Here is a 115,343-nt window from a genome sequence, read left to right as displayed (position 1 = left end):
TTGAATAGCGGAATTAATTTTCAGTATTTGCAAAGTCATAATTATGCAAAAATTGATGATCTTTTTGGTGCGAATCAATTTTTAGATATCGATTTTTTTGCTGAACCAACTAACGAATATTCATTAGAGCAAGTTGCTCAAAGCGATTTGCAACAGCCTAACCGTTTAGTTTCAGAAGGGGATAAGTATAAATATAATTACGAACTGACTTCAGGCAAGATCGAAGCTTTTTCTCAACTTCAGTTTAAGCATAAAAAGCTTGAAACTTACATTTCAGCAAAAATTAGTACAACAGATTATCAAAGAAAGGGAAATTATCAAAATGGACTATTCCCTGATAATTCACTGGGAAAAAGTGAACATTTAAATTTTATCGATTTTGGATTAAAATCTGGATTAACCTATCATTTTACGGGCAGGCATTCCGTATCTTCAAACTTGTTTCTGGCTAGTAATGCGCCTACACTTCAAAATAGTTTTGCTAATCCCCGCCAAAATAATAGCGTAGTTCAGGATTTGGATAGTGAGTATATTTATAGTTTTGATGCTACATATCGCTATCGTTCGCCAAATTTCAACTTAAAATTGAGTGGTTATTTTACCCAATTTCGAAATGTAACCGATGTTTCTTTTTATTATGTCGACGGACTTTCAGGATTGGGGAGAAACACGACCACCGCTTTTGTTCAGGAGATTTTATACGATGCCGAAAAGCAGCATTTGGGAATTGAGTTTGGTGCTGAAGCGCAAGTCACTTCAACTATAAAACTGAAATCTGCTTTGGCAATTGGCCAATTTATTTATTCCAATAATCCGAAATTGTATCTAACCAGCAACAGTTTTTCTGGAAGTGTAAATTACGGAGAAGCGCGGCTAAAAAATTATAGACTTGCTAACGGACCGCAGCATGCAGCGCAGTTGGGTTTTGAATATCGTGATCCCGATTACTGGTGGTTTGGCTTTACCGCAAATTATTTCTCAAATGCATTTATAAATGTGAGTCCGTTGCTTAGAACCTCCAATTTCGCAACTGATACTGATGGATTACCACTCGAAAATTATGATGCTGAATTAGCCAAAACCTATTTACAACAACAGAATTTGGGTGACTATTTTTTGCTGAATGCCATTGGCGGGAAATCGTGGAAGCTGGATAATTACTATGTTGGGGTTTTTGTAAGCCTGAATAATATTCTGGATAAGCTTTATAAAACCGGCGGTTACGAGCAGTCACGCAATGCTAATTTTACTAGTTTAAAAGAAGATCGTGATCGGGAAACTCCCGTTTTTGGCAATCGCTACTGGTACGGTTACGGTACTACTTATTTTGCTAATCTCTATGTAAGATTTTAGAATGAAAAAAAATCTATTCCTTCTAATGTTCATTTTAATCAGTTGTGTTGCAACCGACGATTACGAGGTGCCAGAAACGCATGAGCCAGAAAATATTGTAACTGAAGGGACGAAAATTAGCTTACGCGCGGTGAAGAATAATTATAATGAAGAGATAGGCGAAATTTTCACTTTTTCTGGAGATTTCTATTTCGAAGCTTATGTCATTTCCTCAGATCGCGGCGGTAATTTCTATAACGAATTGATGCTGCAGGATCGCCCGGAAAATCCGGAGGCCGGAATCCAGATACTCATTGATGAAAATGCGCTTTATCAACGCTATAACTTCGGGAGAAAAGTATTTGTAAAACTCAACGGACTCAGCATTTCAAAAAGTAATGGTCTACTTCAGCTTGGAAAACAAAATAGGGGAGATCTAGATCCTATAACGCTTTCAGAAATCGACGAATTTTTAGTTCGTTCAGAAATAATTGAAGAGATCATTCCGCAGCAAATTGATATTGGTGATTTTACGCCTGCTTTATTATGCACTTATGTGCAGCTAGATGATATTCAATTTAATCGAAATCTGTTTGGACAAACCACTACCAGTTTTGCAGCAGAAACTTTCGATCAATTTGACGGTTTTCGCCAAATCGAACAATGCGGAAGCGACGACACCGCTTTATTGAGTACCAGTACCTATTCCGATTTTAAATCTATTAATCTTCCTGCAAATTCAGGAACGATATTGGGCGTTTTAGCTCGTGATTATTACGATGACTTTTATGTAGTGCAGGTGAATTCTACTGAAGATTTAAAATTTGATGGAGCGCGTTGTGATCCTATATTTTTTAGCTGCGGAAATAATACTGCTGAAGGTGATACGATTCTTTTTGAAGAGAACTTTGCTGAAATTACCAACGAGAATAAGTTGGAGCCCTTAGGATGGACAAATATCAACGTAACCGGTGGTGAAGAACGTTTTGTTGATGCGACTTCCAACGGAAATAGAACGATTAGAATTTCAGGTTATAATTCAGGTGAAAATCCTCTCGAAGCCTGGCTAATTACTCCGGCAATCGATCTTTCAGAAACAGAAAATGAAGTCTTGTCTTTTAATATTAGAGCTTCTTACGACAATGGCACTATTTTGCAAGTTTATGTAAGTGATGAATTTAATGGCGATGTGAAAAATGCAAATTGGCACTTATTGGAAGCTAATATTCCGATGGGGCCTTCTAATCAAAATGCAACGGTTTTTCGGAATTCCAAAATAGATCTTTCCTGTTTTGAAACTGAAGTTTATATTGCTTTTCGATATCGCGGTAGAGATCCATCTAGAACGACAACTTATGATATCGATAACATAAAAATAAGTGCTGAATAATTACCTTAGTTTCTAGCTAAAACCATCAAAAAATGAAAGTCAATATTTGTCTAATATTAGTGTTTCTTGGTATTCATTTTATGAATGCTCAGGATATTGAAGGTGTATGGCAATGGAGTTCCCCAGATGGCACTCAGAATTTTGAAGTGGAATTAGAAAGAATAAACGATAAAGAATATCGCGGTAATCACTGCGCTATTTTTGATAATGGAGATCGTATCGACTGCAATAGCGAACAGGATACCTTTTCTATAGTAATGGTGAAAATTGCTGAAGATAATTATGCCGGCACGATAGAAAGTAGTTACGAACAGTCTCAAGGAAAAATAAGAATGCAATATTATGTAGAAGAAGATTTATTGCACTTCAATCTTACCGAAAACCCAGTTGGAATCTTTTATTTGCCCGAGGAAGCTATTCTAACTAGATGATTATTCTTTGGTAATTTCATCAACTTCATAAGGTGACCAGATTTCGTAAATAGGATCACCATTAGAACTTTTACCGCGATGATGCCATTGCTCATTCAGGATTTGGTAATCAAAATTTAAGCTGGCCCCCACACGAAAATCGTCTTTAGAGAAAAACTCTATATTTTCTATATACCTACCGTAGTTAGCAGAAAAAGTACCACCGCCAGTCGCAAAGAATTCTTTAGTAGCCGAGTTATAAGCGATCCACTGAAAACGACTTCCGCTTAAAATCTTTATTGTTTTGCGATCTCCAATTTCGCGTTCTTGCATTTCGCTATCTTTTTCTCGACCAGTAATAATCCAAACGCCAGTTAAGTCGGTTTTTTCGTCACCGATTTTGAGCCAGATTTGTGAAAAACGTTCTCCTTCAAATTTTAAAGTATCATTAGTAATTTCAAATACAAGATTCGTTAGGCTTCCAACCAGTTCTTTGCTTTGAGAGCTGAATTCAAATTGTTCAGTATAAGAAGAAGACTCAGTAGTATATTTACCGCCTTTTGCATCTATAAATTCGTAGTCGCCTTTTTTAGTTCCTTCAGCAAAAAATCCGTCTTGATAAATACGCACTGTAGTAAGTTCAGCAGGTTTTTTATTTTCTGAAATGAGTTCCCAGGAACCCTCTAAACTTTCTAACTTTTGTGCACTTACTAGTTGAAATATACTAAAGGCTATAACTGAAAAAAGTATCTTCATAACACAGATTTTTGAAATGAAGATACTGATATTTGATCGATAATCGACATTAAATGCTTCGACGTATGGCTCGAAATAAAAATTAAGTTGATTATCCGTAATTTGTAATATCTTTTTGTTTTTCGTCATTCCCGACTTGATCCGGAATCTCATACGGTATAGAAAAGCAATCTATTGTGATGAGGCCCTGAATCAAGTTCAGGGTGACGACAATTTATTATGCTTTATTACGGACATTCAAAAAAATGCATCTTTCAATAGCTATTTCATGGATTGCCCAAGTTAGTTTGATAATTGAGCTTTGTTTCTGAATTGAAAGTGATTGATTATTTTTCTTCTCCGTATTTATCGTATTCAGGATAAAGAAAGTTATTGTATGGAAATCTGGTAATATGAATTTGGCGAACTGCTTCGTAAACCTTTCTTCTGAAATGTTCCATATTTTCCTTTTCTAAGGCTGAAATAAATAACACATTATCTCCCAAACGATTCATCCAGGTTTGTTTCCATTCTGCCAAAGTATTATGGGCATTTGTTTTTTCAGTAATAAGATCGTCTTCTTCAATTTCTTCAGGAACGTATTGATCGATTTTGTTGAAAACCATAATTGAAGGTTTTTCAGAGCTTTTTATTTCATCCAAAATTGAATTTACAGAATCGATGTGATCTTCAAAATTAGCATGAGAAATATCTACAACATGTAAAAGTAAATCTGCCTCCCTTACTTCATCTAAAGTCGATTTAAAAGACTCTACAAGCTGTGTAGGTAATTTTCTAATAAATCCTACCGTATCTGTGAGAAGGAACGGTAAATTACGTATCACGACTTTTCTAACCGTAGTATCGAGTGTTGCGAATAGTTTATTTTCAGCAAATACTTCACTTTTGCTAATTGTATTCATTAAAGTAGATTTCCCAACATTGGTGTAACCTACCAAAGCAACTCGCACTAATTGTCCGCGGTTTCCTCGCTGAACTTCCATTTGTTTATCGATGATTTCTAACTTCTTTTTTAGCAAAGAAATTTTGTCTCTAACGATACGACGGTCAGTTTCAATCTCGGTTTCCCCGGGACCACGCATACCAATACCACCACGTTGGCGCTCTAAGTGAGTCCACATACCGGCAAGACGCGGTAATAAATATTCATATTGGGCTAGTTCTACCTGTGTTCTTGCATAGCTGGTTTGTGCTCGCTGTGCAAAAATGTCTAATATTAAATTGGTTCTATCGAGTACTTTACACTTTAGTATTTTTTCGATGTTCTTTTGCTGGGCAGGAGAAAGTTCGTCATCAAAAACGGCGGTTCCTATTTCGTTATCAGAAATAAACTGTCTTACTTCTTCCATTTTTCCCGTACCGATAAAGGTTTTGGGATTAGGAAATTCTAATTTTTGTGAAAAACGTTTTGCAACTTCTCCACCGGCAGTATAGGTAAGGAATTCTAGTTCATCCAGATATTCCTCTAATTTATCTTCGTTTTGTTCTTTGGTTATGATCCCAATAAGAACTGCTTTTTCGAAATTTAAGTCGGTCTTTTCAATCATAAATACAAAGGTACACAATAGATTAGTATTGTAATTTTCCAGTCGTTTTTTTCAAATAATTTTAACCAAAAAAGCCTGCAATTCTAATTACAGGCTTTTAAATTTTATGTTTTGCGGTTTAGAAGCTATAATTAAATCCTAAACCAAAAACTTCTCTTACCTGAAATGCCCCAACGGCATTATCATCATAGATCGTTTGGAAAATGAAATTAGTCGATAATAGTTCGTTAATCTTCATTTTTACATTAACCGTATAATCAATATCTACGTTTTGCGGATCTTCAAGGTAATTAGAATAGAGGTTTAGAATGTTTTCCACTTTCACATTCTTTATCAATTCAAATTTTGCATAAGCAGAGATCGCAGCACCAAGTTCGAATCGTGCAGATTTTCCCTGATCTACACCAAAATAGTCACCATCCTGATAACCATCTACACTTGTAAAATAAGAATCAACGATTATAAATCTCCCTGTTGCCGGTGCGATGTTTACATAGAAGTTTTCATTTTTCTTCCAAAGCATACCGGGACCAAATTGTAAATAGGCAGGAGATAAAAAGTTGGTACGCTCGGTACGAATAGTTTCTCCCGTATCGGCATCGGTACTATAATTATAACCTTTAGTAACCTGTGTTCTAAAGTTTGTAAAAAATGAATAGTACCAATTAGATTCTTCTACTTGCTTACCTGCTACCGAGTTGATCTCTAAACGGTCACTAGTTTTTCTTGGAAATTCGTCACCTTTTTGCTTCGTCATTCCGTAGTCTACTAAAACTTTAGAATCCCAGGTGAAATCGTCTTTTAGATAATTAAAATCGTAATTTAAGATTAAGTTTCCTGAAATGTTGGAAGTTCCCCCTCCAGTCCATTCTGCGTTAAATGCTGATTGGTTAAAAAGTAGTTGGACATTTCCTTCGGTTGTCCAGCCTTCTTTTTGTTCGTCAGACTCATCATCCTGAGCATGCATGCTTAACGTTCCACCTAAAATTAGCAGGCTTAGTAAAACTTTCTTCATATTTAATTTTTTGGTTTTTTGTATAATGGAACTGAAGAGCATGCTTCACCATACATTATACTTTTAGCAATTGGTTGTAGTTTATTAATTAATAGTATGTAAGCATTTTTAGGCACAGGTTTATTGGCGCAACCTTTAATGATAACTGGCTGATCTTTTAATGCTGAAAGTTCCATTTGTTGAATTACTTCAGTATAAAGTATCGTTTCTAGATCATCCAAAGTTCCGTTTACTGTTTTCTTAGCGTAAGGCTGAAGGTAGGTGGCAATAAGCATATAAGCCCAGGCCGGTATAATCGCATCGGTGCTGCATCCTAGTGCCACATAACTATCTTGATACTGGCTCCAGTCGTGATTTTTAGCTTCTTCCCTAAATGTGGTTTCACGAAGCACAAACCCTTCTAACAGCCAGGCTGAAATATCAAAAGTCACTCTTTGCCCTTTTGGATAATAATCCTCCAGGTTAAAAGTGACTAATTTGCTATTTGCTACGCGATTTACAATTTCTTCTGTAGCCATAGTTTTCTGTTTATAAAAGTCCTAATTCTAATTTTGCGCCTTCGCTCATCAAATCCTGACTCCAAGGTGGATCAAATGTAATCTCTACTTCAGCGTCTTTTACTTCGTTTAGCGATTTTACTTTTTCTTCAACCTCTTGCGGAAGCGATTCTGCTACCGGGCAGTTAGGTGTTGTAAGTGTCATTAAGATTTTTACATCATAATCTGTGCTTACCATCACATCGTAAATAAGCCCTAGTTCGTATATATCTACAGGGATTTCAGGATCGTAAATAGTTTTAAGCACTTTTACAATTTTTTCTCCCAATTCCTGAGTGTCGATTTCCTGTTCCATTATTATTTTAATTGGGTTTGGTATGCTATGGCATACATTTTTAGTTGTTTAATCATACTTACCAGTCCGTTCGCACGGGTAGGAGATAAGTGTTCTTTTAAGCCAATCTCATCGATAAACTGCGTATCAGCTTCTAAAATAGCTGAAGGATGATGGCCAGAAAATGTTCTTATTAAAATCGCTACGATTCCTTTGGTGATAATCGCATCACTATCTGCGGTGAACAATAACTTTTCACCGTCGAGATTTGCGTGTACCCAAACTTTACTTTGGCAGCCTTTGATCAGATTTTCTTCAATTTTATATTTCTCATCAATAAGTGGTAAAGATTTACCAAGCTCGATCATATACTCATAACGTTGCATCCAGTCGTCGAACATAGAAAATTCGTCTATGATTTCTTCCTGTATTTCCTGTATAGATTTACTCACTTTTTTCAGTTTTTATAAGGCTTATTAAAACCTCGTTATCATTTGATAATAACTCTAATTTTTTTTCAGAAAAATTAAATTTAGAGATTTCTGGAAGCACTTTTATAATCATCTTTTCGTTTTCCATTGCGCCTTCACAAAATTTTCTCGTGCTAGCCGCTTTAGAGAAAGATAGATTGTTATCATCAATTTCATAATAAGCGCTTATACCATTGCAATCTGTTGTGATTGCCAGTCTTCCGTTTTCAGAATTAAAGTCAAATATAAGATTCCCAAGATTTTCAGTGTTATGATTCAGTGTATTAACCGAATATTCACCTGAAATTTCAGAATTATTTAACGTTTCTTCGTTTTGCTGGGTAACCTCTTTGGTTTTTTCTGTTTGATTATTTTGTTTACAGCCCACTATAAAAAGTAAGCTGAAAATGGCTAAAATGGAGGTTTGCTTAAGAAAGCATGGTTTTAGCTTTGATAACGGCTTTAATAAATGCATCGATTTCTTCTTTAGTATTGTAAAATGAAAAAGAAGCACGAACCGTACCCGGAATTTTATAAAAATCCATAATAGGTTGTGCGCAATGGTGACCAGTTCTTACTGCTATCCCTAGTTTATCTAAAATAGTGCCGATATCGTAAGGGTGTAATCCTTTAATATTGAAAGAAATTACGGCTGTTTTTTCTTTAGAAACGCCATAGATTTCCATCCCATCAATTTCAAGAAGTTTCTCTGTGCCGTAGTGAAGTAATTCTTCCTCGTACGCAGCAATCTTATCAAAACCAAGATTATTCATGTAGTTGATGGCAGCCCCAAAAGCGATACCACCACAAATATTTGGCGTTCCTGCTTCAAATTTGTGAGGAAGCTCGGCGTAAGTTGTTTTCTCGAAAGTTACCGTAGCAATCATTTCGCCACCGCCCTGGTAAGGTGGTAATTTGTTAAGCCACTCTTCTTTTCCGTAGAGCATTCCAACTCCTGTTGGGCCGCACATTTTATGAGCAGATACTACATAAAAATCAACATCCAGCGCCTTAACATCTGCTTTAATATGTGGAGCAGCCTGTGCACCATCTACTAAAACAGCTGCGTTGTACTGATGCGCTTTGTCAATTATTTTTTTAATCGGGTTAACTGTTCCTAAAGCATTAGAAACATGGTTTACAAAGACAAGTTTCGTCTTTTCTGAAAGTAATTCTTCAAAAGCAGAATAGATGAGTTCACCTTCCTGATTCATCGGGATTACTTTTAAAACAGCACCGGTTTTTTCAGCTAAAATCTGCCACGGAACAATATTGGAGTGATGCTCTAAGGCAGAAACGATAATTTCGTCTCCATTTTCCAGTAGCGAAGCAAAACCGTTCGATACCAGATTTATCCCATGCGTTGTGCCCGAAGTGAAAATAACTTCGTGAGATTTTTCGATATTAAAGTGCTGCTGAATAATATGTCGCGCTTCCTCATATTTATCTGTAGCTTCTTGAGATAACGCATGTACTCCACGATGAATATTTGCATTATAATTAGCATAATAATCTGCAATAACATCGATTACCTGTTGTGGCGTTTGTGAAGTTGCAGCATTATCAAAATAAACGAGAGGATAACCGTTTACTTCTCGCTTAAGAATAGGGAAATCCTCTCTAATTTTTTCTATACTATATTGTAATGCTTTAGTAGCTGTACTCATATCATTAAATTTATTCTGAAAAAAATGCTACTACGAGCTTGATATTATAAGTTGAAACCTAATTCAACTCCCAATTTTTCAGCAATAATATTGTTGATTCTTTTCTTAATTTCTGGAATTTTAACGCTAGCAAGTACGTTGTTCGCAAAAGCATACATTAAAAGTCCGCGTGCTTCTTTTCTTGGTATTCCACGAGATTGTAGGTAAAATAAAGCATCCTCGTCTAACTGTCCAATGGTGCAACCATGGCTACAACGAACATCATCTGCAAAAATCTCTAATTGAGGTTTCGAGTTGATCGTAGCCTTATCATCTACAAGAATATTGTTGTTAGACTGGTAGGCATTTGTTTTCTGTGCTTCTTTTTCAACAACCACTTTCCCGTTAAAAACTCCGGTAGAACTATCTGAGAAAATTCCCTTATAATCCTGGTGGCTTTCACAATTTGGCGTGATGTGATGCACTAGCGTATTATGATCTACGTGTTGCTTCCCTTCGATAATTGTCACTCCCTTCATGGTAGAATCTATACGCTCTCCTCTTTGATAGAAGTTAAGATTGTTACGTGTAAGATTACCTCCTAAAGAGAAAGTGTGGACAGAACAGTGACTTTCATCTTTTTGCTCGATATACGTATTGTCGATTAAAGATGAAGTTGTTTTATCATTCTGAATTTTATAATAATCCACGATAGCTCTGCGATCTGCGAAAATTTCTGTAACCGAATTGGTTAGTACAGGATGATCGGTAAGACTTTGATGTCTTTCAATAATCTGAACATGAGAATTTTCGTCTACCACCACAAGATTCCTTGGCTGAAGCAATAAAGAAGATTCATTCCCTGTAGAGAAATTAATAATCTGAATTGGCTTATCTGCCATGGTATTTTTATGAATATGAATATATGCTCCTTCTTTAGTGAAGGCAGTATTAAGCGCATTTATTCCATTCTTAGGAGCCAATTTGTTGAAATAATTATCAATAACCGGCTTAAACTTGGTTTTATTTAATGCCGAAGACATTAAACAAACATCAATCTTATCGTGAGTAGTATTTGATAAATGAGAAGAATAAATCCCGTCGATAAATACTAGATCGTAAGTATCGATATCATGAATCAAATATTGTTTAATCTGGCTGTATTCTATAGCATCTTCCTTTTTAGGAAAAATACTATAATCGTGTTTAAGTGCAGATTTTAGAGAAGTATACTTCCAATCCTCTTCTTTTTTAGAAGGGAAACCAAGGTTTTCGAATTCCTTAATCGCCTGGTTTCTTATATGCTGCACATCATCATCAACCTGATATTGCTCGTCGAAAGCTAAAAATGATGATACTAATTTATCTTTTAATTCCATTTTCTTCAGTTTATCAGTTGTAATACAAATTCATTGTTTGGGAATTACCCAAGTGATTTTTTGAATTTTAGTACTAAACTGCGCTTTCCTGTTTAATCCAATCGTAACCTCTTTCTTCTAATTCGTGAGCTAGTTCTTTTCCTCCTGTTTTCACAATTTTACCATCAATCAAAACATGAACTACATCTGGTACTATATAATTTAATAATCTTTGGTAGTGCGTGATTACAAGAACCGCATTGTTTTCGTTTCTAAGTTTATTCACACCATTAGAAACAATTTTAAGCGCATCGATATCCAAACCAGAATCAGTTTCATCCAAAATCGATAATTTTGGCTCTAACATTGCCATTTGGAAAATCTCGTTACGTTTCTTTTCCCCACCAGAAAATCCTTCGTTCAAAGATCTAGATAAGAATTTACGATCGATTTCTAATAACTCAGATTTTTCTCTGATAAGCTTAAGCATTTCGTTAGCTGGCATGTCTTCTAAACCATTGGCTTTACGATGTGCATTAATTGCAGTTTTCATGAAGTTGGTTACAGAAACACCAGGAATTTCTACTGGGTATTGAAATGAAAGGAAAACACCTTTATGAGCTCTTTCTTCAGGATCTAATTCAGATAAATCACTTCCTTCAAAGATGATTTCACCCTCGGTCATTTCGTATTCTTCTTTACCTGCAATAACAGAGGATAAAGTACTTTTACCAGATCCGTTAGGTCCCATAATAGCATGTACTTCTCCCGGATTAATCTCAAGATTAATTCCTTTAAGAATCTCCTTTTCTTCTATACTTGCGTGTAAATTCTTTATCTTAAGCATAATTATTTGGTATGCATTTGAGCATGCGCTCAAATTATGTTTGTTATTCTTTGCTTTTATTTTTCGTGCTATCGGCTAAGACAGCGATAATTTCTCGTAATTCTAAATTCTCTCTAATTCCCGATTGACCAGGACTTTGTTTTATTTTTCCTCTTACTTTAACCGGAACCATTTCAAAATCGTCGGTTTTGTAAGCTTTTACTTGATTTGCTAATGAGCGGCTTAAGCTATCAATCTCAACATTATAGATGAAATCTTCTCCTCTAAAAAGTGCAGCTTCATCAGCGTAAACAAAATCTCCTATTAACGTAGGTACTGTATCTTGTTCAGTTTCTGTTGAAGTAGTTTCCTGAACTTTCTTTTCAGTTTTCTCTTCGCAACTTAGACAAACCAGTGTTAGGAAAAATACGCACAAAATCTTCTTCATGGGATTTTTAAATTATCCTACTGATCCTTCTAAAGAAATTTCAAGTAATTTTTGAGCTTCTACTGCAAACTCCATAGGAAGCTTGTTTAGAACTTCTTTACTAAAACCATTCACAATTAAGGCGATAGCTTTTTCAGTATCAATTCCTCTTTGGTTACAGTAGAAAATTTGATCTTCCCCAATTTTACTCGTGGTAGCTTCGTGTTCTACTTTAGCAGATTTATTTTTCGCTTCGATATATGGGAAAGTATGTGCACCACATTCGTTACCCATTAGTAGCGAATCACATTGTGAAAAGTTACGTGCATTTTCAGCTCTAGAATTAATCTGAACTAACCCACGATACGAGTTCTGTGATTTACCTGCAGAAATACCTTTCGAAATAATCGTACTCTTCGTATTCTTACCAAGATGAATCATTTTCGTACCAGTATCTGCCTGCTGGAAATTATTTGTTACTGCAATTGAATAAAATTCTCCAACCGAATTATCTCCTTTAAGAATACAAGAAGGATACTTCCAGGTTACTGCAGATCCTGTTTCTACCTGTGTCCAAGAAATCTTTGCGTTTTTCTCGCAAATTCCTCTTTTAGTCACAAAATTATATACACCACCTTTACCTTCTTTACTACCAGGGAACCAGTTTTGAACGGTACTATATTTGATCTCAGCATCATCTAAAGCTACCAGTTCTACTACAGCAGCATGCAGCTGATTTTCATCACGCGTTGGTGCAGTACAACCTTCTAAGTAACTTACGTAACTAGATTCGTCTGCAACCACAAGTGTTCTTTCAAACTGCCCCGTTCCTGCCTGATTAATTCTGAAATAAGTAGAAAGTTCCATTGGGCATCTTACGCCTTTTGGAATGTAACAGAAAGATCCATCACTAAAAACCGCAGAATTCAATGCAGCATAAAAGTTATCTTTCTTCGGTACAACACTTCCGATATATTTCTTAACCAATTCTGGATGTTCTTTTATTGCTTCAGAAATAGAACAGAAAATAATTCCTTTTTCAGCTAAGGTCTTTTTAAAAGTGGTAGTTACAGAAACTGAATCCATTACCACATCTACAGCAACACCTGCTAATTTTTTCTGTTCGTCCAGAGAGATTCCTAGTTTTTTGAAGGTATCTAGTAATTCCGGATCTACTTCATCTAAACTTTCGTATTTCGGTTTTTTGTTAGGAGCAGAATAATAAGAAATGTTCTGAAAATTAGGTTTTTCGTAATGAACGTTAGCCCATTCTGGTTCTGCCATTTTCTCCCATTCTCTATAAGCTTCGAGTCTCCATTCTGTCATCCATTCTGGTTCCTCTTTCTTCTTAGAAATTGCTCTAACAATATCTTCATTTAAACCAATAGGAAAAGTATCGGATTCTATATCGGTATAAAATCCATACTCATACTCTTTGGTTTCGAGTTCTTTTTTTAAGTCGTCTTCAGTATATGCCATCTCTGTATTTTATATTCAAGGCTCAAAATTTAAGGTTATTTAAATTTCGTTCCTTTAAAATCACTCTTTTGCAAATAATCTATAAAACCATTTATTTGCCTGCTCAATGAAATAACTTTGCTCTTAAAATCTTCAAAATCATCTTCATTTAAATATCCGCGATCAAAAGCTCTATATATCTGTGATCTTGCCTCTCCACATGATGCCTTTGCTATCGAAAGAAATTGAATAAATTCTCTATTTCCATTTCTTTCAAAACCTTCAGCTATATTATCCATTATAGAGCCTGAGGATCCATTTAACTGATTATATAATTTATAATCATTTTTAAGATTTGTATTCTGTTTCAAACTATAAACAATTTGACAAACTTCTCTTGACTTCTGCCAAATTTCTAAATCTTCAAATTGTTTAATCGTCGCCAACTTCGAATTTTAAACCTTTAATTTTAAACTTTCTTATAGCGAAAAACTTTCTCCACATCCGCAAGTTCTTTGGGCGTTAGGATTGTTGAAAACAAATCCTTTACCATTCAATCCACCAGAGTATTCTAATATAGTCCCTGCCAGATACAAAACACTGCGTTTATCTACTACGATCTTTACATCGTTATCTTCAAAAAGTTTATCGTCTTCGGCTTTTGCTTTGTCAAACTTCAATTCGTAAGACAAACCAGAACAGCCACCGCTTTTTACGCCAACGCGCACAAAATCCTGTATGCTATCGTAGCCTTCCTCGCTCATCAAAGCGGAAATCTTTTTTTTTGCGTCTTCGCTTACTTTAATCATAGCTAAAAAAGATTATTTTAAATCGGTTACAAATATACATTAAAACAAGCGTTTTACCATAGCGGCAATATTTGTTTTAGGAATGCATTAATAAATGTATTCGATTGAAATTTAATACTATTGCTAGACCGGAATTGGCAATAGCTGGTTTGTTTTCTTGCAAAACCTTCCGGTAGTCTGTTATTCCTAATGCTTTAGTAGGTTTTTATTGTAAACCTTTCATTAATACTCATAAAATCTGTTTAGAATATGCTGTTGAAATAATATTCGTTTATTTGCATAAAAATTTATTTGTGATGTTTGATAATAGTGGGCAAACCAGAACTAGTTTATCTGAGTTAGGAGAATTTGGACTTATAGATCATCTAACAAGGCATTTTTCGCCTAAACATACCTCTACTGTAAAAGCAATTGGTGATGATGCTGCGGTGCTTGATTTTAAAAATAAACAAACTTTGGTTAGTACAGATATGCTTGTAGAAGGGGTTCATTTTGACCTTGCTTACATGCCGCTAAAGCATTTAGGGTACAAATCTGTGATGGTTAATGCTTCAGATATTTACGCAATGAATGCAAAAGCTACGCATATTACAGTATCTGTCGCTGCATCAAATCGTTTCCCGGTAGAAGCTTTGGAAGAATTATATGCAGGAATAAAATTGGCCGCAGATCTATATAATATCGATGTTGTAGGCGGGGATACCACTTCTTCAACTTCAGGATTATTTATTAGCATCTCCGTTTTTGGTGAAGCAGAAAAAGAAGATATCGTCTACCGTAGTGGTGCAAAGCCAAATGATTTACTAGTGGTCACCGGAGATCTGGGAGCCGCTTATATGGGCTTGCAGGTTCTGGAACGAGAGAAACAAGTGTTTAAAGCAAATCCAAATGCACAACCCGATTTAGATGAGTATACGTATTTAATCGAACGCCAGCTAAAACCGGAAGCTCGTAAAGATATTCCGCCGCTTCTTAAAGAACTTGGAGTTAAGCCAACATCAATGATTGATATTAGTGATGGCTTATCTTCTGAAATAATTCATTTATGCAAAAACTCTAAAACCGGAGTTAGTCTTTATGAAGAGAAAATTCCTTTAGACCCTGCAATGATTTCGGTTTGTGAAGAATTTGAAATAGATAGTACCACCATCGCTTTAAGTGGTGGCGAAGATTATGAATTGTTATTCACAGTTTCGCAATCAGATTTTGATAAGATTAAGGGGAATCCTAATCTTACAGTAATTGGTCACATGAATGATGAAAATTCAGGAATGCACTTAATTACGCGTGCAAACCAAGCCATCCCTTTGGTGGCTAGAGGTTGGAATTCGATGGATAAAGATGATGAGGAGAATGCTTAAGAAGCTTTAGCATAATGTCGCAATCGACGATTTTTTCGTCTTCTGTGAATTTTTGCTATGTAATTGTTCGTCTCCTTGAATTTCTTAGTGAGGGGTGCTAGAAATCCATTCGCTGTATCTGTCATTTCTTGTCCACAATTTGCACATTGGTATTCATGTACATGGTCGGTAACGTTTTTCGTTACCTTTAGCTTATGACCAAAAATTTTACAATATACTTTAGCGAAAAATGTATTAGGGGTGTCCTCCATAAAAGCTTGATTTTTAAATTTTTGACACCCTAAAGTTAGCAAAATCTTACGAAATTCCCAAAAATTAGCCAATTTTTTGTTAAAGGCTAATTTTTAGCCTTTTGATTGCAAAAAATGTAATAATTGGTCTTTATTCTCAATAAATGATAAATGACCGTCTGGAAACTCGATTAGATTTGCATTCGTGCTTGTAGCAATTTCAATGGTTTTGTCAATATCTAGCACTGGATCTTGCATACCCAAAATGATAAATTTGTCTCCTTGAAATTGTTTAAAAGCTTTAATGCTATCTTGTCTTTCTTTCATGCCTATCGTGGCGGCAACGATATTCTCTGATGACATTTTCTGAGCTTCAGTTTTCAAAAGCTCTATTTCTGGCTTAAATTTCTTGTTATTATCAGAAGTTAAGAGATTAGAAATAGCCATACTCACAAAAGCTTCTTTATTTTTCTTTGCCAAATTAGCTACCCGGTCTCTATTTTCTTTTTTTTCAGGAGTATCTTCAGCAGGAGAAGAATTGATAAGACTAATATTCGTGATTTTTTCAGGATATTTTTTCAGGATTTCCATGATCACATATCCTCCCATAGAATGGCCTCCAAAGCTTGCTTTTTCAATTTCTAAATAATCGAGTACAGCAATGACGGCGTCGCACATTTCTTCCATGGAATGAACTTCGCCTATACTGCCAGACTCGCCATGTCCTAAAAGATCAATTGTAATGACCTGTCGACTTTTAGAAAGTATCTCCTGATAAATTCGCCAAATCTTATTATCCTCCAAAAATCCATGTAAAAGAACTAAGGGATTGCCTTTTCCCTTTGAATTAAACTTAATTTGTGTAATTTTATGCTGTATTTTCATAAGCATTACATTAAAAGGCCGCAAATATGATTCTTAGTCATTTTTTGTGGCCTTTTTAAATTTATTATTATGAATTCATAATTTCTTCAATCTCATCTGCTTCAATAGGAATATTGCGCATTAAATTAAATGGCTCTCCTTTTTCCTGAATTACAACATCGTCTTCCAATCGAATTCCGAAGCCTTCATCTGGTAGATAGATTCCGGGTTCAACTGTAAAAACCTGGTTCGCTTTCATTGGTTCGGTTAAAATTCCGTAGTCATGCGTATCTAAACCAATATTATGAGCGGTACCGTGCATAAAATATTTTTTATAAGATGGCCATTTTGGATCTTCATTTTGCACATCTGCTTTATCAAGTAAACCAAGGTCTAATAATTCTGAAGTCATTAATTTACCAACTTCTTTATGAAACTCGTCCCACATGGTACCAGGTACCAACCATTTGGTAGATTCAGTTTTTACTCTATTTACCGTGTTATAGATTTGCTTTTGGCGATCTGTGAATTTTCCTGAAACAGGAATCGACCTTGTCATATCACTAGAGTAATTTGCATATTCTGCGCCGGTGTCTAATAAAATTAAATCGCCTGCATTACATTGCTGATTATTTTCAGTGTAATGTAACACGTTTGCGTTATTTCCGCTGGCAATAATAGGCGTGTAGGCAAAACCTCGAGAGCGGTTTCTTATCATCTCATGATAGTACTCGGCTTCTATTTCGTATTCCCAAACGCCAGGTTTGGTAAATTTAAGCGCTCTTCTAAAAGCCTTTTCGGTAATATTGCAGGCTTTTTGCATTAAATCTAATTCGATAGGATCTTTAACAGATCGCAATCTTTGTAAAATAGGATTGCTTTTCGCAACTCTATGCGCCGGATAATTTTCCTTACACCATTTAATAAAACGATCATCACGAGTTTCGGTTTTTATAGATCCTTGTACGCGATAGTGCTCGTTTTTATTTAAGTAGATCGTTTCTGCCTGTGCCATGACTTCAAAAAATATCTTTTCGAAATCCTGAAGCCAGTATACCGTTTTGATCCCGCTTACTTCGTAAGCTTTTTCCTTAGTTAGTTTTTCACCTTCCCAAACTGCGATGTGCGGATTCGTTTCGGTTAAAAAAAGAATTTCACGGTGCTCTGGTTTTGGTGCTTCAGGAAACAACACAAGGATTGCTTCTTCCTGATCCACTCCGCTTAAATAAAAAAGATCTCTATTTTGCTGAAATGGCAATGTACTGTCTGCACCAATTGGAAAAACGTCATTGGCATTAAAAACAGCTAATCCTCCAGGAATCATTCTTTCCATGAAGTTTTTTCTGTTTTTGATAAAAAGTTTCCGGTCTATTTGATCGTATTTCATGATAATTTTTTCAATGTTGCCCCAAAATTAAAAAACATGAAGTACAATGCCTGTTAAGCGTAGACTAATATTTCTGATTTTTCGGGTACTTAGATAGTTTTCGTTGAGTTTTAAAATGAGATTCAATAAAAAAGGAATCCGATTATGGATTCCTTTTTTGTTAATATTAGTTCTGAAAACTTAGGCTTTCATTCCGCCATCAACTACAAATGTTTGTCCATTTGCATACGAGGCTTTATCAGAAAATAGAAAACAAACCATATGTGAGATGTCTTCTGGAGTAGCGTATCGTCCTAAAGGAATAGTAGATTCGTAGGCTTTTTTCACATCATCTCCGTGGCCTGGATTCACACCATCTTCCAAAGATCGCATCATTCTATTATCTACAGAACCTGGATTTACACAGTTTACATTAATATTTCTATCTCCTAGCTCGAGTGCCGCAGTACGCATAATTCCTATAACGGCATGTTTAGAAGTAATATAAGGCACCATTTTAGGAGAGCCTTGTAATCCTGCTACAGAGGAGGTGATTACTATGCTCCCGCCATCTTCAATCTTTGGGATTACATGTTTCATCCCTAGGTAAGTACCTTTTACGTTTACTTCCATTACCTTGTCGAAAATATCATCTGGATAATCTTGTAGCGGCGCTACCTTACCTTCAATACCAGCATTATCAAAGAAATAATCAATTTTTCCGTAGCGCTCAATACACGTATCCACATAGTTTTTTACATCTCGTGGCTTACTTACATCGGCAACTACGTAAGAAATATTCAAATTCTCTTTTTTTGCGGCTGATTCTTTTTCTTTTAAAGCTTCTTCGTCGATATCAACCAATAGTATATTCGCACCTGCTTCGGCGAGTTCTAGTGCGGTAGTGTATCCTATACTTCCAGATCCACCAGTTATAATTGCTGTTTTATTTTGAAAATCACTCATAATATTAAATTTTAACTCAATTTACGATTATTGCTTCATTTTGAGTCTTAAAGAAATATTATAAATATGTTATTAAAAGTTGTACTTTTAAGAATAAGCATAGAATAGATTAAATGAAGGATGTTACTCGATAATAGAGATGAAATACTTTGAGGCTCCATATCGAAATATGGAAGACTTTCAAACCAATACCTTTTGGGGTTGCCTTTCGTAGTTTACTGCTGAAAAAAAATCAATATAATTCAAAGCCTTATTTTTTCATTTTGAAGTTTATATTCAATTTTTGATTTTCATTTGTAACCTGTTTTCAATTTTATGCTTTTTTAATTGAATATTAATTCAATATTTGTTTCAACTTTAATACTTAAAACTTTAATACTGTGTGTGGAATTGTTTGTGCGTTCGATTTAAAAGAGAAGTCTGAAGATTTAAGACCTCAATTATTAGAAATGGCTAAATGTCTTAGACACCGTGGCCCAGACTGGAGTGGAATTTATAGTGACGATAAAGCTATTTTGGCGCATGAGCGCTTAGCTATTGTAGATCCAATCTCTGGTGGACAACCTTTATTATCTGAAGATAAGCAGCTAATACTTGCTGCAAATGGAGAAATATATAATCATAAGCAATTAAGAAGTCAGTTTCCTAATTATAAATTTCAAACTGAATCTGATTGTGAAGTAATTCTTGCACTTTACAAAGAAAAAGGAGATACCTTTTTGGATGAATTAAACGGAATTTTTGGCTTTGCTATTTATGACGCTGAAAACGACGAGTATTTTATTGCTCGTGACCACATGGGGGTGATACCTTTATATATAGGATGGGACCACAACGGGACTTTTTATGTTGCTTCTGAACTTAAAGCTTTAGAAGGAAAATGTACTAAAATTGAATTATTTCCTCCGGGTCACTATTTATCTAGCAAAAAAGAAGGATTCCAAAGATGGTACCAACGTGACTGGATGGAATATGATGCAGTAAAAGATAACGAAACAAGTATCGAGGATTTAAAAGAAGCATTAGAGCAAGCGGTACACCGTCAATTAATGAGTGATGTTCCTTATGGTGTTTTACTTTCAGGTGGTTTGGATTCTTCTATTACTTCAGCAGTAGCGAAAAAGTATTCAGAAAAAAGAATTGAGAGTGGAGATAAAGATGCGGCATGGTGGCCAAGATTGCACTCTTTTGCTATCGGATTAGAAGGTTCTCCAGATCTTGCGGCAGCGAAGAAAGTAGCCGATCATTTAGATACCGTGCATCATGAGATTAAATTTACGATTCAGGAAGGTTTAGATGCCATAAAAGATGTGATCTATCATATAGAAACTTACGATGTAACGACAATTAGAGCATCCACTCCTATGTATTTAATGGCGAGAACTATTAAATCTTTAGGAATTAAAATGGTGCTTTCTGGTGAAGGTTCAGATGAATTATTTGGTGGGTATTTATACTTTCATAAAGCGCCGAACGATAAAGAGTTTCACGAAGAAACCGTTCGTAAGCTGGATAAGCTTCATCAATATGACTGTTTAAGAGCTAATAAATCGCTTTGTGCATGGGGAATTGAAGGTCGAGTTCCATTCTTAGATAAGGAATTTATGGACGTTGCAATGCGATTAAACCCAAAAGATAAAATGATAACCGGGGAGCGTATCGAAAAATGGGTGTTAAGAAAAGCTTTTGAAGATTATCTTCCAGAAAGTGTAGCCTGGAGACAAAAAGAACAATTCTCTGATGGTGTGGGTTATAGTTGGATTGATACTCTAAAAGAATTAGTAGAATCTGAAGTTAGCGATGAGCAACTTAAAAATGCACATTTCAAATTTCCAATTCAGCCGCCAACAAGCAAGGAGGAATATTATTATAGATCTATTTTTACAGATCATTTCCCTAGTGATGCAGCAGCGTTGTCTGTGCCATCAGTTCCTTCTGTAGCTTGTAGTACACCAACTGCATTAGAATGGGATGAATCTTTTAAGAATATGAACGATCCTTCAGGAAGAGCAGTGGCAAATGTTCATTCCGATGCTTATAAAAAAGATTTGATAGAAGGATAATCTTAAAAAAATCAATATTAAAGATAAAGCTACCTGATAATTCGGGTAGCTTTTTTTGTTGAATGTCTTCGCCTTAAAAAAATTATAAATTGTATAATTTCAATCGATTGAAATTTCTAAGTTGATTTTCAAAATTCCTTCGAAATACACCGTAAAACAAGAGGTTTGGGATTTTTCAACTTTTTAGATTATAAAAAAAGCCTTCAACAAAAAAGAATCTTACTTATACTTGTTCTAAATAGTCCTACAAACAAGCTTGAAAGTTTGTCCATAAGTGTTTTGGAGTGTATTTTTGCCTTTAAAATTCTATAAATAATCGAAACCAATGGGTGGATTTTTAAAATCATCTATCGCAAAGAAAGTTGCGATGGCCTTGTCGGGACTGTTCTTGGTCTTATTCTTACTTCAACATTTTACTATAAACCTTACTTCGGTAATTAGTAAAGATCTGTTTAACGAGCTTTCCCATTTTATGGGAACCAATTTTGTAGTTCAGGCATTTTTACAGCCCGTTCTAATTTTTGGTGTAGTCTTCCATTTTGTAATGGGGATTGTTCTAGAACTTAGAAATCGCGGTGCAAGAGATGTAAAGTATGTAAAATATAAGGGTCAGGAAAATTCTAGCTGGATGTCTAGAAATATGATTTATACCGGGCTTGTAGTATTAGCATTTTTAGGACTTCACTTTTATGACTTCTGGGTACCAGAATTAGTGCATAAATATGTAGAATCTCATCCATCAGATGCTTCAAGATATTATGGTGAGTTAGTTGCTAAATTTCAGGATCCAATACGTGTAGGTTTTTATTGCCTGTCTTTTGTTTTCTTAAGTTTGCACCTTCTTCACGGTTTTTCTTCGTCTTTCCAATCTGTGGGATGGAGAAATAAATATGCTAAAGGGCTAAGAGGCGTTACAGTGGCCTATGCTATAATTATCCCATTAGGATTTATTTTTATAGCGCTGTTTCACTATATCAATAACCTTTAATTCGCACGAATCATGTCAATTTTAGAATCAAAGATACCTGAAGGGCCACTTAAAGATAAGTGGACTAAACATAAAAATGATATTAACCTGGTAAATCCAGCCAATAAGCGAAACATTGATGTTATTGTTGTTGGTACAGGACTTGCCGGCGGTGCTGCAGCAGCAACGCTTGCCGAGTTAGGTTATAACGTAAAGACATTTTGTTACCAGGATTCTCCCAGACGTGCGCACTCTATTGCGGCTCAGGGAGGTATAAACGCATCAAAAAATTATCAGGGAGATGGTGATTCTGATTACCGTCTTTTTTATGATACTGTAAAAGGAGGAGATTATCGTTCCAGAGAGGCAAACGTTTACCGTCTTGCTGAGGTTTCAGGAAATATAATCGACCAGTGTGTTGCACAAGGTGTTCCGTTTGCGAGAGAATACGGAGGATACTTAGATAACCGTTCTTTTGGAGGGGTTTTAGTTTCCAGAACATTCTACGCTAAAGGACAAACAGGGCAGCAGTTATTGTTAGGAGCTTATTCTGCAATGAACCGCCAGATTAACCGTGGGAAGATCACACCATTTAACCGTCACGAAATGATGGATTTGGTGCTTGTAGACGGTAAAGCTCGTGGGATTATTGCCAGAGATATGGTAACAGGAAAAATTGAAAGACATTCTGGTCATGCTGTTGTTTTAGCTTCAGGAGGATACGGTAATGTATTTTTCCTTTCTACCAATGCGATGGGAAGTAATGTGATGGCTGCATGGCGAGCGCACCGTAGAGGAGCTTATTTTGCTAATCCATGTTATACACAAATTCACCCAACTTGTATACCTGTAACCGGAGATCATCAGTCTAAATTAACGTTGATGTCGGAATCACTTCGTAATGATGGTCGTATTTGGGTGCCAAAGAAAAAAGAAGATGCTGATGCTATTCGAGATGGAAAGAAAAAGCCTACAGATTTAGCTGAAGAAGATAGAGATTACTATTTAGAAAGAAGATATCCTTCTTTCGGAAACTTAGTACCACGTGATGTTGCTTCTAGAGCTGCTAAAGAAAGATGTGATGCCGGTTTTGGAGTGAACAAAACAGGACAGGCAGTTTATCTGGATTTTGCTAGTGCAATTAAACGCTACGGAAAAGAAAAAGCATTTACATCTGGACATAAAAATCCATCTGATGAAGAAGTTATTCGCTTAGGTACTGAAGTGGTAGAATCTAAATACGGGAACCTTTTTGATATGTACGAAAAGATTACCGATCAAAATCCATATAAAACACCAATGATGATTTACCCTGCGGTACATTATACAATGGGTGGACTATGGGTAGATTACAATTTACAAACAACAATACCAGGTTGTTTTGCTGCAGGAGAAGCTAACTTCTCTGATCATGGTGCAAACAGACTTGGAGCTTCTGCTCTAATGCAAGGTTTAGCCGATGGTTATTTTGTGTTACCATATACTATCGGTCATTCACTTTCAGAAGATATTAGAACCGGAAAAATTCCAACAGATTCTCCAGAATTTGATGCTGCTGAAAAAGATGTAACAGATCGAATCAATAAATTGATGAATGCTGGCGGCAAACATTCTGTGGATTCTTACCATAAGAAACTTGGTAAGATTATGTGGGAGAAATGTGGTATGGCTCGTAATGCGAAAGGATTACAAGAAGCAATTGATGAGATTAAAGCCTTACGCGAAGATTTCTGGAAGAACGTAAAAGTTACCGGTCCTACCGAATCTAAAAATGCTGAGCTTGAGAAAGCAGGGCGTGTTGCAGATTTCTTAGAACTTGGTGAGCTTTTTGCTAAAGATGCACTGCATAGAGAAGAATCTTGTGGAGGTCACTTTAGAGAAGAATATCAAACAGAAGAAGGAGAAGCTTTAAGAGATGATGAAAACTTTAGGTATGTAGCCGCTTGGGAACATACCGGTTTACCTAGTGAAGCCGTTCTACATAAAGAACAGCTAATCTTTGATAATATTGAATTAAAAACCAGAAGTTATAAATAGATGCAAGTATTGAGATATGACGTGTTACCAATTAGCGACTCAAAACTCAATACTCAATACTAAAATCTAAAGCATATGAAACTTAATTTAAAAATATGGCGTCAGGAAAGCGCTAAGGCTAAAGGTGGAATGGTAGATTACCAGGTTGATGGGATAGACGGTGATATGTCTTTTCTAGAAATGCTGGATATACTTAACGAACAGCTGGTTGAAAAAGGAGAGGATACTGTACAATTTGATCACGATTGTCGTGAAGGAATTTGCGGATCTTGTTCTTTACAAATTGATGGCGAGCCACACGGCCCAGATAAACTTATCGCAACCTGCCAGTTGCACATGAGAAAGTTTAAAGATGGCGATACTATAGTTATCGAGCCATTTAGAGCAAAAGCTTTCCCGGTAGTAAAAGATTTAATCGTAGACCGTTCAGCTTTTGATAGAATTCAACAAGCTTGGGGTTACGTATCTGTAAATACATCAGGAAATACGATAGATGCAAACTCTATACCGGTAGAAAAGTCAAAAGCAGATGATTCTTTTAATGCAGCAACCTGTATTGGGTGTGGAGCTTGTGTAGCAGCATGTAAAAATGCGAGTGCTATGTTATTCACTTCTGCTAAAGTATCTCAGTACGCTTTACTACCACAAGGTAGAATAGAAGCAACAGAGCGTGTTATGGCGATGGTAAGACAAATGGACGAGGAAGGTTTTGGAGCATGTAGTAATACAGGAGCCTGTGAGATCGAATGTCCTAAAGGAATTTCTTTAGAGAATATCGCTCGTATGAACCGTGAATACTTATCTGCTAGTACAAAAGGATAAAAAATAATTTCTTCGGAATAAAACTGATCCCGATTTCTCTTTAGATTTCGGGATTTTTTATGGATCTTATTTAAAATTTAAATATGATTTTTCCTGAAATTAATTCAAAACTACCCAATACGCCTGAAAGCATTTTCTCTAAAATGAGCGGAATGGCTTCGCAATATCAGGCGATAAATATGTCGCAGGGGTTTCCGGGTTTTAAAAGTGATGATTATCTGAAAGAACTGGTTTTCAAAGCGATGAAAGATGGCTATAATCAATACGCACCACTAGCAGGGATTCCTGAATTAAGAGAAGAAATCATTAATAAAATTGAAAATCTGCATGGTAAAAAATATCATGTAGATTCTGAAATTACGGTCACTTCAGGAGCATCACAGGCTATTTATTGCGGGATTTCAGCGTTTGTGCATCCGGGAGACGAGGTGATTATTTTTAAACCCGCTTACGATATTTACGAGCCCATCGTAAAATCAAATGGCGGAATTCCGGTTCCTATTCAGCTTAAAGGAAAAGAATATCAAGTAGATTGGGAAGAAGTTGAAACTAAAATTAGCGATAAAACGCGAATGATCGTAATCAATTCGCCTCACAATCCCAGCGGTAGTATTTTGTCTAGAGAGGATATGCTGCGCTTAGAAAAGCTATTAAAAAACACCAATATCATTTTGCTTAGCGACGAAGTTTACGAGCATATTATATTTGATGATCGAAAACATCAAAGTGCTTCCGCTTTTAAAGATTTAGCAGAAAGAGCCATCGTTTGCGCGTCCTTTGGTAAGACTTTTCATAATACAGGTTGGAAAATGGGCTATTGCGTAGCTCCAGAAGTATTGATGAAAGAGATACGCAAAATCCATGAAATTACCGTTTTCTGTGTGAATCATCCCATGCAACGAGCCTTTGCTGAATATCTTAAAAACCCGGAGACCTATCTTAGTTTGCCTAATTTCTATCAGCAAAAAAGAGATTATTTTTTAGATTTAATTAAGGATACCAAGTTTAAGACAGTTCCTTCCGCAGGAACTTATTTTCAGTTAGTAGATTATTCAGAAATTACCAGCGAGTCAGATATTTTGTTTGCAGCAAAGATGGTCAAAGAATATCGTTTGGCTTCTATTCCGGTGTCTGTTTTCAACATCGATCAACAAGATCATAAGCAATTGAGATTTTGTTTTGCTAAGGAAAATGAAACACTGGAAAAAGCGGCTGAAATATTATCTAAAATTGGCTAAATTCGCAGCTCTTTTTAGGAGATGGAGATATGACATTAGCTATTCAAAATAATCATTTTCAACTTGCCTGTAATGGCGTTTCTTATTGGGAAGAGCAGCAAGCATTGCTGGTGGCTGATGTTCATTTGGGTAAAATATCGCACTTCAGAAAAAATGGGAGCGCGGTTCCACAAACTGCAATTCTAAAAAATTTTGATCGTTTAAATGAGTCGGTTGCGCAATTTCAGCCTAAGCAAATTATTTTTCTGGGGGATCTTTTTCACAGTGCTTTAAATTCTGAATGGAATTTATTCGAAAACTGGTTACAACAACAGCAAGCGGAAGTTATTTTAATCGCCGGAAACCACGATATTATATCTCCGCTACATTATGATGAGTTGGGTGTGAAAATTCATCAGGAATTAAACATCGATAACTTCAGATTAACTCATCATCCTGAGGAACAAGAAGACAGCTTCAATATTTGCGGGCATATTCATCCCGGTTATCGCTTAGTTGGATTAGGAAAACAACATTTAAAACTGAAATGTTTCTTCCGAAGTGAACGTCAATTAATTTTACCCGCTTTTGGCGAATTTACCGGTTGTTTTGTGATGAAACCTGAGCCAAAAGACCAGGTTTTTGTTTGTGCTGATGCTGAAGTAATTCAGGTGAATTAGAACAGAAATATCAAAAGAAACTTTAACCTAACACTAACGTTGGTTTATTCTGGTGTTTGGTAAATTCAAATTCCCAATCAAATCACGTCAAATTACGTCAAACTGAATTCGTTTCAGAATCTCATTAAACTGTAATTGGTCTGAGATTGCCAATCAGATTCTAAATGACAATGAATATCAATAAAAACTATGAAACCTAAATTACTTGCCGTACTCAATTTTATATCTGTTCTTATCGCACTTTTTGTTAGTTATTATACGCAAGCCGTAGAACTTAACGGGAATACGATGGGAAGCTTAAGTAAGGAGTATTTTAATCTTTTTACGCCGGCGCCTTATGCTTTTGCTATTTGGGGCATTATTTATTTGGGTTTGCTCTCCTTTTCGGGATATCAAATATATCAGGCTTTTGGATCTCAAAACGATCTTAAGTTTCTTCAGCAAACAAAATTATGGTTTGTTTTAGCGAATCTTAGTACTTCTGCCTGGGTAATTTTTTGGTTATATGAATATACGGGTTTATCGGTTTTCTTGATGTTTTTAATTCTGTTTTCGCTTATCAAAATTATCCTGAATACCAACATGGAACGCTGGGATGCACCTTTAAAAATTATTGCTTTTAGCTGGTGGCCTATTTGTTTTTATTCGGGTTGGATCGCGGTTGCTACCATAGCTAATATTTCGGCTTATTTGGCTAAGATTGGTTGGAATGGCGGCATCTTTTCTGAAGTGCAATGGGCAATTATAATGATTGTTGTTGCTGCCATTTTGAATATTGTAATGATTTATACTCGCAATTTGCGTGAATTCGCTGCGGTGGGTATCTGGGCGCTTTTTGCCATTTATATGCGACATTCTGAAGAGCAAACTTTAATCGCTTATGTCGCTTTAGGCGGAGCTATTCTAATCGGAATCAACTGTGCATACCACGGCTTCATTAACCGAAAAGAAAACCCGATGTATCGAATGTTTAATTAGATTGATGCGCTGTTAGAAATTAGAATCGAGACCGCTTTTCTTTTAGAAAATAGACGTTAAAATTACCACGTTATCCCGGACTTGATCCGGGATCTCATCACGGTAGTTATATTTAGTAACAAAAAATGCCTAATCTTTAATAACCAAAGTCTAGATTTTATTTTTTCAAATCTCAAATCTCAAATCTCAAATCTCAAATCTCAAATCTCATTACTCAATACTAAACACTAACATGACAAATATCATATTTTAACCAACTGTAGTTTTTCATCTTTGGGGATTAAATTGAAACAAAATGAAAAACTCATTATCCCCACACCAATTTCATATTCCGGTAATGGGCATCGCATATACCATAGATACGCCTTTAAAAGTGGCACATTACGGAATTAACTCCTCTATTTCTATTATCGAGGATCACCTGATTGAAAAATTACGTGCTTATTATTATAAACTGAATGATCAGGAATACGTGCCTATTTCTAAAAATGTAGTGAATTATCGTGCAAAACGAATTACTGATTATCTGAATTTGATCGGTGCTGAAGTAAAACGGAAAGTAGAAGAGGTTAAAACCGCAGCATTTTCCAGTACTTCAGAAATCACTAAATATTTTGAAATGCTTCCTGAAGTATTTGAATTAAAACAAAAATACCTTCAGTTTATTCATTTAGAAGATAGCTCAGAAAAAGAGAAACTTGAATCAGAACTTCGAAATCAGGTAAAAGCCGGTGCGATTGAAGTGAATATCATGACTAAAGTCGATCGCGAGCAGTTGGATGAAAATAAAGAGCCTATCGCCAATGGATCTGACGCTTTACAAGCATTAAAAGGCTATGCTGAAAGTGATTTAGAGAATTCTACTTTGGTTTTTTCTGCCGGAATGAATCCAAGATTATTCAATTATTTGTCTTCTTTTAAAACCTTTCAACCTGATAACGACGGAAACTTTAAAAAAGCTATTGCGATTAAAGTGAGCGATTACCGTTCAGCTTTGATTCAAGGAAAATACCTTGCGAAACGTGGAATCTGGGTAAGTGAATTCAGAATAGAATCTGGATTAAACTGTGGCGGTCATGCTTTTGCAACCGACGGATTCCTGTTAGGGCCAATCATGGAAGAATTCAAACAAAAGAAAAAGGAACTGGAAACTGAGTTAGCCTCTTTATATCGAAGTTCTTTTGCTGAAGAAACCGAAATCCCCGCATTACCCGAATTAAAAATCACAGTTCAGGGCGGAATCGGCACTTTAGAAGAAGATAATTTACTTAAGGATTATTATGAAGCAGATTCTACCGGCTGGGGCTCGCCATTTTTATTATGTCCTGAAGCTACCAATGTCGATAACGAAACTTTAGAAAAACTTCAGAAAGCAAAAGAGCAGGATATTGTGTTGAGCCACAGTTCACCGCTAGGCGTTCGCTTCAATTACCTAAAAGGCGCTAGTGGAGAAGACTTCCGAAGAAAAAATTTGCTTAGAAACAGGCCTGGAAGTTCTTGCCCAGAAAAACTTTTAGAATCGAATACCGAATTTACCAAAGAGCCTATTTGTACCGCTTCTCATAAATATCAGAAGCTAAAAATGAAGCAAATTCAGCATTCTGATCTGTCGGCAGATGCAAAAGCAAAAGCTGCCAATGAGCTTTTTCAAAAAGAATGTTTGTGCACTGGTTTATGTAATAGTGTCGCTAAAAATTACGATTTTCAGTTTGTGAAAAAAATGGATTTTGTAACCGTTTGTCCCGGTCCAAATTTGGCCTATTTCTCTGGTAAATATTCTTTAAAAGAATTGATAGATCATATTTATGGGCGTACAAATGTACTTAGCGGATACCGCCCTCATATGTTTATTAAAGAATTACAACTGTATATCGATCACTTAAAAGAGTTATTGGATAGTACCGATTTTTCAAATAAAAGAGAAGCTAAAAAATTTGATAAGTTTAGTCAGAATTTGGAAGAAGGAATCGAATATTATAAGCAAATATTCTTCAGTAATAAGATAACCGAACAGCAGTTTTTAACTGACTTACTGATCTGTGAAAGCCGAATTCAGGAAATTTGCAAGAAGGTTGAAGCAGCGTAGAAGGCTTAGACCGCTTCGCTGTTAAAGAATAGAATGAAGGTAAAAAATTAAATAATTAGCACTTAAAATGCCTGATTTTGAATGCTTTTGTTAAATATAATCGGTTGATTAATATCAATAGCAAAGTCTCCGAATAGACCTGCTGAGGATTTAGGAATTAATCGTCAATCTGAATCAAGCCCGACCTGGAGTCGGGCTTGATTCAGAATCTAATAAGAGTAATAGAATCCCGAATCAAGTTCGGCATGACGAATCTCACAAAGTCTAGCTATCTCATATCTAAAAATGAAGCGATCTAAAATCTAGAATCAAGTCATTCCCTTAATATCATTGCTCCATGTTGGATAGGCAAAAATCATAGCTTTTAAATCCTTGCAGGAAAGATCACCGCCCATGGCCATCACGAACATGTTGATCATTTCTCCGGCATCCGGTCCAACCAGATGAGCGCCAAGAACTTTCTCTGTCTTTTTATCTTTGATAACTTTAAATGCGTAATGCTGATTGGCAATTCGTTTAGAATTAAACCAGCTAGGGACAGATTTATGCTTAATCACATAATCGAGACCTTTCTCTTTTACCTGTTCTTCTGAAAGTCCTACGGAAGCCACATTAGGTAACGTAAAAACTACAGAAGGCTGGGGTGGATAATGTGCTTCGGTTTTGTTGTATTTACCAATAAGATTTGTAGAAACTACTCGTGATTCTTGAGAGGATAACGGTGTAAGTGGCAATCCTTCACTATCAGAAACATCTCCACAAGCATAAACGTCTTCGTTGGTGGTATTCTGTAAATGTCCGTTTACGGTAATTCCTTTATTTGTGTAAGCAACCTCTCCTTTCTCGAGATCTAATTCTTCTACAGAAGGCACGCGACCAGCGGTATTAAAAACAAGTTCAGCTTTTGCCGTAACCTCATCGCCATTTTTTAATTCCGCAGTAACCTGAGTATATTTTCTTAGTTTTTCAACTTTTGATGCTTTGGCGTTAAATATGAATTTAATGCCGATGTCTTCTGAGGCCTCTGTGAGGTGCGCTACCATATCTTCATCAAAGTTAGAAAGCGGTCGGGATTTAGCATCGATCATGGTAACATCAACTCCGAGACGCGCAGCAATATGTGCAAATTCCATCCCGATATAGCCAGCACCAATAAAGATCATTGATTTAGGCAATTTTTCCAGTTCCAGAAAATCATCACTATGCATTAATAATTCTTTTCCGGGGATATGTAGTGGCATTGGTTTATGCCCCGTTGCAATCACGATCTTTTTTGCTTTTACTGTTTTACCTTCAACTGAGAGTGTATTCTTGTCTAGAAATTTTGGCGATTGATGATACATTTTTATATCCAGAGCCGCTAAATCTTTCTCGGTAGCTGCGGGAATAGCATCGGTAAATTTGCTTTTAAAATTCTGCAAATCTTCCCAGCTTACTTCCGGCATTTTAGAAATTCCCAGACCCATCATATTCCGGGAACGTTCCAGAATTTCAGTAATTCCCACCAAAACTTTTTTAGGATCGCAGCCACGATTTGGGCATGTGCCTCCATACTCTCGATTATCGGCAATGGCTACTTTCCACCCGGCCTCGGCGCAATCTATAGCCACACCTTTTCCGGCAGTTCCGGTACCAATTACAAAAACATCAAATTCTTCTATAGCCATTTTTTTATTTTAATTTAGATCGCTTCGTTGTTAGTTGTTAGAAATTAGACAGCTTCGCTTTTAGAATTTAGAGCATTGGTAATATTGTTTTATTATTATTTTTTCTTTTTTCCATTGCCGAAAAAAGAAAGAAAAAAGTCTAGGCTTACGAACACTTATCTAAATTTATCATTCAATAGCTAAATTTTACGATAAGCTTTCGAAATGCCAAGATAATCATTGTCTTAATTTCTGATTCTTATTTTACAATATTCCCGAGTCTATATTCTATGCTCTATTTTCTAACATCTCACATCTCAATTCTAACTTCTCAAATCTCACTACTTACTATTAAATATATTTAACTACTCCACCTTCAACCTTTAGCTTTGCGCCATTAGTTGCAGAGGAAAGCGGACTTGCCACGTAAGCAATCATATTTGCTACCTCTTGTGGATCGGCAAAACGTTTTAAGATCGATGTTGGGCGATCGTTTTTGAAAAATTCTTTTTGAAAGTTTTCAAAATCCTGATCCTCAGGAACGTCTTTTTCTAATCCTTCAGTTCTTGTTGGTCCAGGTAAAACGCTGTTTACGGTAATTCCGGTTCCGGTAGTCATTTCAGCTAAACCACGAGAAATCGCGAGCATTGCAGTTTTAGTCATTCCGTAGTGAACCATTTCTACTGGGATATTTAAGGCACTTTCGCTAGAAATAAAGATAATTCTTCCCCATCCTTTTTCTTTCATTTTTGGCATTAAAGCACGTGAAAGACGAACGCCACTCATTACGTTAATATCATAGAATTGCTGCCAGTCTTCATCGGTAGTGTCGAAAAAATCTTTGTTAGCAAAAATGCCAACGTTATTAATTAAGACATCAACACTACCAAGTTGGGTAATTAGAGCATCAATTTCTTCAGTTTTGCTGAAATCACAGGCGATTCCGCTTATCTTTTTACTATCGGTATCTTTTCTAAGGTTTTCCAACGAAGTATTCACAGAGTCCTGTGAACTTCCGTTGATAATAACTTCAGCACCTTCCAAAGCAATCGTCTTTGCTGCTGCGTATCCAATACCTTTAGTTGATCCTGAAATGAAAACCTTTTTATCTTTTAATTGATAATCCATCTTTTTATCTTTTTTTAATTTGGTTCTTTTTGCTTTTAGAAAATAGACTAGTATAAATCTGTCTAATATCTATTTCTCACATCTCATTACTTTTCCTTACCGCCCAAACTTCATATTCCAGATTTTTCACAAGGAAAAATATATATAATGCATAAAGCATCTGTGTGCCAACAGCACCCCAGTCTTCTTTGAAAGCAGAACCGCTGATTAATAACATCATAAAAATAGCCGTGGCTGTAAGTGTTTTTTTACTCGCCAGGCCTAAGATAATGCACGTTCCAAGAGCAACTTCCAGAATAGGAATTGCGTAAGCGAAAATTTCAACTAAACCCAAAGGAAGCATCGTGCCTTCGAAGCCTTGTGTTACTCCGTTTGCAAAATCTCCTAATTTTGGAATCCGGACAAAACCATGCAGGAAAAAATTAATTCCAAGCGTGATTCTGGCTAGTAGAAAAGCAAGTTGATGATGAGACATCGCAATTTTTTTTGAAATTACATATTTTGAGATGCAATCCTTGTTAGGGAAATTGTAAAATTAAATTGCGTTGCTGGTTGATTCGAAAATTGCCATCGCTGCGCTTCTATATGTTATAGATCACACAACTTTGCTGTTGTATAAAAGCGAAAAGACAAGAAGGTAGGTCTATATTATTAAATTCAAAATTTAGCATTCAACATTCTTAATTCATTTTACATCTCTCTTCTCTCACATCTTTATTTAAACCAACGTTAAAAATGTCATAGCCAGTTGTGAAGCTTTATTTTAGCAATTATCTTTGTGGCAATGAGTACATCTACAATCTCCCAAAGTTTTGCACAATCCCCGCAGCAGCAGGAATTGCGAAACGCTATTGCCGTTTCTGAAAAAAATACAGATAAAATTCATCTAAAAGGTCTTGTTGGCTCTGCACTTTCATTTGTGGTTGCCGATGCTTTTAAAGAAGCTGATCGACCTTTTTTAATGATCCTGAATGATAAAGAGGAAGCTGCTTATTATTTAAATGATCTGGAACAATTAATCGGCGAAGAGGATGTGTTGTTTTATCCCGGAAGTTATCGTAGACCATATCAAATCGAAGAGACCGATAATGCCAATGTGCTTTTGCGAGCTGAGGTTTTAAACCGAATCAATTCACGGAAGAAACCGGCGGTAATTGTTACTTATCCAGATGCACTTTTTGAAAAAGTAGTCACGCGTAAAGAACTCGATAGAAGCACGCTGAAGATCAAAGTAAATGATGAACTTTCGATCGATTTTGTTAATGAAGTTTTATTTGAATACAAGTTCAAACGGGTAGATTTTGTAACCGAACCTGGAGAATTCTCAGTGCGTGGTGGGATAATCGATGTTTTTTCTTTTAGTAATGACGAGCCGTACCGAATCGAATTTTTTGGGGATGAAGTAGATAGTATTCGGAGTTTTGATGTAGAAACACAGCTCTCTACCGATAAGGTAAATAAGATCTCGATTATGCCGAATGTCGAGAATAAAAAACTCGATGAAATACGAGAGAGCTTTTTAAAATATATTGCTGAAAACACATTGATTTTCGTTAAAAATCTCGATCTTTTTTCAGCACAAATAGATAAACTTTTTGAGAAAGCGGAAGAAGCTTTTCAGAAGATTTCCGGAGAAATCAAGCAAAGTGAACCTAAGGAACTTTTTTGTACTTCAGCATTAATTAATAAAGAGCTGGTGAAGTTCCCGGTGGCCGAACTGAGCAATCAGGCGTTTTTAAAGCCTAAGAAAGAAATTGTATATTTTATTAGTCCGCAGCCTTCTTTCAATAAACAATTCGATTTACTGATTACTAATTTAATCGAAAATCAGGAGAGAGGTTATACGAATTATATTTTCTGCGGAAGCGAGCAACAGGCAAAGCGTTTCCACGATATTTTTAAAGACCAGGAGCGAGAAGTAAAATACAAAACGATAGTATTATCAATTTTTCAGGGATTTATTGATGAGCAGGCTAAAAATGTTTGTTATACCGATCATCAAATTTTTGAGCGTTTCCATAAATTCAGCTTGAAAAATGGCTATGCTAAAAAGCAGGCAATAACGCTTAAAGAACTGACTAATCTTACTGTTGGCGATTACGTAACGCATATCGATCACGGAATTGGAAAGTTTGGCGGACTACAGAAAATTGACGTAGAAGGCAAAAAACAGGAAGCCATTAAATTGATTTATGGTGAGCGTGATATTTTATATTTAAGTATTCACTCACTTCATAAGATTTCAAAATTCAATGGTAAAGACGGGAAAGAACCAAAAATCTTCAAATTAGGTAGTAATGCCTGGAAAAAACTGAAGAGTAAAACTAAAGCCCGAGTAAAACATGTCGCTTATAATTTAATTGAATTATACGCAAAACGACGTTTACAGAAAGGTTTTGCTTATGGTCCCGATTCCTACTTACAGCACGAACTGGAAGCTTCGTTTATATACGAAGATACGCCAGATCAAAGTACAGCGACAGAAGCGGTAAAGAAAGATATGGAAAACGAACGCCCAATGGATCGATTGGTTTGTGGGGATGTTGGTTTCGGGAAAACAGAAGTGGCGATTCGTGCTGCTTTTAAAGCGGTAGATAATGGGAAGCAGGTTGCAGTTTTAGTGCCTACGACAATTTTGGCATTTCAGCATCATCAAACTTTTTCAGAACGTTTAAAAGATTTACCGGTAACTGTCGATTATCTAAACAGGTTTAGAACCGCCAAAGAACGACGAGAAACCCTAGCCGATCTCGAAAAAGGAACGGTAGATATTATCATTGGGACGCACCAATTGGTTAATAAAGCGGTTAAATTTAAAGATCTTGGATTACTGATTGTCGATGAAGAACAAAAATTTGGGGTAGCGGTAAAAGATAAGCTGAAGACGATTAAAGAAAATGTAGATACCTTAACGCTTACAGCAACGCCAATTCCGCGTACGCTTCAGTTTAGTTTGATGGCCGCGAGAGATTTATCGACGATTACCACGCCGCCGCCAAACCGTTATCCCATCGAGTCGAATGTGATTCGTTTTTCCGAAGAAAGTATTCGGGATGCCGTTTTATATGAAATTCAGCGTGGCGGGCAGGTATTCTTTATTCATAATCGAATTGAAAATATTAAGGAAGTTGCTGGGATGATTCAGCGTTTGGTGCCCGATGCGAAAGTGGGAATTGGCCACGGACAAATGGAAGGGAAGAAGCTAGAGAAATTAATGTTGAGTTTTATAAATGGCGAATTTGATGTGTTGGTGTCGACCACAATTATCGAAAGTGGACTTGATGTAACAAACGCGAATACCATTTTTATTAATAATGCGAATAATTTCGGATTGTCCGATCTACACCAAATGCGTGGTCGGGTAGGGCGAAGCAATAAAAAAGCTTTCTGTTATTTTATCACTCCGCCATATTCTGCAATGACTGAAGAAGCGCGTAAACGAATGACAGCGCTCGAACAATTTTCAGATTTAGGAAGTGGTTTTAATATTGCGATGAAAGATTTAGAAATTCGTGGTGCCGGAGATTTATTGGGCGGAGAGCAAAGCGGATTTATTAATGAAATTGGTTTTGATACTTATCAGAAAATCCTAGCTGAAGCCATTGAAGAATTGAAAGAAAATGAATTTAAAGATCTTTACGAGGAAGAGGATATTGAAGACAAAGACTTTGTAAAAGAAACGCAGATCGATACCGATTTTGAAATTCTTTTCCCAGATGATTATATCAATAACATCGCAGAACGCCTGAATTTATATACGAAGCTAAACGAGCTGAAAACCGAAGAAGAATTAGAGAAATTTGAAGCCGAGCTAGTCGATCGTTTTGGAGAATTGCCAGTATCAGCGGTAGATCTACTTAACAGCGTTCGTATTAAATGGATTGCATCAAAAATTGGAATCGAGCGTATTATCATGAAACAAAACAAACTGATTGGATATTTTATTGCCGATCAGGAATCACGTTTCTATCAAACGGCTAATTTCACTAAAGTTTTACAATACGTGCAATCCCATCCTACAACCTGTAAGATGAAAGAAAAGAAAACCAGAAGCGGTTTGCGTTTGCTGTTAACTTTCGATAAGATTAATTCTATAGAGAAAGCTTTGAAAGCTTTGCAGCCTTTAGATTTAAGAAAAAAGGCAGAAGAAGTGGAAGCTTAAATAATTAGTTGATCGTCCGCTTTTTGTCAACTTAATATTTTCACTTCTAAAGTTTCTGTTGAACCTGCCCGTCATGCTGAACTTGATTCAGCATCTCATTCTGCTTAAGATGAGACCTTGAATCAAGTTCAGGGTGACGGAATTACAAGAATCACGATAAAGCGGATTTACGATGCAGTGTAAGTTGAATAGAATTTTTAAACCTCATAATCCAGATAAATATCTTGATGGGGAGGTTTTTTAGTTGAATGAGATTGAATTTGATAATAGATTTACAGTCTGAGCATTTTTCAGTAGTATTAAAAAAGAGCTTAGTTATAGATTATGAAAGAAAAACTAAGAAGACATATTGAAAAAAATGTTTCGCTTAGCGATGAAGAAACCAGGCTAATAATGTCGTATTTCGCATTTGAAGATTATAAAAAGAAAGATATTCTTATTCAGCAAGGATCGTATGTTAACGACTGCTATTATATCGCTTCGGGGCTTTTAAAATTAGTCTACAATAACGAAAATGGAAAAGAACAAATTGTCTCTTTTGCTATGGAAGATTGGTGGGAAAGTGATTTTTCAGCATATTTTAAAACTTCTCAAGCTAGGATGTCGTTGCAATGCATAGAAGACACTACTGTATTTGCACTCAGCTTAAAAAACTATCAGAAGCTAATCGTTAAATTCCCCAAAATGGCTTGTTTTTTCCTTGAAAAATCAAATTCGGGACATACTGCTGCACAAAATAGAATTATCTCACTTCTTACATTAGACGCTCAGCAAAAATATCAGCAATTATTGGAACAGAATCCATCCATATTTCAGCGTGTTCCTAAAACCCTTTTAGCTTCTTATTTAGGCGTTTCCAGAGAAACCTTAAGTAGACTTCAGCATTAAAATTTTCTTTTCGTTTTCTGTAATCGTGATCTATATCACACAAATATGAAAGTGTTCCTTAGATCTTTGCCGTTATAATAATAACGGCTGCGAATGCAGCGATAATTAGATTGAAAAATGGAAAAACGTATTATTAATCCTTGGAAATGGCAGGATGCCCGAAATTATGTACAGGCAACAGAAGTAAAGAATTTAGCGAGTACACTTTACGTTTCAGGACAAACTGCTATAGACGCCAATGGTGTTTCGAGTAAAGAAGATATGAGAAGTCAGATGAGTCAGGCTTTAGACAATTTGGAAAAAGTTATTCAGGAAGCTGACTATAAATGCGAAGACATCGTTCGATTAAATATTTACACGACTTCATCAGAAGAATTGTTCAATAATTTTGATGTTTTTCAGAATTGGATTATTAAACATGGTATCAAGCAAACATCAACGGTGCTTGAGGTGAAAGTGCTTTTTGAAACTTTAAAAGTTGAATTTGAAGCTACTGTAGTTAAATAATGGTAGTAAAATCAAACCTCACAGGTTTTGAAAACCTGTGAGGTTTTTTATAATTTCTCAATTCTCATATCTCACATTCAAATTCAAAACCAATTTTATCTAAGTTTACCGAAGAAATTATCTTTCCCTTAGAAACTTGATTTTGGTCGTATTCGGGAGCTTTTATATTTCTCGATTTTGCTTCTTTGGTGTAGTATTCCGCTTTTTTAGGATGTTCTGGGTAGGCGGCATTAAAGAGCATTCCAAATTCATCATTTTCGATGATTTTCGAAATCAAAGCAATACAATCTTCCCGCTGGATAAGATTTGCCGGTGCATCACCGTTTTTAATTCCGCTTCTTCCAGAAAGCATGGTGACCGGGTGGCGATCCTGACTTATTAATCCTCCAAACCGTATCACACTGGTTGAAAAATTAGGATTATTTTGTAAAGCATGTTCGCAGTCGATTAGTTGTTTCGCAGCTTTAGAAGTTCCATTAGTTTTAGATTCTTCAGTATATTCAGGGAAATCTTCCTGGTCTTCAAAAACACTCGTAGAACTTATAAAAATCACTTTTTTAACTCCAGAATATTCAATTTGGGAAATGATATTAGTGATTTTCGAAGTAAAATTAATTTCTGGATTTTTACGCAGTCCGGGTGGGATATCAATAAGTAGAATATCAGAACCTGATAAAAAAGATTGAATATCGCCCTGCACGCCACTTTCATAAAGTTCTAGATGATAAGGTGTAATCCCCGTATCTGCTAATTTTTTCATTTTCACCTGTGTAGTAGTTGATCCTTTTAAAGAATAGCCATCTTCTACCAGTTTTTTTGCTAGTGGAAGGCCTAACCAACCACATCCTAATATTGAAATTTGCATTTTTCTGTTTTTTATCTTTTTTCTTTTTCCATTGCTGAAAAAGAAACAAAAAAGCTAGGCTTACAAAAATTGAATGAAATTTATTGTTCGAATCCTAAATTTCAGAAACTCGACTACGTCTCAGACAGCCTGAAATTTCACGGATTTTTCACTTCAAATTTTTACATCAATTTTTGGTAGGCCATTTTCTTATAAAGAGCTTATCTATTCAATTTAAATTAAGAAGAGTTTGCCGAATTGCTTAAATCAGTCAATTTTAATTCAAAATTCTTATTTTATTTTAGTTGTCTCTTGTCTCAAGACTAACTACTCCACAATAATTCTCTTCTTATAAATTACTGCGTCGTTTAGTATAAAAGGTTTCGGGATCATAGCTTCAGAACGTTTTGGTACATTTAGCGCTTCATTTTCCAAAAGATCATAGCTAGATTCGTATAAAATGAATTCTGCAGATTTCGATTTATCTATACTAAAATTCATTCGTAGCGTATCTTTGCTGGAAATATAATAGCTTAGTAATCTGTTTTTCCATCTGCGAGTAAACATATTAAATTCTTCTTCGCCAAGTTTTACATTTTCAGGAGTTCGTCCGTTTACTTCAAATTCGTTAAAATCGGTGATATTTTCAGTATAAATCTCCATTCGTTTACTATCCCGATTGGGAGCAATTTTTAGCGAATATTGAAATTCGTTATCAGAGCTATCAATTTTCTGAAGCATAATTCCCGGCTCGTCTATTTGAATTTTTGGTGCTTTACTTCTCCAGGTAAAACCAGAGTTGTACTTACTGCTGAATCTCGTTTCTGCATTATTTAAAATCACCGGATCTTCCCCGAAATACTTTGCGGTCCATTCATCGGGCATTTCATCATAAGAATACCAATTTGCATTTTCTTCTTCAGCATCATATAAATAGACCAGGCTATTAGGTTTAGGTTTTTCCGCAGTAAACCCAGAAGTAAAATGCGCGTAAAACATGCATCCGTTAAATCCTAAAAAGAACAGAACAGCCAATAAATCTTTTTTGCTGAAATAACCAAAAACCGGTAAAAATAAGCTGAACAATAAGATGCTTAAAATTGCAGCTAAAGAGAGCATGTTCAATCCTAAAGCCACTGGAAACATTGAAATAAATGGAAATAGTATAAATAAAGCTGGTAAGCTTAGCACGGTATTTAAAATGAGATTTGGTTGTTTTTGATTGATCATTAAAAACAACTGCAGAATCCCAAAATAAGCCGGAATAATAAAATAAGCAGCGCCCTTTAAGCCGAAAGCCATTAGCGTACATATGATGATCCAGAAAAATAGCGGTGCTACAAATTGCGAAGCCGTGGTTTCTTCCCTATAAAATTTATGATAGACGAAAAACACAATAGTAAGGCTCAGCAATACTGCTGCGGTAATATAGCTATACCCATTGTAAGTAAAACCGTGAAGCATTTCTGAATATTCGGGATAAATATAAAGACAGAATTTCCATAACCCGAATACTAATAATCCGCCGATAATTAGACTCAAAAAATAAGGGGCAAAACCTTTGAATATGGCTTTTATACCTAATTTTTTTCTGAAGAGACCATAACCCACTACGGCAAAAAATAATACGAAAGCCAAAATTAGCATCGGGATAATCCAGCCAAATGGATAAGTTACAAATTGCCCAAAAGGTAAACTGAAATAAAGCAGATCATTATTTGAATTCAGCTGATTGAGATCTGCATCCTGAAAGTATCGAAGTAAAGGCATTAAATAATCGCCCTGATGCGCTAGTGTTTCGATGTCCAGATTTTCTGGGATATCATTAGCGGTATGGTAATCGTAGTGATCACCAATAAACGCAAAATTGAATCCGTTGAGGTTTCCAAATTCTCTAAGAACGGTAAGATCTGTATCGTTAGGTAAAAGTTTGTAAACGCTATAAGCAAGCGAATTTGTAGTAGGAAATGGCACTTTAGCATCCTTAAACGCATTGATAAGTTTTGCGTTACCGGCATTGGTTTCCAAAAGCATAAAAGAACTTCCGCCGCTGCCACGCGCTTCAAAATTAAGTGCAAGTTTTGCATCTTTCGCCCAAGGGTGTTCTTTGATAAACAGCTCGGCACCCATTAGTCCTATTTCTTCAGCATCAGTAAATAAGATAATGATGTTGTTCTTAGGCGTATTTCCTTCAGCAATAAAAGCACGTAAGCCTTCTAAAATTGTAGCTACTCCGCTACCTGCATCGCTGGCACCGTGAGAAGAATGTGGCTGGCTATCGTAATGCGTCATTAAAACCAGAGCATTACCGTCACCGCTACCTTCAATTCGGGTTAAAATATTTTGAGGTCGGCTAAGCACAGCGGCATCATTTAAAACAAAATCTTCCTGCGTTTGTACTTCTAAGCCTAAGTTTTGTAATTGATTTACAATATAATTTCTTACAGAACTGTGTGCAGCACTTCCCAAATAATGCGCAGATTCACCTATTTTTTCTACATGCTGAAAAGCTCGATTTACAGAAAATTCGTTTTCTGGTACATCCTCTGGAATGCTCGATGGTTTCAGGCTATGATAACTTAGCCAACAACAAAAACTTATAAGGAGTAAAGCAATTAAAGCTTGCAGATTTTTAGACATACGCGGGATTTACTTTCTAAAAAATAAAGATACTATACTTCTAAAAACTAACCTTAGATTCACGTAATTTTAAAAAGACCTCAAAATTCCCTATATTTAAGTAATTAGTAATCAAAAACTTACAATTATGGGTATTAAAAGTTTTCAGGGAAAACGTGCGGCTCCCGTTAAAATAGAAAGCGCACCAATTTTAGTAGAAGATTATATGACAAGTTCTTTAACCACTTTTAAGCAAGAGCAATCTGTAGCCGAGGTTATGGAAGCCTTACTTAGAAACAAAATTTCTGGCGCCCCAGTGATCAATGATCGTAATGAATTGGTCGGAATAATTTCTGATGCAGATTGTATGAAACAAATTTCAGAAAGCCGGTATTTTAATATGCCCATTGGCGATATGAAAATTGAAAATTACATGAGTACCGATGTTGCGGTAATCGATAAAAACATCAGCATTTTTGATTGTGCCCAAAGATTTTACAGCAATAGTTACCGGCGTTTTCCAGTAGTAGAACACGGTAAATTAATAGGGATGATTAGTAGAAAAGATATCCTTTGCGCTGCCTTAAAACTTAGAGCACAAAACTGGCATTGCTAATTACGTTTAACCAGTGCGTAAAACTCATCATTCTCTAAAGGTAAATACCCCTGATTGTAAATAAAATAATACGTTTTCCCCGCCTGAGTTGTATAAATACTGGTAAAATATTGAAAATTAAAACCTTCGACCAGCAACCTAGTTTTGCTGGTTTTTGTTTTTTCATCTGGATTAAGTTTCTCTAAAATTCTATAATTTTTGCGTAAAATATTGTTGATATTACGCATCAAATTTTTGCTGTCTTTATTCAGCTTATTGTGATAAGAATTTCTACAATAATCACTGCAGAATTTTTTATCTACTCTCCCTATAAGTTTTTCACCACATTCCAGACAATACTTATCCATGTTTTATATTGAACATATTATTAATATTAGCGACTCTAATGTTGTGGGGTGGTTTTATTCTGAAATTACTTTAAAATCTTCAACGTGCTGTATTTCTAAATAAGATGATCCCGGGGAAAGGATACTTTTAAAAATCTAAAGCAAACGTTACTATGTCTTGAATAACTTTTAAGGCTGCCAGCATAAATTCATCCTTTTAGCAAATTATTTAAGACTCCAAAATCACACTCTTAAAATGGTAAGCTTTTGGATTTGATTAAATTACGTAAAAAAAGTCATAAAAAAATACTCCCGGCAGGAGTATTTTATATTTAGTGCGATAAATAGCTAATTTTGGTTAGTTCAACTCGGCTTTTCTCATGGGCATAATGTCAATTTTTTCGAATATTTCTTCAGCCGGAGTAAACTCTTCTTTTCTCATTTTGGTTCCGCCATCCAGGCCAATTAAAATGATTTCAAAAGATTTCTCAGATTTCTTGAACTTTTCATAAAAATTGTCGCCTTCTTTCCAATCTGGGTTATCGCTAATTCCGGTAGCGTATTGTTTTGGAGTCACCTGATAGACAACAATCTTTCGATCTTCTAAATCTTTGTCCTTGTCTTTAAACTCACCTAATTGTTGCTTAAAATCATTATCTTCCTTAGAATCGGTTAGTATTAAAACTAATCTATTCTCCCATTGGTGCTCACTTTTATCCTGCGCATTCATATTTCCTAGTGCCATAAAGCTTAGTATTACGATTAAAACTTTTTTCATATTTCAATTTAGAATAGATATTTTAGAGTAACTTTTAATTACTTGTTAAAGAGTGCTTTATTTAACTATTTTTAGAATTATAGTTTCATGAATTTAATTTTATTTAACCCAATGAAACGCTGCTCTAAGAATTCTACGGAATTTAAAATGGTTTAAAATTTGTAGTATTTGATTTACTATTTAAAAAGTATGCCCTGAAACTTATAAGATGAAGAAACTAAAACTTTTATTACTGGCGATTCCCTTTACTATGATTTCCTGTTACCAGGACATGGACGACAATTTAGAAAGGCAGGAGGTTATTCCAGATCCTATAGATGATAATCAATTTATTACTGAAGATGGCGAAATTTTCTCCACTGGTTTGGAATGTACAGGAACCGGGAATTACAGTAGCGACGGCGATGTACTGAGTGTTTTAGTAATTCCTGAAAACTTACCAGAAGAATTCGATCTTTCAGAAATGCTTCCGCCGGTAGGCGATCAGGGGCAGTTAGGCTCGTGTTCTTCCTGGGCTGTAAGTTATTATTTGAAATCTTTTCAGGAATATTTAGAAAACGACTTGCCGTATAGTGCTGCAACGCTGCGCAGTCCCTCTTTTACCTATAATCAACTCACAATGGGAGAATGTGGCGGTACCAGTATTGCAGCAACTTTAGATCTTGTACAAGAGCAGGGAGTTTGTTCTTTGGCTTCATTTCCTTACGACGATAGTGATTGCGCAGAGCAGCCGAATGAAGCACAAATCGCCGACGCTTTAGAAGCTCAAATTTCAGAATTTAAAAGTTTAAGTGGTGAAAATATGACTGCTGAAATGAAGACTTTACTCACCCGGCAGCAGCCGATCTTAATTGGCGCGTACCTTTCTTCAGAATTTGGAAAAACAGATAATTTTGGTCTTGCCGCTTATCGAGAACATGTGGTAAACTACGGAAATGGCGATTGCCACGCGATGCTGGTAGTGGGGTATTCAGATGAATATAACGCATTTAAAGTGGTAAATTCTTGGGGAGAAAACTGGGGTTCAGATGGTTTTGTTTGGATCGATTATGCCGCTTTCGAAAATGCTAGTGATCCTTCTGCGAATTTTAGAGTGATTAACAATGCGTATGTTGCTTACAATGAAATTGCTGAAGAAGAACCCGAGGTTATATTTTAATTTTTGCTGAAATTTTAGTGTCTAATTTTGCCCAATATTGAATGATAAGTTTTGATATTATTGAATCGGAATCCATATTTCTTCTTCGGAAGTAGGATCGTTATTTTTATATTTTTCGCCCATAATCGCAAAATGAGGACGATCATCCAATTGAAATCCTGAAGCAGGCAACCAATGCTGAAATATCTGCTGATAGGACTGTGGCGCTTCGGTACTGCTGCCTTTATAAGTGAAAATAGCATACTTTCCTTCAGGAACTTCTAATGTTGTGAATTCTGAAGGTATTTTTTCAATGTCTTCCTTTCTAATTGCAGCCCATTTCATAAAAGTTTGTTTTGGATCGAAATTCGAAAAAAATGATAGATCTTTATAAACTTCAACGGAATATAAATCGACCTGTTTTTTACCGAAATTCGCCATTTTTAAAGGAATAAATTCTTGCCAAAGCTTAGCGGTTTTATTTTCAGCAAAAGACATTTCTGTAGCAATTCCTACTAAAGAAAAGCCTTGGGTTTTGGTGATTTTTGGATCTAATTTTTTCATTAGGAAACGGCTGCTATCGAGGCTCCTGCCGTAGCAGATTTTAAACGGTTATTAATTAGGTAAATGCTAATAGCGATAAGTAGATTTAGATCTGATTTTGGTGTTTTATCTTCTAAGATTAATTGAAAATCGTAATTCAACTTTTTCCAACTTGGCTTTGCATAAATCCTGAAGATTGGCTCTTTTTCTGACGTTACAATATATTTAGAATGCCATAAACTTTCCTGAGAAATTCGATAAGTTATTGGAATCCCATTTTGGGATGTTAAGGTAATTGCTGAATCTTGTTGCCAATTTATCTTAATCTTTCCGAATTCTATCTTGTCTTTTAGAATGATAAAGTGATTTTGCCAAAAGCCGTTAGCTTTAATTTCGAAGTTCTTTCCCTGATATTGAAATTCGGCATTATTAGACCACCATTTTCCATACTGCAATTCCAGAATTATCTTGTGATTTTCCAGAATCTGAAATTTTCGTTGATTGATGATTTTTATTTCCATGCTTAAAAAAGATAATTCGCTTGATGATGAATAGGAAAGTTACAGGAATTTGCGATAAAACAAAACTTATTTGCCTGGGCGTGCAAACTTTCTGCTTTTTTCAGCATGTTTTTATCGGCTAAGGTAATTTCAGGTTTTAGGGTTACTTCGGTAAACTTCCCACTACCATCTTTATTTTCGATCATTTTGCCTTCAGTAAAATCTTGATATTTGGTAACAATAATCTTATTGCTGGCGCAAAGATGTAAATACCAAAGCATGTGGCAGGATGCGATTGAAGCTAATAAAAGTTCTTCAGGATTATATAATTCGGAATTGCCTAAAAAAGCAGGATCGGCAGACCCCTTGATTAAAGCTTTTCCTTCAGATTTAACGGTATATTCTCTTTCGTAGTCTTTATAAGTTTTGGTGCCAACGCCTGTATTCCCAGTCCAGTTGAGGTTAATAGAGTAGTTATGAGTTTTCATTTTAGTTATTGATTGGATATTTCAATTTTTTTCTAAATTTAATTTCGGTCGTCTTCTGCTTTATAAACTAGATGAGATTCCGTGCCTAGCACGGAATGACAATACTATATTCCAAAATACAAAAAGCCGGTAAATAAAAAATCTACCGGCTTTTCAAATTTATATTCCAAGAAAAATTATCTTCTTTTAGGAACTTCAATTTTAAACTCTTTTGGATGTTCAGCGCCCATAAGGTTTTCAACAAAATAATCCCATCTTCTACGCGTCATATAATAACTATCCTTTCCGTAGCCATGGCGTGCATTTGGGAATATAATCAAGTCGAAATCTTTGTTTGCTTTTATCAAGGCATCGATTACTAAATACGAATTGTAAGGAGGTACATTATCATCCAGATTTCCATGAGCAATCAACAAATCTCCCTGAAGATTTTCAGCGTTATATTGATTGGCTTGCAATTCGTAATTTGTCTTTCCGTTCTCGGTGTCTTCAATTAGCCCAATGTAACGCTCACCCCAATCATCTTCGTAATTTCGGTTATCGTGGTTTCCAGATTCAGAAATTCCTACTTTATAAAATTCAGGATAAGAAAACATAGCATCTGCAGTGGCAAAACCACCACCAGAGTGTCCCCAAATTCCTACGCGGTCTAAATCCATATAAGGATGTTTTTCAGCTAATTGTTTTAATCCGCTTATTTGATCCTCTAATGTATTGTCTCCCATATCGCCATAACAAGCATCGTGGAACGATTTAGAGCGTCCCGGGTTACAAGTGCCATCAATCACCACCACAATAAAGCCAAGCTCGGCTAAAGCTTGATGATCCCTGCGGGCAGGAGAGAAATAACGACCGCCAACACCACCACCTTGTGGGCCGGGATAAATATAATTTACTATCGGATATTTTTTAGATTCATCCAAATTGGTAGGCGTGAACATGAGTCCGTATAAATCCCATTTTTTATTAGCAGATTTTACGGTAATTGGTTTAGGAGCTTGCCAACCGATTGCCTCTAATCTAGAAATATCGGCTTTTTCCAGATCCATTATCTTTCGGCCTTTGATATCTCTAAGAACCGCTACATTAGGAACATCTGGCTGCGAATAATTATCAACAAAGTATTTGTTTTCTGGTGAAAGAGAAACGTTGTGCGTTCCGTTTTCTGGCGTTAAAAGTTTAAGATTTCTACCGTTAAACTTTATGCTATAAAAATTACTGAAGTAAGGATCACGACCCTCTTCCTTTCCTTGCGCATAGAAGTAAAGCATTCTTTTGTCTTCATCTACTTCTATCAAACTGGTGACTACAAAATCACCTTTGGTAATCTGGTTTTTCAGTTTTCCACTTTCTAGATCGTACAGATATAAATGTCCCCAATCGTCACGTTCAGAATACCAGATGATTTCATCAGATTCGGGTAAATAATGCCAGTTTATAGAACCTTGGCCAGATTCGAATTGTGTGTCTACTTCTTCAGTAAAAATATCTTCTACTTCTCCTGTTTCAGTATTAGCAACTCGAAGAGTAACTTTTCGATGATCTCGAGAAACCGAAGCAAAAGCTAAAGTTTTAGAATCTGGTCCCCATTCGTTATCTCCAAAACTACCATCGCAGGCAATATCGTCGCAAAGTGTACCACGTCTTGGATCAGCAGGAATGTTTAGTTTAGTAAGCTCCTTATCTTCAGTATCGATAATTACACGCTCAATTTTTATAATGGCAGAATCTTGCGGAATAGGATATTTCCATTCCTGTAATTTTGGTTCGCCAACTTTGGTTTCTACCAAATACATATCGCTTACGTGGCGCTGATCTTGTTTAAATGTGGCTATTTTTTTAGAATCTGGGCTCCATAGCACAATAGGTTTGTCACTATGCTTCCAACCTGCATTATCGGTAGCGTAGCCATAATTTTTTTCTCCGTCCTCGGTAAGTTGCGTTTCCTCGCCACTTTCATTATCTCGCATCCAAAGATTCCAATCTTTAATGTAAACTGTTTTAGAGCCATCTGGTGAAGCTACTTCTGTCCAGGATCTTCTTTGTCCTTTTTCCGGTTTTTCGCCAAGTAATTCTTTCAGTGAATTAGAAGTTTTTTTCGATTTTTTCTTAGGATCTATAAGGACATACTGCCTTTCGCCATCAATAGTTATATCATACCAAAAACTGCCGTTATCTAACCAATTTGGGCGAACACTGCTTTTGTCGACTAGCGTGTAGGTGTTGAAGCCTAGAAATTTAGTCGCTTGTTCATAATCTTCAGTAGTTAATGTTTTTTGGGGTTGCTGTGCGAAACCCGAAAAGGAAAATACTGCGATACACAGTAGAGAGAACATTTTTTTCATCGTATGTTTTGCTTTTGTGCTCAATTTAGTAAGATTTTTTAATAGCTCGGCTATTTGGGAAATTGAGAAATGGTATAAAATAATTAAGAACCCTGGCTATTGTTAGGGGTAGATTCAAAAATTTTATCTTAGGACAAAAAAGTGAAATGCCAGGGTCATTAATCTTAAGTTGGACTCTAGAAATGCTAAAAGGTTTAATGCGGTTTATTTTTTAACATTTTCGCCTCGGCAATAACCTCTTCTGGGAAATTGTAGAGTTCTAAAATCTTAAGGGCATTTTTGGTTTTTAGCGGTCCCTTTTTCATTTGATGGTCAAAATTCAATTCCTGGTTTTCTATACGTTCACTAAAATGATAAAGTTCGTATTCGTTTTGGGTAAGTAATTCGGTAAGCTCAATGTCGTGAGTAGAAACTAAAACAATATTTTGCGGCGTATTTAGATAGGATAAAATAGATTTTCCGGCAGCAATACGCTCTTCGGTATTCGTGCCTTTAAAGATTTCATCTAAAATAAATAATTTAGGAGTAGCTTCCTTGGCATAATCTAAGAGTTTCTTTATTTGTAATACCTCTTCCAGGTAGTAGCTGGTTTTTTTACTAAGATTGTCGGTGATTCTGATAGAAGAATATAGTTTTAAAAACGGAGCCGAAAATTTTTCAGCAAAACAAAGATTTATGGTTTGCGCTAGCAAGGTGTTTATGGCTACGGTTCTAATAAAAGTACTTTTACCAGACATGTTGCTGCCAGTAAGAAGCATGCTTTTTTCTGAAAGTTCCAAATCATTGGTGACACAATCATTGATTAATGGATGCCGAATTTTACTGAATTTAATTTCTTTTTTATTGCTGAAAATAGGCTCGCAGATAATTGCTGAAAATTCCATTTTTACTGAAGCTACAGCGATAGCCGAATCTATTTCACCTAAAAATTGATAAAGTTGAGCTATTGATTTTCTTTTGCGCTGAATATCTTTTAGAAAGCTGAAAAATAGAATGATCTCGATATTAAAAGTGATCTTTAAAACTTCAGAAATAAACCATCCTAGGAAAGCAGCTTCGTTGTCGAGTTGTTTGTCAAAACCAATTAATGAGGTTTTAAATTGTATTTTTTGAACAGATTTTAGAAATACTCGCTCCTTAAAATACCTTGAGATAATACTGAAATTCGATATTTTCTTACCAGATTTAATGGCAATACTTAGCTGATGCACTGCATTGAGATAAAAATTGAGGTTGTTTTTATTACGATAATGGAGCACCATGTTCACCATAAAAACCGGAATAATAAGTAGGAATAATGGTAAGTAAAAGAATCCGCCAATTAAACTGAAAGACGATAAAAAACTAAGAATATAAACCCAAACAATCCATTTTGGAGTTTTAAGTGGTTTTTCGGTAAACAGCCGAACAAAATCATACGCATTGTAGTGGCTCATTTTAGATAATTCAGCCTGAATTTTTAATCGCTCAGCGGGATGATCTAAAAATGAATCTGAAAATTTCGAAAAGCCTTTTAGATATTTCCTTGAATTAATATTGCGTAAATGATTGTAGAAATATTGCTGTCCCGGTTTCGATACGGTACGATCCAGAAGCATAAAAAGGTCTTCAAAATCAAGATCTTTCGCAGTTTGATCATCAATTTGTTGAAAATCTCCCGTATGAGTGTTTGATCTAAAATAGAGTGTTATATTATCGAAATTGAATTTTTCATCTTTTGCTTTCCCCCAGTTTTCTTGTAATAGTTTTACCCTTCTTTTTTCCGCTTTTTTTCTGAAAAGACGGAAAATTAGAAAAAGAGAAATACCGATAATGGCTAGAATGTAGTAGAGCTGCACTAGAAATAATTAAAGGACAATTTAGCAAATAATTAATATTAAGTATAATTAAAGTAGTTTTTCAAAATATTTTAAATGATCCTTCTATTTCAATCTACATTTAAAGGCTTCTAGATTAGAAATTCCGGGAGCATTGGTCGAAAATATCAAACTTTCAAATTCAATTTTTTTCTCGGTTTTAAACTGAAGATGCGGGATCTTATGCTCATCCTTTAAATCTATATCCGATGTTTTTTTAACGTTTTGGCAAGCTATGTATAAGATAAAAAGGATAATGCCGACATAGTGATAAGGTTTAATGGACATTTTGAAATTTTAAAAACAGACTTTAAAATTGAGACATCTATAGAGATAGCTAAAATTTTAACCTTAACGGTGGTTTTTATAAGATTGAAAAGTTTTTAAATAATTACAATCATTTACAAACGAATACATACGAAAACAATTAGTTTACAGACGGATAAAGCTTTTTTGCTCATCTATGTTTGCTCTGTTGAAATGAACGAATGATTTTCAATATTGTCTAAATTTAATCGATATGAGTACTTTAAGAAATAGCGTAAAACTAATTGGTCACGTAGGAAATCAACCTGAAATAGTAAATTTAGAATCAGGTAAAAAATTGGCTAAATTCTCTGTAGCGACCAATGAATATTACAAGAATGCGAAAGGAGAAAAAGTTTCTGAAACCCAGTGGCATAATCTTGTAGCATGGGGAAAAACAGCAGACCTTGTAGAAAACTATGTGCCAAAAGGAAAAGAAATTGCTATCGATGGGAAATTAACTAACCGTAATTACGAAGATAAAGACGGCAATAAACGGTATTTTACCGAAGTTGTTTGTAATGAGATCGTTTTATTAGGAAAATGAAATAGAATCACGCAGTAAATAAAAAGTTTACTGCGTGATTTTTAATGCATTTGAGCTTCACCCGCACCGCTTGGAATTCTAATATTTTCTACAATCTCTTGAACACTTTCTGGAGGCGGAGGTGTTAATCTTGAAATTATGATAGCCAAAACAAAATTCACGAACATGGCAATAACCCCAAATCCTTCTGGGGAAGTACCAAATAGCCATTGGCTTTCTGGTAAAGGTTCCATAACGCCTATAAGTCCGGTTTTAAAAATGATCATATAAATTAGCATTAAGCTAGTTCCAACCACCATTCCTGTTACCGCTCCCTGTCTATTCATTCTTTTATCAAAAATTCCAAGTACGATAGCAGGAAAAAATGAGGCAGCAGCTAAGCCAAAAGCGAGTGCGACGACCGCCGCTACAAATCCCGGCGGATAAATACCAAAAAATCCTGCAATTATAATTGCTACTAAAATGCTGATTCTAGCTACGAGAAGCTCGCCTTTATCAGAAATATCTGGTTTTAATTGCTTTTTCACAAGATCATGAGAAACAGAGGTCGAAATTACCAATAACAATCCTGCAGCAGTCGATAGTGCTGCGGCAAGACCACCGGCAGCGACTAATCCTATAACCCAATTTGGTAGCTGGGCAATTTCAGGATTGGCTAAAACCATGATGTCTTTGTCAACATAAAGTTCATTTTCAGATGTGGTAGCATTACTAACAATGCGTTCACCGTAGGCACCTCTTTCTTCAGTAAAAACAGGTTTACCGGCTACAGCCTCTGCATTTCTATATTGTATTTTTCCATCATCATTTTTATCGGTCCATGAAATTAAACCTGTGTTCTCCCAATTTCTAAACCAAACTGGTAAATCGGAATAAGCAGTTTCATTAACCGTGGTAATTAAATTTGTTCTGGCAAATACCGAAACCGCAGGAGCTGTTGTGTATAAAATCGCAATAAGTAAAAGAGCATATCCAGCAGATTTGCGCGCATCTTTAACATTGGGAACAGTAAAGAAACGAACAATAACATGTGGTAATCCTGAAGTTCCTGCCATCAATGCAAAGGTAATGGCAAATACATCCCAGGTAGATTTGCTACCACTGGTATATTCTTTAAAACCAAGCTGGGTGTGTAAGAGGTCTAACTTATCTAATAAATAAGTGCCATCTTCAACTCTTCCGCCCATACCAATTTGTGGAAATGGATTCCCCGTCATCTGGATGGAAATAAAAATTGCCGGAACCATAAAAGCAAAAATCAAAACGCAATATTGGGCAACCTGAGTATAAGTTATTCCTTTCATTCCGCCTAGAAATGCAAAAACCAAAACTACGATCATTCCTATAAGAACTCCTTTGGTAATATCGACTTGAAGAAATTGAGAAAAAACGATCCCAACCCCGCGCATTTGCCCTGCTACGTACGTAAAAGAAACAATCAATGCACAAACAATAGCAATCGTTCTTGCGGAATTAGAGTAGTAACGGTCGCCAATAAAATCTGGAACCGTGAATTTTCCGAATTTTCGAAGGTAAGGCGCTAATAAGAGAGCCAACAAAACATAGCCGCCCGTCCATCCCATTAAATAAACAGAACCATCGTAACCGCTAAAGGAAATAAGCCCGGCCATAGATATAAATGAAGCTGCGCTCATCCAATCTGCGGCCGTGGCCATTCCGTTGGCTAATGGTGAGACACCGCCACCAGCGATGTAAAAATCTTTTGTAGATGAGGCTCTTGCCCAAATAGCTATACCAAAATACAGCGTAAAACTAATGCCGACTAAAATCCAGGTCCATAATTGAACATCCATATTTAAGATATAAAAGTTACTTGCATATTACATTTTGGTGTTACTCTGAATAGCCATATTTTTTATCCAGTTTATTCATTAGGCGGATGTAAACTAAAATAAGTATTACAAAAACATAAATCGATCCTTGTTGAGCAAACCAAAAACCGAGTTTAAAACCTCCAAGCTTAAATTGATCTAAAAAATCTTTAAATATGATTCCTGCTCCAAAAGAAACTACGAACCAAATGCTCAGTAAGATTACGAGATATTTGATGTTTTCTTTCCAATATTTCTTAGCGTTATCGTTTCTCAATTTTTTACCAGAATAAATTGTTTAATTTTGAATGAAATATGCTTTAGTTTGTTAAAAGTTTAATTTATTTAGAAATTAGGCATCCTGTGCTGTCCTGTTTTTAAAATGAATTTCAAATGATTTTTTTAGAACCAAGCAGTGTTTAGTTACTTTGTATAAAAAGTAATGGAGAAAAAGGCTAATATTTACAGACTACAGCTAGAAACAGTAGCTACGCTTAAGGAAGATGTTCCGCACCAGAATATCGAATTTGAATTTAGAAACCACGATGAGGTCTTCGGAATTATAGATGCTGTAAAATCGAAACAAATTTTTGAAACTGAAGCCGAGGCAACCGAATTTGCATTGGGGTTGAAACTCTTTAGTGAAGTAATGCTGAAGAATAAAAAGCTCCCTTTATTTGAAGAATTTAAACCAGAATTCGCGAAATTTATGAAGAAGCTGAAAGCCAGCTAAAAGTAAATGTTTTGAGCAAGGCGATAAGTATTAGCGTGAGCTTCTATGATTATTTTTATTTCAGGAGAATAACCACCGCCCATGCTACATTGTACCGGGATGTTAAGATCGTGGCAGGTTTGCAAAACAAATCGATCACGTTCTTTACAACCTTCTACCGAGCATGAAAGTCGGCCAAGCTTATCGGTTTCTAATATATCAACTCCGCACAGATAGAAAATAAAATCGGGTTGTACTTTTTCAATAAGATCTGGCAGCGTTTCTTTTAGCGTCTTTAAATAATATTCATCTTTAGAACCATCTGGGACTTCAATATCCAGATCTGAAACTTCTTTTCTGAAAGGATAATTTCCTTTTCCGTGCATCGAAAATGTAAAAATAGAATCATCATTCTGGAAAATTTCGGCTGTACCGTTTCCCTGATGAACATCAAGATCGATAATGAGTATTTTTTCAGCTAATTTTTTCTTCTGAAGATATCGCGATGCAGTTGCCTGATCGTGCAATAGGCAAAAAGCTTCACCGTGATCACTGTAGGCATGATGCGTGCCACCAGCGATATTCATTGCAATACCGTTTTCCAGCGCATATTGGCAACCTTCAATAGTGCCACCCGCAATAATAATTTCGCGATCTACAAGTTCCTGAGATAGCGGAAACCCCGTTTTTCTAATCGCTCTTTTATCTAACGTAAGATTGGTTAAATTCTCAACATATTCTTTGGTATGTACTGCTAGAATATCTTCAATACTCGCCGATTTTGGTTCAAAAAAATGTTGCTCTTCACAAGTACCTTCATGTAAAAGCTGTTTTGGTAACAACTCATATTTTTCCATGGGGAAACGATGTCTCTCTGGCAAGGAATGTTTATAAATGGGGTGAAAGGCAATTTTGAGCATAAAGAATCTAAAAATATAAACGGCTAAAGAAATTCTTTAGCCGTTATTTTTTAATTTATCGTAGCACCGTCGTTTACATTAGCTTCGTCTGGATTTACAAATACCAGTTTACCTTCGGCATTTTCGGTAAGCAAGATCATTCCTTCACTTTCTACACCACGTAGTTTTCTTGGAGCAAGATTCGCTAAAACGGTGACCTTTTTTCCTATTAGTTCTTCCGCTTTAAAATGTTCTGCAATTCCAGATACAATCGTTCTTTTATCTAAACCGGTTTCTACTTTTAAAACCATTAATTTCTTGGTTTTTGGCATTTTTTCGGCTTCCAAAATTGTTCCTACACGAAGATCCATTTTAGTGAAATCTTCAAAATTAGCTGTTTCTTTTTGTGGTTCTACACTTTCTTCAGCTTTAGCATTAGCCGCTTTAGAAGCTTCTAATTTTTGTAGCTGCCATTCTATTTGCTCGTCTTCAATTTTAGAGAAAAGCAATTCTGCTTTACCAATTACATGGCCAGCAGGTAAAAGAGCTTCACGAGTGGTAATTTTATCCCACTGGGAAAGTTCTCCGTCGTTAAGATTTCTTTCTTCAGCGCTAAACTTCAAAATCTCTTTCAATTTATTAGAAGTGAAAGGTAAGAATGGTTCACTAAGCGTAGCTAAGGCCGATGCAACTTGTAAAGCGACGTACATAATTGTCTTTGTACGTTCCTCATCAGTTTTTACCAATTTCCATGGCTCTTCATCAGCTAAATATTTATTTCCTAATCGAGCAAGATTGATTAATTCTCCCTGTGCTTCTCTAAATCTATACTTTTCAATCGAACTTGCTATTACAGCTGGATAAGCTTTTAGAGCAGCAATTACTTCGTCATCAAATTCAGAATATTTGCTCGGAGTAGGAACTTCACCGTCATAATATTTGTTAGTAAGCACTACAACACGGTTAATAAAATTCCCGAATATGGCTACTAACTCATTATTATTTCTTGCCTGGAAGTCTTTCCATGTAAAGTCGTTGTCTTTTGCTTCTGGAGCGTTCGCCGTTAATGCATAACGCAAAACGTCTTGCTGCCCCGGGAAATCCTCTAAATATTCATGTAGCCAAACTGCCCAGTTTTTAGAAGTCGATAATTTCTTACCTTCTAAATTTAAAAACTCGTTAGCCGGTACATTTTCTGGTAAAATATAATCTCCATGCGCTTTTAGCATTACCGGGAAAATGATACAATGAAAAACGATATTATCTTTCCCTATAAAATGAACTAGTTTGGTGTCTTTATCTTTCCAGTAAGGTTCCCAGTCTTTTCCCTCGCGTTCTGCCCATTCTTTAGTTGAAGAAATATATCCAATAGGAGCATCAAACCAAACGTACAGCACTTTTCCTTCGCCACCTTCAACCGGTACCGGGATTCCCCAATCTAGATCACGGGTTACCGCTCTGGCACGTAAACCATCGTCGATCCAAGATTTTACCTGTCCGTATACATTCGATTTCCAATCTGATTTATGACCTTCAAGAATCCATTCTTTTAACCAATCTTCGTATTGATCTAAAGGTAAAAACCAGTGTTTTGTTTCTTTTAAAGTTGGAGTCGCTCCTGTAATTGCCGATTTTGGATTAATTAGATCTGTCGCATTTAGCGAAGTTCCGCAGCTTTCACACTGGTCGCCATAAGCTTCTTCATTCCCACATTTTGGACAGGTTCCTGTCACAAAACGATCGGCTAAAAACTGTTTTGCTTCAGCATCATAAAGTTGCTCGGTAGTTTCTTCAATAAACTTTCCATTATCATATAGCTTTTTAAAGAATTCTGAAGCTGTGTTATGATGAATTGGAGCTGAAGTTCTTGAATAATTATCAAAAGAAATTCCGAAGTTATTAAAAGAATCTTTTATGATTCCGTCGTATTTATCTACAATATCCTGTGGAGTAACACCTTCTTTTTTCGCCTTAATGGTAATTGGCACACCATGCTCATCACTTCCGCAAACAAAAGCCACATCGTGCCCCTGCATTCTTAAAAATCGCGAATAGATATCTGCGGGAACGTAAACTCCCGATAGATGTCCAATATGGATGGGTCCATTAGTGTAAGGCAAAGCTGCCGTGATTGTATATCTTTTTGGCGTATTACTCATTATTTGTTTCAACTTTTACTCGGTATCCGAGATTTGATTAATCTTCCCCAAATTTATGGGGTATTTTTTTACTAAAACTCATCATAATTTTACCAGGATGAATTTAAGGGCGTAAAGGTAAGCAACTGCGAAATAATACGCGTTAAATTCTTGCAAAACACCATGTCGCCATTCAATTTGTTTCTAATTTAGTCTTGTGATTCATTAGGAAACCTCAACTCGTGGTAAAACCAGTGATAGCACTAAATTTTCAGAATATAAAAATGTCTTCTAAAGACAGCAAATTTCAGTAAAAACTAACCAAAATGAAAAAACTACTTTTAGCAATTATCAGTATAAGTTTTGTTGCCTGTGGCGGAAGTAAAAAAGCTGCTGAAAACGAGCGATATACCTTAGAATCGCTTCAGCATAAAACTTACGAGCAGGTTTTAAGCATGTATAGTGATGCAAATCCAGAAGAAGGAGTTGGTGGGATTGAAGAAGGAGAAGAGCGTCCTTATACTGTTTTGTATCCTGATACCGAAAACGAAATTTTGATTACCTGGAAAGACGAATCTAAAACGTCGATTTTTGAAATTAAATATGCTGAAGACGGAAAATGGAAGTCGGCTAACGGAATTAAAGTAGGAACCACTTATGACGAGCTGACTAAAATTAACGGCAAAGAAGTGAAATTCTACGGATTTGGATGGGATTATAGTGGCGCTGTAGATTGGAATGGCGGAAAGCTGGAAGATTCTAATATCCGCGTATTTTTAAATCCTGAAGGAGAAATTGCCGATAAATTTTATGGCGATCGGATGATTGATGCTAGTCCTGAAGAGATCGAAGCTTTAAATTTAAAAGTTTCTACGATCATGTATCGTGATTAAACCTTAATTAAAAGTTGAAAAATAATGGCTAGCCACAATGAACTTGGTAAAAAGGGAGAAAGACTGGCCATTGCTTTTCTTGAAGAAAATGGATATGAGGTTTTAGAGAAAAACTATCGATTTCAGAAAGCTGAAGTTGATATTATCGCTTTTAAGGAAGAAATTTTAGTAGGCGTTGAGGTGAAAACCAGAAGCACATCTATATTCGGAAATCCGCAGGATTTTGTAAAGAGCGGACAAATTCAGAGATTAGTTTTGGCGATGAATCATTATGCGGAAACTAAGAATCTTGATGTAGAGATACGATTTGACATTGTAGCGATCATCAAAAATGCTTCTGGAACCCGAATTGAGCATATTGAAGATGCTTTTTATTATTTCTGAATCTAATTTTTGATAACAATTAATGATGAATTTAATTACCAAACGTTTGTGCTTGAAGCCAATTTCAATTGCTGACGTCAGGAAAATTCATGAGTTACATGCGCTACCAGAAACAGATCAATACAATACCTTAGGAATACCAAAAGATCTTAAAGAGACTGAGGAGATCGTACAAAAATGGTTGGCTCAAGACGATTTGATATTTAAAATCGAGCTGAAGAAAGAAAAATCTTTTATCGGCCTTGTCGCATTAAAACCAGGTAGCTCTAAATATAAAAAAGCAGAAGTTTGGTATAAATTAGATTCAGAATTCTGGAATAATGGATACGCCACCGAAGCTTTAAAAAGAGTGTTGGACTTTGGTTTTAATGAATTGAAATTACATCGAATCGAAGCGGGCTGTGCAGTAGAAAATATTGGAAGTATTCGTGTTTTGGAAAAAGTGGGAATGATTCGAGAAGGGAGAAAGCGAAAAGTGTTACCACTTAAAAGTGGTTGGTCTGATAATTTTGAATATGCAGTCTTAGAAACCGATATTGAGTAATTTTACTCGATAATCTAGATTAAATGCTCTGAGGCTTGCCTCGAAATAAAGAAGGTTTGCGAATCAATGCCTCATGGTTTGCCTAAAGGTAGGTTATTTCTGAATTTTCACAAATTCAAAATTCACATCAAACTCTGAGGTCGAAACATTTGCTTTTAAAGAGTCATTTTCAATTTTATAAATTATCTTTTTAGGAAATTCGTTCGTATCATTTTCAGCTACAAAAAACTCGGGATTTAATTCTGTCAAGATAAATGGTGTCGGAGCTTCGTTTTGCCCTTTTACCTTCAGGATCCACCGTCCGTTATCTTCAAAAAGCTGTAACTCTTCTTTAAATATGGTATCTTCCTTCAGTAAAGTGTAACCAAGCCCAGAATAATACCGATCCTTTTTTTTCCAAGTTTCAAAAGTTTCAAAACCTTCTTCTCCATTAACTCTTTCCCAATCGCCAACTAGCCAATCAAAATTTTCGCTTTCGTTAGTGCATGAGAATAAGAAGAGGGAGCAGCAAAAACCCAGAAAGAAGCGTTTCATAGAAAAAGAATTATGCTGTGAAATTACAAATTTTAAATAAAAAAAGCCTGAAGATATCTTCAGGCTTTTTGGTATAAATTATACATCTTACCAGATTTTCACACGATTTTCTGGTTTCACATACATCGAGTCTCCTTCTGTAATATTGAAAGCTTCATAAAAAGCATCAATATTTTGTAGCGGAACATACGCTCTATACATTCCTGGAGAGTGAGGATCTGTTTTAATTCTATTCTTTAAAGCTTCATCACGCATCTTAGTACGCCATACAGTAGCCCAAGAAAGGAAGAAACGTTGCTCTGGAGTATAGCCATCTATTTTCCCTGGATCGCCATGCTCTTCTAAATGCATTTGTAAACCATCGTAAGCAGCATTTACGCCACCAAGATCACCAATATTTTCACCTAAAGTAAATTCACCATTAATAAAAGTGCTGTCTAAAACTTCAATAGCGCTATACTGATCTGCCAAGTCTTTTCCTAAACCTTCAAATTGCGTAAGATCTTCATCTGTCCACCAGTTGTTAAGGTTTCCTTCAGCATCAAAACGAGCACCACTATCATCAAAACCATGAGAGATTTCGTGTCCAATTACAGCTCCAATTCCACCGTAATTTACAGCAGCATCGGCTTTATAATCATAGAAAGGTGGCTGTAAAATAGCAGCTGGGAATACGATCTCGTTGTAGCTAGGATTGTAATAAGCGTTCACAGTTTGTGGCGCCATATACCATTCAGATTTATCAACCGGTTCATCTAATTTTTCAATATTTTCAGCAACACTCCATTTGCGAGCATTCATCACATTTTGAAAATACGAGCCATCTTCAGATCCTGTGATTTCTAGATCGCTATAATCTTTCCATTCATCTGGATAGCCTACTTTTATGGTAGTAGTTTCTAGCTTTTCGATCGCTTTCTTTTTAGTGTCTTCGCTCATCCAGCTAAGGTTATTGATTCGCTTTTCGTAAGCTTTAATCACGTTAGCGATCATTTCCTGCGCTTTTTCTTTAGCTTCAGGTGGGAAGTGTTTTTCAACATATAATTTACCAAGCGCTTCGCCAACCATACCGTTTACAGTTCCTAACGCTCTCTCGTTGCGAGGACGTTGTTCCTTTGCACCACGTAAAGTTTTCATGTAAAATTCCCAGTTTGCGGTTTCGATATCGGTAGTAAGCATTCCGGCAGCAGCATCAAAAGCAGTCCAAGTAAGATAATCTTTCCATGCTTCAACATCCTTTTTAGCTAAAAGGCTTTGCATAGTTTTCATGTATTTTGGCTGAGATACAATTATAGTATCTAATTTTCCTGCTCCAATTTCTTCAAAATAGGTGTTCCAATCGATTGCCGGAACCATTTTTTGAAGTTCAGAAACAGTCATCGGGTTATAAGTTTTACGTGCATCACGACGCTCTACTTTATCCAATCTTGGTTCTGCTAGTTTTGTTTCAAACTCTACAACAGATTTTGCAAGCTTTTTAGCGTCATCTTCAGAGTAATCTAAAAATTGCATCATGCGAGCAATATGCGCTTCGTATTTGGCTTTTTTCTCTTTAGAATCAGAATCATCTCCTACGTAATAATCACGATCTGGTAAACCAAGGCTCCCAGGATAAAGATAAGCTGCGTTTTCATTACTGTTTTTAGCATCTGCTCGTACACCGAATGAGAAAAAACCGCCACCGCCGTATTTAGACATTTCGGTTAAATACGCTTGTAAATCTTCTTTATTTTCAATTTTATCTACTTTTTCTAGATAAGGTAAAACTGGTTTTACGCCCTGCTCATTTCGAGCAACGGTATCCATAATTGTTTTATAAAGATTTACTGCTTTTGCCTGGTCGCTATTCGCTTTAAGATTTTCATCGTTAGAAGCTTCATCTAATAGCGCAAGAGCGTCGTTATCTGTAGTCTCCCTTAATTCCATAAAGCTACCCCAAGAAGTACGATCTCCTGGAATTTCGGTAGAATCTAACCATGTTCCATTTACGTATCTAAAGAAGTCTTTTTTAGGACTGGTTGTGGTATCCATATAGGATACATTAATCCCATGGATTTCTACTTTCTCAGTTTCGGTAGATTTATCTTCATTTTGGCAACCGATCATGGCAGCACCAAGTAAAGACAAACACACCGCATTTGTTATTTTTTTCATTTTAATATGGATTGTTTACAAAATTGTCGCTAATGTAATAAAACAGACGCGTTTTTATAATAATTGTTACAAACAGAGAGACATTTTTACTGTTCAGCTTTTATTGTTTCTATCATTTTTTCATCAAAATCCTTTTTGATATCCACGACTTCAGTAACGTTATCATTTGGGATTTCTATAGATAGTACATAGTGTGCGATTTTCCAATTTCCGTTTTCGAAACGCATTACTCCAGATCCGCGGCAAATGCCCATATGTGTATCTAGTAGCTCATCAAACCAGGCAATTCCTTTGTTATCTTCAAGATAAATATTTCGCTCTACTGAACTAAAGCTCCAGGCCTTCCCTTTATCAAAATGTGGTTTTGAGTATGCCTTAAACTCATCTTTATTCCAATTCTCAGTAGGATCTGTTCCTATAAAAATAGCATCCTTGGTGAGTAGGCTAAAGTATTGCTGAAAATTGGCTTCGGCAGCGGCTTCATGCCAGGAATCGATAACTTTATTAATTTCAGATGTAGCTTCTTTTTTGTTTGATTGGTAAGGCATTGTCTGCGACGACCCAATAATTGAAATAAAGCAAAAACTGATGAAAAGAATAGTTTGTTTCATGAGATTTATTTTTGCTGAAGATACAATAAATCCCAAAGTTTTAATTCTGAAGGGCCTTTAGGCTATCGCGCTTTTGTTCTTGTCTTTTTCGGTTTTCTTCTACCAATCGATCTAGTTCAGCTTCAAAATCTTCTATACTTTCAATAAACAATTCGTTTAGCTGAATATTCAGATTATAAAATTCCGTTGGAATTTCTAAACCAACTTCTTTAATCTCTTCTGGATGTAGTTTTTGTAAGTGCGATTTTTGAGCCAGTACATTAGCCTTTGTAGAAAGTACACGCAATCTCGCTAATACTGGTTTTGATTCTAAAGATTTGGGGATAGATAATTGAAGCTCTTCCATGAGCTGTGCTATAGCAGTCGACTTATCAATAAGTTTGTTTACTGAAGTATTTTGAAGATTTTCTATTTCATTTATAGTGGCAATATAGGCCACCCACTTTATAGTTTCTTCTTTCGCTTTAGCATCTAGCGTTACTTTTTGAAAAGGAATTGTAAACTCTTCTGTAAAAGCATCGCTTTCCCGAACATTTTCTTCGGGTTTTTGCTTTTCCGAATTTTGGTCGCAAGAGGCTAAAAAGATCAATACTATACCGAAAATCAGTCGCTTCATTATCAATTTTTAATAGTACAAATGTAAATGATTAAAATGCTATAGCCATAATTTTTCTATATTCTTAAAAAGAACATAATTTTTGAGTTTAGTAAAACGTTTTAGTAAATTGTATTCTCAATAAATAAGTATATTTGCAGAAAATTATTAAGTGTATGCCCACAAATATCTTAGTTATTGGAGCTAGCGGCCAGATAGGAACAGAGCTTACTTTAAAACTTCGTGAACTCCACGGAAATGCTGCAGTGATTGCCAGCGACATTCGTGAGGGAAGCGAGGAGCTTATGTCTAGCGGGCCTTTTGAAATTGCAAATGCAATGGATTTTGATGCAATTGAGAAATTAGTTGGTCATTATAACATTGAGGTCGTTTACCTTATGGCCGCGATGCTTAGTGCTACTGGTGAAAAAGTACCTATGAAAGCATGGGCATTAAATATGGATTCTTTATTTAATGTGTTGAATCTGGCAAAAGATAAGAAGATTAAAAAAGTATTTTGGCCTTCCAGTATTGCAGTATTTGGACCTTCTACACCTAAAGAACAAACACCACAAACGACCGTTATGGAACCTACTACCGTTTACGGCATTAGTAAACAAACAGGGGAGCGTTGGTGTAGTTATTATCATAAAAAATACGGTGTAGATGTGCGCAGTATTCGATATCCGGGAATTATTAGTTATAAAACATTGCCTGGTGGAGGAACAACAGATTACGCGGTAGAAATTTTTCACGAAGCGATGCAAAACGGAAAATATACCTCTTTCTTATCTGAGGAAACCGAATTGCCTATGATGTTTATGGACGATGCTATAAAGGCGACAATCGATATTATGGATGCACCTTCAGAAGCTATCAAAGTACGTTCTTCTTATAATTTATCTGCTATGAGTTTTACTCCGAAGATTTTAGCTGAAGAAGTTAAAAGACATCTCCCAGAATTTGAAATGAATTACGAACCTGATTTTAGACAGGATATTGCAGATACCTGGCCTTCGAGTATAGATGACGCTGAAGCTAGAGCGGATTGGAATTGGAGTCACAACTTTAATATTTCTGAATTAACAGATGCAATGTTTACCGGAATCAAATCGCAGTTAGTTAGTAAATAGTTCAGGAAAATATAAAAACAAAAAAGCCGCTTATTGAGCGGCTTTTTTTGATAAGTATTTGGTTTTAGAAAACTCCAATAAAATGACTTCCTTCAACATTCACTAGTTCAGCACCTTTAGTTACTTCTCCAGTTTCTGTCTCGATCACATAAATATTTCCATTTTTTCCAACCGGAGCTTCTGTTAGGTATATCTCTGTACCATCAACAACAAATCCTTGATATTGGAAAAGATAAAAATCGGTATCGTATGGAATTTCATTGATTTTTTCTGCTGTTCCAGTATTTAAATCTGCAAGGGCGAAAAATCCTTGTTGTCCAGCAACCCCTTCAGCAGAACCTGCATGACGGTATGCTATAATCGCTTTTCCATTAGCGGCTGGTCTCCATGCAAGAATGTACGCTTCATTTATCCCTAATGCTTCGTCTAAGTTGAATACATAAGAATCATCATATTCATTATCAGTACCAATTTTTAAAATATGAGAACCTTCTGGATCTCCCTGATTAGCTTGATATACACTTCCTTTGTATTCAAAAGCATTAATGCTACGGTATCCATTGGTACTTCCGTGCCCAACTTCAGATGTAATCATTCTTGGGTTTTCTAAAGAAGGATAATCTAAAACGATAGTTTTTGAACCTAAAGCTTCGAAATCACTTTCTCTTTCTAGGGTTTCAGGATTTAATTTTCTCATGTTAACACCAATATAAAGTTTGTTGCCGGCAGCATTTAAAACAGGCATATCAACTCTACCAATGTAATAACCCTGAGCTTCTAATTCTTCGCTTAGTGGTAAGTCATATTCTTTAAATGTTTTGATATCTGACTGTTCTAAGCCTATGGTTACAATAGAAAGCTTTGAATTGGTACGAACATAAACATCATCGGTTACATCATCTTCAGTATCATTATCATCCACAATATTTTCTGTAGCGATATATACTGCAGCTCCTGTTTTGTCATCAGATAATTTGGTCCATCTTGGAGCAGTGCCTACGTAAGATGATATATTTAATTGTGAACCTACTTCGATAAAATCTTGCCCACCATTTACATCATATTTCATAAAATTACCACCGGTGTCTCCCGCATAAGTGATATTATAAACCTGGTCTCCATCAGCAGAAGATTGTAATCTTGCAGTTCTATTAGAAGGAACAATAAATCCATTATCAAAAGGCTTAATCTTAGCGTTAGGATCCTTAGCCTTGTTGCTATTTATAGAGTAAATTGAAGTACCTCCATTACCATCTCCTGGATCACTTCCCATTTTTGCAGCTGCTACGGTAATCCATCTCGAGTTTTCGTCTGGAGGTGTTTCTCTTTCTATACTGTTAACATCATCATCGCTGCTGCAAGAGCTTATCATTCCTGCGCTCAATGCACAGATCAATAAGGTGCTTTTTTTTAAAAAATTAAATTTCATATTATATTATATTTAAGAGGTTAGAATTTATTAAATGAATAGTTCAGCTTTAGATAAAAAGCTCGTCCCGGTCTTTGTACTCTTAAATTATCGTACAGTGGTTCATCAAGAATATTTTTAGCATCCACACTTACAGCAACTTTATTATTAGGGAAGCTATAAGATATACCTAGATCCTGGCCAATTTGTTGAGGTACTAAAAATTCATCGAGACCTTTTACGTTAGATCCATAACCCTCGGTTTGGATGTAGTAAAACTCTCCGGTAAATTGTGCGTTATAGAAAAAGTTTAATACTGAATTTTTTTGAAAAATATCATGCATAGCATATTTTAAACTGGCATTCATCATAAAGAAAGGAGTGTTAGGGATTGCAATTCCTACCCCGTTATCCTGCTTAAGGTCTAAATGAGAAATATTGAATATAAAGCCTAAAGTTTTGTAAGAATAATTTAATTCGGCATCTATTCCGGTCGATGTAACTGAGCCTTGATTAACATAAGGAGTTACTTCTGAATTTGGATTCCTTTCTAGGGGCAAGCCAATCCTGTCTTGAATGTCTCTGGTAAAAACATTGGTAGATAGTTTTAACCGATGGTTATTGAAGTGGAACGAACCTAATGATAGCCCAAAATTATAATTATGAGCTATTTCTGGCATTATAGATGGATTTTCCATCGTGTTTTGAGCTGGGTTTCCAAAAACTTCTGTTTCGCTAGGTAGTCGAATCGCTTTTTCTGCAGAAGTAATTAGAGTTACATTAGGAAGAACTTCAAAAGAGGCAGCAGCACCATAGCCTGTATAACTTTTGTTGCTTTCGTAAATTTCGTTCACTACAGATTTCTCTCCATTCTCATTTTGCTCAAATATGGGCTTATTATTATAAACTTTTTGGCGATAATGTTTCCCAAAAAGATTGAGTTGTAACTTCTCTTGAAAAGCTTTTAACTCATAGCTTAAAGAGTAGATGCTTTTATGTAAATCTTTATGTTCTTTAAAAGTATTTTCTAATAACGATTTTATGTCGTCATGATCTTCTCTTATTAAACCAGTATAGACATGATTGATGAAAAATTTATGATGTTTATCGATGGCGTATGATATGCCTGATCTGATAGAGGAAACTTCCCTGTTATTATACTCCAAAGTGGGGCCTCCTCCCTGTTGGGATTCCGAAGTAAGCTTAAGATAATCACCATTAATATCCAGCATTCGTTCTCCGCTCCAGGTGTAAGCCCAAGGAACCGTATCATTAATGAATGTATTTCGCTCACCGTATGTTCCGTGGACATTAATATCTAAACCTTCTACGAATAGATCTTTTTTCTGGTAAGTAAGATTAGCCAATAGAGCATCAGATTCTGTATACCTACCATTATATGGATTGATGGTAGGAAAAACACCTTGTTGTACCTCGTTATAATCATCTGAAGCTGTAACACCTATAAAAAATTGATCTGCCCAACTTGTATTGGTAAAACCAGCCTGAAACATGCCTCCATTAGATCTGTAGGCATCATTAAATCGGCGGGCAGTTATTGGAGTTTGTCTTCCGTATTGATCAATATCTACAATAGATCGGCCACTAACTTCATAATCATTATCAGAATAATTATAAAAACCAGAAGCCTTAACGGTAAAACCGGATTTCTCGAATCTATATAAAGCATTGAGATTGGCCTGTGTAGTATTAAATGATCCATAGGAAATTGAGGCATTTAAATTATTTTTAGCCCCCTGATTCAATACGATATTTATTGCACCACCCAGTGCATCGTCGGCAAGGTGAGCCGGCACAACTCCTTTGTATACTTCGATTCTTTTAATCATCGCAGGGGGTATGCTATTTAAACTAAAAGAAGAGCCATATACCGAAATCGGTATGCCATCAATAAATATACTTACAGCGCTACCTGATAAGCCATTGAGGCTGTATTCAACGCGAGATCCTAAGCCTCCGTTTTGTCGAAGTTTTACACCTACGGTTTGATTTAATAGTTCGTTTGTCTGGACATTTCTAAGACTGGCCTCTTTAGTCTCTATAACACTTACGGCAAAGCCTTTTTTCTCCATTTTAGATTTAACAGTCTCCCCTGTAAGCGCTACCTCCCCCAATTCATAATCTTTTGAGTTTTTAAGCTTGATGTTATGTTTAAGACTGGAGCGTTGGATCATGATTTGATCAAAATCAATAAAATCTCCGTTAATAATTTCCAGTACATAAGTCCCGGTTTTAAGACCATCAATTTTGTAAAATCCAGAAGCATCAGATGTTGTTGATTTTGAAAAAGCTCCGCGACTAAGCAGAATTTTGGTATCAGGAAGTGTGTTCCCTTCTGAATCCTGAACAATACCACTTACGTGATACTGGGCAAGAGCAGTAATTGGTAAAAGAAGAATTAGAAGTAGTATTTTTAGTCTCATCAGTGAAAATAATTGCTGACAAATTTATACTTATTTAGATTAAGTACAAATAAAAATAAATTTTTTTCTGATTTTGTATTTTGTATGGATTTGATAGTGGTTTCGAACGATATTCAGGAAAAGAAAATGTGCTTTTTTAGTGATTATAAGGATTGAATAATGTTTGGTTTTATTATCCTTCAATTGATTCTGAGTTCAATTTAGAGCATAAAAAAGCCGCTCATCGAGCGGCTTTGCATTTGAATATTATATAAAATCTAATCTATATGCACTATCCAATAACACGAACTTCGTCTGCATTCAGACCTTTTCGTCCTTCTTTCTCAACGTACTCCACTTTATCTCCTTCATTTAGAGTTTCTCCATCGATCCCTGTTACGTGAACGAAGATGTCTCTTCCTGTGTCGTCGTTGGTAATGAATCCATAACCTTTGGACTCATTAAAAAATTTAACTGTACCTTCCATTGTAATAAAATAATAATTAGTAAAGTACAAACATAATACAATAAAATTGAGATTAGTTTAATAAAATGCAAAGATTCTCAAAAAAAATCACTAAGGCATGTTTTCTAATCTATACCTTTTTCTTGCATTTTTTTCATGTTTTTAGGGCTAAGCGTATAATCTTCTAACTTTTTTCCTCGCCACCTTACGACTAAAAATATGGGCATAAGTACGAAAGATGATGTTAAAACTGCAACTCCTATAATTCTATCGCCAGTTACAATATCATCCTCAGCTATTCGAAAATAGAAACCAACACCAATGGCAACTAAGATGGCTATACCTAATATTTTCATCACAATTTTCATGATTTGATTTCTTTTAATTAAACAGTTACTTCGATCAATTTTTGGCGGTATGCAGTAAGCATTTTAGATTTTGATATAAAACCAACATACTTATCTTCCTTAACTACCGGTAAATTCCATGCGGCACTATTCTGAAATTTTTTCATAATAGTCTTCATACTATCATTTTGTAAATCTATAGTATCTGGTGCTCTTTGCATAATATCATTTACCGTAATTTCATCATACAAATGCTGTTTAAACATAATAGGCCTTATATCATCCAAAAGTATAATTCCCATAAAATTCTCTTCCTGGTCTAATACAGGAAATATATTTCGGGGAGATTTAATTACACCTTCATGGATAACATCACCCAGCGTCATAGTCACATTTAACGGAACAAAATCTCTTTCGATAATCTGATTAATATCTAACAAAGTTAATACCGTTTGATCTTTATCGTGAGTTAAAAGTTCACCACGTTGTGCTAATTCCATAGTATAAACGGAATGAGGTTGAACGGTATTAGTAATCATATAAGAAATCAATGCGGTGATCATTAAAGGTACAAAAAGCTCATAACCGCCAGTTAATTCAGCAATAAGGAAAATAGCTGTTAACGGTGCGTGCAAAACTCCGGCCATTAGTCCTGCCATACCAACCATTGTGAAACTACTGGTAGAAATTGGCTTATCCACGATTCCAAGATGATTTACGACTAAAGCGAAACAGTGTCCCAACGCACTTCCCATAAAAAGTACAGGAGCAAAAATTCCTCCAACACCACCAGCGGCAAAGGTAAGTGAGGTTGCGAAAATTTTAAAAATTACCAATCCTGCCAGTAGTAAGATAACTACCCAGATATTGTCCAGAAAATCATTTAAAAAATTGGTTCCTAAGGCTTCAATATAATTTTCAGCTAATAGATTATTGATTACGCCGTAGCCCTCTCCGTAAAGAGGAGGGATAAAATAAATGATGATACCTAATCCAGTTCCTGCTAATAAAAGGCGCGTAAATTTGTTTTCAATTTTGCCAAAAAGAGAATGAATTCTGAAATAAATAATAGTAAAATACATCGAGCCTAACGCACAGATGCATCCCAAGATCATGTAAAAAGGAACTTCTGAAATATGGAAATTGTCATGAAGCTCAAACGGTAATATAGTGTCTGATCCAAAAAAGAAATAGGAGGTAAGGATTGCAGAAACGGAAGCTGTTAATAAAGGTAGCATGCTTACCAATGTCAAATCCAGGCTAAAAACTTCAATAGCAAAAATAATCGCAGCAATTGGCGCTTTAAATATGGACGACATCGCACCAGCAGCAGCACATCCCACTAATAATGTTCTTGCGCTTTGATTCATCCTGAATAAGCGAGAAATATTGGATCCAAGTGAGGCACCTGTAGCAACTGTAGGTCCCTCTAAACCTACAGACCCGCCAAAACCTACGGTAAGTGGAGCAGTAAGTATAGAACCGTACATTTGGAAAGAGCGCATTAAGCCTTTTCTTTTCGAAATAGCATAAAGTGTTGACGGTATACCGTGACCTACCGGCTTTCGAAGGATTTTTTTAATTATAAAGACCGTTAAAGCCAATCCTATAATCGGGAATATGAAATAGAAGGCATGGTGATAATTGGCAATAAAGTTTCCTTCCAGTAAATTCTGAATAAAATGGGTAAGGTTTTTAATAAGAACAGCACCCAAACCTGCTGCAAAACCAATTATAGCACTAAGGATTAAAATAAACTGCTGTTGGGAGAGATGCTTAGTCTTCCACAGCAAAAACTTTTGTAATCCAGGCACTGATTTTAAAAACATCGTGTAAACCTCAATTTTGGGTTATGACTAAAAAATCCTGCTTTAAAGCAGGATTTTTTTATTCAATATTCAGTTTTAAGCTTAATTCTTTTAATTGCTCTTCATCCAATTTGGATGGTGCATCGATCATTACATCGCGACCTGCGTTGTTTTTAGGGAATGCAATAAAGTCTCGAATAGTTTCCTGGCCGCCAAGTATAGCAGTAAGTCTATCAAAACCAAAAGCAATTCCGCCGTGTGGTGGCGCTCCGTATTCAAAAGCATTCATAAGGAAGCCAAATTGTTCTTTAGCTTCTTCCTTTGTAAATCCTAAATGCGTAAACATTTTAGATTGAGTTTCTTTATCATGGATTCTTATAGAACCACCGCCAATCTCATTACCATTTAATACTAAATCGTAAGCATTCGCTCTAACTTTTCCTGGATCACTTTCTAGTAAAGGAATGTCCTCAATTTTTGGCGATGTAAAAGGGTGGTGCATTGCGTGGTAACGCTCTGTTTCTTCGTCCCATTCTAATAATGGAAAATCTATAACCCAAAGTGGTGCGAAATCATCAGCTTTTCTTAAACCTAAACGCTCGGCCATTTCCATACGTAAAGTACTTAATTGTGCTCTTACCTTATTAGTATCTCCGGAAAGAACACAAATTAAATCACCTAGTTTTGCGTTGGTCTTTTCTGCCCATTGTGCTAAATCTTCTTCATCGTAAAATTTATCTACTGAAGATTTAAAGCTTCCGTCTTCATTATATTTTGCGTAAACCATTCCTAAAGCACCAACTTGAGGACGTTTTACCCAATCTACTAATTTATCGATTTCTTTACGGCTATAACTAGCGCCTCCCGGTACTGCAATACCAACAACTAATTCTGCCTCATTAAAGATTTTAAAATCTTTGTGTTTGGTCACCTCATTTAGTTCCCCAAATTCCATCCCGAAGCGAATGTCTGGCTTATCGTTACCATATTTTTTCATGGCATCTTCATAAGTCATTCGCGGGAATTTATCAACTTCTACTCCGTTTACCTCTTTTAATAAATGTTTGGTTAAACCTTCGAAAATCGATAAAATATCCTCTTGCTCTACAAAAGCCATTTCGCAGTCAATCTGAGTAAACTCTGGTTGTCTGTCGGCTCTTAAATCTTCATCTCTAAAACATTTTACAATTTGGAAGTATTTATCCATTCCACCAACCATAAGTAACTGCTTAAAAGTTTGTGGAGATTGTGGTAAGGCATAAAATTGGCCTTCGTTCATTCTACTAGGTACTACAAAATCCCTTGCACCTTCTGGAGTAGACTTAATAAGATAGGGAGTTTCTACTTCTATAAAGCCTTCGTTAGATAAATAATTTCTAACCTGCATTCCTACTTTATGACGAAATACTAATTTATCTTTTACTGGATTTCTACGAATGTCTAAATAGCGATATTTCATTCGTAAATCTTCACCGCCGTCTGTTTTATTCTCTATAGTGAAAGGAGGAGTTAACGAAGTATTCAAAATACTTAATTCGTTAACCAAAACTTCAATTTCCCCAGTAGGGATATTAGGGTTTTTAGACTCTCTTTCTATAACTTCACCTTTTACCTGAATTACAAACTCACGGCCCAAGGTTGCAGCTTTTTGCATTAATTCTTCAGAAGATCTCTCTTCATCAAAAATAAGCTGAGTAATCCCGTAGCGATCGCGTAGATCTACCCAGATCATAAAGCCTTTATTTCTTATTTTTTGCACCCATCCTGAAAGCGTGATCTGGTTCCCAATTGCAGAGGAATTAAGCTCACCGCAAGTATGACTTCTGTACATAGTTGATTTCATAAATTTTTAGTGGGGCAAAAGTAATAAGTAAAAGTGGTTTGAGTAAATAAACTATCTAAAATTAATCACGATGTTATGCTAATGTTACGTAATCCTTGTTTTTAAACGACTGTTTTATAGTTGTTTAAAAGTTTAATGTTAAGTTAATGTTACGTAATTATTGTTTTAATGTAAACTTTATGCTATATTTGTAAAGGTAAGATTAATACATATAGATATGAAGACGATAAAAAATACAATGATTGTTGCCCTGATGATGATTGGTGGAGCAGCGATTGCACAGAGCGGAATTAAAAAGCCTGTTTTTGAAAAACAGGGAGATTTAATTAAAGGAACTTATTATTATGAAGACGGAAATATTAGGCAGGAAGGTACGTACAAGAATGGAGAGCTCCACGGGAAATGGATTTCTTACGACGAGAACGGTGAAAAGACAGCCTCCGCAAAGTATAACAGCGGCGAAAAAGTTGGTACATGGCTTTTTTGGGAAGGTGATAAGATTAAGCAGGTAGAATATAGATCTAACCAAATAGTATCGGTTGATGATTTATCTTCTGAATCTAAATTAGCGATTAACGAAGATTAAATTTAATCTTTAAAAAATAAAAAAAAAGCCCCGATAAAATTGGGGCTTTTTTTGTTTAGCTATTTGCTAACTTTTGCCGTTTTCTGGCATTTCTTTTATTCCGTGTTTTAACTTTTGCACGATTAACCAGGTAAAACATTACCGGTACTACAATTAAGGTTAGGAAGGTTGCGAACACTAATCCAAAAATTACAGTCCACGCTAATGGACCCCAAAAGATCACGTTATCTCCACCAATGTAAATTCCCGGTGCATAGTCAATCATCAATCCAAAGAAGTCGATATTAAATCCTATGGCTAATGGAATTAAACCAAGTACTGTGGTTATCGCAGTTAATAATACAGGTCGTAATCTTGATCGACCACCTCTAACAATACATTCAAAATATTGCGCTTTAGTAAGTAGATCATTTTCTTCGATTCCTAATTCATTTTTCTTTCTGTCAATAAGAATCTGAGTGTAATCAATAAGTACAATTGCATTATTTACTACGATACCTGCAAGAGAAATAATTCCCATCATCGTCATAATGATCACAAAATCCATCTGGAAAATAATCAATCCAAAGAATACACCTACTAAACTTAAGACTACCGCACTAACTATAATTATCGGTTTAGATAATGAATTAAATTGAGCTACCAGAATCAATAATATCCCGCCAATAGCAATTAGAAGTGCTTTTAATAAGAAAGCCATGTTGTCTTCCTGTTCTTCCTGCTCACCAGTAAAAGCAAAATTCATTTCCTCTGGTAATTCATAATTCTGAAGTTCAGTTTTTAACTGGGCAACAATTTCGTTGGCATTGTAATCCCCAAGAACATTCGAATAAACGGTAATGACTCTTTTTAAATCCTTTCTTTTAATAGCGCTAAAAGAAGAAGTGGCATCAGTTTCAACTAAAGATGAAATTGGCACCTGCACGGTTTCCCCGTTGTTTTGATTTTTGAAGGTTATGGGTTGATTAAACAATGCATTTTCATCGTATCTAAATTCATCCCCAAAACGTACATTTACTTCATAATCATCATCACCATTTTTATAAGTCGAAATTTCTTCGCCATAAATTGCACGACGCAAGGTTTGTCCCACAGCTACAGTGGAAACTCCAAGTTGTCCTGCTTTTCTTCGATCGACCTTAACTTGTAATTCAGCTTTAGATTTATTTACATCAATTTTAAGTTCTTCGATTCCTTCGATGCTTAAATTCTGAATGTAAGAACGCATATTCTCGGCTTCAGCAAGCATTTCTTCATAGTTTTCGCCTCGAAGCTCGATATTAATTGGATAACCAGCCGGTGGGCCAGCGGCATCTTTTTCGACAATAATAGAAGCACCCGGAAAGCCTTGAACGGCCTGGCGAATTTCTTCCATCACTTCACTACTTTTTACTCCTCTACGCTCATTAAACTCACGCATCGATAAGGTTATTTTTCCCTTATGAGGCATTTCGTTTTGCTGGCCGCCATCTGTTTGAGGATTTCCTGCACCTTCACCAACTTGAGAAACGGCAGATTCTACCATATAATTATAACCATCATCATTATACTTTTCGATGGCATCATAGATCCTTTGTTCAACTTGTTTGGTTAGCTCATTCGTTTTTTGAATATCTGTACCTTCTGGATATTCGATATACGTGATAATTTGCTTAGGTTCATTTTCAGGGAAAAACAATACGTTTGGTTGTACAGCCCCAATTAAAATAAATGAAGCGATAAGCATAATCACTGTTCCGAAGAAAAACGCATAAGCTCTTTTTCCTTTCAAGGCGTATTTAAGCGTATCCTCATAAGAATTCTCTAACTTCTTTAAAGCGGTAAACTGGAAATAAGCAATAGCTCTAGTAAGCAGATATTTGTAAATCCATAAAAGGATCACCACTAAAATCAAGATATTTCCTATTCCTCTAAAGGCACCAATGTCTAATAGAAATCCACTCAATAAAAAGAGAATTCCTAAAGCACCAAAAATAATAGAGGATCTGATAAGTTTCTTTTTAGTCATTTCCTCTTCTTCAGTTTTCATAAACTGAGAAGTTAACATCGAGTTTATAATAAGAGCTACAAATAAAGAGGATCCTAATACTATAGATAATGTTATAGGAAAGATCATCATAAATTTACCAATAGTACCTGGCCATAAACCTAAAGGGAAGAAGGCTGCAAGTGTAGTTGCAGTAGAGGCAATAATAGGCCACGCAATTTCACCAAGTCCTTGTTTAGCTGCTTTGGTGCGCGACATACCTTCGTCCATTAAGGTATACACGTTTTCTACAACCACGATACCATTATCTACCAACATACCTAGTCCCATTACCAATGCAAAAAGAACCATGGTATTTAGTGTATATCCTAAACTAGATAATACGATGTAAGATAAGAACATAGAAAGTGGTATCGCTAAACCTACAAATAGTGCGTTTCTAAATCCTAAGAAAAACATGAGTACTAAAACCACCAATATTACCCCAAAGATGATATTGTTTACCAAATCGTCTACCTGAGTCTGTGTTTTTGTAGACTGGTCGTTAGAATATGAGATATTAAGATCTTCTGGTAAGTAATTCTCTTTCTCTGTGCTGATGATTTCTTTAATGCTCTCAACAGCCTCGATCATGTTTTTTCCGCCACGTTTTTTGATGTCTAACATCACAACGGGCGTACCTTTTTCTCTTGCAAAAGTGGTCGCATCTTTTTCCTTGAAATTGATATCTGCGATATCTTTCAGAAAGATATTTCCGCCTTCACGTTTTACGATTACATTTTCAAGTTCTGCTGGATCCTGAATTTCACCAACAACTCTAATGTTTTTCTGAATACCACTGGTAATCACATTTCCTGCAGAAATTGTTTTATTTTCGAGACTAACAGCATTGATGATATCATCAAAACTTACCTGCGAAGCCGACATTTTATAAATATCTACAGCAATTTCTACCTCCATTTCTTCAGCACCACGAATGCTTGCTTCTTTAATTTGAGGAAGCAATTCTATTTTATCCTGAAGGTATTCAGCGTAAGTTTTTAATTGCTGAACTGGATAATCTCCCGTAAGATTGATGTTTAATATCGGTTGCTCTTCAGAAAGGTTAAGATCAAAAACATTTGGTTCTACCTTGGCGCCGTTATCTAAGGTTGGCCAGGTAGTTTCAGCTTTCACTAAATCAACTTTATCTTTAACTTTAGTTTTCGCAACATCAACACTAATATCTTCTTCAAACTCAACAATTACAATCGAGTAATCCTGAAGGGTAGTAGAGGTGATTTCTTTAATGCCTGCAATATCATTAAACTCCTCTTCTAAAGGTTCGGTGATAAACTTTTCTACGTCCTCGGCAGAGTTTCCTGGGTTAACCGAGCTTACGTAAATCTTAGTCTCTATAATTTCGGGAAAAGCTTCACGAGGCATTCCGTAATAAGAAAGCAAACCACCAAGCATAATGATCGCAATAATAACGTAAACCGTCATTTTGTTGTCGATCGCCCAGGAGGAGAGCTTAAATTCTTTATCTATACTATTCATTTTTTAGTTTTTGCTAATTTTTACTTCCTGTCCGTCTCTTAAACTCTTGCTGCCTTCTACAATTAAAGTTGCACCAGCTTCTAAACCTTCTGTAACTTCAATCTTGTTGTTATAAACGTAACCAGTTTTGATAATGTTTTTCTTAGCGACACCTGTGCTGTCTGTTTTGCTTTCGAGAGTATACACGACACTTTCGCCTAAAGAATTTTTCTGAACAGTATTCTCTGGAATAGTAATGGCACCTTCAGCCGTATAGTCATTAAGTAAAATTGTAGCAATCTGATTCGGTTTTATTAATCGATCAGGATTAGGGATAGCAATTTTTACACGGAATGTCCTATTTGCAGGGTTGATATTGTTTCCAACTTCAGTTACTTTTCCTTCGTAATTTTGACCAACAGAACTAATCATTACTTTTACTGAAGTCCCCTTCTGAATTTTAGATAAGTAATTCTCTGGAACTGCTGCTTCAACATACATATTGCTGAGATTGATAATCCTTAAAAGCTGGCTTTGCCCAGGGCTTACAACTTCTCCCTGATTGCTAATGATCTCGTCTATCACACCACTAAATGGAGCCGTAACAGTAGTTTTTGCAAGCTGAGATTTTAGTTGCTCTGCTGCTTTTTGAGACGCTTCGTAGTTTGTTTTGGCTTCTAAATACTGAATTTCAGATCCGATATTTTGATCCCAAAGTCTCTTTTGACGTTCGTAGGTAGTTTTTGCAAGGGTAGCCTGTGCTTCAGATTGTGCGACCTGGCTGGATAATCCGCCATCATCGATTTTGGCTAAAACCTGTCCTTTATTTACTTTATCACCCTCCTGTACATAGATTCTATCTAAAATTCCGGAATATTCTGGGTAGACAATAATATTCTCGTCGGTAGCCACATCACCTTGTACTTCGGCATAATGCGCAAACGTGCTATCTGCTATTTTTTGCGTAGTTACCAGATTAAGGTTTTTGTTTTTATCGAGTTTGTTAATTTCTTCATCTAACCTATTAATATCTGAAGTAATTGAGCTTTGTTCTTTGCTAAGCTCAGATTTACGTGCTCTAATTTCAGAAAGATTTCCTTCTTCAATTAATTGATCCACCGATTTTTCGTTGTCGTTTCCACAAGCGGCGAGTAAAAGAGAAACACTAAAAATTGCTGCTAATTTTTTCATATGGCGGGGGTAATTATTCTTGATCTTCATATTTAGTTGTATCTAATAAATTTTCTAACTCAACCTTAGTTGTAATTACGTTAAGCATAGATTGTAAGTAATCCTGTTGTGCGGTGTAAAGCTGTCTTTGTGCTTCGTTTAACTCGAAACTACTGGCAACTCCTTCTTCAAATTTAATTTTGTTCTTATTTTCGATACGTTCAGATAAGGCAAGATTTTTCTTTTGCACCTGGTAATTATCTAAACTATACTCGTATTCTGTTTTAGCAGAATTGATTTGTTGCTTCACTTCGTTTTCGGTGTACTCTAAATCCATAAGAGCTTGCTCTAGCGCAATTTTTTGTTGTTGCGTTCTTGCTGATCGCATACCGCTGCTAAAAATGGGGATATTCAGACTTATTCCTAAAACAGACTGATCGAAATAATCCTGATTATCAGTTAAGAATGTGAATTTTTGACTAAACCCTTGATATCCATAGTTAACATAACCTGTTAGCGAAGGGAGCGCTTTTGCTTGCTCCAGCTTCACCTCAATTTCTGCAGATTCTGCGGTGTTTTTTGCAATCCTGTAATCAATATTATCTTCTACCGGGATTTCTTTTTCTAAAATGGCCAAGTCGAAATATTGCATGGCTAAGGCTTCTAGCTCTTCGGTAAGTGTGATATCAGCTTCAACTGGAAGTCCCAAGGTGATATTGAGCATTTCGTAAGCAATTTGTTTCATTCGCTTACTTCTATTCAGATTGTTTTTCAAAGTTAACAGCGTGATTTCAAGTTGCTCTACATCTTCCTCTTCTGCCAGTCCATTTTCAAAAGTTGCTTTGGTTTCGTCGTAGGTACTTTGTACGCTTTCTACATTCATTTTAAGAATGTCCACATTTTCTTCAGCTAAAAGAACGTTACCATAGGCATTTATAACACCTTTTTTTACTTCCTGATCGGTTTTTGTTTTTGCATTTTCGGTAATCTGAAGCAATGTTTTTGCAGATTGGATTCCTACGATGTACGAACCATCAAATATTATTTGATTCCAAGTTGCAGTAGCATTCATGCTCTGCTTGGTTCCAAAAACCACAGGTATAAAACCGCCAGGAGGGCTTACCGATACATTATTTCTATTTACGTTGTCAAAATACTTTTCTACAATATTTACTGTACTTTGGGTGTTATCAAAAGCTGCTGCAGGTAGTAAGGAAACAGGTTGTTTTAGATTATTTTGATAATCTGCAGCAGCACTTATCTGTGGTAAGCCCTGTGCGATAATTTCCCATTTTTGTTTTAGCGAAATCGCAATATCTTTTTGGGCATTAACAGCCTCTACATTGTGATCCAATCCATATCGAATGGCTTCTTCCAAAGAAAAAGAATAGGATTGGGGTGCATTATCAGTTTGGGCGTATAATCCCGTGCTGATAACTAAAAACATGGCAAATAAACTTTTAGTTAGTTTCTGTCTCATTATAATTTAATAGATCTTCTAAAATTTGTAATCCTTTTTTGGTGGCAATTCCTCTTATGTGATATTCTATGAAAAGCTGAAACAAATCGCTTTTGTTATACTGTTCTGGTGGGAAAATAGAAGTGTCTCTTACGTTTTGGAGTCCGTAGTGGTATATTTTGCATATAAAATTTGTATCCACGTCTTCTCTAAAAAGTCCTTCGTCTATTCCGCGGGTAACGTTTTCTGTAATACTACATTGTATCGTTTCACATTTGGTGCTTTCTACGTTTTCAAAAATTTCCGGATAATATTTTTGTAATTGAAACTGAGGTGATGATTTCTCATCTTTTAAAAAAATACTAACCTGTTTTTTCACTTCAAAGAGTTCTTCGATAGCGTTTATGTCTTTTTTCTTTATTTCAGCTATCCTATCCTGAATTTTGTATAAAATATTGAAGGCAACATCATGCACCAGTTTTGTCTTGGTGGTATAGTTGGCGTAAATGGTTTTTTTAGAAATGCCAAGTTTGGCGGCAATATCGTCCATAGTGACGCTTTTAAAGCCGTATTCCAAAAACATCTCTGTTGCCATATTTAAAATGTGGTCTTTCAATTTTTAAAAATTTGTGACAAATGTAGTCTACGGAAACTTTTAAAACAAATAAAGTTTCCAGAGTTTTTATAAATATTTAATCCTTGCTTTAAATTTGAAATTATTGCAATTATGGTATTTTAGCGCAAAATTTATTTTAATGCTGGCTATTACAGAGTATCGCGAGGTTTTTTTGGACTATTTAAATAATAAATTGAAAATTAAAGAACCCGCTAATCTTTATGAACCAATGGTTTATATTCTTGGTTTAGGCGGAAAAAGGTTGCGGCCAGTATTAGTATTAATGGCAACCGATATTTTTGAGAAAGAGCACAAAGAAGCGCTGGATGCTGCATTAGCGATCGAAATTTTCCATAATTTTTCTTTAGTGCATGATGATATTATGGACGATGCTCCTTTAAGAAGAGGAAAGCAAACTGTCCATGAAAAGTGGGATATAAATACCGGAATATTATCAGGTGATGCCATGCTGATAAACGCCTATCAACTTTTCGAAAATTATGAAGGCGATACTTTTAAAGAATTAGCGAAGCTTTTTACAAAAACTGCTATCGAAGTATGCGAAGGACAGCAATATGATATCGATTTTGAAACCAGGGAAGATGTAAGTATCGATGATTACCTAAAAATGATCGAATACAAGACAGCGGTATTGGTTGGTGCTTCCTTACAAATGGGCGCAATTGTAGCGCAGGTTGATGAGGATTGTAAAAAAGCCATTTATCAATTTGGTAGATTATTAGGAATCGCTTTTCAACTTCAGGACGATTATTTAGACGCATTTGGCGATCCAAAAACTTTTGGTAAGCAGGTGGGGGGCGATATTATAGAAAATAAGAAGACATTTTTATTTCTGAAGTCTTTAGAAGCATCCACTAAAGATGAAGCAAAACAACTAGAATACCTATATTCTATAAATCCGGAAGATAATTCTGGTAAGATTGAAACTGTTAAAGCTATATTTAAAAGTAGTGGAGCGGCGGCGTCTACCAAAAAAGAGATCGAAAAATACACCAATTTGGCTTTCGATGTTTTAGATGGTATTTCTATTCCTGAAGAAAAGAAAACACCTTTGCGTGATTTTGGAAAAATGCTAATGAGTAGAACGGTTTAATTGAACCAGTACTTTTCAGATTTATTTTTTTTCCGAATTAACCAGTTTCATCTTTTTAAGCTGAACGCGTATTTTTATAGCCGGTTTGGCATAAATTTCCTTAATTTTAATCCCTTTCTAATTTCTTTTACGTTTTAAATTATCATATTCGTAATAGATTTAGCGAATTACTGCTCAGGTTGATTAGTAGCATTGTTAAAATTCCTTTAATGAATAGAATAAAACTATTAAATGCTACAACCAGTTTTTTTTAAAAATTGTACTTTTGCTATGTTTTACACTTTATAGAAACATTAGTTTCCACTTATGGATAGATTTTCATTTCTTAATGCCGCACATACAGCATATTTTGCCGAATTATACGATCAATATTTACAATATCCCGATAGTGTAGAGCCCAGTTGGAGGGCTTTCTTTCAGGGTTTTGATTTTGGAATGGAGCAAAACGGTGTTTCGTCTGATGTTTTAGATGAAGCTCCGGTAACGTTTGAGGAAGGCGCAATGCCAGATCACGTTTTTAAAGAATTTCAAGTTATTCGCTTAATCGACGGATATCGTACACGCGGACATTTATTTACAAAAACTAATCCCGTTAGGGAAAGAAGAAAATACGAGCCTACATTAGATATCGAAACCTTTGGGTTAAGCAAGGACGATTTAGATACTACATTTAGTGCAGGTGATATTTTAGGTATTGGACCTAATAAGTTAAAAGATATAATCAAGCATCTCGAAAATATTTACTGCGACTCTATAGGAGTGGAGTATATGTTTATTAGAAAGCCTGAAGAAATCGATTGGATTCAGAAAAAACTGAATGTCAACGAAAACCATCCTGATTTCGAGACTGACAGGAAAAAGCAGATATTAAGAAAGCTGAATGAAGCTGTTGCTTTTGAAGGTTTTTTACATAGAAAATACGTTGGTCAAAAACGATTTTCACTTGAAGGTGGAGAAACTTTAATTCCTGCGCTAGACGCGTTAATTGAAGGAGCTGCTGAAAAAGGCGTTAAAGATTTTGTGATGGGTATGGCTCACCGAGGTCGATTAAATACCTTAACTAATATCTTCGGTAAATCAGCCAAGGATATTTTTAGCGAATTTGACGGTAAAGATTACGAGCAGGATATTTTCGACGGTGATGTGAAATATCATTTAGGTTGGACGTCCTGTCGTAGCACAAGTAGTGGTAAAGAAATTAATATAAATATTGCTCCAAATCCATCTCACTTAGAGACAGTGGGTCCTGTGGTAGAAGGAATTGCAAGAGCAAAAAGAGATCGTCGATATAGTGGTGATCCTTCTAAAGTATTGCCAATCGTTGTACACGGTGATGCAGCAGTTGCTGCCCAAGGTGTAGTTTACGAAGTAGTGCAAATGGCGAAGTTAGAAGGCTACGAAAATGCAGGTACTATTCATATCGTGGTGAATAACCAGATAGGTTTTACTACGAATTATTTAGATGCTAGATCTTCTACTTATTGTACAGATGTAGCTAAAGTTACCTTGTCTCCGGTACTTCACGTTAATGCAGATGATGCTGAAGCTGTAGTTCATGCAGTCTTGTTTGCATTAGATTTTAGAATGCAGTTTAAGCGTGATGTATTTATCGACTTATTAGGATATAGAAAATACGGACATAACGAAGGTGATGAGCCTAGATTTACTCAGCCAAAACTTTATAAAGCAATAGCGAAGCATAAAAATGCTAGAGATATTTATGCTGAAAAACTTATAAAGGATGGAATAATCGACGAATCTTACATCGAGAAGCTTGAGAATGATTACAAAACCAAGCTTGAAGAAGACTTAGAAGATTCTAGAAAAGAAGATACTACGAGAATCACTCCATTTATGGAAGATGAGTGGGATGGTTACGAAAATGTGCAGGAAGATCGAATGATCGAAGATATCGATACTACTGTAAAGATAGACGAGTTAGATAGAGTTGCGAAGGCTATATCTAAACTTCCTGAAGGCAAGAAATTCCTTAAAAAGGTTAATAAAATTATCAACCTAAGGGAAAAAATGTACTTTGAGGATAATAAGCTCGACTGGTCTATGGGAGAGCATCTGGCTTACGGTACATTAATGGCAGAAGGATTTAATATTCGCCTTACCGGCCAGGATAGTGAGCGAGGTACTTTTTCTCACCGTCATGCCGTTGTTAAAGTTGAAGACAGTGAAGAAGAAATTATTCTTCATAATAATATAGAAGGTAGAGAAGGAGACTTCTTTATATACAATTCTCCTTTATCTGAATATGGCGTTGTAGGATTTGATTATGGTTATGCCATGGCAAGTCCAAATACACTTACTATATGGGAGGCTCAGTTTGGAGATTTTGTAAACGGAGCTCAGATCATGATCGATCAGTATATTTCTGCTGCAGAAGACAAGTGGAAATTGCAAAATGGATTAGTGATGTTTCTTCCTCATGGATATGAAGGGCAGGGAGCAGAACACTCTTCAGCAAGAATGGAACGTTTTCTTCAGCTATGTGCTAAGGATAATATGTTTGTTGCCGATGTTACAACTCCGGCGAATATGTTCCATTTGCTAAGAAGACAGATGAAATTTGGTTTCAGAAAACCATTAATTATCTTCACTCCGAAGAGTTTATTAAGACATTCCAGAGTAAATTCAACTAAAGAAGAATTTGCTGAAGGATCTTTTAAAATGCTTATTGACGATCCAGAAGCTAAAGCAGACAAAGTGAAAACTTTAGTATTCTGTACCGGTAAGTTTTATTACGATCTTTTAGAGTATAAAGAAGAAAATGAGCGTGATGATGTTGCTTTAGTAAGAATAGAGCAATTATTCCCACTTCCTGTAGAGAAGATGAGAGAAGTCATGAACAAATATAAAAACGCAGATGATGTTGTTTGGGCACAAGAAGAACCTAAAAACATGGGAGCGTACGGTCATATGTTAATGCATATAGACGAAGCGAAAAAATTTAGATGTTGTAGTCGTAAATTCTACGGTTCTCCGGCAGCTGGTAGTGCAGTTCGCTTTAAGAAAAGACACCAACGCGTTATTGATTGTGTGTTTGATAAATCACTAAGTGAAGATTAATTAAATTAGAATAAATTTTCTGGCTTATCCAGAAAGCAAAATAAAAAAGAAGAACATGGCCTTAGAAATGAAAGTTCCATCCCCGGTGAATCTATAACCGAAGTAGAAATCGCAGAATGGTTGGTAGAAGATGGGGACTACGTTGAAAAAGATCAGGCAATAGCTGAAGTCGATAGTGATAAAGCTACCCTGGAATTACCTGCTGAAGCTAGCGGGATTATTACTCTAAAAGCAGAAGAAGGCGATACCGTTGGTGTTGGCGAAGTAGTTTGCTTAATCGATACTGAAGCTGATAAACCTGGTGGAGGAGATGATGACAGCAAGGATGAAAGTGCAGAAGAAGAGGTAAAAGAAGAGCAGGAAGAAAAAGAATCTAAGGAAGATAGCGATAAAGCTCCAGCGAAAACTGAAGAGCCATCTAAATCTTCAACGCCTTCTCAAAAACAAGATAGCCATGCTTCTGGTAGTCCATCACCCGCAGCTAAAAAGATCTTAGATGAAAAAGGAATCGATCCTAAATCTGTAGATGGTAGTGGTAGAGATGGTAGAATTACAAAAGACGATGCTGTACAGGCAAAAGCTTCTATGGGAACTCCGGGAACAGGAAAACGCGGAGAATCTCGTAAGAAAATGTCTATGCTTAGACGTAAGGTAGCAGAGCGTTTAGTAGCTGCTAAAAGTGAAACTGCAATGCTAACTACTTTTAACGAAGTAGACATGTCTTCTATTTACGTCCTAAGAAAAAAATACAAAGAAGAATTTAAAGATAAGCATGGTGTGAGTTTAGGATTTATGTCCTTTTTTACGCTTGCAGTTGTTCGTGCTTTGGATATGTATCCTGATGTTAACTCGATGATCGATGGAGATTTTCAGGTGAAATATGATTACAAAGATGTTAGTATTGCTGTGTCAGGACCAAAAGGTTTGATGGTGCCGGTAGTACGAAACGCAGAGAACTTAAGCTTTAGAGGAGTTGAAGAAGAAGTAAAAAGACTTGCGTTAAAAGCTCGTGATGGTAAAATTACTGTAGATGAAATGACAGGAGGAACTTTTACTATTACTAACGGAGGCGTTTTTGGATCTATGATGTCTACTCCTATAATTAATCCTCCACAGAGTGGTATCTTAGGAATGCATAATATTGTAGATCGTCCTGTAGCTATCGATGGTCACGTAGAAATTAGACCAATGATGTATGTGGCGCTATCTTACGATCACCGTATTGTAGATGGTAAAGAGTCTGTTGGTTTCTTGGTAGCAATAAAAGAAGCAATAGAAAATCCAGAAGAATTATTAATGGATAATGATGTAAAAAGAGCTTTAGAGCTTTAAGAATTACGATCCATGTTCAAATAAAAAAGGGAAGCGAAAGCTTCCCTTTTTAAGTTTTAGTTGGTTAGGTAAATCAGGTTAATGATAAACCAGGCTAAGAATATTCATAAATAAAATTCCTATAACTGCAAGTACAAGGATGTATGATGCTGGATGGGGTTTTAAATATTTTTTCTTAGCGTAAAACATAAATCTAACATTGGTTGTTCAAATTTATATTTAATTAGGGAGCTTCGAAAGGGGAGAAAACCCCTATTTTAAGAAAAGCGTTTTAGATTTGTAATCTATAATGGCCTTGCCTTTTTTAAGAATATCGGCACCAATGATACCATGTACTTTTTCAGCATCGTGCTGTAATAAAGCTTCGTTCACATGGCGAAGATCAAAAAGAACGAGATCTACTTTTTTCTTTTTCCAACCTTTTATTTCAATTTTGTTTTTTTGCGATATCTGGGTAAGCATATTAGAGGCTCCCGCTCCCGCTGCTTTAACATCACTATCTTCAGGTAAAAGGTCGAAGTGTTCTATGCTATCTATACCAACACATGTGCTCGATGCTCCTGTATCTACGATAAAGTTTCCTTCAATCTTATTAATTTTAGCTGTTATTTCTAGATGATTCGTTTTAGTGAACTTAAATTTTATGCTTTCATATCCTTTTTCTTTCAGGATTTTCTTAATACTCGCCATTCTTTTTAATTTTGAACAAAGATAGGTTTTCAAAATAAATTATTTTTGCAAACATGATTATAACAGATACACATACACATTTATATAGCGAGTCTTTTGATGAAGATCGTGATACCATGATACAGCGGGCAATAGATGCTAAAGTTGAGCGGTTTTTTATTCCGGCAATCGATTCTACTTACGCAGATAGAATGTACGATTTGGAAAAGTCTTTTCCCGATCATGTTCATTTAATGATGGGACTACATCCAACTCATGTTCAGGAAAATTTTAGAGAAGAGCTTCAATTTGTCGAAAATCAATTTCAGCAAAGAGATTTTATAGCAGTAGGTGAGATTGGTATCGATTTGTATTGGGATAAAAGCACGCTTGCCATTCAGCAGGAAGCTTTTAGATTTCAAATTAAGTTGGCGAAGAAGTACAAATTACCAATCGTTATTCATTGTAGAGAAGCTTTTGAGGAAGTTTTTGAAATTTTAGAAGAAGAAAAAGGAGAAGACCTTTTCGGCATTTTTCATTGTTTTACTGGAACAGAAGAACATGCGAAAAGGGCTATCTCTTACAATCTGAAGTTAGGAATTGGTGGTGTCGTAACTTTTAAGAATGGTAAGATCGATAAATTCCTAAACGCTATTCCTTTGAAGAATATTGTGTTAGAAACCGATGCGCCATATCTCGCTCCAACACCATATAGAGGTAAGCGAAACGAATCTTCCTATATTATTAATATTGCTGAAAAATTAGCTGAAATTTATGAGAAGCCTTTAGAAGAAATTGCTGAAATCACAACACAGAATTCGAAAGATATATTCGGTATTTAAACTGAAATTAGTTAATTTTTTGTTCATTTGCTTAATAAGCCAGACACGTGCGAGACTTTGAAGATATAAGATTTTACAACGATAAGGAGGTCCAGGAGGCCCTTCAGTATTACATTAAACATCCAATGATGAAGGCACTCCTTCATTTTACGTTTCCGGAGAAATCTTCCGAGGAAATTAAGAATATTGTGTTTAGCTGTAAAAGTATCCGGGATTTTCAAACTAAAATTATTTATCATTCCGTAGGGAAAATCATTGAAAAAAGTACCGACGGACTCACAGATAGCGGATTCGAAAAATTAAAACCTGGAGAATCCTACTTATTTCTTTCGACGCATCGTGATATTATTTTAGATACCTCCTTATTAAATTATACTCTTTATAATCACGATTTAGTAATGACGGCTTCTGCTATTGGAGATAATCTAGTGCAGAAAACCTTTTTGATGGCCCTTTCTAAACTTAATAGAAATTTTCTTGTTCGCAGAAAGTTGAGTCCGCGAGAAATGTTTAAAAGTTCTTTGGAACTTTCTACTTTTATACGCCAGATGCTGATGGAAGATAAACGATCGGTATGGATGGCGCAGCGTGAGGGTCGAACTAAAGATGGTAGCGATTACACGCAACAAGGGGTTTTAAAAATGCTTGGAATGGCTAAAGGCGATTTAAGTTTGCCTGAATATTTTGGAAAACTTAAAATTGTGCCGATTTCGATATCGTATGAGTTCGATCCTACCGATGTTTTAAAAATGCCTGAAATTCTTTCTAAAAGAATGAAAGAGAAATATGTAAAAGCACCAGATGAAGATTTTAAATCTATCATTCAGGGTATTTTAGGTATTAAGGGAAGAATTCATATTAATGCTGGGGATGTAATGGAGCCAACTATGTTTGGCAAAATCGAAAATGATTTTGGTTCTGTTAATGAACAATTGGGTGAAATAGCGAACAAAGTGGATAATGAAATCCATAAGAACTATGCGCTATGGCCTTCAAATTATATCGCTCATGATTTGTTGAATAATACAGATCTTTATACTTCAAAATATTCAGATAAAGATAAAAGGCGTTTTGAAAGACGTTTAAAGCGTAGAGTAGATTTTAAAAATTCACTCGAGCTTAATAGTTATCTTTTAATGTATGCTAATCCTGTAATTAACAAAGAAGCGGTGGATGGCAAACAAGGCTAGAATTCTCTTGTTATATACTGGTGGTACTATTGGTATGACCAAGGATTATAGTACTGGTGCTCTTAAGCCTTTCAATTTCAACGATCTTTTGCAGAATATTCCTGAATTGAATATTCTGGAAAATGAAATAGATACTTTAAGTTTTGAGCATCCTATAGATTCTTCAGATATGAATCCTGAAGAATGGAAGAAAATTGCAACGATTATTTATGAAAGTTATGAAGCCTACGATGGTTTTGTGATTTTGCATGGTAGCGATACAATGTCTTACACGGCTTCTGCGATAAGTTTTATGTTTGAAAATCTAAATAAGCCCGTAATATTTACGGGTTCTCAATTACCGATAGGTGATTTGAGGACAGACGCTAAGGAAAATTTGATTACGAGCATTCAGATCGCAGGTTTGCAGAAAAATGGATGTCCTGTAGTTACTGAAGTTGGTTTGTATTTTGAATATAAGTTATACAGGGCAAATAGAACAACTAAAATAAATGCGGAACATTTTCAGGCATTTGCCTCTTTGAATTATCCACCCTTGGCCGAATCTGGAGTACATTTGTCGGTAAACTCTAAAACGCTCTGGAAACAAAGTAGAAAGCAAGCCCTGAAGTTACATGTGAATTTCAATACCGATGTACTAGTTTTAAAAATGTTCCCCGGTATTACTAAAGACATGGTAAATCATATTTTTAGTTATCCTAACTTGAAGGGTGTTGTATTAGAAACTTATGGTAGTGGTAATGCGCCAACTCAACCATGGTTCTTAGATCTACTTGAAGAAAAAATCAATAATGGTCTTAAAATCGTTAATGTTACTCAATGTGCAGGTGGTAGTGTAGCTATGGGTAATTATGAGACCAGCGTTGCCATGAAGAAAATTGGTGTAGTTTCGGGAAAAGACATTACAACCGAGGCTGCAATTGCTAAATTAATGTATCTTTTGGATAAAAATTTAACACATAAAGTCTTTAAAACTATATATGAAACCTCGTTGAGAGGTGAAATGTCGTAAAATTAACGAATCATACTTGATGGTGAACAAATTTTTTTGTTATTTGGCGCACCGTTTAAAACATGAAAATAGAGAGGTGGCCGAGTGGTCGAAGGCGCACGCCTGGAAAGTGTGTATACGCCAAAAGCGTATCGAGGGTTCGAATCCCTTCCTCTCTGCTGGTGTTTTTATTGAAAAATTATTTTTATATCTTTAACCCTTTAACTAATTAAATTAAGACAAACAGTAATGAAAAGATTATTTTCTATTTTGGTAATCGCTGCGATTATGGTGTTAGGTGCCGGTAATCTGAAGGCAGCAAACATGGTAAACACATTGCCAGGTACGATAGCGACTTTCGTTCAACAGGACGATGAAGCTGCGGCAACTGCTGATGCAGACGAAGAAACTTTAGGTTTTCATCAGGAATTAAAAAAACGTTTTATTGAAGGTGGTGCTGGATTCATGGGTATCGTTCTTCTTTGTCTTATTCTTGGTTTGGCAATTGCCATTGAGAGAATTATCTTCCTTAATCTTGCGACTACTAATACTAAAAAATTAGCTCGTAACGTAGAAGAAGCATTGAATAGTGGTGGTATCGAAGCTGCTAAAGAAGTATGTAGAAATACAAGAGGACCTGTAGCTTCTATTTACTATCAAGGACTTGACCGTGCTAACGAAAACATCGAATCTGCAGAGAAAGCAGTAGTTGCTTACGGTGGTGTTCAAATGGGACAGTTAGAGAAAAACGTATCTTGGGTATCTTTATTTATCGCTCTTGCTCCTATGCTTGGGTTTATGGGTACGGTAATTGGTATGATCCAGGCATTTGATAGAATTGAGGCTGCTGGTGATATGCAACCATCTCTTGTTGCTGGAGGTATTAAAGTAGCACTTCTTACTACGGTATTTGGACTTATTGTTGCAATTATCCTTCAGATTTTCTATAACTATATCATCGCTAAGATTGATAGTATCGTAAACGATATGGAAGATGCTTCTATCTTGTTAATCGATATGCTTGTAGATTACAAAAACAAAAAGAGAGTTTAATTAGATCTGACTATAAAAGTTATGACATTACATAAAATTTTAAAATATGTTGCGTTAGTTATTGGCGTGCTTGGGCTTATCTTTTTAGGTAGGGTTATTGCAGCCGGTGACGAAGCAATAGAGGCATCAGTTGATGTTCAAAATAGCGTTCTAGAGCCGATGATGTGGATCTCATATCTTGTTTTAGGAGTTGTTATAGCATTAGTTGTGATATTTGTGATTGCCGGTTTATTTAGAGGCAATATTAAAAATACCATTATAGGAATTGTAGCATTTGCAGTAGTGATTTTAATTGCATACTTCTCTACTAGCGGTTACGAACATACTACAAGTACAGGTGAGTATGTAAGTGCGTCCACAGATCATTGGGCGGGAGCTGGTTTAGTAGCTTTTTACATTTTGGCTGCATTAGCAATTTTATCTATGGTATTTTCAGGAGTGAAAAAACTAATAAGTTAAGAACCTATGGCTAGAAGATCATCACCCGAAGTAAATGCGGGATCTATGGCAGATATTGCTTTCTTACTTCTTATCTTCTTCTTGGTAACTACAACCATCGAGACCGATAAGGGTATTAGTAGGAAGTTACCGCCATGGCAAGACGAAGATATTCCGGATCCACCAAAGATTAAACAAAGAAACATTTTTACTGTTGTATTAAACAGTAATAATGATTTGTTGGTGGAAGACGAAGAAATGGAATTGAAAGATCTGCGTCAAGCTGCTTTTAATTTCTTAGATAACGGAGGAGGATCAGGAAGTGAAGCCTGTAATTTTTGTCAGGGAGCAGGAAGCGCTGAATCTTCTGTAAACCCACAAAAAGCTATTATCTCTTTACAAAATAACAGAGGTACTGAGTATGGTACTTATATCGCCGTTCAGAATGAATTGGTGGCTGCTTATAATGAATTGAGAGATAGAGAGGCTCAACGTATGTACGGAACTTCATTTGTTAATTTGGAAGCAGAATATAATGATCCAAAAACAGGTGAAGGTAGAAAGGAATCTTTAAAAGAGAAAATCGAATCTATTAAGGATTTGATTCCTCAAAAGCTTTCTGAAGCAGAGCCTAAAGGTTAACAGCCTTTTTAACACTAAATTTAATTTGACCATTTATTATGTCTAAATTTAAAAAGAAAAAGTCTGGCGAATTACCTGCTATCAGTACGGCGTCGTTACCCGATATTGTATTTATGTTACTGTTTTTCTTTATGGTAGCGACAACGATGCGTGAGACCACGCTAATGGTTAAGAATTCATTACCTACTGCAGATCAAGTTGAAAAACTAGATAAAAAGGATTTGGTAATGTATATCTACGCCGGTAAGCCGAGCCAGAGATATCAGCAAAAATATGGTACAGAAGCTAGAATTCAGTTAAACGATAAGTTTGCAGATGTTAGCGAGGTACAATCTTTTATTTATTCTGAGAGAGATCAGAAAAGAGAAGAGTTAATACCATATTTAACTACAGCTTTAAAAGTCGATAAGGAAACTAATATGGGACTTGTGTCTGATATTAAACAAGAACTTAGAAAAGCTGAAGCGCTTAAGATTAACTATACTACCGTACAAGGAGATGCAACCCGAGTTCAGGATTGATCTAATTGTTTAGTTTTAAATAGTATTAAAAACATCCCATCCTTAATTCAGGATGGGATGTTTTTTTATATTTACTTTGGATTGCATGTACTAGAATTTCATGAAATATAAGTTTCTAATTTTACTATTTTTTGGTTTTGCTGCGAATGCGCAGCGAAGCAATCCTGCTTTTTCAGATAGTATTCCCACAGTTATCGATAGTAGCTACCGCGAAGATCAATTTTACTTTGGTTTAAGCTTTAATTTTATCACAGACCAGCCTGATTTTTTAGATCAAAACGGTTTTTCTGCAGGTTTAAGTGGTGGATTTATTCGTGATATTCCTTTAAATAAAGATCGAAATGTTGGAATAGGAATTGGTCTTGGTCTAGCTTTTGACAGTTTTGGTCAAAACTTGTTTATAGGTGAAGATCAGGATGGCAATAGTATCTTCCGTAATTTGAATCAGGATGATATCGATTATAATTCAAATCGTTTTAATACCTTCCTAATTGAAGCGCCAATTCAGTTTAGATGGAGAACATCAACTTTTACATCTTATAAATTTTGGCGTATTTATACCGGCCTCAAATTAGGATATATATACCATTTCAGATCTGCGTTCAAGCAGGAAGGAAATACTGTGAAACAAAGTGATGTAGCCGAGTTAGAAAGATTTCGTTTAGGTGCTAGCTTCACCTTTGGTTATAGTACTTTCAATTTTCAGATTTATTATGGTCTAAATCCATTTTTCAAAGGTGTTATGGTAGAAGGAGAAGATGTGAACATTTCTACTTTACGTGTAGGTTTGATGTTTTATATTCTATAGCCAATAATAGAAGAGTAACGCTTGCGGCAAAATACCCGCTAAACTTCCCAATATTAATTCTGTGTTAGTGTGAGCTTTTAAGTAAAGCCTGGAGCTTGCGGTTAATCCAAGCGCGATTAAAAGTCCAGATGTAGCTAAGATCATATTAATGTGGAAATAACGGCTAAAAGCGATTAAAAAAGCGGTAAAACCAGCCAATCCCATCATATGCAAACTGATTTTTAATTTGAAAAGTGTGCATACATAAGCGATTGCAGTAGCGCCTAAAATTCCTACAAAATAGAAGTAAACCTCTGGATAATTATAGCGATCTAGAATTTGATTTAACACCATCAAGCAAAGAATGCTAAAAAAAAACAAAGGCCATTTGCGCTCTTCAACTTCACTCAAAGCCATATTCGTGACTTTGCCGAGATTTTTCAGAAGAAAGAAAAACACTATCGGAATAAACACCGTAATGATCGCTATTGCTAATAATTTAGCTTTAATTACTTCTTCAGGAAAAAACCGTGGTGTTAATTGAAAATAAAGTAAACTGCCCGCAAAAGGCATCCAAATGGGATGAAACAGATACGAAGCAAGCTTTAAAAAGACCTTCATTAAATTTCTTTACGTAAACGTGCTACAGGAATGTCCAGTTGCTCTCTATATTTTGCTACCGTTCTTCTAGCTATCGGGTATCCTTTATCTTTTAGAACTTTAGCAAGTTTTTCGTCTGTAAGTGGTTTTTTCTTGTCTTCCTCTTCAATAGACATCTCCAGGATTTTCTTGATTTCTCTTGTAGAAACATCTTCACCCTGATCGTTTTTCATTGATTCAGAAAAGAATTCTTTAATCAATTTTGTTCCATATGGCGTATCAACATATTTACTATTGGCCACACGAGAAACGGTAGACACATCCATTTCAATCTCGTCTGCAATATCCTTTAAGATCATCGGTCTAAGATTACGCTCATCACCGGTAAGAAAATATTCCTTCTGATAATGCATAATAGAACTCATTGTCACCATCAAGGTTTGCTGGCGTTGTTTAATTGCTTCAATAAACCATTTTGCAGCGTCCAGCTTCTGTTTTATAAACATCACTGCATCTTTCTGCTCTTTCGTCTTTTTCTTGCTTTCTTTATAACCTTTCAGCATATCGCTATAATCACGAGAAACGTGCATTTCTGGAGCATTCCTTCCGTTAAGGCTTAGCTCTAATTCGCCATCTGCGATTTTAATGGTAAAATCTGGGATAACATGCTCTACCATTCTGGTATTACCAGAATAGGCTCCGCCAGGTTTAGGATTTAAATGACTTATCACATCAATGGCATCTCTTAAATCGTCTTCAGAAATATCATGTTTGGAAAGCAACTTTGTGTAATGTCTTTTGCTGAAATGATCGAAAGAGGAATCGATAATCTCTGTAGCCATAGTTACCGCTCGTGTAGCTTCTTTCCTTTTTAACTGAATAAGCAAACATTCCTGAAGCGAACGTGCACCAACTCCGGCAGGATCCAAATCCTGAACTTTTCTAAGCACTTTTTCAACCGTTTCTTCATCGGTGTAGACATTTTGAGTGAACGCGAGATCATCTACCGTGTCCTGAATGTTTCTTCTTATATATCCACTCTCATCAATACTCCCTACTAGAAATTCGGCAATTTCATATTCATTGTCATTAAACCTTAATGTGTTTAGCTGATTTTTTAAATGTTGCGTAAAAGAAATTCCCGCCGCATAAGGCACATGCTTGTCTTCATCGTCTGCGCTATAATTATTGGCTTGCAAGCGATAATTTGGAACTTCATCGTCACTTAAATACTCATCGACATTAATATCTTCAGTATTAATCTCATTCTTGTCATCAAACTCAGCTTCAGAATCTCGGTTATCATAATCATCTTCATAATCGTACTCGTCGCGTTGCTCGTCTTTCCCGGTTTCTAACGCAGGATTTTCTTCAATTTCCTGTTTCATGCGCTGCTCAAAAGCCTGTGTAGGCAACTGAATAAGCTTCATCAACTGGATTTGTTGCGGCGATAGCTTTTGTGATAACTTAAAATTTAATTGCTGTTTTAGCATATAAAGTGATTTACCTTACTCGATATTTGAGATTTATAGATTTGATTTTACTCGAGAGTAACTTCAAATCTATGTTTTTTTTAAATGGAATTTCTGAATATTTCCAGAATATCTTCTAAACAAAAATACGGAAATGTTCGCTGATTGTACTTTGGCACAGTAGATGATTGTGGTAAATTTTTGTTAAGGAAGCTAAATATTACTTAGAAATCGATCAAATTTCTTCGGAAGTTTAATCTCAAAATCCATATTATTAAGATAAATTGGATGTTTGAAAGCTACGGAAGTAGAAGCTAGAAACAGACCTTTTGAAGATATACTTTCAGGAGATCCATATTGTTTTTCGCCTAAAATTGGATAATCATTATGAGCAAGATGAATTCGAATTTGGTGCGTCCTACCCGTAATAGGTTTGGCTGCGACCAAACTAAGATTGGTGCTTTTATATTCGATTTTTTTTAAAAGCTTAATCGAAGTTTTCGCATGTTTTTCTTCAATTTCATTTTCAAATAGTTGTTCTTGTTCAGGAAAATCACCTTCGACAATTGCTGTGTAAGTTTTCTGAATTTCTTTTTCCTGAAATTGCCTGTTTAACTCGATGAGGGCCTTATTTGTTTTAGCGCAAAGCAGGATTCCGCTTGTAGGATTGTCCAAACGATGTGCCGGCTGCGGAGCATCTAAACAATCGATAGCTTCGGAAGGTTTTAAATTAAAAGCTAACGCATTTTGTATAGTTTTGAAGTAATTTCCACTGGTAGGATAACCTGCAGGTTTATTGATTACCGCGATATAATCGTCTTCAAAAATCACCTCTATTTTTAAATTGAATGATTTTTGTCGAATTTCAGGTTGAAGTAATTCAATTTTTTGTCCTTCTGAAATCCAATCTCCAGTTTGGGCAATTTTACCATCAATTAAAATTAGCTGTTTTTTAATGGCTTTTTTAATTGCGCTTCGCGTGGTTAAAGATTCAAAAATAGTAGCAGCATATTCTTGCAGTCTGATAGTTTCAGGAAGTTTAGGGACAATATGAGTTTCTTTAATTTTCAAAAAAAATAAATTACATAGGATTATTTAACCAGCAATTGCTGCACTAAAAGTGAAGATAAAAAACTTTACAATTACATAAAAAGAAACTAAAATTCCTACAATTTCGAGAATACTGAGGGCTTTAATTTTTTCAGTAATAGTTTCTGAAAAAGCTTCCTACTTAAGAAGGATTGAAATGCAATTTAAATAAAAAACCTCACAGTTGTATCATGCTGTGAGGTATGATTTTATAAGAATCTATAGTTTAAAATTCTGCACTTTGTGGTGTTCTTGGGAAAGGAATTACGTCTCTAATATTTCCCATTCCTGTTACAAATTGTACCAAACGCTCAAAACCAAGTCCGAAACCGCTATGTACACAAGTACCAAATCTACGAGTGTCTAAATACCACCAAAGTTCTTCTTCTTCGATTCCTAACTCTTCCATTTTCTCCTGAAGAACATCTAAGCGCTCTTCTCTTTGAGATCCACCTACAATTTCTCCGATACCTGGGAATAGAATATCCATTGCACGAACGGTTTTACCGTCTTCGTTTAAGCGCATGTAGAATGCCTTAATTTTAGCAGGATAATCGAATAAAATTACCGGACATTTGAAGTGTTTTTCCACAAGAAAACGTTCATGCTCACTTTGCAAATCTGCACCCCATTCTTCGATAATATATTTGAATTTCTTCTTTTTATTCGGTTTCGAATTTTTAAGAATTTCTATAGCTTCCGTATAGCTAACGCGCTTAAAGTTATTTTCTAAAACGAAATTCAGCTTTTCGATTAAGCCCATATCGCTACGTTCAGCAGCCGGTTTCGATTTATCTTCATTAGCTAAACGCTCTTCTAAAAATGCAAGATCATCTTTGCAATTTTCGAGTACATATTTTACTACGTATTTAATGAAATCTTCCGCTAAATCCATGTTTTGATCAAGATCACAGAAAGCAATTTCTGGCTCGATCATCCAAAACTCCGCTAAATGTCTAGAGGTATTCGAATTTTCAGCTCTAAATGTTGGTCCGAAAGTATAGATCTGGCCTAATCCAAGTGCGAAAGTTTCTCCTTCTAATTGTCCAGAAACCGTAAGATTGGTCTCTTTTCCGAAGAAATCTTTTTTATAATCGATGCTGCCATCTTCTTTTTTTGGAGGATTTTTAAGATCAAAATTAGTAACCTTAAACATTTCACCAGCTCCTTCTGCATCACTACCTGTAATAATTGGAGTGTTTACATAATAGAAATTGTTTTGCTGAAAATAACTGTGAACAGCAAACGATAACTTTGATCGAACACGCATAATTGCTCCAAATGTATTTGTGCGTACTCGTAAATGTGCCTGCTCACGTAGCTTTTCTAAACTATGGCGTTTAGGAGAAAGTATAGTAAGTTTTACCTCTTCTGGATTCGCATCGCCAAGAATTTTCACTTCTTTAGCTTCAACTTCAACGCGCTGTTGTTTCCCTTCACTCTCTTTTAAAATCCCTTTTACATTAATGGCGGCGCCAACGGTGATTCTCTTAAGAGTTTCAGGATCAAATTTTTCAAAATCTATAACACATTGTATATTATTAATGGTAGATCCGTCATTTAAAGCAACAAAACGATTACTTCTAAACGAACGCACCCATCCGTTAATTTCAAACTCCTGTAAAAACTGGTTACTTTCTAATATTTCAGCAACTTTAGCCTGTATCATTTATTTTAGATTTAGAAAAGAAGCAAAGATAAAAATTTCCCTTTAAGCCGCTAAGCTTTACTCGATAATCGAGATAAAATGCGGCTCGATTTGCTTCAAAATAGATGTGTTATTTCTTATAATCTCACTTGTACTAGACTTGAGATAATTTAGTCTTCTAATTTATGGTTTTTATGAGCCTCGTCATCTTTAGAGATTTCTTCTTCATCTTCCTCGGTCGCAATTATTCGCATTGCAGGCTCTTTAAGTGTTTCTTTGTTCGCAATACTTCGTTCTAAAGACAGTAATAGCGATGGGAGCAGTAAAAGATTAGATAGCATTGCGAATAATAGGGTAGCAGATACCAACCCTCCTAAAGCCACAGTTCCGCCAAAACTACTAATCATAAATACTGAGAATCCGAAGAATAAGACGATCGAAGTATAAAACATACTTACCCCTGTTTCTCTAAGAGCAGCATAAACAGAGCGTTTAATTTTCCAATTATTAGCTTTAAGTTCCTGCCGGTATTTCGCCAAAAAGTGAATCGTGTCATCTACAGAAATTCCAAAAGCAATGCTGAATACTAAAATGGTTGATGGCTTTATAGGAACACCTAAATATCCCATCATTCCTGCTGTTATTAAAAGCGGTAGTAAATTTGGAACTAAAGATATCAATATCATCCTAAAGCTTCTAAACATCCATGCCATTAGTAAAGCGATTAATACAATCGCCAGAGATAAAGAAACTACAAGGTTTTTAACCAAATATGTGGTTCCTTTTTGAAAAACTAATGCCTTCCCGGTCATAGTAACCTCGTAGCGTTCTTCAGGAAATATTTTATGAATTTTAGGCCAAAGACTGGTTTCGATTCTTTCCATCTCATCGGTGCCAATATCCTTCATAAAAGTGGTAATTCTTGCATATTGGCCGGTGCTATCTACGTAAGTATTTACCAGATTATCGTTACCTTCCATTCCTTTGGTGTAAGGAATGATGAAGTTTTGTTCTTGTGAGGTAGGAAGTTGGTAATATTTTGGATTTCCGTTATAATACGCCTGCTTGCTATATTTTACCAAACGCGTAATGGAAAGTGGCTTAGAAAGCTGTGGTTCTTCAACAATTAGATTTTCCAGTTCTTCGATCCTTTTTAAGCTGGAAGATTTTAAAACTCCTTTTGGTCGCTTGGTATCAATTAGAATTTCCAGAGGCATAATTCCGTCGAATTCCTGTTCAAAAAACTTCACATCTTTAAAGAAAGAAGCTTCCTGTGGCATATCTTCCAGTAAACTTCCGGAAATTTTGATATTGTAAATACCGATAATGCTGGTAGCCAATAGCGCTACAGAAGTAAAATAAACCGCAATTCTATGGTTTCTCACCATCTTTTCCATCCAGTTTACAAAACCACCAATCCATTGTCTGTTTAAATGTTTTAAATGTTTCGACTTCGGAATTTTCATATAACTGTAAACCACCGGAATGATAAGTAATGAAAGAATAAAAATGGCTATAATATTGATGGAGGCCACGATACCAAATTCTTTCAGTAATTTACTTTCGGTTAAAATAAACGTAGCAAATCCTGAAGCAGTAGTGATATTTGTCATTAAAGTAGCGTTACCTACTTTGGCAATCACACGTTGAAGCGATTTTGCCTGATTCCCGTGTTTTTGGATTTCTTGCTGATATTTATTGATTAAGAAAATACAATTGGGAATACCAATTACAATTATAAGCGGCGGAATAAGTGCGGTGAGTACCGTTATTTCGTAATGTAAAAATCCAATCGTACCAAAAGCCCACATCACACCAATACAAACGGTAAGCATCGATATTACCGTTGCTCTAATCGATCTAAAGAAAAAGAAGAAAATTAAGGAAGTAACTCCTAAAGCCGCAGCGATAAAAAGCCCAATTTCGTCTACAATATTCTGGGAATTGAGTGTTCTTATGTACGGCATTCCAGAAACATGAACATCCATACCAGTATCCTTTTTGAACTTTTCGATCATAGGAACCAGTTGGTCGACTACAAAATCTTTTCTAGCTTTAGAATTTACAATCTCTTTATTTAGATAAAGAGCACTTTGGATGGTGTTAGAATGGGAGCTGTAAACAAGATTTTCGTAAAACGGCATTTTAGAGAAAAGCTCGTTTTCGTAGCTTGCTAGTTCTAAGCTGTCTGGTGATTCCTCTTCAATAAAAGGAACCATTTCAAAACGCTTAGGATCTTCAAATTTCTTGAGTTTCTTAAGATTTCCGATAGAAATTGCATAATCTACTTCAGGAAATTTCTGAAGACTATCATTAAGATCTTTCCAGGCCTGAAAGTTTTCTTCCTGAAATAGGGTAGAATCCTTAATCCCCATGACTATTAGATTACCTTCTTCTCCAAATTTATCCAGAAAATCATTGTATTCCTGGTTAATTTCGTGGTCGTCGGGTAATAAGTTAGCCTCGGTAAACGAGAATTGCATATACTTCCATTGCGTAGCAAAAAATGCCGTTATTCCCACAATTAGAAGGATAATAATAATTCTGTTTCGTAAAATTAGACGGGCGATAGCGTTCCAAAAGCCAAAGGTGAAGATCTTAGACATGCGTAATTTTTAAGCGCGCGCAAAGTTAACAAAAGAGAACCTAATAATCAGTATTTTGAGAATTAAACTCAGCTAATTTAAAACTTGATGTTTAAAGTAAATTTAAAAGCAAAATTTCGATTAAATCCGGGGAGATTATAAGCGCCATAACGATACGCTGTAGATAGACCAAAACCTGAAATGATATTATTAATTTCTAATCCTGCTTCAGAGTATCCATGTTCCAAAGAATTGAAAGTGATATTTTGGTGGCGATCCATATTATCGATATCACCAATGGCATGCCGGCTAATCAAAACAATTTCAGGCTTAAAGAAATTGGAGAATTTAATAGGAGGTAAGGTATGTCTTAAATGAAGCATAGCTAAACGATCGCTATAAAATTCGTTATAATACATGGTTTCGAAGCTAGTTTTTCCTGCTATCGAAAATCTTTTTAAAATAGCTTCCTGTCTCGAAGAGTTTGGATAGGCGTGGAATGTATGCGTAAGTGGCAACGCACCAGTAGCGTAATTTCCTTCTACAATCACTTCAGTTTTCGAAAGATCTAAACGTTTTAATTCATATTCGAATTTCAAACCAGTTCTTATAAAATCAAAATCTCCATCTGCAACACCAGACAGTCCTTTGTCAAATTGAAATGTAAATCTAGGAGAGTGTCCGTCTATCAATATAGATTTTTCAGGCGTTTTTAAATATTCACTAAAAGGTTCCCAGGTAAATGAAACACCAACCGTGCTAATGGAATAATCTGGATAAATTTCACCTTCATATGCGAAAGCATAATCTTTTGCGCCTAAAACATCCGTTTTGCTAAAGCGAATTTCAGTAGATAACTGAGGGTTTATTCGGTGTTCTAATCCCGCATAATATTTGCGATAATAATAGAAGAAATTAATATTTACGAATCTTGGTTCTATCAAATAGAATTTAGGAGGTGCTTTTAAGTAATTGAAACTGGCGACCTCTTCCATGTCGTTGGTATAACCAAGTATCAAATTGGTTTCAGTAGGCCGGTTTAGATAAATATTTGCATTGATGTTGTATTTTGATTTTTTGTCTTTAAAGCCATAAACAAAATAGCCTCCTACATTAAATCGCTCAGAGAAAATATCATTGGTTTTTCCGCCAAAACCTAATCGAATGCCTTCGTAATTATTGTATTTAAAAAGCTTATTTAATCGAACATCCCAAAATTTTAATGGATAATAGCCATTAGCCATTGTCTTTTTTACTTCAATTTTGCGAGCAATGTGCTTTGTGCTGATAATACTATCTACATAACTTGCTGTAGCCTCGTCCTTACTCGTAAAAGGTTCTTTTCGATTGTCAATCCAAAAAGAATTCTCCCGATCGTTCGCCTTAGGATCGACTTTAATTTTTGCAGAAGTGTTCTTAATTTTAGGAATGCTGTCCAGGTTATAATCATAATTAACCGTTGTGGCATCTAAATAAAGATTTCTTTGTATGGTGTCTTTGCTGAAGATACTTGAAATCGAAAGCCTGCGTTGTATGGTTCCTAAAGAAATGCTTCCTCCAAATACTGAAATATCTTTTCCACCACTACCTGGTTTAATTTTAATATCTCGCTTCTTCAATAACCAGACCTCCTTTGAGGGTGCAAATTCGTAGTCTTCTTTAATTTCAAGGTCAATTTGGCCAATAAGACGAGCTTCCGTTTTTTGAATTCCGAAGTTTAAGGTGTCTAAATAGATCACACCTTCAAGGCTGGCAATACGTTTTTCCCTTTTCGGTTTAAAGTAGATTAAATAAGATGGGCGATCATTATTTATAGTATCTAAAATTCGATATTCGTAATTTTTGAATGCATTTTCTGCAAGCGGGCCGGCATATTCTGTTTGGAAAATGGAGTATTTATTTTCGTAAAATGAAGTCGGATAAATATCAAGGCTAATTACATCGTAGATGGGTTCTTCGAAGCCGGCAGTTTCCAGTCCTAGAACTTCCTCTTTTTCACCTTCTCTTTTGTTGTAAGAATATTTAGTTACTTTTTCTGAAAGGTATGCTCGCGCCACGTTTACTATTGTAGCAATTTCAGTATTTGTAGTATCTGTAGTTAGCTTAATGGGATTTTCGTTATTATCGATAATAAATTTAGAATATGAAGTATATTCAAAACCATCTAAAGCCTTCTGCGGATCGTTACTATTTCTATTAGCTATGGCTTTTTGAACAATCCCATTCGCAGGATTTTTTGAAGAAGAAAGATAAACTGTGCTTAGTTTCTCATAATCTGGATACAGCTGAAGAACTGTAAATCTTTTGTTAGGAGAAATTTCAAAATTCCGACTATAAAAACCAAGATAAGAAATGGTGATTTTTAGGTCATTTTTATTTTGAGCGTCTATTTTAAAGCTTCCGTCTAAATTAGAAAGCTTTTGGCTGCCATCTGGTAAAATGATCTTAGCATAAGCTAACGGCTCCCCGGTAATCGCATTGATTACTTTGCCGGGATTTGTTGTGCGCTAACAAAAATACCGGAAAAGACAAAAAGAATGGTATAAACTAATCGCATATAGTATCCCCGGATTATAAAATGACATCAAAAAAAAGTCAAATTAAGTTTCGCTACAAACAGTAAAAAGCAAACTTAATTTGACTGTAAATAAAGACATTAATTCCCGAATTATATGGTCATAATTTCTTTTTCTTTTGCCTCTAAGATTTCTTCAATCTTGGCAATATATTTATCTGTAAGTTCCTGAACTTCTGCTTCTGCATTTTTCTGTAAATCTTCAGAAACTTCAGCTTTTTTCAATTCGTTGTTAGCTGTTTTTCTATCGTTTCTAACGCCAATTTTAGCATCTTCAGCTTCACCTTTTGCCTGTTTTACCAGTTGTTTTCTTCTTTCCTCTGTAAGAGGCGGAACGCTTATAATTACGCTTTCCCCATTATTCATTGGATTAAAACCAAGATTTGCCAGTAGGATCCCTTTTTCGATATTAGGAATGGTTCCTTTTTCGAATGGTTGGATAGAAATTGTTCGGGCATCAGGAGCATTTACATTTGCAACCTGATTTAAAGGGGTTTGAGAACCGTAGTATTCTACCATAACACTTCCTAGCATACTTGGGCTGGCTTTACCGGCTCTAATGTTTAGTAGTTGTTTTCTAAGGTGGGCAATAGCGTTTTGCATGCCTTCTTCAGCAGAATCTATAATTAATTCAATTTCCTCTTCCATGATTTTATTATCTAATATATTTTAACTGTATGCTTTTATAAATTCACTTTTGTTCCCACATTCTCTCCGGTAACCACTTTTATTAAATTCCCCGGCGTATTCATATCGAAAACAATAATTGGTAATTCGTTTTCTTGGCTTAAAGTAAAGGCTGTGGTATCCATTACTTTTAGCCCTTTTTTAATAACATCGTCGAACGAAATAAAATCGAATTTCGTTGCTTCTTTATCTTTTTCTGGGTCGGCTGTGTAAATTCCATCTACACGAGTCCCCTTTAAAATTACATCTGCTTTAATTTCGATTGCTCTAAGAACTGCGGCAGAATCTGTTGTAAAATATGGATTTCCTGTTCCACCACCAAAAATTACTACACGACCTTTTTCAAGATGTCTAATTGCTTTTCTTCTAATAAAAGGCTCAGCAACTTCATTAATTTTAATGGCCGACTGCAATCTTGTTTCGATTCCAGAATCTTCAAGGGCACTTTGTAATGCTAAACCGTTTATTACCGTAGCAAGCATTCCCATGTGATCACCTTGTACACGATCCATACCACGGCTTGCACCTGCAACTCCTCTAAAAATGTTTCCGCCACCAATAACAATTGCTACTTCTATTCCTTGATCTATTACCGATTTAACTTCTTCAGCATACTCAGCTAATCGCTCTGGATCGATACCATATTGGCGATTTCCCATTAATGCTTCTCCCGATAATTTTAGTAGTACTCTTTTGTATTGCATGGCTTATTTTAAAGATGATTGATGCAAATATAGCTAATATCTTAATTTGAAAAATCTTATCAATTAAAAATCTAAACCTTAAGAATAATTTAGTATTTCTAAGCTTTGCCAAAGTGTCCTAGAAGCTAAAATGGCTGGATTTTTGTTATTAGTAATTTGAAGTTATTTGAAAAAGAATTTAAAATGATTGGATATTATTTAATAGCAGGAATCATGTTTATCGTGAGCCTGTACGTAAGTAATAAACTTAAAAGTAAGTTTAAGAAATATTCCAAAATGCAATTGCAAAATGGAATGAGTGGTAAAGAGATTGCTGAAAAAATGTTACGTGATAACGGGATTACTGATGTGAAAGTAGTCTCTACTCCGGGTATGTTATCAGACCATTACAATCCCAGCAAAAATACAGTTAATCTTAGCGAGGGCGTATATTCACAGCGAAATGCAGCAGCAGCTGCCGTAGCAGCACATGAATGTGGGCATGCAGTGCAGCATGCAAATGCGTATGGCTGGTTAAAAATGCGAAGTGCGCTGGTTCCGGTAGTTAGTGTGGCTTCTAATTTATCGCAATGGGTGATATTAGCAGGTTTGGTGTTGCTTTATACCAGCACCATGGGACCAACTATATTCTTTATTGGGATTGTACTTTTTGGACTAGGGACTTTGTTTAGTTTTATAACACTCCCAGTAGAGTATGATGCAAGTAACAGAGCTTTAGCCTGGTTGGAGACTGAAAATATGTTGACCAGTAATGAGCATGATGCAGCAAAGGATTCTCTAAAATGGGCGGCAAGAACGTATGTAGTTGCTGCGCTTGGATCTTTAGCGACTTTATTATATTTTATCGGGATTTTTATGGGTTCCAGAGATTAACTTTCAGGATACAATTTAGGCGAAAAGCAGGTGAAAAATTGCACCTGCTTTTTTCATTTTATAACGTATTTTCTGAATTGAATTAAATTATTAGCAATTTTAAGGCTTTAATTATTTAATTTTGAGACAGTCTGCGAAGATTTAAAATGCCCGAATGAACAAGAATTTCTATTTACTACTTCTATTTTGCTTCTATTTTCAAATCAATTCTTTTGCGCAAAAGGATATAGCAAAACCCGTTTTTCGGGATTCTGCACAAGCAATTTTTTCATCATCAATCTCAGAAAGTCGATTGGTGCCTCCAAAAGATGAGCACAAATTATATAATCCTAGAAATCGCGGGATTAATAAAGTAATTCCTGGTAAAGGATATCCAAAAGGAATTGATCCTGCTTTGCAAAGCAAAAAAGGAGCAGTGCCTTCTAGGTTACCATCTTTGTCTTTTGATGGTGTGACAACGCGTTCTACACCATCGGATCCTACCGGGGTAGCTGGTCTAAATCATTATTTAAATGCATGGAATTCTGCTTTTTCGATATACGATAAAGAAGGCAATATTCTTATGCAGCCGGCTTCTTTGGCTAGTATTGGAGGTGAATTTGAAGGTGAAACATTAGGAGATCCCATTGTTGTCTACGATCAATTTGCCGATCGATTTTTAATAAGTCAGTTTAGCGATACTCCCGATAGTTTTTTAATTGCTGTTTCCAAAGGTCCAGATCCAGTTAATGATGGCTGGTATACGTATCGATTTTCTACAAATGATGTGCTGCCCGATTATCCTAAAATTTCAGTCTGGAGTGATGGATATTATATAACCACTAACAAAAGTTCTAATACAGCAGACGAAAGTCAGGTAATCTATGTGATGGAACGCGATAAAATGCTTGTTGGCGAAACAGCGCAATTTGTGTCTTTTCCTTTACCTGGGATAGAAACAAACGGATTTTATAGTCCGGCAGGTTTTAATGCTATGGGCGATAACATGCCGCCTAGAGGGAATGCTCCAATAATTTATCTTCAGGATGATGCATGGGCGGGAGTGCCAGAGGATCATTTAAAAATCTGGTTGGTTAATGTAGATTGGGAAGATTTGTCTAATTCAACTATCGAAGAATCTCAGGAATTAGGTTCAGCCAGCGGTGTTTCACCATTTACAGCCACTTTCGATGGAGGTTCCTTTAGCAATCTGGCGCAGCCAGGTAACGGTCCTGATATTGATGCTTTGCAGGCAACAATGATGTACATGACGCAGTACCGAAGATTTGTCGATCATAATTCAGTAGTAATGAATTTCGTGGTAGATGTAGACCCTACCCAGGCAGAACACGCAGGGATAAGATGGTACGAATTGCGACAATATAATGACAGTGGTGAATGGAGCGTTTACCAGGAAGGCACTTATGCACCCGATAAAAGCGATCGTTTTAGCGGAAGTATCGGTATTGATGATCAGGGTAATATCGGTTTAGGTTTTACTATTTTAGATGATAGTCCAGCCACGCCTATCTTTCCTTCCATAAGATATACCGGAAGATATAGTGGTGACCAATTGGGGATAATGACGCTAGAGGAGCAAAGTATTGTAGAAGGTAATAGTCCTAATCCTAGTACAAGATATGGAGATTATGCGCATCTCACTGTAGATCCGCTTGATGGTTTAACATTTTGGCATAATGCTGAATACTTTGAAGGCAATAACCGAATTAATAGAATTGCTAAATTTAAGCTGGCGCCAGATGTAACTGCCGATGTTGGAATTACTGAAATTTCTGCACCAATCGATGCGAGCCTTGGGGAAAATGAAAGAATAACGGTGACCTTGAGGAATTTTGGAGCCAATTCACAATCTGATATTCCTGTTAGTTATACGCTTAACGGGCAAACCGTAACAGAAATTTTTAGCGATAGAATTGAAGGTTCTTCTTCAAAAGAATTTACGTTCTCAGAAACCGCAGATTTTTCTGAAACAGGTAGGCGTTACGAGGTTTTTGCAAGAACAAGTTTAGAAGGAGATCAAAATTCAGAAAATGATACTATCACAAGATTTATACGGAATTTGCCCCCAAAAGATGTTGGGGTTACCGATATCAATGCCCCTGTGACCCGAGAAAATCTAGGGAATAGCGAAAGAATTACGGTAACTATAGAGAATTTTGGGGGAGAAGAACAAAGCAATATCCCAATATGGTTTCAGAAAGGAAATAACAATCGCATAGAAGAAATTTATCCTGGAAGCATTCCTGTTGGCGAAAAAGCAGTTTTTAGCTTTCAACAAACTACTGATCTTTCTGGTAATGGGCGTTATCGTATTAGTTCGGGGACTGCATTAGAAGATGATTTCGATCCAACGAATGATACTGAGCAAATTTCTGTAGCAAGTTTAAACTGTATACCCGAAGGTTCAAATTGTTCTTTTGGCGACGGAATTTCCTACTTTCAGCTTGGTGATATTTTAAATGAAAGAATTCCTTGTAGCGATGGTTATAACGATTATATCGGTTTTTCAACAAATCTTGATCGTGCCCAAAATAATTACACGCTTACGGTTCAAACTTTTTTCGATGCAGATGAAGAGGAAGAAAAATTTTCTATGTGGATAGACTTAGATGATAACGGATCTTTCGAGTCAGATGAGCGCATTTTTACTGATATACCACTTTTAAATCCAAGTACTTCTTATTCTTATGATTTTAGTCTTCCTGAAGATGCACCTCTAGGGCAGCATTTGTTAAGAATACGAGCTGGGGATACCAGTTATGATGGAGATCTAAATAGTCCTTGCAGTGTAATGGAGTATGGTACAACACACGATTATTCAGTAAATATTATTGATTCTGATTTAGATATCGAGGATTTTATTCTGAATGAAGCCGAGTTGTTAGTGTTAGATGAAAATAATGATCAATATCGCGTCGTTTTAGAAACCAGTTATAACGAGCCACTGCGAATTACAGTACACAATGTGCTTGGCCAAAAAATGCTAGAAAATAAGGTTGAAAATAGCCAAGATGGATATGTCTATGACCTTGATATGTCTTATGCGGCACGTGGTGTTTATTTGGTGCGTATAGGTACAAGAAAAGTGGGAAAAGTGAAACGATTTATTGTGAAATAGAAGGGAATAATAGAGAGTTTATTGTAATAACTATTAAGAAGGTTATTTTTGCCCAAAATCGAACTTCATGAAAATTATTTCATATAACGTAAACGGAATTAGGGCAGCAGTTAGAAAAGGATTTCTGGATTGGATACAACAGGCAAATCCAGATGTGATATGCTTGCAGGAAATTAAAGCAAATCCCGATCAATTAAATTTAGAGGAATTTACAGAAGCTGGTTATCCTTACCAATATTGGTATCCGGCGCAGAAAAAAGGCTATAGCGGCGTTGCTATTTTAAGTAAAATCGAACCTAATCATATAGAATATGGGACCGGGATCGATTATATGGATTTTGAGGGCCGTAATATTCGAGCCGATTTTGATCATTGCTCGGTAATGAGCTTATACCTGCCATCAGGAACCAACATTAATAGACTAGAATTTAAGCTTCAGTTTATGGCCGATTTTCAGAATTATATTAACGATCTCAAACAAGTAGTTCCTAATCTAATTATTTGCGGAGATTATAATATCTGTCATGAAGCGATAGATATTCACGATCCGGTACGTTTAAAAAATACATCGGGATTTCTTCCGGTAGAACGAGAATGGATCGATAATTTTATGAAAAGCGGATTTATTGATAGTTTCCGACATTTTAATACCGAGCCAGATCAATATTCCTGGTGGAGTTATCGCGCCAATGCACGGGCAAATAATAAAGGATGGAGAATCGATTATAATTTAGTTGCAGAACCATTACAAGAAAAATTGAAACGTGCCGTTATATTACCAGAAGCTCATCATAGTGATCATTGTCCTATATTAGTAGAGCTTGAAAGATAAAAATCCAAAAAAAATGAAAAAAACCATATTAGCTATTGCAGGAAGCACTTTAATGCTAACCTCTTGTGTTTCCTCTAAAGTTTATAAAGATCTTGAAAGTCGCCATGCCGATCTTAAGCGAGAAAATCGCGAACTAAAAAGTGAAGTTGGTCGTCTTGAAGGGGTAGATGAAGAACTTGCCGAGTTAAAATCGGAGCATCAAACGCTAACTTCTGAACGTGATCAATTAAAAGATCAGTTGGCGAGTTTGCAAAGTAATTACGATAATCTAAAAAGCTCTTACGATGCTTTAGAGAAGAATTCCTCTCAGGCTATTGCTGAAAATTCTAGGCAAAACAGAGACTTATTATCGCAGTTAGAGGATAAAGAAAAAACCTTAGCAGCAGAACAGGCAAGACTAGAGAAATTACAAAAAGATTTGCAGGCACGTTCCCAAAGAATCAATGAACTGGAAGGGCTTATCGCTGCAAAAGATGCAAAAATGAACGCCCTTAAAGAAGCGGTGTCCAAAGCACTTACCGATTTTGAAGGTAAAGGGCTTACCGTAGAGCAAAGGGACGGTAAAGTTTATGTGTCTATGGAGAATAAATTACTATTTAGTTCTGGTAGTTGGGCGGTAAATACAGATGGTCGTAAAGCGGTTAACCAATTGGGGAATGTACTTGCTCAAAATCCAGATATTAGTGTGTTAATCGAAGGGCATACCGATAATGTGCCTTATGGAGGTAACGGAGCTTTAAAAGATAACTGGGACCTTTCTACTAAGAGGGCAACAGCAATTGTTCAGATTTTGAGAGAAAATAATTCAATAGATCCGCAAAATTTAACTGCAGCAGGTCGAGGTGAATATGCGCCAGTGGCATCGAATGATACTGCGGAAGGAAAAGCAAAGAATAGAAGAATAGAAGTAATATTAACGCCGAAGTTGGATGAGGTTACAAAACTTTTAAATGAAGTAGAGTAAATTCGGACTAAAGTTAATTAAATTGAAATGTCCTTTTGAAGTTTTCAGAAGGGCATTTCTTTTTTCACCTTTGTTTGAAGAAGTAAGAATTTTAAATTAAAAAGCTATGAAATATACCACACTACCCGGTACAGATATAAAAGTTAGTAAGATTTGTCTAGGCACAATGACCTGGGGAGAACAAAATACAGAAGCTGAAGGTCACGAGCAGATCGATTATGCGCTAGATCAAGGTGTGAACTTTATGGATACGGCCGAGATGTACTCGGTACCAGCAAAACCAGAAACTCAAGGAAGCACAGAGAAGATTATCGGTAGCTGGCTAAAAAAGACGGAAAGAAGAAAAGATATTGTTTTGACTTCTAAAATAGCAGGTCCGGCAGATATGGTATCTCACGTAAGAGAAAATATGGGATTTAACAAAGTAGCTGTTAATGATGCTATCGATAAGAGTTTGCAACGTTTAAATACCGATTATTTAGATCTTTATCAATTACATTGGCCAGAGCGAAATACTAATTTCTTCGGAAAGCTAGGCTATACGCACAAGGAAGATGAAGAATGGAATGATAATTTTAAAGAAGTACTGGAGAATCTTCAGGAGCAAGTGAAAGCGGGTAAAATTCGTCATGTTGGTTTATCGAATGAAACAGCTTACGGGTTAAGTCGGTTTCTAGAAGAAAGTCGACTTCATGATTTACCGAAAATGATCACCGTTCAAAATCCATATAGTTTATTGAATCGAAAAGACGAAGTAGGTCTTACTGAAGTATTGCATCGTGAAAATGTTGGTTTATTGCCTTATTCTCCATTAGGGATGGGAACGCTTTCTGGAAAACATATAAATGGTATTGCTGAAAATACAAGATTAAGTTTGTTTCCGCAGTACGGTAGATATTCCGGAGAAGTAGCAGTAAAAGCAACCAAAGCTTATAAAGAAGTTGCTGTGAAACACGAATTGTCTATGGCGCAAATGTCTTTAGCTTTTGTAAATCAGCAGCCTTTTGTGACTAGTAATATCATTGGCGCTACTAAAATGGAGCAGCTTAAAGAAAATATCGCAAGTATTAATTTGGAGCTTTCCAAGGAAGTTTTAGAAGATATCGAAAAAGTACACGAAAAATATCCAAATCCGGCACCGTAAGTTAGACATTAGATCGCTTCGCTTTTAGATATAAGAATCATTACGAAACATGAATTAAGATTCGATATTTCTAAGAAGTTTTTTAATAGCCGAGGGCTGATAGCTAACAGCTGTAGGCTGGAATTATAACGGAGCAACTAAACTTTGATGTATAAAAGATGCGCTTTTGTTTTTAGGTCGAACATGAAACCATTCTCCTGTTTTGCCTAAAAGCTGAAGCGTATCTTTGTTTTTTCCTTGTCCTAAGATTTGAGATTTCGAAGTAGTGGGCTTATCTCTAAGATTCGCAATACTACTATTAATAATCAGATTGGTTGATTTTTTACTGAATTCTTCGATTTTCGGTTTAAAAGATTCTGATTGTTGTACAAAATGAAGCGGATTTATTGCTCCGCGCTTATAGATTCCAAAATGTAAGTGTGGCGGCGTAGTTCTTGCATTTCCGGTATTTCCTACAAATCCAAGAGTATCACCTGCTTTTACGTTTCCAGAGGCAACTGAAATGCTATCCAAGTGCGCGTAATACAGCGATTGTCCTCTTTTAGTATCACGAAGCCAAACCTGTTTACCTCCTAAACCTTTTTCGCCGGTAAAACCAATTCTTCCATTTGTTGCGGCGATTGCAGGAGTACCGCGATCGGCAAAAATATCAATACCTTCATGACTTCTGGCACCTCCGTCGCGAGTAGCGCCCCAATAACTCTGGATATTCCTGTTTTTACCATCTGCTACCGGAAAAAAATAAGCAGGTTTTTTATTGAATTTGAATACGAAATCTGATTGATTTTCTATAGCGGGTTGAATCACTATTTTGTAACGTCCAGAGGATTTAATTTCATACTGAAATAATTTTTGATCAATTTCAGCACTCTCAATTTTTTTAAAATGCTGAATGCTGTCTTCTGAAATTTTATAGAAATCAATAAAAACCAGATCTTCTAAAGAGTCAGTGAAAATTTCAAAATCAAAAATTTCTCCAGTGTTTAAATCGAGCTCGTAGGCATAAACCGGAAAAGATTTAGGCATAAAATGACCATTTTCGCCATAAGGAAGTTCGATTTTTACGCTGTCTTTTAATCCTAACTCGTGTTGTTGTTCCCAGATTGCAAATAACTCATCTGAAATATTATAATCTCTTTTATAAATTTCCTTTGCGCTGGGATTGGTAATAAAGTCGGTTGCTTTATTTAATCGCGAGCACGAGGCAAAAACTGCAATTGTTAATAAATAATATAGAAAATGCTTCAACGTCTAATTTTTTCTTTTTCAGTTGAATAGGTGCAGTAACTGTGCCATATTTATTCAAATAAATGGCCTACTACATCTTCAATTTTTGAAACACGTATTACCTTAATCGCATAATCAGATTTAGGGAGTTTGCTTTGCGTGGAGATCATAATTTTGGCAAAACCTAGTTTTTCAGCTTCAAGAATTCTTTGGTCGGCACGAGTTACGGGGCGTATTTCTCCGGCTAAACCAACTTCAGCAGCAAAACAAATATCTTTTTCAATAGCAATATCTTCGTTAGACGAGAGAATAGCCGCGACAACAGCAAGATCAATTGCGGGATCATCTACGCTAATTCCGCCAGTAATATTCAGAAAAACATCTTTTGCGCCTAATCGAAAACCAGCACGTTTTTCTAAAACCGCTAATAACATATTTAAACGCTTAACATTATAACCGGTTGCAGAACGTTGCGGTGTCCCATAAACCGCGGAACTCACCAAAGCCTGTATCTCGATCATTAAAGGCCGCATCCCTTCTAAGGTGGAAGCTATTGCGGTACCACTTAAATCGTCTTGATGTTTACTAATTAAAATTTCTGAAGGGTTAGAAACTTCTCGAAGTCCGCTGCCTTGCATTTCGTAGATGCCTAGTTCGTGTGTGCTTCCGAAGCGGTTTTTATTAGCACGTAAAATTCGGTATACATGATTACGATCTCCTTCGAACTGAAGTACCGTATCTACCATGTGTTCTAATACTTTTGGGCCGGCAATGCTACCTTCTTTAGTGATATGCCCAATAAGAATTACGGGAACATTACTTTCTTTAGCGAATTTTATTAATTCTGCCGTACATTCTCGAATTTGAGAAATACTTCCGGGAGCGCTTTCGATGTAATCACTGTGTATAGTTTGGATGGAATCGATAATGACAACTTCTGGAGAGACTTCTTCAATTTGCCTAAATATACTTTGTGTTTTTGTTTCAGTAAGAATATAGCAATTTGTCGAATTTGGATCGATACGCTCTGCCCGCATTTTTATTTGCTGCTGACTTTCCTCTCCTGAAACGTATAGTACTTTGTAAGGGAAACTAAGCGAAATTTGTAATAATAGCGTACTTTTTCCTATTCCCGGTTCTCCGCCAAGAAGAGTTAGCGAGCCTGGAACCAAGCCGCCACCTAATACACGATCTAATTCTGTATTTCCGGTTTTCCAACGATATTCGGGAGCAGTTTCAATTTCGTTAAGACGTAGAGGTTTAGCCGCTCTTTTTTTCTCGGTCTTTGCTGAGGTTTTCCAGTCTTTTTTGTCTGGTTTTTCAATTACCTCTTCTACAATAGTATTCCAATCTCCGCAAGAATTACATCGTCCCTGCCATTTAGCGTATTGCGCGCCGCAGTTTTGACAATAATAAGCTGTTTTTACCTTCGCCATAGCTGCAAAGATAATTATTAACGATTGGCTTTTTTAATTTCATTGGCTCTTTCCAGCATAAAATCTGTCGTAAGAAATGAAATAGGCTTTTGGCTGTAGGCTTTTTGATAGGTCTTTATAGCGCGTTGCGGGTTACCAGTTTCTTCTTCCCACCTTGCTTCAAAATAAGTAGCTAGCATTGTGTTAGGATAATGATCGGCAGCCAATTTGCTTAAGCCTTTAAAATCGTCCCAACGTCTCGTTTTCTCTATAGCCTGATTTATAGCTAAAAAGTCATTAAGGCGAATTTGCTTTTCTAAACCAAAAAGCTCGTTTATAGTGCTGTATTTGTCTTCTAAATATTCTGATAGGCTAATACTGGTTTGAAGCAATTTAGTTTGATATTCTTTTTGAGAAATAGGGCGATAGATTTCGAATATATTATCTATAGCTGCAGGAATTGCTTTACCTACTAAAGAATAATGTGTTGAATTTTCGAAGTTATCAAAATCATATTCAATTTGCGTGTTATTGAGATCTTTCAGTAAACCATCAAATGTTATAATAGATTCCTGTAACTGCGGAATATCATCTGATCCCGTAGCGAGATAATACCAAATCCTTTTTTCAGTTTTTTGAAAAACTTCATTTAATCTTACTGTCATTTTAGGCGCATAATCTGGGCTTAGATTTATATAAGCATCAAATATTGGATTGTCTTTTAAAAGATAGTAATTCATGAAATTGGCAGTAAGATCGTGCCCAACAATCACATGAAAAGGCGCAACACGATAATTTTCAGCAATACTTTTCATGAGTTCCATACCTAAGAATTCAAAAAAAGCAGCTCCTTCTTCACTTGGCAAGTAACGCTCTTCATCATAATAAGAATCGGCTTCCCTGCTTTTATTTTGATTAACGCCAACTACGATCATTTCTGGAGCGTCTTCCCAGTAGGAATAGAAATCGATCATGCCTGCTACAGGCTCAAATAAATAATCACCATCCAGAACTAACATTACAGGGTATAATTTTTCCTTATTAGCTTCGTAGTTTCTGGGTAATTGGATTTTAATTTCCCGACTTGTGCCAAGCTTATCTGAAGATACTGTTTCGTAGGTAGTTTGAGCAGAAATCATCCATGGGAAGATAATGACTACTGCTAGAAGTAGATTTTTTATCATAGGTGTTTATTTAGCGGACTTCAATATATATAATTATTTCCTTCTGTTTAGGATCGGCAAGAAAATAAATGAAAGTCCACCAAGGACAAGGTTTAAAAGCGTTTGGGATGCCCAAACTACCCAGCCAAATGCTTCCCCGCCTTGCTTAGATATACTAAAAAGTGTTAAGACTCCGCCAATAGCAATAGGATATACTCCTATGCCGCCATTGGTTACTGAGATCGCAAAAGAGCCAACCACGAATGCGGCTAAAATTGCACTAAAGCCAACCTCGCTAGTTTCAGGGATTGCAAAAGTAGCAACGTAAAACATCATCACATACATTGTCCAGATAAACAACGTATGAAAAATAAATGCCCATTTTTGACGCATGTTAAGTATACTGCGCATACCCTCGAGAATGCCTTTGGCAAAGTTCTTTATCTTTCTAAGAATAGGAAGCTTAGATTTTTTAATTAGAATAAGAGTAATAGTTCCCAAAATCACAAGTACAACAAAGATGCCTATGGTAAATATGGGATTAATATCATTTTCTGAAAAGTAGCTGAGGACATGATCGGTTTGTAAAATAACCGCAAGAGAAATTATAGCCATTAGAATAACAAGATCTGCTAGACGCTCTGATATAATTGTTCCAAAGCCTTTTTCTACAGGGATCTCTTCGTACGTTTTTAGAGTCGCAGCTCTTAAAAATTCTCCTGATCTTGGAATGCCCAGATTAGCAAGATATCCCGCCATAACAGCCATAAAGCTATTTCTAAGTTTAGGCTTATATCCTAAAGGTTCGAGCATAAACTTCCATCGATAAGCCCTGGAAAGATGCGCTAAAGTTCCTAAAACTAAAGAGAGAATGACCCAAAATGGATCAGCTTTTTTGATATTGAGAATCAGCTCGGCGCGCTCTGCCGGTGTGGCGCTGTTATAGCTATACCAAATTAAAAAAATCCCCAGCAAAAGGGGGATTATTGTTTTTAGTATATTTTTAATCTTACTATTCAAAAAAGTTATTTTTAGTTAAGCAGATTATTTTCTTCGTTAGGGAAAACAATAGCCGGCTTAAAAGCTTTAGCTTCTTCGAAATCCATTAAGGCATAGCAGATTAAAATTAGCACATCTCCTTTAGCCACTTTTCTTGCTGCAGCACCATTTAAGGTGATTTCGCCAGAATTTCTTGGTCCCGGGATAGCATAAGTCTCTAAACGCTCGCCATTGTTATTATTTACAATTTGAACTTTTTCACCTTCAATAATATTTGCTGCATCCATTAGATCCTCATCTATGGTGATGCTGCCAATATAATTTAGATCGGCGCCGGTTACTTTTACACGATGAATTTTAGATTTTACTACGTGAACTTGCA

The 115,343-nt window shown here is 35.9% G+C and carries 101 protein-coding genes, 1 tRNA gene and 1 pseudogene (2 of these 103 cut by a window edge); 41 read left to right on the top strand and 62 right to left on the bottom strand.

Going from position 1 to position 115,343, the window contains the following annotated elements; all coding sequences use genetic code 11:
- The 3 genes in view from QWY91_RS12810 to QWY91_RS12800 are tightly spaced (at most 32 nt apart) and all read left to right on the top strand, a layout consistent with a single transcriptional unit that may run on beyond the window.
- Positions 1 to 1,353 carry the 3' end of a TonB-dependent receptor gene (locus tag QWY91_RS12810; protein ID WP_290235703.1) on the top strand. The gene continues 1,467 nt to the left of window position 1, outside the view, so 1,353 of the gene's 2,820 nt are visible here — the last part of the coding sequence; the start codon falls outside the window, past its left edge; the stop codon is at positions 1,351 to 1,353.
- 25 nt (positions 1,354 to 1,378) lie between these two features.
- Positions 1,379 to 2,722 (top strand): DUF5689 domain-containing protein, encoded by a 1,344-nt coding sequence (locus tag QWY91_RS12805; RefSeq protein WP_290235701.1) that lies wholly within the window; start codon positions 1,379 to 1,381, stop codon positions 2,720 to 2,722.
- A 32-nt stretch (positions 2,723 to 2,754) separates the two neighbouring features.
- On the top strand, positions 2,755 to 3,153 hold the full coding sequence (locus QWY91_RS12800; protein WP_290235699.1) for a hypothetical protein: 399 nt from the start codon (positions 2,755 to 2,757) through the stop codon (positions 3,151 to 3,153).
- Here QWY91_RS12800 and QWY91_RS12795 read toward each other — a convergent pair whose 3' ends face one another.
- The 14 genes from QWY91_RS12795 to QWY91_RS12730 form a co-directional block, all read right to left on the bottom strand.
- The gene (locus QWY91_RS12795; RefSeq protein WP_290235697.1) at positions 3,154 to 3,888 is read right to left on the bottom strand and encodes a hypothetical protein; all 735 of its coding nucleotides are present in this window, start codon (positions 3,886 to 3,888) and stop codon (positions 3,154 to 3,156) included. It abuts the gene before it with no gap.
- A gap of 326 nt (positions 3,889 to 4,214) precedes the next feature.
- Positions 4,215 to 5,435 (bottom strand): GTPase HflX, encoded by a 1,221-nt coding sequence (gene hflX, locus QWY91_RS12790; protein ID WP_290235696.1) that lies wholly within the window; start codon positions 5,433 to 5,435, stop codon positions 4,215 to 4,217.
- Positions 5,436 to 5,553: 118 nt separating this feature from the next.
- On the bottom strand, positions 5,554 to 6,450 hold the full coding sequence (locus QWY91_RS12785; protein ID WP_290235695.1) for a DUF3078 domain-containing protein: 897 nt from the start codon (positions 6,448 to 6,450) through the stop codon (positions 5,554 to 5,556).
- Between the two features lie 2 nt (positions 6,451 to 6,452).
- Positions 6,453 to 6,968, bottom strand: a complete 516-nt coding sequence (locus QWY91_RS12780; protein WP_290235693.1) for a DUF2480 family protein — start codon at positions 6,966 to 6,968, stop codon at positions 6,453 to 6,455.
- A 10-nt stretch (positions 6,969 to 6,978) separates the two neighbouring features.
- Positions 6,979 to 7,302 (bottom strand): iron-sulfur cluster assembly protein, encoded by a 324-nt coding sequence (locus QWY91_RS12775; RefSeq protein WP_092539958.1) that lies wholly within the window; start codon positions 7,300 to 7,302, stop codon positions 6,979 to 6,981.
- A gap of 2 nt (positions 7,303 to 7,304) precedes the next feature.
- Positions 7,305 to 7,733, bottom strand: coding sequence for a SufE family protein (locus QWY91_RS12770; RefSeq protein ID WP_494338488.1), 429 nt, complete (start codon positions 7,731 to 7,733; stop codon positions 7,305 to 7,307).
- Entirely contained in the window at positions 7,726 to 8,226 is a 501-nt protein-coding gene (locus QWY91_RS12765) for an META domain-containing protein (RefSeq protein WP_290235689.1), read from the bottom strand. The genes QWY91_RS12770 and QWY91_RS12765 overlap by 8 nt, the downstream gene beginning before the upstream one ends.
- Positions 8,180 to 9,418, bottom strand: a complete 1,239-nt coding sequence (locus QWY91_RS12760) for an aminotransferase class V-fold PLP-dependent enzyme (protein ID WP_290235687.1) — start codon at positions 9,416 to 9,418, stop codon at positions 8,180 to 8,182. The genes QWY91_RS12765 and QWY91_RS12760 overlap by 47 nt, the downstream gene beginning before the upstream one ends.
- A 44-nt stretch (positions 9,419 to 9,462) precedes the next feature.
- Positions 9,463 to 10,776: a Fe-S cluster assembly protein SufD gene (gene sufD / locus QWY91_RS12755; RefSeq protein ID WP_290235685.1), complete on the bottom strand. Its 1,314-nt coding sequence runs from the start codon at positions 10,774 to 10,776 to the stop codon at positions 9,463 to 9,465.
- Positions 10,777 to 10,849: 73 nt separating this feature from the next.
- Positions 10,850 to 11,602, bottom strand: coding sequence for a Fe-S cluster assembly ATPase SufC (gene sufC, locus QWY91_RS12750; protein ID WP_290235683.1), 753 nt, complete (start codon positions 11,600 to 11,602; stop codon positions 10,850 to 10,852).
- A gap of 43 nt (positions 11,603 to 11,645) precedes the next feature.
- Entirely contained in the window at positions 11,646 to 12,029 is a 384-nt protein-coding gene (locus QWY91_RS12745) for a hypothetical protein (RefSeq protein ID WP_290235681.1), read from the bottom strand.
- Between the two features lie 12 nt (positions 12,030 to 12,041).
- Positions 12,042 to 13,487, bottom strand: coding sequence for a Fe-S cluster assembly protein SufB (gene sufB / locus QWY91_RS12740; RefSeq protein ID WP_290235679.1), 1,446 nt, complete (start codon positions 13,485 to 13,487; stop codon positions 12,042 to 12,044).
- Positions 13,488 to 13,522: 35 nt separating this feature from the next.
- Positions 13,523 to 13,912 carry a four helix bundle protein gene (locus tag QWY91_RS12735; RefSeq protein WP_290235678.1) on the bottom strand — a complete coding sequence of 130 codons (390 nt, stop codon included), beginning with the start codon at positions 13,910 to 13,912 and terminating at the stop codon, positions 13,523 to 13,525.
- A gap of 33 nt (positions 13,913 to 13,945) precedes the next feature.
- Positions 13,946 to 14,275, bottom strand: a complete 330-nt coding sequence (locus QWY91_RS12730) for a HesB/IscA family protein (RefSeq protein WP_290235677.1) — start codon at positions 14,273 to 14,275, stop codon at positions 13,946 to 13,948.
- 296 nt (positions 14,276 to 14,571) lie between these two features.
- Here QWY91_RS12730 and thiL point away from each other — a divergent pair, with 296 nt between their 5' ends.
- Complete coding sequence (gene thiL / locus QWY91_RS12725; RefSeq protein WP_290235675.1) at positions 14,572 to 15,636, top strand: thiamine-phosphate kinase; 1,065 nt, start codon at positions 14,572 to 14,574, stop codon at positions 15,634 to 15,636.
- On the opposite strand, the gene QWY91_RS12720 is transcribed toward thiL, so the two are convergent.
- The 4 genes from QWY91_RS12720 to QWY91_RS12705 form a co-directional block, all read right to left on the bottom strand.
- Positions 15,633 to 15,887 (bottom strand): DUF1660 family phage protein, encoded by a 255-nt coding sequence (locus QWY91_RS12720; RefSeq protein ID WP_290235673.1) that lies wholly within the window; start codon positions 15,885 to 15,887, stop codon positions 15,633 to 15,635. The two genes, thiL and QWY91_RS12720, sit on opposite strands and share 4 nt — an antisense overlap.
- A gap of 93 nt (positions 15,888 to 15,980) precedes the next feature.
- Positions 15,981 to 16,751 carry an alpha/beta fold hydrolase gene (locus tag QWY91_RS12715; RefSeq protein WP_290235671.1) on the bottom strand — a complete coding sequence of 257 codons (771 nt, stop codon included), beginning with the start codon at positions 16,749 to 16,751 and terminating at the stop codon, positions 15,981 to 15,983.
- Positions 16,752 to 16,818: 67 nt separating this feature from the next.
- Positions 16,819 to 18,117 carry an aminopeptidase P family protein gene (locus tag QWY91_RS12710; protein ID WP_290235669.1) on the bottom strand — a complete coding sequence of 433 codons (1,299 nt, stop codon included), beginning with the start codon at positions 18,115 to 18,117 and terminating at the stop codon, positions 16,819 to 16,821.
- Between the two features lie 180 nt (positions 18,118 to 18,297).
- The gene (locus tag QWY91_RS12705) at positions 18,298 to 19,062 is read right to left on the bottom strand and encodes an SDR family NAD(P)-dependent oxidoreductase (protein ID WP_290235667.1); all 765 of its coding nucleotides are present in this window, start codon (positions 19,060 to 19,062) and stop codon (positions 18,298 to 18,300) included.
- A gap of 380 nt (positions 19,063 to 19,442) precedes the next feature.
- Between QWY91_RS12705 and asnB the strand changes: the two genes are divergently transcribed.
- From asnB to QWY91_RS12665, 8 genes are all read left to right on the top strand, one after another.
- On the top strand, positions 19,443 to 21,125 hold the full coding sequence (gene asnB, locus QWY91_RS12700) for an asparagine synthase B (RefSeq protein WP_290235665.1): 1,683 nt from the start codon (positions 19,443 to 19,445) through the stop codon (positions 21,123 to 21,125).
- Between the two features lie 325 nt (positions 21,126 to 21,450).
- Positions 21,451 to 22,113 carry a succinate dehydrogenase cytochrome b subunit gene (locus QWY91_RS12695; protein WP_290235664.1) on the top strand — a complete coding sequence of 221 codons (663 nt, stop codon included), beginning with the start codon at positions 21,451 to 21,453 and terminating at the stop codon, positions 22,111 to 22,113.
- A gap of 12 nt (positions 22,114 to 22,125) precedes the next feature.
- Positions 22,126 to 24,129, top strand: coding sequence for a fumarate reductase/succinate dehydrogenase flavoprotein subunit (locus tag QWY91_RS12690; RefSeq protein WP_290235661.1), 2,004 nt, complete (start codon positions 22,126 to 22,128; stop codon positions 24,127 to 24,129).
- A gap of 75 nt (positions 24,130 to 24,204) precedes the next feature.
- The gene (locus tag QWY91_RS12685; RefSeq protein WP_290235660.1) at positions 24,205 to 24,951 is read left to right on the top strand and encodes a succinate dehydrogenase/fumarate reductase iron-sulfur subunit; all 747 of its coding nucleotides are present in this window, start codon (positions 24,205 to 24,207) and stop codon (positions 24,949 to 24,951) included.
- 83 nt (positions 24,952 to 25,034) lie between these two features.
- Positions 25,035 to 26,189, top strand: a complete 1,155-nt coding sequence (locus QWY91_RS12680) for a methionine aminotransferase (RefSeq protein WP_290235658.1) — start codon at positions 25,035 to 25,037, stop codon at positions 26,187 to 26,189.
- Between the two features lie 29 nt (positions 26,190 to 26,218).
- Positions 26,219 to 26,848 carry a ligase-associated DNA damage response endonuclease PdeM gene (pdeM, locus tag QWY91_RS12675; RefSeq protein WP_290235656.1) on the top strand — a complete coding sequence of 210 codons (630 nt, stop codon included), beginning with the start codon at positions 26,219 to 26,221 and terminating at the stop codon, positions 26,846 to 26,848.
- A gap of 189 nt (positions 26,849 to 27,037) precedes the next feature.
- Positions 27,038 to 27,826, top strand: coding sequence for a TspO-related membrane protein (locus QWY91_RS12670; protein ID WP_290235654.1), 789 nt, complete (start codon positions 27,038 to 27,040; stop codon positions 27,824 to 27,826).
- Positions 27,827 to 28,121: 295 nt separating this feature from the next.
- The gene (locus QWY91_RS12665) at positions 28,122 to 29,912 is read left to right on the top strand and encodes a hypothetical protein (RefSeq protein WP_290235652.1); all 1,791 of its coding nucleotides are present in this window, start codon (positions 28,122 to 28,124) and stop codon (positions 29,910 to 29,912) included.
- A 308-nt stretch (positions 29,913 to 30,220) separates the two neighbouring features.
- Here the strand turns inward: QWY91_RS12665 and QWY91_RS12660 are convergent, their stop codons facing one another.
- From QWY91_RS12660 to QWY91_RS12650, 3 genes are all read right to left on the bottom strand, one after another.
- Positions 30,221 to 31,579 carry a dihydrolipoyl dehydrogenase family protein gene (locus QWY91_RS12660; protein ID WP_290235650.1) on the bottom strand — a complete coding sequence of 453 codons (1,359 nt, stop codon included), beginning with the start codon at positions 31,577 to 31,579 and terminating at the stop codon, positions 30,221 to 30,223.
- A 330-nt stretch (positions 31,580 to 31,909) separates the two neighbouring features.
- Complete coding sequence (locus tag QWY91_RS12655) at positions 31,910 to 32,686, bottom strand: SDR family NAD(P)-dependent oxidoreductase (RefSeq protein WP_290235648.1); 777 nt, start codon at positions 32,684 to 32,686, stop codon at positions 31,910 to 31,912.
- A gap of 76 nt (positions 32,687 to 32,762) precedes the next feature.
- Entirely contained in the window at positions 32,763 to 33,161 is a 399-nt protein-coding gene (locus tag QWY91_RS12650; RefSeq protein ID WP_290235646.1) for a DoxX family protein, read from the bottom strand.
- A 309-nt stretch (positions 33,162 to 33,470) separates the two neighbouring features.
- On the opposite strand from QWY91_RS12650, the gene mfd reads away from it, so the two are divergent.
- The 3 genes from mfd to QWY91_RS12635 all read left to right on the top strand — a co-directional run bounded on the left by mfd (position 33,471) and on the right by QWY91_RS12635 (position 38,243).
- Positions 33,471 to 36,848, top strand: a complete 3,378-nt coding sequence (gene mfd / locus QWY91_RS12645; protein WP_290235645.1) for a transcription-repair coupling factor — start codon at positions 33,471 to 33,473, stop codon at positions 36,846 to 36,848.
- A gap of 324 nt (positions 36,849 to 37,172) precedes the next feature.
- Positions 37,173 to 37,736, top strand: a complete 564-nt coding sequence (locus QWY91_RS12640; protein WP_290235644.1) for a Crp/Fnr family transcriptional regulator — start codon at positions 37,173 to 37,175, stop codon at positions 37,734 to 37,736.
- 117 nt (positions 37,737 to 37,853) lie between these two features.
- Positions 37,854 to 38,243 carry a RidA family protein gene (locus tag QWY91_RS12635; protein ID WP_290235643.1) on the top strand — a complete coding sequence of 130 codons (390 nt, stop codon included), beginning with the start codon at positions 37,854 to 37,856 and terminating at the stop codon, positions 38,241 to 38,243.
- A 64-nt stretch (positions 38,244 to 38,307) separates the two neighbouring features.
- Here the strand turns inward: QWY91_RS12635 and QWY91_RS12630 are convergent, their stop codons facing one another.
- A complete protein-coding gene (locus QWY91_RS12630) occupies positions 38,308 to 39,108 on the bottom strand; it encodes an NAD(P)H-binding protein (RefSeq protein ID WP_290235642.1) in 801 nt (266 codons plus the stop codon).
- Between the two features lie 306 nt (positions 39,109 to 39,414).
- Positions 39,415 to 41,727: a M20/M25/M40 family metallo-hydrolase gene (locus QWY91_RS12625; protein ID WP_290235641.1), complete on the bottom strand. Its 2,313-nt coding sequence runs from the start codon at positions 41,725 to 41,727 to the stop codon at positions 39,415 to 39,417.
- 127 nt (positions 41,728 to 41,854) lie between these two features.
- Here QWY91_RS12625 and QWY91_RS12620 point away from each other — a divergent pair, with 127 nt between their 5' ends.
- The gene (locus QWY91_RS12620; protein ID WP_290235640.1) at positions 41,855 to 42,322 is read left to right on the top strand and encodes a CBS domain-containing protein; all 468 of its coding nucleotides are present in this window, start codon (positions 41,855 to 41,857) and stop codon (positions 42,320 to 42,322) included.
- Here the strand turns inward: QWY91_RS12620 and QWY91_RS12615 are convergent.
- Both QWY91_RS12615 and QWY91_RS12610 read right to left on the bottom strand, forming a co-directional pair.
- Positions 42,319 to 42,669: a hypothetical protein gene (locus QWY91_RS12615; protein ID WP_290235639.1), complete on the bottom strand. Its 351-nt coding sequence runs from the start codon at positions 42,667 to 42,669 to the stop codon at positions 42,319 to 42,321. The genes QWY91_RS12620 and QWY91_RS12615 overlap by 4 nt on opposite strands.
- A gap of 337 nt (positions 42,670 to 43,006) precedes the next feature.
- On the bottom strand, positions 43,007 to 43,426 hold the full coding sequence (locus QWY91_RS12610) for a DUF4174 domain-containing protein (RefSeq protein WP_290235638.1): 420 nt from the start codon (positions 43,424 to 43,426) through the stop codon (positions 43,007 to 43,009).
- A gap of 208 nt (positions 43,427 to 43,634) precedes the next feature.
- Between QWY91_RS12610 and QWY91_RS12605 the strand changes: the two genes are divergently transcribed.
- Positions 43,635 to 44,585: a C1 family peptidase gene (locus QWY91_RS12605; protein WP_290235637.1), complete on the top strand. Its 951-nt coding sequence runs from the start codon at positions 43,635 to 43,637 to the stop codon at positions 44,583 to 44,585.
- Positions 44,586 to 44,642: 57 nt separating this feature from the next.
- Here the strand turns inward: QWY91_RS12605 and QWY91_RS12600 are convergent, their stop codons facing one another.
- From QWY91_RS12600 to QWY91_RS12580, 5 genes are all read right to left on the bottom strand, one after another.
- A complete protein-coding gene (locus tag QWY91_RS12600) occupies positions 44,643 to 45,128 on the bottom strand; it encodes a GyrI-like domain-containing protein (protein WP_290235636.1) in 486 nt (161 codons plus the stop codon).
- Entirely contained in the window at positions 45,128 to 45,628 is a 501-nt protein-coding gene (locus QWY91_RS12595; protein WP_290235635.1) for a hypothetical protein, read from the bottom strand. The genes QWY91_RS12600 and QWY91_RS12595 overlap by 1 nt, the downstream gene beginning before the upstream one ends.
- 2 nt (positions 45,629 to 45,630) lie before the next feature.
- The gene (locus QWY91_RS12590) at positions 45,631 to 46,095 is read right to left on the bottom strand and encodes an OsmC family protein (protein ID WP_290235634.1); all 465 of its coding nucleotides are present in this window, start codon (positions 46,093 to 46,095) and stop codon (positions 45,631 to 45,633) included.
- Positions 46,096 to 46,271: 176 nt separating this feature from the next.
- Entirely contained in the window at positions 46,272 to 48,464 is a 2,193-nt protein-coding gene (locus QWY91_RS12585; RefSeq protein WP_290235632.1) for a S9 family peptidase, read from the bottom strand.
- 170 nt (positions 48,465 to 48,634) lie between these two features.
- Positions 48,635 to 50,278 carry a MutS-related protein gene (locus QWY91_RS12580; protein ID WP_290235630.1) on the bottom strand — a complete coding sequence of 548 codons (1,644 nt, stop codon included), beginning with the start codon at positions 50,276 to 50,278 and terminating at the stop codon, positions 48,635 to 48,637.
- A gap of 538 nt (positions 50,279 to 50,816) precedes the next feature.
- Between QWY91_RS12580 and QWY91_RS12575 the strand changes: the two genes are divergently transcribed.
- Positions 50,817 to 51,149 carry a single-stranded DNA-binding protein gene (locus QWY91_RS12575; RefSeq protein ID WP_290235628.1) on the top strand — a complete coding sequence of 111 codons (333 nt, stop codon included), beginning with the start codon at positions 50,817 to 50,819 and terminating at the stop codon, positions 51,147 to 51,149.
- Between the two features lie 41 nt (positions 51,150 to 51,190).
- On the opposite strand, the gene QWY91_RS12570 is transcribed toward QWY91_RS12575, so the two are convergent.
- Together QWY91_RS12570 and QWY91_RS12565 are read right to left on the bottom strand one after the other, a co-directional pair.
- Positions 51,191 to 52,963, bottom strand: coding sequence for a sodium:solute symporter family protein (locus tag QWY91_RS12570; RefSeq protein WP_290235626.1), 1,773 nt, complete (start codon positions 52,961 to 52,963; stop codon positions 51,191 to 51,193).
- A gap of 40 nt (positions 52,964 to 53,003) precedes the next feature.
- The gene (locus QWY91_RS12565) at positions 53,004 to 53,258 is read right to left on the bottom strand and encodes a DUF4212 domain-containing protein (RefSeq protein WP_290235622.1); all 255 of its coding nucleotides are present in this window, start codon (positions 53,256 to 53,258) and stop codon (positions 53,004 to 53,006) included.
- A 165-nt stretch (positions 53,259 to 53,423) separates the two neighbouring features.
- Between QWY91_RS12565 and QWY91_RS12560 the strand changes: the two genes are divergently transcribed.
- Complete coding sequence (locus QWY91_RS12560; RefSeq protein WP_290235620.1) at positions 53,424 to 53,714, top strand: DUF3861 domain-containing protein; 291 nt, start codon at positions 53,424 to 53,426, stop codon at positions 53,712 to 53,714.
- On the opposite strand, the gene QWY91_RS12555 is transcribed toward QWY91_RS12560, so the two are convergent.
- Together QWY91_RS12555 and metG are read right to left on the bottom strand one after the other, a co-directional pair.
- Positions 53,711 to 54,613, bottom strand: a complete 903-nt coding sequence (locus QWY91_RS12555) for a histone deacetylase family protein (RefSeq protein WP_290235618.1) — start codon at positions 54,611 to 54,613, stop codon at positions 53,711 to 53,713. The genes QWY91_RS12560 and QWY91_RS12555 overlap by 4 nt on opposite strands.
- A gap of 50 nt (positions 54,614 to 54,663) precedes the next feature.
- On the bottom strand, positions 54,664 to 56,751 hold the full coding sequence (metG, locus tag QWY91_RS12550; RefSeq protein ID WP_290235616.1) for a methionine--tRNA ligase: 2,088 nt from the start codon (positions 56,749 to 56,751) through the stop codon (positions 54,664 to 54,666).
- A gap of 305 nt (positions 56,752 to 57,056) precedes the next feature.
- On the opposite strand from metG, the gene QWY91_RS12545 reads away from it, so the two are divergent.
- Genes QWY91_RS12545 through QWY91_RS12535 form a run of 3 tightly spaced genes read left to right on the top strand, consistent with a single transcriptional unit; the run spans position 57,057 to position 58,551 of the window.
- On the top strand, positions 57,057 to 57,623 hold the full coding sequence (locus QWY91_RS12545) for a hypothetical protein (RefSeq protein WP_290235614.1): 567 nt from the start codon (positions 57,057 to 57,059) through the stop codon (positions 57,621 to 57,623).
- 24 nt (positions 57,624 to 57,647) lie between these two features.
- The gene (locus tag QWY91_RS12540) at positions 57,648 to 58,007 is read left to right on the top strand and encodes a YraN family protein (RefSeq protein ID WP_290235612.1); all 360 of its coding nucleotides are present in this window, start codon (positions 57,648 to 57,650) and stop codon (positions 58,005 to 58,007) included.
- Between the two features lie 52 nt (positions 58,008 to 58,059).
- Complete coding sequence (locus QWY91_RS12535) at positions 58,060 to 58,551, top strand: GNAT family N-acetyltransferase (RefSeq protein ID WP_353958650.1); 492 nt, start codon at positions 58,060 to 58,062, stop codon at positions 58,549 to 58,551.
- 93 nt (positions 58,552 to 58,644) lie between these two features.
- Here QWY91_RS12535 and QWY91_RS12530 read toward each other — a convergent pair whose 3' ends face one another.
- From QWY91_RS12530 to QWY91_RS12515, 4 genes are all read right to left on the bottom strand, one after another.
- A complete protein-coding gene (locus tag QWY91_RS12530; protein WP_290235611.1) occupies positions 58,645 to 59,085 on the bottom strand; it encodes a DUF6265 family protein in 441 nt (146 codons plus the stop codon).
- Between the two features lie 87 nt (positions 59,086 to 59,172).
- A complete protein-coding gene (locus tag QWY91_RS12525; RefSeq protein ID WP_290235609.1) occupies positions 59,173 to 61,239 on the bottom strand; it encodes a M13 family metallopeptidase in 2,067 nt (688 codons plus the stop codon).
- A gap of 86 nt (positions 61,240 to 61,325) precedes the next feature.
- Positions 61,326 to 61,850, bottom strand: a complete 525-nt coding sequence (locus QWY91_RS12520) for a nuclear transport factor 2 family protein (protein WP_290235607.1) — start codon at positions 61,848 to 61,850, stop codon at positions 61,326 to 61,328.
- A 40-nt stretch (positions 61,851 to 61,890) separates the two neighbouring features.
- Positions 61,891 to 62,466, bottom strand: coding sequence for a hypothetical protein (locus QWY91_RS12515; protein ID WP_290235605.1), 576 nt, complete (start codon positions 62,464 to 62,466; stop codon positions 61,891 to 61,893).
- 155 nt (positions 62,467 to 62,621) lie between these two features.
- Between QWY91_RS12515 and QWY91_RS12510 the strand changes: the two genes are divergently transcribed.
- Positions 62,622 to 63,578, top strand: coding sequence for an NAD-dependent epimerase/dehydratase family protein (locus QWY91_RS12510; protein WP_290235603.1), 957 nt, complete (start codon positions 62,622 to 62,624; stop codon positions 63,576 to 63,578).
- 64 nt (positions 63,579 to 63,642) lie between these two features.
- Here the strand turns inward: QWY91_RS12510 and QWY91_RS12505 are convergent, their stop codons facing one another.
- The 6 genes from QWY91_RS12505 to aspS form a co-directional block, all read right to left on the bottom strand.
- Positions 63,643 to 65,007 carry a hypothetical protein gene (locus QWY91_RS12505; RefSeq protein WP_290235601.1) on the bottom strand — a complete coding sequence of 455 codons (1,365 nt, stop codon included), beginning with the start codon at positions 65,005 to 65,007 and terminating at the stop codon, positions 63,643 to 63,645.
- Between the two features lie 20 nt (positions 65,008 to 65,027).
- The gene (locus QWY91_RS12500; RefSeq protein WP_290235599.1) at positions 65,028 to 67,430 is read right to left on the bottom strand and encodes a TonB-dependent receptor; all 2,403 of its coding nucleotides are present in this window, start codon (positions 67,428 to 67,430) and stop codon (positions 65,028 to 65,030) included.
- Positions 67,431 to 67,701: 271 nt separating this feature from the next.
- A complete protein-coding gene (locus QWY91_RS12495) occupies positions 67,702 to 67,896 on the bottom strand; it encodes a cold-shock protein (protein WP_270059541.1) in 195 nt (64 codons plus the stop codon).
- 104 nt (positions 67,897 to 68,000) lie between these two features.
- On the bottom strand, positions 68,001 to 68,243 hold the full coding sequence (locus tag QWY91_RS12490; RefSeq protein WP_290235597.1) for a hypothetical protein: 243 nt from the start codon (positions 68,241 to 68,243) through the stop codon (positions 68,001 to 68,003).
- A 17-nt stretch (positions 68,244 to 68,260) separates the two neighbouring features.
- Positions 68,261 to 70,051: a chloride channel protein gene (locus QWY91_RS12485; RefSeq protein ID WP_290235595.1), complete on the bottom strand. Its 1,791-nt coding sequence runs from the start codon at positions 70,049 to 70,051 to the stop codon at positions 68,261 to 68,263.
- A 58-nt stretch (positions 70,052 to 70,109) separates the two neighbouring features.
- Positions 70,110 to 71,861 carry an aspartate--tRNA ligase gene (gene aspS, locus QWY91_RS12480; protein WP_290237098.1) on the bottom strand — a complete coding sequence of 584 codons (1,752 nt, stop codon included), beginning with the start codon at positions 71,859 to 71,861 and terminating at the stop codon, positions 70,110 to 70,112.
- Positions 71,862 to 72,090: 229 nt separating this feature from the next.
- Here aspS and QWY91_RS12475 point away from each other — a divergent pair, with 229 nt between their 5' ends.
- Complete coding sequence (locus QWY91_RS12475) at positions 72,091 to 72,459, top strand: toxin-antitoxin system YwqK family antitoxin (RefSeq protein ID WP_290235593.1); 369 nt, start codon at positions 72,091 to 72,093, stop codon at positions 72,457 to 72,459.
- A 55-nt stretch (positions 72,460 to 72,514) separates the two neighbouring features.
- On the opposite strand, the gene QWY91_RS12470 is transcribed toward QWY91_RS12475, so the two are convergent.
- The 4 genes from QWY91_RS12470 to QWY91_RS12455 are packed head-to-tail and all read right to left on the bottom strand — an operon-like array spanning position 72,515 to position 79,209.
- Positions 72,515 to 75,985, bottom strand: a complete 3,471-nt coding sequence (locus tag QWY91_RS12470) for an efflux RND transporter permease subunit (RefSeq protein ID WP_290235590.1) — start codon at positions 75,983 to 75,985, stop codon at positions 72,515 to 72,517.
- 3 nt (positions 75,986 to 75,988) lie between these two features.
- Positions 75,989 to 77,155, bottom strand: a complete 1,167-nt coding sequence (locus tag QWY91_RS12465; RefSeq protein WP_290235588.1) for an efflux RND transporter periplasmic adaptor subunit — start codon at positions 77,153 to 77,155, stop codon at positions 75,989 to 75,991.
- 13 nt (positions 77,156 to 77,168) lie between these two features.
- Entirely contained in the window at positions 77,169 to 78,614 is a 1,446-nt protein-coding gene (locus tag QWY91_RS12460) for a TolC family protein (RefSeq protein ID WP_290235586.1), read from the bottom strand.
- Entirely contained in the window at positions 78,595 to 79,209 is a 615-nt protein-coding gene (locus QWY91_RS12455; RefSeq protein WP_290235584.1) for a TetR/AcrR family transcriptional regulator, read from the bottom strand. The genes QWY91_RS12460 and QWY91_RS12455 overlap by 20 nt, the downstream gene beginning before the upstream one ends.
- 139 nt (positions 79,210 to 79,348) lie before the next feature.
- Here QWY91_RS12455 and QWY91_RS12450 point away from each other — a divergent pair, with 139 nt between their 5' ends.
- The 3 genes and pseudogenes from QWY91_RS12450 to odhB all read left to right on the top strand — a co-directional run bounded on the left by QWY91_RS12450 (position 79,349) and on the right by odhB (position 84,733).
- Positions 79,349 to 80,323 (top strand): polyprenyl synthetase family protein, encoded by a 975-nt coding sequence (locus QWY91_RS12450; protein WP_290235583.1) that lies wholly within the window; start codon positions 79,349 to 79,351, stop codon positions 80,321 to 80,323.
- Positions 80,324 to 80,629: 306 nt separating this feature from the next.
- Positions 80,630 to 83,401: a 2-oxoglutarate dehydrogenase E1 component gene (locus QWY91_RS12445; protein ID WP_290235581.1), complete on the top strand. Its 2,772-nt coding sequence runs from the start codon at positions 80,630 to 80,632 to the stop codon at positions 83,399 to 83,401.
- A gap of 55 nt (positions 83,402 to 83,456) precedes the next feature.
- Positions 83,457 to 84,733: pseudogene (gene odhB / locus QWY91_RS12440) on the top strand (2-oxoglutarate dehydrogenase complex dihydrolipoyllysine-residue succinyltransferase).
- 252 nt (positions 84,734 to 84,985) lie between these two features.
- On the opposite strand, the gene QWY91_RS12435 reads toward odhB, so the two are convergent.
- Positions 84,986 to 85,423, bottom strand: coding sequence for a retropepsin-like aspartic protease (locus tag QWY91_RS12435; protein WP_290235579.1), 438 nt, complete (start codon positions 85,421 to 85,423; stop codon positions 84,986 to 84,988).
- A 53-nt stretch (positions 85,424 to 85,476) separates the two neighbouring features.
- Between QWY91_RS12435 and QWY91_RS12430 the strand changes: the two genes are divergently transcribed.
- The 9 genes from QWY91_RS12430 (at position 85,477) to QWY91_RS12390 (ending at position 91,887) form a co-directional block, all read left to right on the top strand.
- Complete coding sequence (locus tag QWY91_RS12430) at positions 85,477 to 86,244, top strand: TatD family hydrolase (RefSeq protein WP_290235577.1); 768 nt, start codon at positions 85,477 to 85,479, stop codon at positions 86,242 to 86,244.
- 47 nt (positions 86,245 to 86,291) lie between these two features.
- The gene (locus QWY91_RS12425; protein WP_290235574.1) at positions 86,292 to 87,434 is read left to right on the top strand and encodes a 1-acyl-sn-glycerol-3-phosphate acyltransferase; all 1,143 of its coding nucleotides are present in this window, start codon (positions 86,292 to 86,294) and stop codon (positions 87,432 to 87,434) included.
- Positions 87,418 to 88,446 (top strand): asparaginase, encoded by a 1,029-nt coding sequence (locus QWY91_RS12420; protein WP_290235573.1) that lies wholly within the window; start codon positions 87,418 to 87,420, stop codon positions 88,444 to 88,446. Before QWY91_RS12425 ends, QWY91_RS12420 begins: the two co-directional genes overlap by 17 nt.
- Before the next feature lie 70 nt (positions 88,447 to 88,516).
- Positions 88,517 to 88,604: transfer RNA gene (locus QWY91_RS12415), tRNA-Ser, on the top strand.
- Between the two features lie 70 nt (positions 88,605 to 88,674).
- The gene (locus QWY91_RS12410) at positions 88,675 to 89,478 is read left to right on the top strand and encodes a MotA/TolQ/ExbB proton channel family protein (RefSeq protein WP_290235572.1); all 804 of its coding nucleotides are present in this window, start codon (positions 88,675 to 88,677) and stop codon (positions 89,476 to 89,478) included.
- 21 nt (positions 89,479 to 89,499) lie between these two features.
- Entirely contained in the window at positions 89,500 to 89,937 is a 438-nt protein-coding gene (locus QWY91_RS12405; RefSeq protein WP_290235571.1) for a hypothetical protein, read from the top strand.
- 6 nt (positions 89,938 to 89,943) lie between these two features.
- Positions 89,944 to 90,558, top strand: coding sequence for an ExbD/TolR family protein (locus QWY91_RS12400; protein ID WP_290235569.1), 615 nt, complete (start codon positions 89,944 to 89,946; stop codon positions 90,556 to 90,558).
- A gap of 38 nt (positions 90,559 to 90,596) precedes the next feature.
- Positions 90,597 to 91,079, top strand: coding sequence for an ExbD/TolR family protein (locus QWY91_RS12395; RefSeq protein ID WP_290235568.1), 483 nt, complete (start codon positions 90,597 to 90,599; stop codon positions 91,077 to 91,079).
- 100 nt (positions 91,080 to 91,179) lie between these two features.
- Positions 91,180 to 91,887, top strand: coding sequence for a porin family protein (locus tag QWY91_RS12390; RefSeq protein WP_290235567.1), 708 nt, complete (start codon positions 91,180 to 91,182; stop codon positions 91,885 to 91,887).
- On the opposite strand, the gene QWY91_RS12385 is transcribed toward QWY91_RS12390, so the two are convergent.
- The 8 genes from QWY91_RS12385 to pyrH form a co-directional block, all read right to left on the bottom strand.
- Positions 91,882 to 92,487: a hypothetical protein gene (locus QWY91_RS12385; protein WP_290235565.1), complete on the bottom strand. Its 606-nt coding sequence runs from the start codon at positions 92,485 to 92,487 to the stop codon at positions 91,882 to 91,884. The genes QWY91_RS12390 and QWY91_RS12385 overlap by 6 nt on opposite strands.
- Positions 92,487 to 93,959 (bottom strand): RNA polymerase factor sigma-54, encoded by a 1,473-nt coding sequence (gene rpoN, locus QWY91_RS12380; protein WP_290235564.1) that lies wholly within the window; start codon positions 93,957 to 93,959, stop codon positions 92,487 to 92,489. The genes QWY91_RS12385 and rpoN overlap by 1 nt, the downstream gene beginning before the upstream one ends.
- Positions 93,960 to 94,151: 192 nt before the next feature.
- On the bottom strand, positions 94,152 to 95,009 hold the full coding sequence (locus tag QWY91_RS12375; RefSeq protein ID WP_290235563.1) for an RluA family pseudouridine synthase: 858 nt from the start codon (positions 95,007 to 95,009) through the stop codon (positions 94,152 to 94,154).
- 244 nt (positions 95,010 to 95,253) lie between these two features.
- Positions 95,254 to 96,696 (bottom strand): asparagine--tRNA ligase, encoded by a 1,443-nt coding sequence (asnS, locus tag QWY91_RS12370; RefSeq protein ID WP_290235562.1) that lies wholly within the window; start codon positions 96,694 to 96,696, stop codon positions 95,254 to 95,256.
- A gap of 149 nt (positions 96,697 to 96,845) precedes the next feature.
- Positions 96,846 to 99,281: an efflux RND transporter permease subunit gene (locus tag QWY91_RS12365; RefSeq protein ID WP_290235561.1), complete on the bottom strand. Its 2,436-nt coding sequence runs from the start codon at positions 99,279 to 99,281 to the stop codon at positions 96,846 to 96,848.
- A gap of 77 nt (positions 99,282 to 99,358) precedes the next feature.
- Complete coding sequence (locus QWY91_RS12360; protein WP_290237097.1) at positions 99,359 to 101,701, bottom strand: DUF5686 family protein; 2,343 nt, start codon at positions 101,699 to 101,701, stop codon at positions 99,359 to 99,361.
- 227 nt (positions 101,702 to 101,928) lie between these two features.
- Positions 101,929 to 102,483 (bottom strand): ribosome recycling factor, encoded by a 555-nt coding sequence (frr, locus tag QWY91_RS12355; protein WP_290235560.1) that lies wholly within the window; start codon positions 102,481 to 102,483, stop codon positions 101,929 to 101,931.
- Between the two features lie 35 nt (positions 102,484 to 102,518).
- A complete protein-coding gene (gene pyrH / locus QWY91_RS12350; RefSeq protein WP_290235559.1) occupies positions 102,519 to 103,226 on the bottom strand; it encodes a UMP kinase in 708 nt (235 codons plus the stop codon).
- A 183-nt stretch (positions 103,227 to 103,409) separates the two neighbouring features.
- Between pyrH and QWY91_RS12345 the strand changes: the two genes are divergently transcribed.
- From QWY91_RS12345 to QWY91_RS12325, 5 genes are all read left to right on the top strand, one after another.
- Complete coding sequence (locus tag QWY91_RS12345; RefSeq protein WP_290235557.1) at positions 103,410 to 104,099, top strand: zinc metallopeptidase; 690 nt, start codon at positions 103,410 to 103,412, stop codon at positions 104,097 to 104,099.
- 154 nt (positions 104,100 to 104,253) lie between these two features.
- Positions 104,254 to 107,217 (top strand): GEVED domain-containing protein, encoded by a 2,964-nt coding sequence (locus QWY91_RS12340; RefSeq protein WP_290235556.1) that lies wholly within the window; start codon positions 104,254 to 104,256, stop codon positions 107,215 to 107,217.
- Positions 107,218 to 107,284: 67 nt separating this feature from the next.
- A complete protein-coding gene (locus tag QWY91_RS12335; protein WP_290235555.1) occupies positions 107,285 to 108,049 on the top strand; it encodes an exodeoxyribonuclease III in 765 nt (254 codons plus the stop codon).
- Positions 108,050 to 108,062: 13 nt separating this feature from the next.
- Positions 108,063 to 109,013 (top strand): OmpA/MotB family protein, encoded by a 951-nt coding sequence (locus tag QWY91_RS12330; protein ID WP_290235552.1) that lies wholly within the window; start codon positions 108,063 to 108,065, stop codon positions 109,011 to 109,013.
- A gap of 106 nt (positions 109,014 to 109,119) precedes the next feature.
- Positions 109,120 to 110,157, top strand: a complete 1,038-nt coding sequence (locus QWY91_RS12325) for an NADP(H)-dependent aldo-keto reductase (protein ID WP_290235550.1) — start codon at positions 109,120 to 109,122, stop codon at positions 110,155 to 110,157.
- Between the two features lie 123 nt (positions 110,158 to 110,280).
- Here QWY91_RS12325 and QWY91_RS12320 read toward each other — a convergent pair whose 3' ends face one another.
- The 5 genes in view from QWY91_RS12320 to panD are tightly spaced (at most 50 nt apart) and all read right to left on the bottom strand, a layout consistent with a single transcriptional unit that may run on beyond the window.
- On the bottom strand, positions 110,281 to 111,405 hold the full coding sequence (locus tag QWY91_RS12320; protein ID WP_290235548.1) for a M23 family metallopeptidase: 1,125 nt from the start codon (positions 111,403 to 111,405) through the stop codon (positions 110,281 to 110,283).
- 50 nt (positions 111,406 to 111,455) lie between these two features.
- Positions 111,456 to 112,820 carry a DNA repair protein RadA gene (gene radA / locus QWY91_RS12315; RefSeq protein WP_290235547.1) on the bottom strand — a complete coding sequence of 455 codons (1,365 nt, stop codon included), beginning with the start codon at positions 112,818 to 112,820 and terminating at the stop codon, positions 111,456 to 111,458.
- A 17-nt stretch (positions 112,821 to 112,837) separates the two neighbouring features.
- Positions 112,838 to 113,983, bottom strand: a complete 1,146-nt coding sequence (locus QWY91_RS12310) for an alpha/beta hydrolase (protein WP_290235545.1) — start codon at positions 113,981 to 113,983, stop codon at positions 112,838 to 112,840.
- A gap of 33 nt (positions 113,984 to 114,016) precedes the next feature.
- Positions 114,017 to 114,982, bottom strand: a complete 966-nt coding sequence (locus QWY91_RS12305; RefSeq protein WP_290235544.1) for a lysylphosphatidylglycerol synthase transmembrane domain-containing protein — start codon at positions 114,980 to 114,982, stop codon at positions 114,017 to 114,019.
- An 11-nt stretch (positions 114,983 to 114,993) separates the two neighbouring features.
- A protein-coding gene (gene panD, locus QWY91_RS12300) for an aspartate 1-decarboxylase (protein ID WP_290235542.1) crosses the window boundary here: on the bottom strand, positions 114,994 to 115,343 show its 3' portion. 1 nt of this gene lie beyond the right edge of the window; 350 of the gene's 351 nt are visible here — the last part of the coding sequence; the start codon is cut by the window's right edge — 2 of its three bases fall inside, at positions 115,342 to 115,343; its stop codon occupies positions 114,994 to 114,996.

It is taken from the genome of Zunongwangia endophytica (assembly GCF_030409505.1).
Classification (GTDB): domain Bacteria; phylum Bacteroidota; class Bacteroidia; order Flavobacteriales; family Flavobacteriaceae; genus Zunongwangia; species Zunongwangia endophytica.
The sequence above is the reverse complement of the archived record's forward strand: the minus strand, read 5'-3'. Positions and strand labels throughout refer to the sequence as shown.

Excerpts from the sequence above, each read along its gene's own strand:
- QWY91_RS12530 (WP_290235611.1), bottom strand. The coding sequence starts at position 59,085 with ATGAAACGCTTCTTTCTGGGTTTTTGCTGCTCCCTCTTCTTATTCTCA.
- QWY91_RS12460 (WP_290235586.1), bottom strand. The coding sequence starts at position 78,614 with ATGAGACAGAAACTAACTAAAAGTTTATTTGCCATGTTTTTAGTTATC.
- sufB (WP_290235679.1), bottom strand. The coding sequence starts at position 13,487 with ATGGCATATACTGAAGACGACTTAAAAAAAGAACTCGAAACCAAAGAG.
- QWY91_RS12785 (WP_290235695.1), bottom strand. The coding sequence starts at position 6,450 with ATGAAGAAAGTTTTACTAAGCCTGCTAATTTTAGGTGGAACGTTAAGC.
- QWY91_RS12555 (WP_290235618.1), bottom strand. The coding sequence starts at position 54,613 with ATGCTCAAAATTGCCTTTCACCCCATTTATAAACATTCCTTGCCAGAG.
- rpoN (WP_290235564.1), bottom strand. The coding sequence starts at position 93,959 with ATGCTAAAACAGCAATTAAATTTTAAGTTATCACAAAAGCTATCGCCG.
- QWY91_RS12640 (WP_290235644.1), top strand. The coding sequence starts at position 37,173 with ATGAAAGAAAAACTAAGAAGACATATTGAAAAAAATGTTTCGCTTAGC.
- QWY91_RS12400 (WP_290235569.1), top strand. The coding sequence starts at position 89,944 with ATGGCTAGAAGATCATCACCCGAAGTAAATGCGGGATCTATGGCAGAT.
- frr (WP_290235560.1), bottom strand. The coding sequence starts at position 102,483 with ATGGAAGAGGAAATTGAATTAATTATAGATTCTGCTGAAGAAGGCATG.
- hflX (WP_290235696.1), bottom strand. The coding sequence starts at position 5,435 with ATGATTGAAAAGACCGACTTAAATTTCGAAAAAGCAGTTCTTATTGGG.
- QWY91_RS12345 (WP_290235557.1), top strand. The coding sequence starts at position 103,410 with ATGATTGGATATTATTTAATAGCAGGAATCATGTTTATCGTGAGCCTG.
- QWY91_RS12715 (WP_290235671.1), bottom strand. The coding sequence starts at position 16,751 with ATGAAAATACAGCATAAAATTACACAAATTAAGTTTAATTCAAAGGGA.
- QWY91_RS12495 (WP_270059541.1), bottom strand. The coding sequence starts at position 67,896 with ATGGAAGGTACAGTTAAATTTTTTAATGAGTCCAAAGGTTATGGATTC.
- sufC (WP_290235683.1), bottom strand. The coding sequence starts at position 11,602 with ATGCTTAAGATAAAGAATTTACACGCAAGTATAGAAGAAAAGGAGATT.
- QWY91_RS12310 (WP_290235545.1), bottom strand. The coding sequence starts at position 113,983 with ATGATAAAAAATCTACTTCTAGCAGTAGTCATTATCTTCCCATGGATG.
- QWY91_RS12780 (WP_290235693.1), bottom strand. The coding sequence starts at position 6,968 with ATGGCTACAGAAGAAATTGTAAATCGCGTAGCAAATAGCAAATTAGTC.
- QWY91_RS12710 (WP_290235669.1), bottom strand. The coding sequence starts at position 18,117 with ATGAAATACGATCAAATAGACCGGAAACTTTTTATCAAAAACAGAAAA.
- QWY91_RS12625 (WP_290235641.1), bottom strand. The coding sequence starts at position 41,727 with ATGTCTAAAAATCTGCAAGCTTTAATTGCTTTACTCCTTATAAGTTTT.
- QWY91_RS12395 (WP_290235568.1), top strand. The coding sequence starts at position 90,597 with ATGTCTAAATTTAAAAAGAAAAAGTCTGGCGAATTACCTGCTATCAGT.
- radA (WP_290235547.1), bottom strand. The coding sequence starts at position 112,820 with ATGGCGAAGGTAAAAACAGCTTATTATTGTCAAAACTGCGGCGCGCAA.
- QWY91_RS12405 (WP_290235571.1), top strand. The coding sequence starts at position 89,500 with ATGACATTACATAAAATTTTAAAATATGTTGCGTTAGTTATTGGCGTG.
- pyrH (WP_290235559.1), bottom strand. The coding sequence starts at position 103,226 with ATGCAATACAAAAGAGTACTACTAAAATTATCGGGAGAAGCATTAATG.
- QWY91_RS12610 (WP_290235638.1), bottom strand. The coding sequence starts at position 43,426 with ATGAAAAAAGTTTTAATCGTAATACTAAGCTTTATGGCACTAGGAAAT.
- QWY91_RS12525 (WP_290235609.1), bottom strand. The coding sequence starts at position 61,239 with ATGAAAAAAATAACAAATGCGGTGTGTTTGTCTTTACTTGGTGCTGCC.
- metG (WP_290235616.1), bottom strand. The coding sequence starts at position 56,751 with ATGAGTAATACGCCAAAAAGATATACAATCACGGCAGCTTTGCCTTAC.
- QWY91_RS12475 (WP_290235593.1), top strand. The coding sequence starts at position 72,091 with ATGAAGACGATAAAAAATACAATGATTGTTGCCCTGATGATGATTGGT.
- QWY91_RS12570 (WP_290235626.1), bottom strand. The coding sequence starts at position 52,963 with ATGGATGTTCAATTATGGACCTGGATTTTAGTCGGCATTAGTTTTACG.
- QWY91_RS12465 (WP_290235588.1), bottom strand. The coding sequence starts at position 77,155 with ATGAAAAAATTAGCAGCAATTTTTAGTGTTTCTCTTTTACTCGCCGCT.
- sufD (WP_290235685.1), bottom strand. The coding sequence starts at position 10,776 with ATGGAATTAAAAGATAAATTAGTATCATCATTTTTAGCTTTCGACGAG.
- thiL (WP_290235675.1), top strand. The coding sequence starts at position 14,572 with ATGTTTGATAATAGTGGGCAAACCAGAACTAGTTTATCTGAGTTAGGA.
- QWY91_RS12445 (WP_290235581.1), top strand. The coding sequence starts at position 80,630 with ATGGATAGATTTTCATTTCTTAATGCCGCACATACAGCATATTTTGCC.
- QWY91_RS12590 (WP_290235634.1), bottom strand. The coding sequence starts at position 46,095 with ATGAAAACTCATAACTACTCTATTAACCTCAACTGGACTGGGAATACA.
- QWY91_RS12650 (WP_290235646.1), bottom strand. The coding sequence starts at position 33,161 with ATGTCTCATCATCAACTTGCTTTTCTACTAGCCAGAATCACGCTTGGA.
- QWY91_RS12510 (WP_290235603.1), top strand. The coding sequence starts at position 62,622 with ATGCCCACAAATATCTTAGTTATTGGAGCTAGCGGCCAGATAGGAACA.
- QWY91_RS12705 (WP_290235667.1), bottom strand. The coding sequence starts at position 19,062 with ATGAGTGATTTTCAAAATAAAACAGCAATTATAACTGGTGGATCTGGA.
- QWY91_RS12670 (WP_290235654.1), top strand. The coding sequence starts at position 27,038 with ATGAAACCTAAATTACTTGCCGTACTCAATTTTATATCTGTTCTTATC.
- mfd (WP_290235645.1), top strand. The coding sequence starts at position 33,471 with ATGAGTACATCTACAATCTCCCAAAGTTTTGCACAATCCCCGCAGCAG.
- QWY91_RS12595 (WP_290235635.1), bottom strand. The coding sequence starts at position 45,628 with ATGGAAATAAAAATCATCAATCAACGAAAATTTCAGATTCTGGAAAAT.
- QWY91_RS12560 (WP_290235620.1), top strand. The coding sequence starts at position 53,424 with ATGGAGAAAAAGGCTAATATTTACAGACTACAGCTAGAAACAGTAGCT.
- QWY91_RS12330 (WP_290235552.1), top strand. The coding sequence starts at position 108,063 with ATGAAAAAAACCATATTAGCTATTGCAGGAAGCACTTTAATGCTAACC.
- asnS (WP_290235562.1), bottom strand. The coding sequence starts at position 96,696 with ATGATACAGGCTAAAGTTGCTGAAATATTAGAAAGTAACCAGTTTTTA.
- QWY91_RS12635 (WP_290235643.1), top strand. The coding sequence starts at position 37,854 with ATGGAAAAACGTATTATTAATCCTTGGAAATGGCAGGATGCCCGAAAT.
- QWY91_RS12695 (WP_290235664.1), top strand. The coding sequence starts at position 21,451 with ATGGGTGGATTTTTAAAATCATCTATCGCAAAGAAAGTTGCGATGGCC.
- QWY91_RS12745 (WP_290235681.1), bottom strand. The coding sequence starts at position 12,029 with ATGAAGAAGATTTTGTGCGTATTTTTCCTAACACTGGTTTGTCTAAGT.
- QWY91_RS12385 (WP_290235565.1), bottom strand. The coding sequence starts at position 92,487 with ATGAAGGTCTTTTTAAAGCTTGCTTCGTATCTGTTTCATCCCATTTGG.
- pdeM (WP_290235656.1), top strand. The coding sequence starts at position 26,219 with ATGACATTAGCTATTCAAAATAATCATTTTCAACTTGCCTGTAATGGC.
- QWY91_RS12545 (WP_290235614.1), top strand. The coding sequence starts at position 57,057 with ATGAAAAAACTACTTTTAGCAATTATCAGTATAAGTTTTGTTGCCTGT.
- QWY91_RS12410 (WP_290235572.1), top strand. The coding sequence starts at position 88,675 with ATGAAAAGATTATTTTCTATTTTGGTAATCGCTGCGATTATGGTGTTA.
- QWY91_RS12505 (WP_290235601.1), bottom strand. The coding sequence starts at position 65,007 with ATGAAATTTAATTTTTTAAAAAAAAGCACCTTATTGATCTGTGCATTG.
- QWY91_RS12800 (WP_290235699.1), top strand. The coding sequence starts at position 2,755 with ATGAAAGTCAATATTTGTCTAATATTAGTGTTTCTTGGTATTCATTTT.
- QWY91_RS12520 (WP_290235607.1), bottom strand. The coding sequence starts at position 61,850 with ATGAAACAAACTATTCTTTTCATCAGTTTTTGCTTTATTTCAATTATT.
- QWY91_RS12340 (WP_290235556.1), top strand. The coding sequence starts at position 104,254 with ATGAACAAGAATTTCTATTTACTACTTCTATTTTGCTTCTATTTTCAA.
- QWY91_RS12485 (WP_290235595.1), bottom strand. The coding sequence starts at position 70,051 with ATGTTTTTAAAATCAGTGCCTGGATTACAAAAGTTTTTGCTGTGGAAG.
- QWY91_RS12540 (WP_290235612.1), top strand. The coding sequence starts at position 57,648 with ATGGCTAGCCACAATGAACTTGGTAAAAAGGGAGAAAGACTGGCCATT.
- QWY91_RS12620 (WP_290235640.1), top strand. The coding sequence starts at position 41,855 with ATGGGTATTAAAAGTTTTCAGGGAAAACGTGCGGCTCCCGTTAAAATA.
- QWY91_RS12335 (WP_290235555.1), top strand. The coding sequence starts at position 107,285 with ATGAAAATTATTTCATATAACGTAAACGGAATTAGGGCAGCAGTTAGA.
- QWY91_RS12730 (WP_290235677.1), bottom strand. The coding sequence starts at position 14,275 with ATGATTAAAGTAAGCGAAGACGCAAAAAAAAAGATTTCCGCTTTGATG.
- QWY91_RS12435 (WP_290235579.1), bottom strand. The coding sequence starts at position 85,423 with ATGGCGAGTATTAAGAAAATCCTGAAAGAAAAAGGATATGAAAGCATA.
- QWY91_RS12615 (WP_290235639.1), bottom strand. The coding sequence starts at position 42,669 with ATGGATAAGTATTGTCTGGAATGTGGTGAAAAACTTATAGGGAGAGTA.
- aspS (WP_290237098.1), bottom strand. The coding sequence starts at position 71,861 with ATGTACAGAAGTCATACTTGCGGTGAGCTTAATTCCTCTGCAATTGGG.
- QWY91_RS12490 (WP_290235597.1), bottom strand. The coding sequence starts at position 68,243 with ATGAAAATTGTGATGAAAATATTAGGTATAGCCATCTTAGTTGCCATT.
- QWY91_RS12655 (WP_290235648.1), bottom strand. The coding sequence starts at position 32,686 with ATGGATTATCAATTAAAAGATAAAAAGGTTTTCATTTCAGGATCAACT.
- QWY91_RS12685 (WP_290235660.1), top strand. The coding sequence starts at position 24,205 with ATGAAACTTAATTTAAAAATATGGCGTCAGGAAAGCGCTAAGGCTAAA.
- QWY91_RS12720 (WP_290235673.1), bottom strand. The coding sequence starts at position 15,887 with ATGGAGGACACCCCTAATACATTTTTCGCTAAAGTATATTGTAAAATT.
- QWY91_RS12325 (WP_290235550.1), top strand. The coding sequence starts at position 109,120 with ATGAAATATACCACACTACCCGGTACAGATATAAAAGTTAGTAAGATT.
- QWY91_RS12630 (WP_290235642.1), bottom strand. The coding sequence starts at position 39,108 with ATGCAAATTTCAATATTAGGATGTGGTTGGTTAGGCCTTCCACTAGCA.
- QWY91_RS12795 (WP_290235697.1), bottom strand. The coding sequence starts at position 3,888 with ATGAAGATACTTTTTTCAGTTATAGCCTTTAGTATATTTCAACTAGTA.
- QWY91_RS12765 (WP_290235689.1), bottom strand. The coding sequence starts at position 8,226 with ATGCATTTATTAAAGCCGTTATCAAAGCTAAAACCATGCTTTCTTAAG.
- QWY91_RS12660 (WP_290235650.1), bottom strand. The coding sequence starts at position 31,579 with ATGGCTATAGAAGAATTTGATGTTTTTGTAATTGGTACCGGAACTGCC.
- QWY91_RS12805 (WP_290235701.1), top strand. The coding sequence starts at position 1,379 with ATGTTCATTTTAATCAGTTGTGTTGCAACCGACGATTACGAGGTGCCA.
- QWY91_RS12365 (WP_290235561.1), bottom strand. The coding sequence starts at position 99,281 with ATGTCTAAGATCTTCACCTTTGGCTTTTGGAACGCTATCGCCCGTCTA.
- QWY91_RS12500 (WP_290235599.1), bottom strand. The coding sequence starts at position 67,430 with ATGAGACTAAAAATACTACTTCTAATTCTTCTTTTACCAATTACTGCT.
- QWY91_RS12515 (WP_290235605.1), bottom strand. The coding sequence starts at position 62,466 with ATGAAGCGACTGATTTTCGGTATAGTATTGATCTTTTTAGCCTCTTGC.
- QWY91_RS12680 (WP_290235658.1), top strand. The coding sequence starts at position 25,035 with ATGATTTTTCCTGAAATTAATTCAAAACTACCCAATACGCCTGAAAGC.
- QWY91_RS12450 (WP_290235583.1), top strand. The coding sequence starts at position 79,349 with ATGCTGGCTATTACAGAGTATCGCGAGGTTTTTTTGGACTATTTAAAT.
- QWY91_RS12470 (WP_290235590.1), bottom strand. The coding sequence starts at position 75,985 with ATGAATAGTATAGATAAAGAATTTAAGCTCTCCTCCTGGGCGATCGAC.
- QWY91_RS12775 (WP_092539958.1), bottom strand. The coding sequence starts at position 7,302 with ATGGAACAGGAAATCGACACTCAGGAATTGGGAGAAAAAATTGTAAAA.
- QWY91_RS12760 (WP_290235687.1), bottom strand. The coding sequence starts at position 9,418 with ATGAGTACAGCTACTAAAGCATTACAATATAGTATAGAAAAAATTAGA.
- QWY91_RS12665 (WP_290235652.1), top strand. The coding sequence starts at position 28,122 with ATGAAAAACTCATTATCCCCACACCAATTTCATATTCCGGTAATGGGC.
- QWY91_RS12600 (WP_290235636.1), bottom strand. The coding sequence starts at position 45,128 with ATGAAAAAATTAGATCCAAAAATCACCAAAACCCAAGGCTTTTCTTTA.
- QWY91_RS12390 (WP_290235567.1), top strand. The coding sequence starts at position 91,180 with ATGAAATATAAGTTTCTAATTTTACTATTTTTTGGTTTTGCTGCGAAT.
- QWY91_RS12690 (WP_290235661.1), top strand. The coding sequence starts at position 22,126 with ATGTCAATTTTAGAATCAAAGATACCTGAAGGGCCACTTAAAGATAAG.
- QWY91_RS12575 (WP_290235628.1), top strand. The coding sequence starts at position 50,817 with ATGAGTACTTTAAGAAATAGCGTAAAACTAATTGGTCACGTAGGAAAT.
- QWY91_RS12430 (WP_290235577.1), top strand. The coding sequence starts at position 85,477 with ATGATTATAACAGATACACATACACATTTATATAGCGAGTCTTTTGAT.
- QWY91_RS12605 (WP_290235637.1), top strand. The coding sequence starts at position 43,635 with ATGAAGAAACTAAAACTTTTATTACTGGCGATTCCCTTTACTATGATT.
- QWY91_RS12420 (WP_290235573.1), top strand. The coding sequence starts at position 87,418 with ATGGCAAACAAGGCTAGAATTCTCTTGTTATATACTGGTGGTACTATT.